Annotated in this window: 110 protein-coding genes, 1 tRNA gene and 2 pseudogenes (2 of these 113 running past the window's edge); 52 read left to right on the top strand and 61 right to left on the bottom strand. The window is 66.9% G+C overall.

Features of this window, described 5'->3' with window-relative positions; all coding sequences use genetic code 11:
• The 4 genes from IM784_RS06290 to IM784_RS06275 all read right to left on the bottom strand — a co-directional run.
• Positions 1-469, bottom strand: partial view of a cold-shock protein gene (locus tag IM784_RS06290; RefSeq protein WP_199554439.1) — the 5' portion only. Its footprint begins 359 nt before the window's first position; 469 of the gene's 828 nt are visible here — the first part of the coding sequence; its start codon is at positions 467-469; the stop codon falls past the left edge of the window.
• Positions 470-860: 391 nt separating this feature from the next.
• Entirely contained in the window at positions 861-1,235 is a 375-nt protein-coding gene (locus tag IM784_RS06285; RefSeq protein ID WP_199554438.1) for a hypothetical protein, read from the bottom strand.
• A 65-nt stretch (positions 1,236-1,300) separates the two neighbouring features.
• Positions 1,301-2,383, bottom strand: a complete 1,083-nt coding sequence (locus tag IM784_RS06280; RefSeq protein WP_199554437.1) for an NADH:flavin oxidoreductase — start codon at positions 2,381-2,383, stop codon at positions 1,301-1,303.
• 30 nt (positions 2,384-2,413) lie between these two features.
• On the bottom strand, positions 2,414-2,830 hold the full coding sequence (locus IM784_RS06275) for a DUF1244 domain-containing protein (RefSeq protein ID WP_235976604.1): 417 nt from the start codon (positions 2,828-2,830) through the stop codon (positions 2,414-2,416).
• 92 nt (positions 2,831-2,922) lie between these two features.
• On the opposite strand from IM784_RS06275, the gene pyk reads away from it, so the two are divergent.
• A complete protein-coding gene (gene pyk / locus IM784_RS06270) occupies positions 2,923-4,398 on the top strand; it encodes a pyruvate kinase (protein ID WP_328799465.1) in 1,476 nt (491 codons plus the stop codon).
• Between the two features lie 8 nt (positions 4,399-4,406).
• Here the strand turns inward: pyk and IM784_RS06265 are convergent, their stop codons facing one another.
• Positions 4,407-4,685 (bottom strand): DUF6356 family protein, encoded by a 279-nt coding sequence (locus IM784_RS06265; RefSeq protein ID WP_235976603.1) that lies wholly within the window; start codon positions 4,683-4,685, stop codon positions 4,407-4,409.
• A 117-nt stretch (positions 4,686-4,802) separates the two neighbouring features.
• Between IM784_RS06265 and IM784_RS06260 the strand changes: the two genes are divergently transcribed.
• From IM784_RS06260 to IM784_RS06250, 3 genes are all read left to right on the top strand, one after another.
• Entirely contained in the window at positions 4,803-5,279 is a 477-nt protein-coding gene (locus tag IM784_RS06260; protein WP_199554435.1) for an Lrp/AsnC family transcriptional regulator, read from the top strand.
• Between the two features lie 98 nt (positions 5,280-5,377).
• Positions 5,378-6,667, top strand: a complete 1,290-nt coding sequence (locus IM784_RS06255) for an MFS transporter (protein ID WP_199554434.1) — start codon at positions 5,378-5,380, stop codon at positions 6,665-6,667.
• A 31-nt stretch (positions 6,668-6,698) separates the two neighbouring features.
• Complete coding sequence (locus IM784_RS06250; RefSeq protein WP_235976602.1) at positions 6,699-8,153, top strand: serine hydrolase domain-containing protein; 1,455 nt, start codon at positions 6,699-6,701, stop codon at positions 8,151-8,153.
• Here IM784_RS06250 and IM784_RS06245 read toward each other — a convergent pair whose 3' ends face one another.
• A complete protein-coding gene (locus IM784_RS06245) occupies positions 8,154-8,666 on the bottom strand; it encodes a hypothetical protein (RefSeq protein WP_199554432.1) in 513 nt (170 codons plus the stop codon).
• 75 nt (positions 8,667-8,741) lie between these two features.
• Between IM784_RS06245 and IM784_RS06240 the strand changes: the two genes are divergently transcribed.
• Positions 8,742-8,818 (top strand) — tRNA-Arg (locus IM784_RS06240).
• 122 nt (positions 8,819-8,940) lie between these two features.
• Here IM784_RS06240 and IM784_RS06235 read toward each other — a convergent pair.
• Positions 8,941-10,128: a hypothetical protein gene (locus IM784_RS06235; RefSeq protein WP_199554431.1), complete on the bottom strand. Its 1,188-nt coding sequence runs from the start codon at positions 10,126-10,128 to the stop codon at positions 8,941-8,943.
• A gap of 133 nt (positions 10,129-10,261) precedes the next feature.
• On the opposite strand from IM784_RS06235, the gene IM784_RS06230 reads away from it, so the two are divergent.
• Both IM784_RS06230 and IM784_RS06225 read left to right on the top strand, forming a co-directional pair.
• On the top strand, positions 10,262-11,188 hold the full coding sequence (locus IM784_RS06230) for a Gfo/Idh/MocA family protein (RefSeq protein WP_199554430.1): 927 nt from the start codon (positions 10,262-10,264) through the stop codon (positions 11,186-11,188).
• Between the two features lie 64 nt (positions 11,189-11,252).
• On the top strand, positions 11,253-11,954 hold the full coding sequence (locus IM784_RS06225) for a glutathione S-transferase family protein (RefSeq protein WP_199554429.1): 702 nt from the start codon (positions 11,253-11,255) through the stop codon (positions 11,952-11,954).
• A gap of 3 nt (positions 11,955-11,957) precedes the next feature.
• Here IM784_RS06225 and IM784_RS06220 read toward each other — a convergent pair whose 3' ends face one another.
• Complete coding sequence (locus IM784_RS06220; RefSeq protein ID WP_199554428.1) at positions 11,958-12,680, bottom strand: glutathione S-transferase N-terminal domain-containing protein; 723 nt, start codon at positions 12,678-12,680, stop codon at positions 11,958-11,960.
• A complete protein-coding gene (locus tag IM784_RS06215; RefSeq protein WP_199554427.1) occupies positions 12,680-13,186 on the bottom strand; it encodes a DUF3237 domain-containing protein in 507 nt (168 codons plus the stop codon). The genes IM784_RS06220 and IM784_RS06215 overlap by 1 nt, the downstream gene beginning before the upstream one ends.
• 124 nt (positions 13,187-13,310) lie before the next feature.
• On the opposite strand from IM784_RS06215, the gene IM784_RS06210 reads away from it, so the two are divergent.
• The 10 genes from IM784_RS06210 (at position 13,311) to IM784_RS06165 (ending at position 22,445) form a co-directional block, all read left to right on the top strand.
• The gene (locus IM784_RS06210; RefSeq protein WP_199554426.1) at positions 13,311-15,554 is read left to right on the top strand and encodes a TonB-dependent receptor; all 2,244 of its coding nucleotides are present in this window, start codon (positions 13,311-13,313) and stop codon (positions 15,552-15,554) included.
• Between the two features lie 4 nt (positions 15,555-15,558).
• On the top strand, positions 15,559-16,059 hold the full coding sequence (locus IM784_RS06205) for a nuclear transport factor 2 family protein (RefSeq protein WP_199554425.1): 501 nt from the start codon (positions 15,559-15,561) through the stop codon (positions 16,057-16,059).
• Positions 16,056-16,766 carry a glutathione S-transferase N-terminal domain-containing protein gene (locus IM784_RS06200; protein ID WP_199554424.1) on the top strand — a complete coding sequence of 237 codons (711 nt, stop codon included), beginning with the start codon at positions 16,056-16,058 and terminating at the stop codon, positions 16,764-16,766. Before IM784_RS06205 ends, IM784_RS06200 begins: the two co-directional genes overlap by 4 nt.
• A 241-nt stretch (positions 16,767-17,007) precedes the next feature.
• Positions 17,008-18,300, top strand: coding sequence for a spinster family MFS transporter (locus IM784_RS06195; protein ID WP_199554423.1), 1,293 nt, complete (start codon positions 17,008-17,010; stop codon positions 18,298-18,300).
• Entirely contained in the window at positions 18,297-19,190 is an 894-nt protein-coding gene (locus IM784_RS06190; protein ID WP_199554422.1) for an SDR family NAD(P)-dependent oxidoreductase, read from the top strand. The genes IM784_RS06195 and IM784_RS06190 overlap by 4 nt, the downstream gene beginning before the upstream one ends.
• A complete protein-coding gene (locus IM784_RS06185; protein ID WP_199554421.1) occupies positions 19,187-19,579 on the top strand; it encodes a nuclear transport factor 2 family protein in 393 nt (130 codons plus the stop codon). The genes IM784_RS06190 and IM784_RS06185 overlap by 4 nt, the downstream gene beginning before the upstream one ends.
• 10 nt (positions 19,580-19,589) lie before the next feature.
• A complete protein-coding gene (locus tag IM784_RS06180; protein WP_199554420.1) occupies positions 19,590-20,234 on the top strand; it encodes a carboxymuconolactone decarboxylase family protein in 645 nt (214 codons plus the stop codon).
• Positions 20,231-21,154, top strand: a complete 924-nt coding sequence (locus tag IM784_RS06175; RefSeq protein WP_199554419.1) for an SMP-30/gluconolactonase/LRE family protein — start codon at positions 20,231-20,233, stop codon at positions 21,152-21,154. Before IM784_RS06180 ends, IM784_RS06175 begins: the two co-directional genes overlap by 4 nt.
• 47 nt (positions 21,155-21,201) lie before the next feature.
• Positions 21,202-21,822: a glutathione S-transferase family protein gene (locus IM784_RS06170; protein ID WP_199554418.1), complete on the top strand. Its 621-nt coding sequence runs from the start codon at positions 21,202-21,204 to the stop codon at positions 21,820-21,822.
• 11 nt (positions 21,823-21,833) lie between these two features.
• Positions 21,834-22,445, top strand: coding sequence for a VOC family protein (locus tag IM784_RS06165; RefSeq protein ID WP_207791682.1), 612 nt, complete (start codon positions 21,834-21,836; stop codon positions 22,443-22,445).
• Positions 22,446-22,493: 48 nt separating this feature from the next.
• On the opposite strand, the gene IM784_RS06160 is transcribed toward IM784_RS06165, so the two are convergent.
• Positions 22,494-24,059: a long-chain-fatty-acid--CoA ligase gene (locus IM784_RS06160; protein WP_199554417.1), complete on the bottom strand. Its 1,566-nt coding sequence runs from the start codon at positions 24,057-24,059 to the stop codon at positions 22,494-22,496.
• A gap of 86 nt (positions 24,060-24,145) precedes the next feature.
• On the opposite strand from IM784_RS06160, the gene IM784_RS06155 reads away from it, so the two are divergent.
• The gene (locus IM784_RS06155; protein WP_199554416.1) at positions 24,146-25,189 is read left to right on the top strand and encodes a cobalamin-independent methionine synthase II family protein; all 1,044 of its coding nucleotides are present in this window, start codon (positions 24,146-24,148) and stop codon (positions 25,187-25,189) included.
• Here IM784_RS06155 and IM784_RS06150 read toward each other — a convergent pair.
• From IM784_RS06150 to IM784_RS06125, 6 genes are read right to left on the bottom strand one after another with little or no spacing between them, the layout of a single operon-like run.
• The gene (locus IM784_RS06150) at positions 25,186-25,878 is read right to left on the bottom strand and encodes an alpha/beta fold hydrolase (RefSeq protein WP_199554415.1); all 693 of its coding nucleotides are present in this window, start codon (positions 25,876-25,878) and stop codon (positions 25,186-25,188) included. The genes IM784_RS06155 and IM784_RS06150 overlap by 4 nt on opposite strands.
• Positions 25,878-26,798 (bottom strand): NAD(P)-dependent oxidoreductase, encoded by a 921-nt coding sequence (locus tag IM784_RS06145; protein WP_199554414.1) that lies wholly within the window; start codon positions 26,796-26,798, stop codon positions 25,878-25,880. The genes IM784_RS06150 and IM784_RS06145 overlap by 1 nt, the downstream gene beginning before the upstream one ends.
• Positions 26,795-28,084 carry a phosphopyruvate hydratase gene (gene eno / locus IM784_RS06140; RefSeq protein ID WP_199554413.1) on the bottom strand — a complete coding sequence of 430 codons (1,290 nt, stop codon included), beginning with the start codon at positions 28,082-28,084 and terminating at the stop codon, positions 26,795-26,797. Before eno ends, IM784_RS06145 begins: the two co-directional genes overlap by 4 nt.
• Complete coding sequence (locus IM784_RS06135) at positions 28,081-29,049, bottom strand: phosphotransferase family protein (RefSeq protein WP_235976601.1); 969 nt, start codon at positions 29,047-29,049, stop codon at positions 28,081-28,083. The genes eno and IM784_RS06135 overlap by 4 nt, the downstream gene beginning before the upstream one ends.
• Positions 29,049-30,176, bottom strand: coding sequence for an alpha/beta hydrolase (locus IM784_RS06130; RefSeq protein ID WP_199554412.1), 1,128 nt, complete (start codon positions 30,174-30,176; stop codon positions 29,049-29,051). Before IM784_RS06130 ends, IM784_RS06135 begins: the two co-directional genes overlap by 1 nt.
• A gap of 26 nt (positions 30,177-30,202) precedes the next feature.
• Positions 30,203-31,837: a long-chain-fatty-acid--CoA ligase gene (locus IM784_RS06125; protein ID WP_199554411.1), complete on the bottom strand. Its 1,635-nt coding sequence runs from the start codon at positions 31,835-31,837 to the stop codon at positions 30,203-30,205.
• Positions 31,838-31,963: 126 nt separating this feature from the next.
• Here IM784_RS06125 and IM784_RS06120 point away from each other — a divergent pair, with 126 nt between their 5' ends.
• Positions 31,964-32,389, top strand: a complete 426-nt coding sequence (locus IM784_RS06120) for a MarR family winged helix-turn-helix transcriptional regulator (RefSeq protein WP_199554410.1) — start codon at positions 31,964-31,966, stop codon at positions 32,387-32,389.
• On the opposite strand, the gene IM784_RS06115 is transcribed toward IM784_RS06120, so the two are convergent.
• A complete protein-coding gene (locus IM784_RS06115) occupies positions 32,386-32,958 on the bottom strand; it encodes an NADPH-dependent FMN reductase (RefSeq protein WP_199554409.1) in 573 nt (190 codons plus the stop codon). The genes IM784_RS06120 and IM784_RS06115 overlap by 4 nt on opposite strands.
• Positions 32,959-32,962: 4 nt before the next feature.
• On the bottom strand, positions 32,963-33,493 hold the full coding sequence (locus IM784_RS06110; RefSeq protein ID WP_207791681.1) for a MarR family winged helix-turn-helix transcriptional regulator: 531 nt from the start codon (positions 33,491-33,493) through the stop codon (positions 32,963-32,965).
• A 122-nt stretch (positions 33,494-33,615) separates the two neighbouring features.
• Between IM784_RS06110 and purU the strand changes: the two genes are divergently transcribed.
• The 4 genes from purU (at position 33,616) to IM784_RS06090 (ending at position 40,400) form a co-directional block, all read left to right on the top strand.
• Positions 33,616-34,479 carry a formyltetrahydrofolate deformylase gene (purU, locus tag IM784_RS06105; protein ID WP_199554408.1) on the top strand — a complete coding sequence of 288 codons (864 nt, stop codon included), beginning with the start codon at positions 33,616-33,618 and terminating at the stop codon, positions 34,477-34,479.
• A gap of 106 nt (positions 34,480-34,585) precedes the next feature.
• Entirely contained in the window at positions 34,586-35,830 is a 1,245-nt protein-coding gene (locus IM784_RS06100) for an efflux RND transporter periplasmic adaptor subunit (protein ID WP_199554407.1), read from the top strand.
• A gap of 3 nt (positions 35,831-35,833) precedes the next feature.
• Complete coding sequence (locus IM784_RS06095) at positions 35,834-39,010, top strand: multidrug efflux RND transporter permease subunit (RefSeq protein WP_199554406.1); 3,177 nt, start codon at positions 35,834-35,836, stop codon at positions 39,008-39,010.
• The gene (locus tag IM784_RS06090; protein ID WP_199554405.1) at positions 39,003-40,400 is read left to right on the top strand and encodes an efflux transporter outer membrane subunit; all 1,398 of its coding nucleotides are present in this window, start codon (positions 39,003-39,005) and stop codon (positions 40,398-40,400) included. Before IM784_RS06095 ends, IM784_RS06090 begins: the two co-directional genes overlap by 8 nt.
• A gap of 18 nt (positions 40,401-40,418) precedes the next feature.
• Here the strand turns inward: IM784_RS06090 and IM784_RS06085 are convergent, their stop codons facing one another.
• From IM784_RS06085 to IM784_RS06040, 10 genes and pseudogenes are all read right to left on the bottom strand, one after another.
• Positions 40,419-42,122: a DEAD/DEAH box helicase gene (locus IM784_RS06085; protein ID WP_199554404.1), complete on the bottom strand. Its 1,704-nt coding sequence runs from the start codon at positions 42,120-42,122 to the stop codon at positions 40,419-40,421.
• Positions 42,123-42,140: 18 nt separating this feature from the next.
• Positions 42,141-43,310, bottom strand: coding sequence for a BaiN/RdsA family NAD(P)/FAD-dependent oxidoreductase (locus IM784_RS06080; protein WP_199554403.1), 1,170 nt, complete (start codon positions 43,308-43,310; stop codon positions 42,141-42,143).
• Between the two features lie 4 nt (positions 43,311-43,314).
• Positions 43,315-44,040, bottom strand: a complete 726-nt coding sequence (locus IM784_RS06075) for an SDR family NAD(P)-dependent oxidoreductase (RefSeq protein ID WP_199554402.1) — start codon at positions 44,038-44,040, stop codon at positions 43,315-43,317.
• Positions 44,037-45,347 carry an AMP-binding protein gene (locus IM784_RS06070; RefSeq protein WP_199554401.1) on the bottom strand — a complete coding sequence of 437 codons (1,311 nt, stop codon included), beginning with the start codon at positions 45,345-45,347 and terminating at the stop codon, positions 44,037-44,039. The genes IM784_RS06075 and IM784_RS06070 overlap by 4 nt, the downstream gene beginning before the upstream one ends.
• A gap of 13 nt (positions 45,348-45,360) precedes the next feature.
• On the bottom strand, positions 45,361-45,612 hold the full coding sequence (locus IM784_RS06065; protein WP_199554400.1) for an acyl carrier protein: 252 nt from the start codon (positions 45,610-45,612) through the stop codon (positions 45,361-45,363).
• 173 nt (positions 45,613-45,785) lie between these two features.
• A pseudogene (locus IM784_RS17590) lies at positions 45,786-46,175 on the bottom strand (acyltransferase); the annotation flags it as partial.
• Positions 46,176-46,281: 106 nt separating this feature from the next.
• Complete coding sequence (locus tag IM784_RS06055) at positions 46,282-47,445, bottom strand: glycosyltransferase family 2 protein (protein WP_199554398.1); 1,164 nt, start codon at positions 47,443-47,445, stop codon at positions 46,282-46,284.
• A 149-nt stretch (positions 47,446-47,594) separates the two neighbouring features.
• Positions 47,595-49,742: an RNA degradosome polyphosphate kinase gene (locus tag IM784_RS06050; RefSeq protein WP_199554397.1), complete on the bottom strand. Its 2,148-nt coding sequence runs from the start codon at positions 49,740-49,742 to the stop codon at positions 47,595-47,597.
• A 107-nt stretch (positions 49,743-49,849) separates the two neighbouring features.
• Complete coding sequence (locus tag IM784_RS06045; protein WP_199554396.1) at positions 49,850-50,461, bottom strand: HdaA/DnaA family protein; 612 nt, start codon at positions 50,459-50,461, stop codon at positions 49,850-49,852.
• The gene (locus tag IM784_RS06040) at positions 50,458-51,798 is read right to left on the bottom strand and encodes a heavy-metal-associated domain-containing protein (protein WP_199554395.1); all 1,341 of its coding nucleotides are present in this window, start codon (positions 51,796-51,798) and stop codon (positions 50,458-50,460) included. The genes IM784_RS06045 and IM784_RS06040 overlap by 4 nt, the downstream gene beginning before the upstream one ends.
• Positions 51,799-51,860: 62 nt before the next feature.
• Here IM784_RS06040 and purM point away from each other — a divergent pair, with 62 nt between their 5' ends.
• The 5 genes from purM to IM784_RS06015 all read left to right on the top strand — a co-directional run bounded on the left by purM (position 51,861) and on the right by IM784_RS06015 (position 57,395).
• On the top strand, positions 51,861-52,955 hold the full coding sequence (gene purM, locus IM784_RS06035; protein WP_199554394.1) for a phosphoribosylformylglycinamidine cyclo-ligase: 1,095 nt from the start codon (positions 51,861-51,863) through the stop codon (positions 52,953-52,955).
• The gene (gene purN, locus IM784_RS06030; protein ID WP_199554393.1) at positions 52,948-53,559 is read left to right on the top strand and encodes a phosphoribosylglycinamide formyltransferase; all 612 of its coding nucleotides are present in this window, start codon (positions 52,948-52,950) and stop codon (positions 53,557-53,559) included. Before purM ends, purN begins: the two co-directional genes overlap by 8 nt.
• Positions 53,560-53,587: 28 nt before the next feature.
• The gene (locus IM784_RS06025) at positions 53,588-54,760 is read left to right on the top strand and encodes a hypothetical protein (protein WP_199554392.1); all 1,173 of its coding nucleotides are present in this window, start codon (positions 53,588-53,590) and stop codon (positions 54,758-54,760) included.
• Positions 54,761-54,806: 46 nt separating this feature from the next.
• Positions 54,807-56,624 (top strand): translation elongation factor 4, encoded by a 1,818-nt coding sequence (lepA, locus tag IM784_RS06020; protein WP_199554391.1) that lies wholly within the window; start codon positions 54,807-54,809, stop codon positions 56,622-56,624.
• 237 nt (positions 56,625-56,861) lie between these two features.
• Entirely contained in the window at positions 56,862-57,395 is a 534-nt protein-coding gene (locus IM784_RS06015; RefSeq protein WP_199554390.1) for a hypothetical protein, read from the top strand.
• Here the strand turns inward: IM784_RS06015 and IM784_RS06010 are convergent.
• The 12 genes from IM784_RS06010 to rpsD all read right to left on the bottom strand — a co-directional run bounded on the left by IM784_RS06010 (position 57,392) and on the right by rpsD (position 66,399).
• Positions 57,392-57,784, bottom strand: coding sequence for a PIN domain-containing protein (locus IM784_RS06010; RefSeq protein WP_199554389.1), 393 nt, complete (start codon positions 57,782-57,784; stop codon positions 57,392-57,394). The two genes, IM784_RS06015 and IM784_RS06010, sit on opposite strands and share 4 nt — an antisense overlap.
• A complete protein-coding gene (locus IM784_RS06005; protein ID WP_199554388.1) occupies positions 57,781-58,032 on the bottom strand; it encodes an AbrB/MazE/SpoVT family DNA-binding domain-containing protein in 252 nt (83 codons plus the stop codon). The genes IM784_RS06010 and IM784_RS06005 overlap by 4 nt, the downstream gene beginning before the upstream one ends.
• 31 nt (positions 58,033-58,063) lie before the next feature.
• Positions 58,064-58,891, bottom strand: coding sequence for a signal peptidase I (gene lepB, locus IM784_RS06000; RefSeq protein WP_199554387.1), 828 nt, complete (start codon positions 58,889-58,891; stop codon positions 58,064-58,066).
• Positions 58,888-59,346, bottom strand: a complete 459-nt coding sequence (gene acpS / locus IM784_RS05995; RefSeq protein ID WP_235976600.1) for a holo-ACP synthase — start codon at positions 59,344-59,346, stop codon at positions 58,888-58,890. Before acpS ends, lepB begins: the two co-directional genes overlap by 4 nt.
• Positions 59,343-60,080, bottom strand: coding sequence for a pyridoxine 5'-phosphate synthase (locus IM784_RS05990; RefSeq protein ID WP_199554386.1), 738 nt, complete (start codon positions 60,078-60,080; stop codon positions 59,343-59,345). Before IM784_RS05990 ends, acpS begins: the two co-directional genes overlap by 4 nt.
• A gap of 23 nt (positions 60,081-60,103) precedes the next feature.
• Positions 60,104-60,685 (bottom strand): orotate phosphoribosyltransferase, encoded by a 582-nt coding sequence (pyrE, locus tag IM784_RS05985; RefSeq protein WP_199554385.1) that lies wholly within the window; start codon positions 60,683-60,685, stop codon positions 60,104-60,106.
• 96 nt (positions 60,686-60,781) lie between these two features.
• Entirely contained in the window at positions 60,782-61,666 is an 885-nt protein-coding gene (locus IM784_RS05980) for a DUF481 domain-containing protein (RefSeq protein WP_199554384.1), read from the bottom strand.
• Between the two features lie 129 nt (positions 61,667-61,795).
• Complete coding sequence (locus IM784_RS05975; protein ID WP_199554383.1) at positions 61,796-62,794, bottom strand: DUF481 domain-containing protein; 999 nt, start codon at positions 62,792-62,794, stop codon at positions 61,796-61,798.
• Between the two features lie 104 nt (positions 62,795-62,898).
• Positions 62,899-65,007: a RelA/SpoT family protein gene (locus IM784_RS05970; protein ID WP_199554382.1), complete on the bottom strand. Its 2,109-nt coding sequence runs from the start codon at positions 65,005-65,007 to the stop codon at positions 62,899-62,901.
• A gap of 189 nt (positions 65,008-65,196) precedes the next feature.
• Positions 65,197-65,469: a type II toxin-antitoxin system RelE family toxin gene (locus IM784_RS05965; RefSeq protein WP_199554381.1), complete on the bottom strand. Its 273-nt coding sequence runs from the start codon at positions 65,467-65,469 to the stop codon at positions 65,197-65,199.
• Positions 65,453-65,680 carry a type II toxin-antitoxin system RelB family antitoxin gene (gene relB, locus IM784_RS05960; RefSeq protein WP_199554380.1) on the bottom strand — a complete coding sequence of 76 codons (228 nt, stop codon included), beginning with the start codon at positions 65,678-65,680 and terminating at the stop codon, positions 65,453-65,455. The genes IM784_RS05965 and relB overlap by 17 nt, the downstream gene beginning before the upstream one ends.
• A gap of 107 nt (positions 65,681-65,787) precedes the next feature.
• Positions 65,788-66,399, bottom strand: coding sequence for a 30S ribosomal protein S4 (gene rpsD, locus IM784_RS05955; protein WP_199554379.1), 612 nt, complete (start codon positions 66,397-66,399; stop codon positions 65,788-65,790).
• Between the two features lie 258 nt (positions 66,400-66,657).
• On the opposite strand from rpsD, the gene rpoZ reads away from it, so the two are divergent.
• Positions 66,658-66,999, top strand: a complete 342-nt coding sequence (gene rpoZ / locus IM784_RS05950; RefSeq protein WP_199554378.1) for a DNA-directed RNA polymerase subunit omega — start codon at positions 66,658-66,660, stop codon at positions 66,997-66,999.
• 209 nt (positions 67,000-67,208) lie between these two features.
• Here rpoZ and IM784_RS05945 read toward each other — a convergent pair whose 3' ends face one another.
• The 3 genes from IM784_RS05945 to IM784_RS05935 all read right to left on the bottom strand — a co-directional run bounded on the left by IM784_RS05945 (position 67,209) and on the right by IM784_RS05935 (position 69,851).
• The gene (locus IM784_RS05945; RefSeq protein WP_199554377.1) at positions 67,209-67,592 is read right to left on the bottom strand and encodes a hypothetical protein; all 384 of its coding nucleotides are present in this window, start codon (positions 67,590-67,592) and stop codon (positions 67,209-67,211) included.
• A gap of 62 nt (positions 67,593-67,654) precedes the next feature.
• Positions 67,655-68,479 (bottom strand): DsbA family protein, encoded by an 825-nt coding sequence (locus tag IM784_RS05940; protein WP_199554376.1) that lies wholly within the window; start codon positions 68,477-68,479, stop codon positions 67,655-67,657.
• A complete protein-coding gene (locus IM784_RS05935; RefSeq protein ID WP_199554375.1) occupies positions 68,454-69,851 on the bottom strand; it encodes a M48 family metalloprotease in 1,398 nt (465 codons plus the stop codon). The genes IM784_RS05940 and IM784_RS05935 overlap by 26 nt, the downstream gene beginning before the upstream one ends.
• A gap of 85 nt (positions 69,852-69,936) precedes the next feature.
• Here IM784_RS05935 and tpiA point away from each other — a divergent pair, with 85 nt between their 5' ends.
• The 9 genes from tpiA to IM784_RS05890 all read left to right on the top strand — a co-directional run bounded on the left by tpiA (position 69,937) and on the right by IM784_RS05890 (position 77,044).
• Positions 69,937-70,677 (top strand): triose-phosphate isomerase, encoded by a 741-nt coding sequence (gene tpiA / locus IM784_RS05930; RefSeq protein WP_199554374.1) that lies wholly within the window; start codon positions 69,937-69,939, stop codon positions 70,675-70,677.
• Positions 70,674-71,276: an anthranilate synthase component II gene (locus tag IM784_RS05925; protein WP_199554373.1), complete on the top strand. Its 603-nt coding sequence runs from the start codon at positions 70,674-70,676 to the stop codon at positions 71,274-71,276. Before tpiA ends, IM784_RS05925 begins: the two co-directional genes overlap by 4 nt.
• Positions 71,273-72,256, top strand: coding sequence for an anthranilate phosphoribosyltransferase (trpD, locus tag IM784_RS05920; protein ID WP_199554372.1), 984 nt, complete (start codon positions 71,273-71,275; stop codon positions 72,254-72,256). The genes IM784_RS05925 and trpD overlap by 4 nt, the downstream gene beginning before the upstream one ends.
• A 9-nt stretch (positions 72,257-72,265) precedes the next feature.
• Positions 72,266-73,057 carry an indole-3-glycerol phosphate synthase TrpC gene (trpC, locus tag IM784_RS05915; protein WP_199554371.1) on the top strand — a complete coding sequence of 264 codons (792 nt, stop codon included), beginning with the start codon at positions 72,266-72,268 and terminating at the stop codon, positions 73,055-73,057.
• Entirely contained in the window at positions 73,054-73,524 is a 471-nt protein-coding gene (gene moaC / locus IM784_RS05910) for a cyclic pyranopterin monophosphate synthase MoaC (protein ID WP_199554370.1), read from the top strand. The genes trpC and moaC overlap by 4 nt, the downstream gene beginning before the upstream one ends.
• Entirely contained in the window at positions 73,514-74,701 is a 1,188-nt protein-coding gene (locus IM784_RS05905; protein ID WP_199554369.1) for a molybdopterin molybdotransferase MoeA, read from the top strand. Before moaC ends, IM784_RS05905 begins: the two co-directional genes overlap by 11 nt.
• A gap of 97 nt (positions 74,702-74,798) precedes the next feature.
• Positions 74,799-75,530: a transcriptional repressor LexA gene (lexA, locus tag IM784_RS05900; protein WP_199554368.1), complete on the top strand. Its 732-nt coding sequence runs from the start codon at positions 74,799-74,801 to the stop codon at positions 75,528-75,530.
• Positions 75,531-75,543: 13 nt separating this feature from the next.
• Complete coding sequence (locus IM784_RS05895) at positions 75,544-76,140, top strand: DNA-3-methyladenine glycosylase I (protein ID WP_199554367.1); 597 nt, start codon at positions 75,544-75,546, stop codon at positions 76,138-76,140.
• Between the two features lie 31 nt (positions 76,141-76,171).
• On the top strand, positions 76,172-77,044 hold the full coding sequence (locus IM784_RS05890; RefSeq protein WP_328799464.1) for a crotonase/enoyl-CoA hydratase family protein: 873 nt from the start codon (positions 76,172-76,174) through the stop codon (positions 77,042-77,044).
• 43 nt (positions 77,045-77,087) lie between these two features.
• Here IM784_RS05890 and IM784_RS05885 read toward each other — a convergent pair whose 3' ends face one another.
• From IM784_RS05885 to IM784_RS05875, 3 genes are read right to left on the bottom strand one after another with little or no spacing between them, the layout of a single operon-like run.
• Positions 77,088-77,648, bottom strand: a complete 561-nt coding sequence (locus tag IM784_RS05885) for an ActR/PrrA/RegA family redox response regulator transcription factor (protein ID WP_328799463.1) — start codon at positions 77,646-77,648, stop codon at positions 77,088-77,090.
• Positions 77,645-78,955, bottom strand: coding sequence for an ActS/PrrB/RegB family redox-sensitive histidine kinase (locus IM784_RS05880; RefSeq protein WP_199554365.1), 1,311 nt, complete (start codon positions 78,953-78,955; stop codon positions 77,645-77,647). The genes IM784_RS05885 and IM784_RS05880 overlap by 4 nt, the downstream gene beginning before the upstream one ends.
• A gap of 16 nt (positions 78,956-78,971) precedes the next feature.
• Positions 78,972-79,577 carry an ankyrin repeat domain-containing protein gene (locus tag IM784_RS05875; protein WP_199554364.1) on the bottom strand — a complete coding sequence of 202 codons (606 nt, stop codon included), beginning with the start codon at positions 79,575-79,577 and terminating at the stop codon, positions 78,972-78,974.
• A gap of 59 nt (positions 79,578-79,636) precedes the next feature.
• Between IM784_RS05875 and IM784_RS05870 the strand changes: the two genes are divergently transcribed.
• From IM784_RS05870 to katG, 7 genes are all read left to right on the top strand, one after another.
• The gene (locus tag IM784_RS05870; protein ID WP_199554363.1) at positions 79,637-80,272 is read left to right on the top strand and encodes an SCO family protein; all 636 of its coding nucleotides are present in this window, start codon (positions 79,637-79,639) and stop codon (positions 80,270-80,272) included.
• Positions 80,265-80,717, top strand: a complete 453-nt coding sequence (locus IM784_RS05865; RefSeq protein ID WP_235976599.1) for a YcgN family cysteine cluster protein — start codon at positions 80,265-80,267, stop codon at positions 80,715-80,717. The genes IM784_RS05870 and IM784_RS05865 overlap by 8 nt, the downstream gene beginning before the upstream one ends.
• Positions 80,714-81,409 carry a tRNA (guanosine(46)-N7)-methyltransferase TrmB gene (gene trmB, locus IM784_RS05860; protein WP_199554362.1) on the top strand — a complete coding sequence of 232 codons (696 nt, stop codon included), beginning with the start codon at positions 80,714-80,716 and terminating at the stop codon, positions 81,407-81,409. The genes IM784_RS05865 and trmB overlap by 4 nt, the downstream gene beginning before the upstream one ends.
• Before the next feature lie 15 nt (positions 81,410-81,424).
• Complete coding sequence (locus IM784_RS05855; protein WP_199554361.1) at positions 81,425-82,360, top strand: acetyl-CoA carboxylase carboxyltransferase subunit alpha; 936 nt, start codon at positions 81,425-81,427, stop codon at positions 82,358-82,360.
• Between the two features lie 8 nt (positions 82,361-82,368).
• Complete coding sequence (locus IM784_RS05850) at positions 82,369-83,820, top strand: M48 family metalloprotease (protein WP_199554360.1); 1,452 nt, start codon at positions 82,369-82,371, stop codon at positions 83,818-83,820.
• The gene (gene mutT / locus IM784_RS05845; RefSeq protein ID WP_235976598.1) at positions 83,813-84,268 is read left to right on the top strand and encodes an 8-oxo-dGTP diphosphatase MutT; all 456 of its coding nucleotides are present in this window, start codon (positions 83,813-83,815) and stop codon (positions 84,266-84,268) included. Before IM784_RS05850 ends, mutT begins: the two co-directional genes overlap by 8 nt.
• Positions 84,269-84,392: 124 nt before the next feature.
• Positions 84,393-86,576: a catalase/peroxidase HPI gene (katG, locus tag IM784_RS05840; RefSeq protein WP_199554359.1), complete on the top strand. Its 2,184-nt coding sequence runs from the start codon at positions 84,393-84,395 to the stop codon at positions 86,574-86,576.
• A 43-nt stretch (positions 86,577-86,619) separates the two neighbouring features.
• Here katG and IM784_RS05835 read toward each other — a convergent pair whose 3' ends face one another.
• The 5 genes from IM784_RS05835 to IM784_RS05815 form a co-directional block, all read right to left on the bottom strand.
• Positions 86,620-88,380 (bottom strand): M56 family metallopeptidase, encoded by a 1,761-nt coding sequence (locus tag IM784_RS05835; RefSeq protein WP_199554358.1) that lies wholly within the window; start codon positions 88,378-88,380, stop codon positions 86,620-86,622.
• Positions 88,377-88,784 (bottom strand): BlaI/MecI/CopY family transcriptional regulator, encoded by a 408-nt coding sequence (locus IM784_RS05830; protein WP_199554357.1) that lies wholly within the window; start codon positions 88,782-88,784, stop codon positions 88,377-88,379. Before IM784_RS05830 ends, IM784_RS05835 begins: the two co-directional genes overlap by 4 nt.
• 57 nt (positions 88,785-88,841) lie before the next feature.
• Positions 88,842-89,846: a hypothetical protein gene (locus IM784_RS05825; RefSeq protein ID WP_199554356.1), complete on the bottom strand. Its 1,005-nt coding sequence runs from the start codon at positions 89,844-89,846 to the stop codon at positions 88,842-88,844.
• 32 nt (positions 89,847-89,878) lie between these two features.
• On the bottom strand, positions 89,879-91,576 hold the full coding sequence (locus IM784_RS05820; RefSeq protein ID WP_199554355.1) for a M61 metallopeptidase family protein: 1,698 nt from the start codon (positions 91,574-91,576) through the stop codon (positions 89,879-89,881).
• Positions 91,577-91,673: 97 nt separating this feature from the next.
• Positions 91,674-92,147: an Lrp/AsnC family transcriptional regulator gene (locus IM784_RS05815; RefSeq protein ID WP_199554354.1), complete on the bottom strand. Its 474-nt coding sequence runs from the start codon at positions 92,145-92,147 to the stop codon at positions 91,674-91,676.
• 117 nt (positions 92,148-92,264) lie between these two features.
• Between IM784_RS05815 and IM784_RS05810 the strand changes: the two genes are divergently transcribed.
• Both IM784_RS05810 and IM784_RS05805 read left to right on the top strand, forming a co-directional pair.
• The gene (locus IM784_RS05810; RefSeq protein ID WP_199554353.1) at positions 92,265-93,209 is read left to right on the top strand and encodes an ornithine cyclodeaminase family protein; all 945 of its coding nucleotides are present in this window, start codon (positions 92,265-92,267) and stop codon (positions 93,207-93,209) included.
• Positions 93,209-95,215: an amidohydrolase family protein gene (locus IM784_RS05805; RefSeq protein WP_199554352.1), complete on the top strand. Its 2,007-nt coding sequence runs from the start codon at positions 93,209-93,211 to the stop codon at positions 95,213-95,215. The genes IM784_RS05810 and IM784_RS05805 overlap by 1 nt, the downstream gene beginning before the upstream one ends.
• Here IM784_RS05805 and IM784_RS05800 read toward each other — a convergent pair.
• The 5 genes from IM784_RS05800 to IM784_RS05780 all read right to left on the bottom strand — a co-directional run bounded on the left by IM784_RS05800 (position 95,199) and on the right by IM784_RS05780 (position 103,653).
• Positions 95,199-96,494 (bottom strand): APC family permease, encoded by a 1,296-nt coding sequence (locus IM784_RS05800; protein WP_199554351.1) that lies wholly within the window; start codon positions 96,492-96,494, stop codon positions 95,199-95,201. The genes IM784_RS05805 and IM784_RS05800 overlap by 17 nt on opposite strands.
• Positions 96,491-97,858: a S10 family serine carboxypeptidase-like protein gene (locus IM784_RS05795; RefSeq protein WP_199554350.1), complete on the bottom strand. Its 1,368-nt coding sequence runs from the start codon at positions 97,856-97,858 to the stop codon at positions 96,491-96,493. Before IM784_RS05795 ends, IM784_RS05800 begins: the two co-directional genes overlap by 4 nt.
• Positions 97,855-99,039 (bottom strand): pyridoxal phosphate-dependent aminotransferase, encoded by a 1,185-nt coding sequence (locus IM784_RS05790; protein WP_328799462.1) that lies wholly within the window; start codon positions 99,037-99,039, stop codon positions 97,855-97,857. The genes IM784_RS05795 and IM784_RS05790 overlap by 4 nt, the downstream gene beginning before the upstream one ends.
• Positions 99,040-99,112: 73 nt before the next feature.
• Positions 99,113-102,121, bottom strand: coding sequence for a TonB-dependent receptor domain-containing protein (locus tag IM784_RS05785; protein ID WP_199554348.1), 3,009 nt, complete (start codon positions 102,119-102,121; stop codon positions 99,113-99,115).
• Positions 102,122-102,279: 158 nt separating this feature from the next.
• The gene (locus IM784_RS05780; RefSeq protein ID WP_199554347.1) at positions 102,280-103,653 is read right to left on the bottom strand and encodes a S10 family serine carboxypeptidase-like protein; all 1,374 of its coding nucleotides are present in this window, start codon (positions 103,651-103,653) and stop codon (positions 102,280-102,282) included.
• 186 nt (positions 103,654-103,839) lie between these two features.
• Between IM784_RS05780 and IM784_RS05775 the strand changes: the two genes are divergently transcribed.
• A complete protein-coding gene (locus tag IM784_RS05775; protein ID WP_235976597.1) occupies positions 103,840-105,084 on the top strand; it encodes an aminotransferase class V-fold PLP-dependent enzyme in 1,245 nt (414 codons plus the stop codon).
• Positions 105,084-106,607 (top strand): S10 family peptidase, encoded by a 1,524-nt coding sequence (locus IM784_RS05770; protein ID WP_199554346.1) that lies wholly within the window; start codon positions 105,084-105,086, stop codon positions 106,605-106,607. Before IM784_RS05775 ends, IM784_RS05770 begins: the two co-directional genes overlap by 1 nt.
• On the opposite strand, the gene IM784_RS05765 is transcribed toward IM784_RS05770, so the two are convergent.
• The 4 genes and pseudogenes from IM784_RS05765 to IM784_RS05750 all read right to left on the bottom strand — a co-directional run bounded on the left by IM784_RS05765 (position 106,579) and on the right by IM784_RS05750 (position 109,906).
• The gene (locus IM784_RS05765) at positions 106,579-107,196 is read right to left on the bottom strand and encodes a TetR/AcrR family transcriptional regulator (RefSeq protein WP_199554345.1); all 618 of its coding nucleotides are present in this window, start codon (positions 107,194-107,196) and stop codon (positions 106,579-106,581) included. The genes IM784_RS05770 and IM784_RS05765 overlap by 29 nt on opposite strands.
• Before the next feature lies 1 nt (position 107,197).
• Positions 107,198-107,977 (bottom strand): SDR family NAD(P)-dependent oxidoreductase, encoded by a 780-nt coding sequence (locus IM784_RS05760; protein ID WP_199554344.1) that lies wholly within the window; start codon positions 107,975-107,977, stop codon positions 107,198-107,200.
• 11 nt (positions 107,978-107,988) lie between these two features.
• The gene (locus tag IM784_RS05755; RefSeq protein ID WP_199554343.1) at positions 107,989-108,417 is read right to left on the bottom strand and encodes a tautomerase family protein; all 429 of its coding nucleotides are present in this window, start codon (positions 108,415-108,417) and stop codon (positions 107,989-107,991) included.
• An 86-nt stretch (positions 108,418-108,503) separates the two neighbouring features.
• Positions 108,504-109,906, bottom strand: a pseudogene (locus IM784_RS05750) (cation:proton antiporter).
• 228 nt (positions 109,907-110,134) lie between these two features.
• Between IM784_RS05750 and IM784_RS17410 the strand changes: the two are divergent.
• From IM784_RS17410 to IM784_RS17580, 3 genes are read left to right on the top strand one after another with little or no spacing between them, the layout of a single operon-like run.
• The gene (locus tag IM784_RS17410) at positions 110,135-110,536 is read left to right on the top strand and encodes a PIN domain-containing protein (RefSeq protein ID WP_199554634.1); all 402 of its coding nucleotides are present in this window, start codon (positions 110,135-110,137) and stop codon (positions 110,534-110,536) included.
• Between the two features lie 2 nt (positions 110,537-110,538).
• Complete coding sequence (locus IM784_RS17585; RefSeq protein WP_328799461.1) at positions 110,539-111,039, top strand: tryptophan 7-halogenase; 501 nt, start codon at positions 110,539-110,541, stop codon at positions 111,037-111,039.
• Positions 111,036-111,773: a tryptophan 7-halogenase gene (locus tag IM784_RS17580; RefSeq protein WP_328799460.1), complete on the top strand. Its 738-nt coding sequence runs from the start codon at positions 111,036-111,038 to the stop codon at positions 111,771-111,773. Before IM784_RS17585 ends, IM784_RS17580 begins: the two co-directional genes overlap by 4 nt.
• A 78-nt stretch (positions 111,774-111,851) precedes the next feature.
• Here IM784_RS17580 and IM784_RS17575 read toward each other — a convergent pair whose 3' ends face one another.
• On the bottom strand, positions 111,852-111,904 hold the end of the coding sequence (locus tag IM784_RS17575) for a hypothetical protein (protein ID WP_199554342.1). It continues 265 nt past the right edge of the window; the window shows 53 of its 318 coding nt (coding positions 266-318); its start codon lies off the right edge, out of view — the gene reads right to left on this strand; its stop codon occupies positions 111,852-111,854.

Below are 111,904 nucleotides of genomic sequence, written 5' to 3'. Positions count from 1 at the left end.
AAACGCGGCCGTTGCGCTCGGTCAGCGAGAACTCGATTTCCTGATTCTCGGCCACGTCGGTCATGCCGGCGCGCTCGAGAGCGGAAATGTGCAGGAAGACATCTTCACCGCCATCGTCGCGAACGACGAAGCCGAAGCCCTTCTGGGCATTGAAGAATTTCACCTTGCCCTTGGCAGTGCCGATGACCATTCCGGGGTTGTTGTTGCCGCGCGGGCCGCCGAAGCCGCCGCCACCGCCGCCGAAACCACCGCCGCCGCCGCCGAAGCTGCGACCACCGCCGCCACCGCCGCCGAAGCCGCCGCCGCCGAAGCCACCACCGCCGAAGCCGCCGCTGCGACCGCCGCCGAAGCCACCGCGCCCAGAATCGAAGTCGAAGCCGCCGCTGCTGCCACCTTCATCAAACCCACGCGAGCGCTTGTCGTCGCCCCGTCCGCGGCCGCCACCGCGCCGCTTGTCGTCGTAACTCATCTCGAAGAACCGTCTTTCAAATTTGTGAACTGCCCAAACCTTGGCCCCATGCCACTACCCGGACCGCCACCTTCCTGCACCATCTGCCGAACACCGCGCCGGCAAGCCAGTATGGCAAGCCAACAGGGCATTTCAAAACGCCTTCCTCAGCGCCTGACCTGGATCGGGACGGTCACTTCCTGCGGACAAAAAACCAGGCCAACAGGCCGGAAACTTGACATTCAGTGGGCGACGTTCGACTTCGGCACGACAATTCAAAAAGGCGAGCACAGGCCGGACAAGCCGAACTGTACCGCGTTTACCTTAGCTTATTCGTTACCTCCACGCGAGTCGGAATCTCGCTGTGGCGCAAGCGCTTCTTCGCGGCCCGATCGCCGCAGGCAGCATAGGCTCAGAGATCCTGCGCCAGCGCTTCGCCGCGCCGGACCTCCCATCCGGCAAGCGGCTCGCCTGCGCGCCAGCGGGATATCGGGATTCCCCGGCCCTGCACCGCTTCCTCGCGCCAGCGGCGCGCCAGCGCCAGCCGCTCCAGATCGCGGCCCCGGCGGAACACGAAGACGAGCACCGCCACCGACAGCATCGCCGTTCCGGCGAGCAGCTTGTCATAGGGCGTCTCGCCCAGTTGCGCGGCAACCGCAGTCGCCACCAGCAGGGCCGTCAGATCGAGTCCGGCGCGGATTCGCGCCGACTTGAGAGCGGCCGCCTGAACCGCCAGCCGGCAACAGGCGATCGTGGGTTGGGCCGGGTCGGTCGTTTTGCCAATCATCCTTCAAATCTCCGCTGCTGACCCGTCCTTCACGGCCGGGGGCAGCGGAGATTGAGGGGCGGAGGTCAGACCAGCGTGGCGAGTGCGCTTCGCTCGAACGGGCTGAAATCGCTGCGGCCTTCGCGCACCTTCACCGCCCAGTCCGGATCGACGATCAGCGCCCGGCCCACGCCGACCAGATCGAATTCGCCCGCTGCCAGCCGGTCGCCCAGCGAATCGAGCGGTGCCGGTTGCGACGCCTCGCCCGCAAAGCCGGCGATGAACTCGCCCGTCAGCCCCACCGAGCCGACGGTGATGGTGGGCTTGCCGGTCAGTTTCTTCGCCCAGCCTGCGAAATTCAGGTCAGACCCTTCAAACTCCGGCTCCCAGAAGCGGCGCTGCGAGCAGTGGAACATGTCCACCCCTGCATCGGACAAGGGTCCGAGCCAGTCTGCCAGCGCCTGCGGCGTTTCCGCCAGCTTCACGGCATAATCCTGCTGCTTCCACTGCGAGAGACGCAGGATGAAGGGAAAGTCGTCGCCGACTGCCGCGCGGACGGCGGCCACCACTTCGCGGGCGAAACGGCCGCGGTCCTTGCCCCAGATGTCGCTTCGTTGGTTGGTGCCTTCCCACTGGAATTGGTCGAAGAGATAGCCGTGGGCGCCATGCACCTCGACGGCGTCGAAGCCCAGGCGCCTGGCGCTTGCAGCGGCCGAGGCATAGCCGGCAATGGCGGCGTCGATGTCTTCCAGCGACATTTCCCGGCCCCAGGGACGTTCCGGCTTGAACAGGCCAGAGGGGCTTTCAGCGTTGCTGTCATCGCGGTTCTGGCCGTTGATGGCAGAGCCGACATGCCAGATCTGCGGCGCGATTCGGCCGCCCTCGGCATGCACCGCCTCTACCACGCGCGCCCAGCCTTCCAGCGCCGCTTCGCCGTGGAAATGCGGCACGTTCGGATCGTTGGCGGCGCCGGCGCGGTCGATGACCGTGCCCTCGGTGATGATGAGGCCGACGTCGCCCCTGGCGCGGCGCGCGTAATATTCGGCGACATTGGCGCCCGGTACGCCGCCCGGCGAAAAGCTGCGCGTCATGGGCGCCATCACGACCCGATTGGGGAGCGAAAGCTTCGGCGAGATGAAGGGCTGGAACAGGGGATCGATGCTGCTCATACGTCTGTTTTCCTCTTAGCGCGTTTCCTCTTAGCGCGGCCCGGTGATGCTGGGTGGATCGCTCGCGGGGAACGTGTCTTCCAGCTGCCGGTCAAGCTTCAGGCCCCTAGCACGGCGCTGCCGCGCATTCTCGGCAAGGCTTTCTTCCATCCGGGCAATCTGATCTGGCGTCGCTTCCAGCTGGCGCGCCTTGAAGTCGACATAGGGCTCCCCATAGACGTGGTTGCGCGCCTCCTCCCGGGTGAGCGGCCAGGGCGTTTCCACCGAGGCTTCGGCCAGCCAGTCGGCCAGGCAGTTGCGGCAGAAGCCCGCCTGCCCCATCAGATCGACGTTGGCCACGTCCTGCCGCATCCGCAGATGCTCCAGCAGCCGGCGAAAGGCGGCCGCTTCCAGCTGCTCCATGTGCGGGTGCTCCATGTGCGGGTGATCCCGTTCCATCGATTTCATCTTCCATGCTCATCTGGCGGATAGCTGCTTCCTGCCCTAAGGAACGGCCCAGGCAAAATCCAAGCGCCAAAGCGAAGCAGGACCCCGCAACCGTGCCAACCCCCCCGACCCATCGTCCGCCCCGTACCCGGCAGGTGCGCGTGCTTGCAACGCTTGGCCCCGCATCGAACACCGCGGCGCAGATTCGCGCCCTTTACGAGGCCGGTGCCGATGCCTTCCGCGTCAACATGAGCCATGGCGACGATCAATCCAAGATCGACCTGATCGCCACCGTCCGATCGCTGGAATCGGTGCTGGGGCGGCCGATGACGATCCTGGCCGATCTGCAGGGGCCGAAGCTGCGCGTGGGGCTGTTTGCCGATGGCCGGGTGGAGCTGCAGGCCGGGCAGAGGTTCCGGCTGGACTCGGATGCGACGCCTGGGAACGCCAGCCGCGTGCAGCTGCCGCATCCGGAGATCCTTGCCGTCCTGCGCCCCGGCCACCGGCTGCTGCTGGACGATGGCAAGCTGGTGCTGCGCGTGCTGAAGGCCCTGGACGGGGCGGTGGAAACCGAAGTCACGGTGCCGGGTGTGCTCTCCAACAACAAGGGCCTGAACGTGCCCGACGTGGTGGTGCCGCTGCCGGCCCTGACGCCCAAGGACCGGCGCGACCTGTCGCTGGCGCTGGAAGCCGGTGTCGACTGGGTGGCGCTGAGCTTCGTGCAGCGCGCCGACGATGTGGCGGAGGCGAAGAAGCTGATCGGCGGCAAGGCGCTGCTGATGGCGAAGATCGAGAAGCCCGCGGCACTGGACGACATCGATGCCATCATCGAGCAGGCCGACGCCATCATGGTGGCGCGCGGCGACCTGGGGGTGGAACTGCCGCCCGAGCGGGTGCCCGGCGCGCAGAAGCTGCTGGTGACCAAGGCGCGGCTGGCCGGAAAGCCGGTGGTGGTGGCGACGCAGATGCTGGAATCGATGATCGTCAGCCCCAGCCCTACCCGCGCCGAAGTCTCCGACGTGGCGAACGCGATCTACGATGGCGTCGACGCCGTCATGCTGTCGGCCGAGAGCGCCGCCGGGAAATGGCCGGTGGAAGCGGTGGCGATGATGGATGCCATCGCCCGCGAAGTGGAGCGGGACGACGCCTATAGCGAGCAGATGAGCTTCGTGCAGCCGCTGCCCGAGCCGACGACCGCCGACGCCATCTGCGAGGCGGCGCGCTCGATCCAGAAGACGGTGGGGGCGCGGGCGGTGGTCTGCTTCACCACCTCCGGCTCGACGGCGCGGCGGGTCGGGCGGGAGCGCATCCCGGCGAAGCTGCTGGTGATGACATCGAAGCTGTCGACGGCGCGGCGCATGGGGCTGAGCTGGGGGGTGCATGCCGTGCATACCCAGGACATCGGCAGCTTCGAGGAGATGGTCGCCAAATCGAAGCGGATGGCGCTGCGGCACCATATCGCCAGCGCCGGCGACCGGCTGGTGGTGATGGCGGGCGTGCCCTTCGGCGTGCCCGGCTCCACCAATGTGCTGCACGTGGTGCGGCTGGTGGGCGACGAGCTGGAGCGTTACCGGAAGGCCCAGGCTTAGGTTGTTTCCTAGATGTTGGCAGCCAGCCAGAGCATCGCGTCTTCGGATTCGGTTTTCTGCGCGGGGTGCTGCGCCACCCGGTTCACGACCATCCGGTCGTGCAGGCGGCGGATGATGGTGCTGCCGGTCTTTTCGCAGAGGCCGGGCACAAGGGCGTGCACGAAGCAGGCGCCGCTCGCCTGCAGCATCGCCCAGCCGAAGCTGGAGGCGACGCCCATATGCTGCAGATAGCTTTCATCGACAGACGCGGGGTGATCGCGGAAGAGGCGGTTGGCTAGCGACTGCAACGAGCATCCTTTCGGCAGAAATCCTGCTGTAAACTGGCTCGAAAACCGGGGAAGGTCTTTCCAAATTTCGCCCCGATCTTGCCCATACGTAGAATTCTAAGCTATCTTTGACACGATATGGAGAAAATTTCACTCGACGCGGCGGACCGCCGCATCCTGGCCGTGCTGCAACAGGACGCCTCCGTCTCGCTGAACGAGCTTTCCGAGGCGGTCGGGCTGTCCTCCACGCCCTGCTGGAAGCGGATCCGGCGGATGGAGCAGGCGGGTGTGATCCGCGACCGTGTCACGCTGCTCTCCCGCGAGGCGGTGGGCCTGGGCGTCACCGCATTCGTTTCCATCCGCGCCGGTGCCCACGACGAAAACTGGCTGAACCTGTTTCAGGAGGGAGTATCGCGCATCCCGGAAGTCGTGGAACTCTATCGGATGGCTGGGGAGGTCGATTATCTGCTGAAGATCGTGTGTCACGATATCGCCCATTATGACCGCATCTACAAGCGCCTGATCAAGGTGGCGCCGATGGGAGATGTCTCCTCCAGCTTTGCGATGGAGGAAATCAAGGCGACGACGGTGCTGCCGCTGGCGGAACTGCCCTGAGCAGTCTGGCCCACACCGCCGCGCCTCCGGCTGCCGGCGGCCTTTCGCGCTCGGCCTGGTGCTGGGCAGCGTTCGAGGGCTTCCGCAACCCGGCGGTGATGCTGATCACCATCTATGTCTTCATGCCCTATTATGTGCGGGTGGTCGCCGAAACGCCGGTTGCCGGGCAGGCGCTGGTGGCGCTGGCCGGGCAATATGCCGGCTGGGGCGTTGCCCTGACAGCGCCGCTGCTGGGCGTGATCGTGGACCGGCTGGGCCCGCGCAAGCCGGCGCTGGCGCTGACCGTGCTGCTGATGATCCCGATCTATGCGATGATGTGGTTCGTCTATCCGGGCGGGCCGATCGGGACGACGCTGTTCCTCTGCATGCTGGTCGCGAAATCCATCCTCTTTGCCTGGACGGAGGTGTTCCACAACGCCCTGCTGCTGCCGGCGGCCCCGGGCCAGACGGCGCGGGCGTCGGGCATGGGGCTGGCGATGGGGAACGCCATTTCCGTCGCCGTGCTGCTGTTCGTGATGTGGGCCTTTTCGCTGCCCGGCGTGGTGAGCTGGGGCTTTGTGCCGGCGACGCCGCTGTTCGGGCTGGACCAGGCCGCGCATGAGCCCGCGCGGCTGGCGGGGCCGATCGTTTCCATCAGCCTGGCCATCGGCCTTGCGCTGATCCTGTGGGGCGTGCCCGACGTGACGGGCAAGGGCGAGAAGCTCAGCTCTGCCGCGCGCAAGGGCGTGGCCGACCTGAAGGCGATGTTCAGCGAGCTGAAGCGCGAGCGGGAGGCGGCGAAGTTCCTGTTTGCGCGCATGCTCTATGCCGATGGGAAGACGGCGATCCTGCTGTTTTCCGGCGTGCTGGCGGCGGGCACCATGGGCTGGGGCACGCTGGAAATGCTGGCCTATGGCATATTGATGTCGATCGTTGCGGTGGCGGGCGGGTTCCTGGCCGCCTGGCTGGATCCGCGCATCGGGCCGAAGGCGGCGGTGCTGATCGAGATTGCGATTACCTCGATGGTTCTGGTGGCGCTGCTGGGGACGCGGCCGACGAGGATCGCATGGATGCCGGTGGATTCGACGCCGCTGTTCGACGGGCCGATGTTCACCACCCTGCCGGAGCTTGCCTTCATCGGCATCGCCGCGATCAGCGCCATTTCCATTACCGCCGCCTATGCTTCCTCCCGCACGCTGCTTACCTATCTGGTGCCGGCTGAGCGGGCCGGCACCTTCTTCGGCCTCTATGCCCTGTCTGGCACGGCGACGATGTGGCTGGGGCCGATGCTGGTGGCGTGGGGCACCATCGCCACGCAAAGCCAGCAGGGCGGTTTTGCGACCGTGCTGGTCCTGCTGCTGGCTGGATTTGGGATGCTTCTCACAGTGAACGCACCGAAGCGGGCTTGAGGCCGGCGCCTGTCTGGCTAGGATGCCGGTCATGCGTTTTCTTGCTCTTGGCCTTGCCGCCCTTTCGCTTTCCGTCCCCGCCATCGCCCAGTCGGAACTGGACCCAAGCCTGCCCGAGATCCGCAAGGGCTTCGAGGAGTGGAAGGCCGCGAATCATGTGCCCGGACTTGTGTGGGGCGTGGTGAAGGATGGCACGCTGATCCATGTCGAGGGACTGGGCGTGCAGGACATCGTCGCCAACCGCCCGGTGACGGCCGACAGCCGCTTCCGGATCGCCTCCATGTCGAAGGCGTTCACGGCCTATGGCGTGCTGCGCCTGCAGGAGGCGGGGAAACTGCGGCTGGACGATCCGGCTGCGACATATGTGCCGGAAATGGCCGGCTGGGGCGCCGGCATCACTGTCGAGCAGCTGATGCACCACATGGCGGGGTTTGTGACCGACGATCCCTGGGGCGACCGGCAGCAGGTGCTGACCCCGGCAGAGTTCACCGCGAAGCTGAAGGCCGGCGTGCCGTTCCAGAGCGCACCGGGCACGCGCTATGAATATTCCAACTTCGGCTATGCGACGCTGGGGCGGGTGATCACCAATGTGTCGGGCAAACCCTACCAGCGCTTTGTCGGCGAGACGGTGTTTACCCCGCTGGGGATGGGCGCCACCACCTATGACGTGAAGGCGGTGCCGCGCGATCGGCTGGCGCAGGGCTATCGCTGGGAAAACGGCCAGTGGAGCCTGGAGCCGGAGATGCGCGACGGCGAGTTCGGGGCGATGGGCGGCGTCGTCACCACCGCCAACGACTATGCGAAATGGGTGGCGCATCTGCTGTCGGGCTGGCCTGTGGCCGCGAAGGTGGGTGCGGACGGCGCCGTGCTGCGGGCGATGCGCGCCGGCGGCGGGCTGCCGCACGGCCGGGCGCGGCCGGGCAAGGATGCCGCCGATTGCCGGCTGCAGTTCATCTATGCGGGCGGGCTGGTCAGCGGCACCGATTGCCTGCTGGGGCCGGTGATGTTCTATTCCGGCGGCTATCCCGGATATGGCTCGCACATGCTGCTGCTGCCCGAGGCGGGGGTCGGCATCTTCGCCTTTTCCAACCGCACCTATGCCGCGCCGCTGCCGCCGGTGTGGGATGCTGCCGGCGTGCTGAGCCGGGCGGGGGTGATACAGGCGCGGCCTGTGCCGCTGACGCCGATGCTGGCCGAAGGCTATGCGACGGCGCGGCAGGTCTGGGCCGAGGGGCGGATCGACGTGCAGCCGGAGCGGCTGGCGATGAACATGCTGCTGGATCGTTCGGCCCGGAATTGGGCGGCGGAACTTACCAGGCTGAAGGCGGCGAGCGGCGCCTGCGATACCGCGGTGCCGGTGGTGCCGGACGGGGCGATGTCGGGCCGGTTCAGCTGGACCTGCGAGAAAGGCCGGATCAGCGGCCAGATCCTGCTGGCGCCGACGAACAGCACCCGGATCCAGGCGCTGCGGCTGTCGGCGCAATGATCATCCCAGCTGGCGGTTGGCGGCGTTCACCTGCTGCTGCGAACGTCTGATGGCGGAAGCGGTGGCGGCGGCGAGACTTTCGACCGCCTGCCGGTCCGCATCCGAGCCGGGCAGGCTGTCCACCATGCGCAGCAGCGGCGTCAGGCGCACCTCTATATCGCCCAGCGGGCTGCGGGCGAGATCGTAGCGGGACAGCGCCATCTGCGCGTTGGACCAGGCTTCCGAGCCGGACTTGCTGCCGCGCGCGGCCTGCAGTGCCCTGGTCAGCTGCGCTCCTTCGCTTGCCATCGCCTTTTCCACGTCTGCCAGCGCCTTCGATTCGCGGGCGACATCGGCCGACAGGCCGGCGCGCTCGGAATCGGAGAGGCCGGGCTGCTGTTCGGCGTCGGGGGCGTCGATCACGCGCGGTATTTCGCCGGGCCGAGGCGCAAGCGAGGGAAAGCTGCCCGATGGCCCCTTGCAGGCGGTTGCCAGCAGGAGGCCGAGGAGGGTGACGGAAAGGAGGGCTCGCATGCCGATCTCCCTAGCGGCGGGCATAGGCGGCTTGCAATCCGCAGAACTGTCCTTTAAGGGCCGCCCTCCTGCAGCGCGCCCGTAGCTCAGCTGGATAGAGCATCAGACTACGAATCTGAGGGTCGGACGTTCGAATCGTTCCGGGCGCGCCAACTTCCCCGTTTTCCAACAATGACCAGCTTCTGGCGCCCGGAGCCATTGATTGTTCATCGGCCAGGAGCCGCCATGTCGATTCGCGCGCGCGAAAGACGGTCTGGGCCTTCGCCAGCCTGTTTCAGCCCGTGCCGGGCGGTGCTTGCGGGAAAGGCTGGCTATAGGTGGCGACGAGATCGAGCGGCGGCAGTTCGGACAGCGCCGAGCGGAGCAGCGCATCCAGCGGCACCTCCAGCAGCACCAGCAGCAGCAGCGGCCCGGCCGCCGCGACAAACATGGAGATCACTGCCCAGCTGCGGATCGGCAGGATGCTCATTTCCTGCACGACGCTGTGCATCATCGTGAAATCCGCCATCGCCGACGGGTTCGGGCTGGCCAGCCGGTCGCCTGCATCGCCGGGATTGTCGATCCAGTCGCGGCGGAACTGCGCCGCCATACCGTCGCCGATCAGGCTGTATTCGAAGACGCCGTTGCGCTTGGTGCGCAGCAGGAGCGGGCAGGTGAGGATCAGCGGCGCCAGCAGCAGCGCGGGATAGAGGAGGATGAAGCCGAGCAGCGGAAAGAGGTGATCGCCCAGATGCTCCCCCAGATAGGCAATCCGATTGGCGGCGCTGCCGGCAAGCATCAGGCTGCCGATCGCCAGCGCAATCGAAAGCCGCTGCTGCACGAAACCCAGATAGCCAAGGTCGGCGGCGCCATCCGGGTGGGCCGGGTTGAGGTTCAGCTTCAGGAACGACAGGCTGCCCAGGAACAGAGTCCACATCAGCAGCCGCCAGATCCAGATCAGGACCATCAGCCGAAACAGCGGCAGCACCACATGCACATACCATTGCCCCGCCAGATTCAGCTCTCCGGCGGCGCTGTATCCCCAGCCGTGCAGGCCGGCGAGGACGCCGGGAATCTGCTGGTTGGTGAAACCGGAGGCAAAGGCCATCGCCACGAACAGCAGTTCGGCGATCCTGCTGGCCCGAAGCTGCCTGACGAGATGCACCCAGCGTTCATAGGTTGTGGTATCGGCGCCGGTGACGATGTTGGATTTCGGCGCGTGATCCAGCGCCTCGTCTATCAGCCCCTGCAGATGCGGCGAGAAGGCGACGACCAGCGGCAGCGCGACAAGCACCCGCGCCAGCATGGCGTAATCGCGGGTGAACGGCACGGCGACATCGGCGGACTTGTCCGCCAGCAAGGCAATGGGCACAAAGCAGAAGAAGGCAAACAGCAGGCCCATCCCGGTCGCCTGCATCCGGGTGAGGCCAAAGCCGAACAGGCGGGCAATCGGGCTGTCCGCCGGCTTCACCTCTGGCTTCATCCACCCACCTCCCGTGCCTGCCCTTGGGCGATGCTAGGCGGTTAAGGCGCCGGCGTTAAGCGGGGATTCGACAAGCGCTTCCAGTGCTTGCCGGAACGATGTAGCGCGGCGGGCAATCGCCTGGGAGGACTGGATGAAACGCATTCGCATCGCCGTGGTCGGACTGGGGAAGATCGCGCGCGACCAGCATCTGCCGGCGATTGCCGATAATCCGGCGTTCGAGCTGGTGGCAACGGTTAGCCCGCATGGGGATGGCGTGGGCGGCGTTCCGCATTTCCCCGCGCTGGAGGAGTTGCTTGCGGATGGCCCGGCCGTGGACGCGGTGGCGCTGTGCACGCCGCCGCAGGTCCGCCACGATCTCGCCGCGCTGGCTTTGGAGCGGGGCGTGCATGTGTTTCTGGAAAAGCCGCCAGGCGCCACTCTGGCGGAGGTGGCGGCGCTGGCGGGCCTGGCGGAACGCAGCGGGGCAACGCTGTTTGCAAGCTGGCATTCGCGCTTTGCGCCGGGGGTTTCGGCTGCGCGCGGCTGGCTGGCAGATCGACAGCTGCAGCGGGGTTCGATCCGCTGGCGGGAGGATGTGCGCAAATGGCATCCGGGGCAGGCGTGGATCTGGGAGGCCGGCGGGCTGGGCGTGTTCGACCCCGGCATCAACGCGCTTTCCATCCTCACCGAAATCCTGCCGCAGCCGCTGTTCCTGTGCGAGGCGCTGCTGGAAATTCCCGCCAACAAGGCGGCGCCCATCGCCGCTCAGCTCAGGTTCCGCGACACGGCGGGCGCCCCGGTGCAGATGGATCTGGACTGGCGGCAGACCGGGCCGCAGAGCTGGGACATCGAGATCGAGACCGACGCCGGGGTATTGAAACTGTCGGACGGCGGGGCGCGGCTGGCGTATCCGGGCGGGGCGGCAAGCGGCGAGAACCGGGAATATGCCGGGCTCTATGCGCATTTTGCCGCGCTGGTGGAGCGCGGCGAAAGCGACGTGGATGTGCGGCCGCTGACGCTGGTGGCCGACGCCTTCCTGCGCGGCACGCGGCGGACGGTGGAGGCCTTCGAGGACTGAGAGGTTGTGCGGCTGCCGGCATTGCATAGGATGCTAAGGAAACCGGTGGAGGACAGCAGCGACCATGATCACCCTGTACGGCGGGCCGACACCCAATGCGCGCAAGGTCGCCATCGCCCTCCTCGAAATGGGGCTGGAATGGCGGCTGGAATATATCGACATCCTGGCCGGCGATCAGCTGACGCCGGAATTCCTGGCGCTGAACCCCAACAACAAGACGCCGGTGATCGTCGACGAGGACGGCCCCGATGGCCGCTTCGTGCTGTGGGAGACGGGCGCGATCCTGCTCTATCTGGCGGAAAAGACCGGGCGCTTTGTCCCCTCCGATCCGGCGAAGCGGGCGATCTGCTGGCAATGGCTGATGCTGCAGGTTTCCGGCATTGGCCCGATGTTCGGGCAGGAAGCGCATTTCACCCACTACGCCAGGGACCGGCACCCCTATGCGATCGAGCGCTATTCGCGGGAGGTGGACCGGCTGATGATGGTGCTGAACCAACGGCTGGGCGAAGCGGAATGGCTGGCGGGCGACGCATACAGCATCGCCGACATGGCGACGCTGCCCTTCCTGCGCCGGCAGTTGATCGAAAAGGCCGGGCGCTATCCCAATGTGGATCGGTGGGGCGCGGCGATGCTGGCGCGGCCGGCCGTGGCCGAGGGGATGCAGACCGGCACGGCACGGGCGGAAACCATCGAGGGCGGGCTGACGGGATTCACCGACGAACACCGCTCCATCCTGTGGGGCGAGCGGCAGCACGCCCGGCGCTGACGCCTATCTGCGCACCGCCGCCTGGTTCGCATCGCCAAACATGTTCGACCATTGCTGCGCGTCGAGCTGCTGGTTGCGGCCGAGATATTTTGCGGGTGCGGCGAGATCCGGGCACGACATGGCGCGGGCGACGGCCGGGCGGGTGCGGATGCGCTCGAACCAGCGGCGGGTGGCGGGCCAGGCGTCCAGCGACATGCCCATCACGAAGGCCGAAGCGCGACCCGGCCAGATCGCCATGTCGGCGATGGAATAGCTTTCGCCACCCACGAACGGGCTTTGCGCCAGCCGGTTTTCCAGCACCGTCAGCAGCCGGTTCAGCTCCTTCGTATAGCGTTGCTTCGCATAGTCCTGCCCAGCCGGCGCATAGCGCAGGAAGTGGCTCGCCTGCCCCCCCATCGGCCCCAGCCCGGCGACCTGCCAGGTGAGCCAGGACAGGGTGACGGCCCGCTCTGCCCCGGCGGGCGCCAGGAAGCGGCCGCATTTTTCCGCGAGATACTGGAGGATGGCGCCGGATTCGAACACCGTCACAGGCTCCCCGCCCCATGCCGGCGCCGTGTCGACGATCGCCGGCAGCTTGTGGTTCGGGTTGATGCGGCCGAACTCTGCCGTCAGCTGGTCGCCGTCGAAGATATCGTAGGGGATCACCCGATAGGGCAGCTCCACCTCTTCCAGCAGGATGGCGATCTTCTGTCCGTTGGGCGTTGCGCAATAATGCAGGTCGATCATCAGAGGATCTCGTGAATGACGTGGCGCACGCCGAAGTCCGTACGCTCGCCAACCCCGACGGCCAGGATTCCGTTGAGCCAGCCGTATGTCTCGCTCGATGTCTCGAACACCGGGGCGATGCGCAGATAGTAGCGCGACGGATCGACCGGCGGCGCGGCGGGATCGGCGAACAAGGCGCGCACGGCATCCGGCACTACGCTGCGCCCGGTGTAGGACAGCTGGATCAGCGCCCCGTCGTGCGTGCGCCAGACGGAGCGCGCATCGAAGGTGCCCACCGCCGCATCAGCGGACAGGCGCCCGCCATGCGACCAGTTCCCGCCGCCGGGCAGCACGTCGCCCTGCAGCCGGGGACCAAAGAAACGCCCGCCGGTGATGAAGCCCAGCCGGCGGTCGCCAAATGGCGTGGCGCCGATTCCGATCAGGCCGCCGCTCACCTCGAACTCCACCGTGCACAGCTGTGTCGACTGCAACACGCTCCTGCGCTTTTCCGCAGCATCCTCTCTCATCAGGCCATTCCTCCCCGAAATCCTCTGGACAAGCTTAAAGCCATTAGTAAACTAAGGGTCAACCAGATTGACGGATGAGGACATCGGATCCCGTACCGTCGACGCATTTTCAAGGGAGGTTCCAATGAAGTCCTGCAACTGGATTCTGCTTTCCGGCGTGGCCGCCGCTGCCATGCTGGCAAGCGTGCCCGCCGCTGCCGCGGATGGCGATCAGGCAGAAGCCGCCGCCGCAGATGTGCCTGCAGCCAGCTCCACCGACATCATCGTCACCGCCACCAAGCGCGCCCAGAATGTGCAGGACGTGCCGATCTCGATGGTGGTCGTTTCGGGCGAGCAGCTGTCGAAGTTCAACATCTCCGACGCGCGGGCGATGATGAACTACACGCCGAACGTCTTCGTGCAGACGACCGCCGGCAACAATGTCATCTACATCCGCGGCTTCGGCTCGCCGCCGGCCAACTTCGCTTTCGATCAGTCGGTCTCGCTCTATGTCGACGGCATCTACGCCGGCCGTTCGCGGCAGGCCGAAGCGCCGTTCTTCGATCTGCAGCGCGTGGAAGTGCTGCGCGGCCCGCAGGGCGCGCTGTTCGGCAAGAACACCGCCGCCGGCGCCGTCAGCGTGGTGTCCGCCGGCCCGACCGCCGATTTCGAGGGCAAGATCAGCGGCCTCTACAGCTTCGACATGAAGGGCCCCGATATTTCAGGCTATGTGTCGGGCCCCATCAGCAGCACGCTGGGCTTCCGGGTCGCCTATAATATCGTCCGCCAGGATGGGTATATCTATAACCGCGCCACCGATCAGGACGATCCGAAGCTGGAACAGGAAACTGTTCGCGGCACGCTGAAGTGGGAGCCTTCGGACCAGTTCGATTATACCGCGAAGGTGCAATATTCGAACCGGCGCTACTCGGGCGGCATCACCGTCTCCAGCTCGCTTACCGGCCCGCAAGACCCGCACCACGACCGTTATCTGGAAAAATCGGCGCTGGGCGACGAGGGCATCTGGAACAAGTCCTGGATGCTGTCGGGCACCGGCAACGTCCAGTTCGGCGACTATACGCTCACGCTGATCACCGGCTACAGCAAGTTCGACGCCAATATCGTCAATGGCTTCGACCAGACGATCCCCGGCGGCAATGGCGCTGTCACCAACAACAGCGTCTACAACAGCTTTCCGGAAAAGTTCGACCAGATCTCGCAGGAAGTCCGCCTGCTGTCGCCCACCGGCCGCCGCTTCGAGTATATCGTCGGCGCCTATTGGGACTATTCGAACTACCAGCTGCAGCAGCTGCAGGGCTTCAACATCCTGAACCTGTTCGGCAGCCCCTATTTCGGCCGCATCGACAGCGTCTTCAATCAAAAGGCCGAATCCTATTCGGCGTTCGGCCAGGGCACCTTCAACATCACCGACGACCTGCGGATCATCGGCAGCCTTCGCTATACCCATGCCAGCAAGCGCGGCAATTTCGCCTCGCGCCTTGTCTATGGGCCGTTCGCGATCCGGCCGATCTCCAGCGCCCGCGGCTCGATCGACGAAAGCAACGTCGATCCCTCTGTCACGCTGCAATATGATTTCACCGACCAGATCATGGGCTATCTGACCTGGGGCAAGGGATCGAAGTCGGGCGGCTTCGTTTCCAACACGCTGGGAACGACAGATGCGACCTTCACCTTCGAACCGGAACGCTCGACCAACTATGAGGCCGGGATCCGCTCGACGCTGTTCGACAGCAAGGTCGTCGCCAACGTCTCGGTCTACAAGACCACGTTCGAGGACCTGCAGGTGTCGGTCTATCAGCCGGCGACCTCCAGCTACCTGACCGGTAACGCCGCCAGCGCCACCTCGAAGGGGATCGAAGGCTCGCTCGCCATCTATCCGGTGCCGAACTTCGACATCAACGCGTCGGCTTCCTATCAGGACGTGAAGTACGACGATTATCCCGGCGCTGCCTGCCTTGCCTCGCAGCCGGCCACCTGCACCCCCGCGACCAACAACCTCGCCGGCTATCCCGTTGCCTATGCCTCGAAGTTCACGGGCAATGTCACCGCCCATGGCCGCATCGATGTGGGCGACAATTTCAAGTTCGACATCACCGGCGTCGTCGCCGGCCGTTCGAAGTTCTTCAACTCCGACGACCAGAGCCCGACCTATGGCGTGCAGAAGGGCTATGCCAAGGTCGACCTGCGCGTGCAGTTCGGCGATCAGGACGATCGCTGGTATCTGGCCTTTGTCGGCAAGAACCTGACCAACGAATATACGACGGGAAGCGCCTTCAGGCTGCCCACTCCGATCACCGCCGTGCCGCGGGCGATCCTCTATCTGGAGCCGACGCGGAACCTCGCGGTCGAAGCCGGCTTCAAGTTCTGAACGCATGAACGCCGCCGCTTACCTTGATGGGCAAGCGGCGGCGGATGCCGTGCTCGCCTATGCCGAAGCGCTGGATGCCCGCGACTGGGGCGCCTTCCGGGCGCTGTTCACGCCGGGGATCCGCCTCGACTATGGCTCCATCGGCTCCGTGGTCGGGGCAATTTCCGCCGATGAGTGGACCAGCCGCTGCCGGGCGCTGGAAGGGTTCGCCAGCACCGCGCACCGGCTGCACAACATACGCGCAACCGTTGACGGCGATCGGGCCACCGTGACCAGCATTGTTGACGCAGCGCATTTCGTCGAAGTCTCGGGCGAGATGTGCATGGGCGACCTGATCGGGCGCTATACCCACCATCTGCTGCGCGAGAACGGCTGGAAGATCGCCGGTGTCGACCTTGCCGTTACAGCTTATCCGGCGGGCAAGGCCGCCTTCGACGCCGTATTCGCCGCAGCGCGAGCCAAGCATGCAGCGCGCGCCAGCCATTCGGAAAGACAGGCCCGATGATCGACGTCTATTTCACCCCCACGCCGAACGGCCACAAGGTCTCGATGATGCTGGAGGAAATCGGCCTGCCGCACCAGCTGCTGAAGATGGACATGCTGGCAGGCGATCATCTGACCCCCGCGTTCCGGCGAATCAACCCGAACGGGCGGCTGCCGGCAATCGTCGACCATGAACCGATTGGCGGCGGCGCGCCGCTGCCCGTGTTCGAGAGCGGCGCCATCCTCCTCTACCTTGCGGAGAAGAGCGGGCAGCTGCTGCCCACTGATCCGCGCCGCCGTTCCCAGGCGCAGCAATGGCTGATGTGGCAGATGGCGAGCTTCGGGCCGATGCAGGGGCAGGCGCATCACTTCATCCGCTATGCGCCCGAGGGGCAGCCCTATCCGGTGGAGCGCTACCGCAACGAGACGATCCGGCTGCTGCATGTGCTGAACGGGCGGCTGCGCGAGGCGGAGTATCTGGCCGAGGAATACAGCATCGCCGACATCGCCTGCTGGCCATGGACGCGGGCGATCCGCGCCATCGGCCTGACGCTGGACGAGTTCCCCGACGTGGCGCGCTGGTTCGCGGCCATCGGCGAGCGCCCCGCCGTGCAGCGCGGCACCGACGTGAAGAACGCCGCCAACCTTTCCAGCGCCCGGCCGGTGCTGACCGAGGAGCAATGGTCCAACCTGTTCGGCAAGAACATGCTGGGCGCGCCCGCAAGCTAGACGGTATCGGCGTGGCCCCACTGATGCTCGATACGGCCATCCGGCGCGGGCCAGCAGCAGCGCGCTGGCGCGGCCGATTCCGGCGGCGGAGCCCGTGACAATCGCCTTCTTCCCGCGGATATCCATCCTCTCCCTCCTCCTTTTGTCTGGCTTTTGCAGGCCAACCGTAAACCACATTGACAGATAAACTTAAATACCTAAGCATTTTTTGGAGGAGGCGGAAAACCGCCTGGGGAGAAAGATGACCGAGACGACCGTCACGCTGCAGGCAGGTGCCGCCGATCGCTCGCACGAGCTGCGCCGGACGGTGGCGCTGGCGATGCTGTTCGTGGTCGGCGCCATCAATTTCGTCGACCGGCAACTGCTGAGCGTGCTGGTGGAACCGATCCGCGCCGAGATGGATTTCAGCGACACCCAGTTCGGCCTGCTGACGGGGATGGCCTTTGCGCTCTTCTATGCAGCGATGGGCGTGCCTGTCGCCATGCTGGCCGACCGCTGGAACCGGGTGAAGCTCATCGCCATCTGCTGCGTGGTGTGGAGCGGCTTCACCGCCGCCTGCGGGCTGGTTTCCAACTTCTGGCAGCTGGCGCTGATGCGCTTTGGCGTAGGCGCCGGCGAATCCGGCGGCACCGCGCCCTCGCTTTCGGTGCTGGCGGATTATTATCCGGCAGCGCGTCGGCCGCTCATTATCGCCATCTTCACGCTGAACGGGCCGTTCGGGGTGTTCGTGGGCGCCGCCTTCGGCGGCTGGGCGGCGCATACGATCGGCTGGCGCAACGCCTTCCTGCTGATCGGCGCCGTCGGCATCGTGGTTGCCCCCTTGCTCTACTGGCTGGTGCGCGAACCCGCGCGCGGGGCAATGGACGGACACAAGCCGGCCGACGCCGCCCTTCCCTTCCGCCAGAGCCTGGCGATGTTCATCAGCCGCCCGTCGCTGCGCTTCGTGATGATCGGCAGCGGGCTTTCGGCCTTTGTCAGCTATGGCATGCTGAACTGGATTCCCGCCTATCTGATGCGCACGCAGGGGATGCCGATTTCGGCGATGGCCAGCTGGTTTGCGCCGGCCGCCGGAATCACCTTTGGCATCGGCATGCTGGGCGGCGGCTGGCTGGTGAGCCATCTGGCCGCGAAATCGCCGCGCGCCTATGGCCTGATCCCGGCCATCGCCAGCCTGATCATCGTGCCGTCGCTGATCGCAGCGGTGATGGTGGACAGCTGGCAGCTGTCGCTGGCGCTGATGATGATCCCGATGGCCGCCTGCACCGCCTATGTCGCCCCCGCGCTGGCGCTGGTGCAGAACCTCACCCCGCCCCGCTCGCGGGCGACCGCTTCCGCCGTGCTGATGCTGATGTTCAACATCGTCGGGCTGGGGCTGGGGCCGCTGTTCGTCGGCTTCGTCAGCGACAATCTGAAGGATGCCCATGGCGACGACAGCCTGCGCTGGGCGATGATGGCGCTGGTGCCGTTCGCCCTTGCCGCCGCCGGGGCACAGCTGGCGATGACCCGCTATCTGGAAAAGGACCTGGCCGCATGACCGAGGTTGCCGGCAAGACCGCCTTCATTACCGGAGGCGCCAGCGGGCTGGGGCTGGCAACCGCGCGGGCGCTGGCGGCCAGGGGCGCCTCGATCGTGCTGGCGGACATCAATTCGGATGGCGTGGCGGCCGCCGCCTCCGACCTGGCGTCGACCGGCGCACGGGTGCTGCCGATCACGCTGGATGTCACCAGCGAAGCCGGCTGGGCCGAGGCCGGCGAAGCCGCGCGGCGCTTCGGGCCGGTCAGCATCCTTTTCAGCAATGCCGGCGTCGGTGGCGGTTCCGGCCCGTTCGAGCAGTATGACACCGAGGTCTGGCGCTGGAATTATGCCGTCAACGCCCACGCGCATCTCTATGCCTGCCGCACCTTCCTGGGGGAGATGAAGGCGAGCGGAGAGCCGGGGCATCTGGTCATCACCTCTTCGATGGTGGCGATCGTGCCGCCGCCGATCTCGGTCGCCTATATCAGCTCCAAATATGCGACGCTGGGCATCGCCATGGCGCTGCGGAACGAGCTGGCGCCGACGAAGGTGCATATCTCGGTGCTGATGCCCGGCATGTCGGCGACGCGGATCGTCGAGACCACGCGCGAGCTGCGCCCGGTGGAAGTCGAGGTCGGCAAGGCCGCCGCCACCTCGCAGGCGATGCAGGGCGTTCTGGCGGGCGGCATGTCGCCGGCGCGCATCGGCGAGCGGGTGGTGCAGGCCATCGAGGCCGACGACTATTGGATCTTCACCCACCCCGAGTGGAAGGAAATGGCCGAGGCGGTGACCGCCGACATGCTGGCGGCCTTCGGGCCTTCGGCGGATCCGGATTACCGGGGCGACGATATCGCCGGGCTGATCGCGGCAAACGGCGGCCGCATGTTCGGAACCAAGGGAGAGCGATGATGGCGGAACAGGACGATATCCGGGCAATGGCGCAGCGTTTCTTCGACGCCATCGAGCAGGGCGACATCGCCACCATGCAGGGCAGCTTCACGCCCGACGCGGAGATCTGGCACAACACCGACGAACTGATCGTGACGCCCGAGCAGACCGCAAAGACGCTGACCGGCATGGTCGCCCGCATCACCGACCGCGAATATGCCGATCGCCGGCTGAACACCTTCCCCGGCGGCTTCGTGCAGCAGCATGTGCTGAAGGGAAAGCGCACCCATGACGGCGGGGCAGTGCGCCTGCCCTGCGCCATCGTCTGCAAGGTGGTGGACGGAAAGATCAGCCGGCTGGACGAATATTTCGATTCCGCCCACGTCGCCGAATTCCGCAAGTTCGCCTGAGGAGGCCGCCATGCCCGTGTTGCGCCAGGTTCCACGTGCCGAAGTCACCAACGAAACGGTGCTGGCCTATTACAACCGCCTCTTTGGCGACCGCGATCCGGTGGCCGAGCCGGGCACCGCCACCGGCACGCCGGGCGACTGGTGGACGGTCTATGCACTGGCACCCGACATCTTCAAGCATGCCATCGACGGCTTCGCCGTCTACCGCCATCCCGACCGCAAGATCGATCCGGTGCTGCGCGAGCTGGGCCAGACGCGGGCCGGCTGGGTGAAAGAGAGCCAGTTTGTCTATTCGCAGCATTGCAAGTCGCTGCGGGGGCTGGGCGTCAGCGAAGAGAAGATCGCCGGCATCGCCAGTTGGCAGGTGGCCGATTGCTACAACGAGCAGGAGCGCGCCGTGCTCGCCTATGCCGATTGCCTGAGCCAGGCCGGGGGGCGCGTGCCGGACGAGGTGTTTGCCAGGCTGAAGAGCTTCTGGAGCGACGAGCAGATCTTCGAGTTCACCTACATCACCTGCCTGTACGACATGCACGCCGTGATCACCCGGGCGCTGCGGATGGAATATGACAACCGCGAGGACCCGATCGTCGAGATCGCTGCGCCCGAAGGCTTCAGCGCCGCCGACTTCCTCAGTGCACCGCGCCCGAAAGAATGAGCGCCTATGGCACCCCCGAAGTCGTCGCGACCGGCCTTCGCTTTCCCGAAGGCCCGGTGGCGATGGCCGATGGATCGGTGCTGCTGGTGGAAATCGCGCGCGGAACGCTGACGCGGGTTTCACCCGACGGGGCATTGTCGGTGGTGGCGGAGCTGGGTGGCGGGCCAAACGGGCTTGCCATCGGCCCGGATGGCGCCGCCTATGTCTGCAACAACGGCGGCTTCCAGTGGCACGAGGCTGGCGGCCTGCTGTTTCCGGGCCATGCCGCGCAGGACGGACCTGACGGCAGCATCCAGCGTGTCGATCTGGAAACAGGCGCGGTCACCACGCTCTATGACAGCTTCGAGGGCGAGCGGCTGAAGGGGCCGAACGACCTGGTGTTCGATGCGCAGGGCGGCTTCTGGTTCAGCGACCACGGGCAGGTGCGCGACAGCGGGCGCGACCATGGCGCGCTCTACCATGCGAAGGCCAATGGGTCGGGCATCTCGCGGCAGCGGGCGCAGATGATGGGGCCCAACGGCGTAGGCCTCTCTGCCGATGGAAATACCCTGTTTGTCAGCGAGACGATGACGGCGCGGCTGTGGGCGATGGACGTGGTTTCGCCGGGCATGCTGGCGCCGCCCGGGCCCTGGGCCCCCGGGCGGTTCGTCGGCACGCCACCGGCGTTTCGGTTGCTCGACAGCCTGGCGGTGGAGCAATCCGGCCGGGTCTGCGTGGCGACGATGGTGGAGGGTGGGATCAGCGTCTTCTCGCCCGATGGCGCCTGTGAATTCGTGCCGCTGCCCGACATCGGCATCACCAACATCTGTTTCGGCGGCGCCGATGGACAGGACGCCTATATAACCGCGTCGACCACCGGCACGCTCTATCGCATGCGCTGGCCGAGGCCGGGGGTCCGGCTCCATCAACCGTCAACTTGATTGATGGTTTGGGCGCAAAGGGCGTATATGGACGCGAGAGGACGGGTATGAAGTTCTACAATTCGGTCGGGCCGAATCCGCGGGTCGTGAAGATATTCATGGCCGAGCGGGGGGTGGCCATCCCGGAAGTGACGATCGACCTGCGCGGAGGGGAAAACCGCCGGGCGCCCTATAATGTCTCGGTCAATCCCACCGGCCAGACCCCGGCGCTGGAGCTGGACGACGGCTCGGTGCTGACCGAAGTGACCGCCATCTGCGAGTATCTGGACGAGGTTTCGCCTGGCCCCTCGCTGATCGGCGCGACGCCGCAGGAACGGGCCGAGACGCGGATGTGGACGCGCCGCATCGACCTCAGGATCTGCGAGCCGATGGTGAACGGCTTTCGCTTTGCCGAAGGCCTGCCACTGTTCGAACCGCGGATGCGGGTGCTGCCCGAAGCGGCGGCCGGGCTGAAGGCCATTGCGCAGGACGGCATGAACTGGCTGGATCCGCTGATCGCGGGGCGTGAATTCGTGGCCGGCGGAAAGCTGACGCTGGCAGACATCCTGCTGTTCGCGTTCATCGATTTCGGCATGGGGGTCGGCCAGCCGTTCGATCCGGCATGCAGCAATCTCAAAAGCTGGTATGAGCGGATGAAAGCCCGCCCGAGCACCAGCCCGACTGCCTGAGGAGGAAGATCATGGCCGAGAAAAACACCCAGTTCGAGTTCTGCGGCGTCAACCATCTGGCGCTCGTCTGCAAGGATATGGCGAAGACGGTGGAGTTCTACCGCGATGTGCTGGGCATGCCGCTGGTGAAGACGCTGGACCTGCCGGGCGGGCGCGGGCAGCATTTCTTCTTCGATATCGGCAATGGCGACAGCCTGGCCTTTTTCTGGTTCGACAGCGCCCCGGCTGCCGCCCCCGGCATTGCAGCGCCGGAAGCTTTGCCGACCAAGGGCAATTTCATGTCTGCCCATGGTTCGATGAACCATATCGCCTTCAACGTGCCGGCCGAGCGATTCGACGAGTATTATGATCGCCTTGTCAGCAAGGGCGTGGAAGTGACGCAGATCCTGAACCACGACAATTCGCCGACACAATCGGCCGCAGAACTAAACGACGATGTCTATGTGCGCTCGGTCTATTTCTTCGATCCGGACGGCGTCTGCCTGGAATTCGCCGCCTGGACCAAGCCCTTCACCGACGCGGACGTGGCGCATGATCCGATGCAGGCCGATGGCGTGAAGCGCGAAGGCCTCGTCGTGCGCCATGCGCTGGCCGCAGCGGACGCAGCGCTGGTCGGCGCCTGACCCGGATCCGGGCGGTCGGCCGGCCGCCCGGCCTTGCCCCCCGCCCGGTCAGCCGACCGCGCGGCTGTGCCCTTCCCAATAGGGCTGGCGCAGCTCGCGCCGCAGCACCTTGCCGGAGGGGTTGCGTGGCAGGATTTCGATGAAGTCCACGCTCTTGGGGATCTTGTAGCCGGCGATCCGCTCGCGCGCCCAGGCAATGATCTCCGCAGGTGCCGGGCTGTGGCCGGGAGCCGCCACGATCAGCGCCTTCACTGCCTCGCCCCATTTCGCGTCCGGCACGCCGATCACCGCAACGTCGGCGACCCCAGGGCAGCCCATGATCGCGCTTTCGACCTCGGCCGGATACACATTCTCGCCGCCCGACACGATCATGTCCTTGATGCGGTCGTGCACGAAATAGAAGCCGTCGGCGTCACGGAAACCCACGTCGCCGGTGCGCAGCCAGCCGCTGCCGATGGTCTCGGCGGTGGCGCTCTCGCGGTTCCAGTATTTCTTCATCACGATGTCGCCGCGAATGACGATCTCGCCGATGGCACCATCTGCCAGTGCATTTCCGTCGCCGTCGAGGATCGCCATTTCCGTGCCGGGCCAGGGCTTGCCGCACGAGGTGAGCTTGCCCGGCAGATCATGTGCCGTGGGAGAAAGATAGGAGCCGCCGCCGGTCGATTCCGTCATCCCGTAGAACTGCACGAAACGGCAGCCGAAGGTGGAACGGGCGCCGCGCAGCACGGCCTCGGCGATGGGCGAGGCGCCATAGGCGATGGAGCTGAGCGCGGAATAGTCGCCGCGTTCGGCATCCGGGTGCTGCAGCATCATCTGGATCATCGCCGGCGCCAGGAAGGCATGCGCCACCTGCTCCTCGGTCAGCAGCCGGATGGCGTCTGCGGCGGTGAAATCCTTCACCAGCACGATGCGGCTGCCCTGCGCCAGCCCCGCGAAACTGACGTTGGTGCCGGCGACATGGAACAGCGGCATGACGATCATCACCGTCTCGCCCTCTTCATAGGCGAAGCCGTCCACTTCGGTCGCCAGCTGCATGAAGCGGCTGTAGTTGCGGTTTTCCAGCACCACGCCCTTTGGAAGCCCGGTGGTGCCGCTGGTGTAGAGCTGCAGCACATCATCGTCTTGCCGGGGCGGATCCGCCAGCGGCGTTGCCGGCGCATCGCCCAGCCATCGGGCCAGCGGCTGGAAGGCGGGATGTTCGCCATAGAGCGCGACCAGATGCGGCTTCGCCTGCATCCCGGCGACGGCGGCGAGCGCGGTTTCGAAGAAATCCTCGCCGACAAACAGCAGCTTCGGCGCCGCATCGCCCAGGATGAAGGCGATTTCCCGCGCCGTCAGCCGGCAGTTGATGGGGGCAAGACAAGCCCGCGCCCGCGCCGTGCCGAAGAACAGCGGATACCAGAGATCATGGTTCTTGCTCAGCACCGACACCCGGTCGCCGGGCTTCACGCCGAAGGCTGCCAGCCGGTTGCCGATGCGGTTGGAGGTGGCGTCCAGCTCGGCGAAGCTCGTCTCCCGCTCGCCATACTTCACCGCAATATCCTGCCCGTGCCGCGCGGCGTGCGCAGCCGGAATATCTGCCAGCGTCCGGATAGCCTCCAGATCGATCATCCAAACCTCTCCCTAAATGCATTCCACTTGAATTGGATAGAATACTAAGCAATGCCTTCCAAGCTGATTATCTGAAGGGAATTGCCTTGCGCGGCCATCCTATCCTGCCGACCACCATCGTGGGAAGCTATCCGCAGCCGGACTGGCTGATCGACCGCGAGCGGCTGAAGGCCTCGCTTCCGCCGCGCGTCCGCGCCGAGCAGCTGTGGCGCATCCCGGCCCCCTGGCTCGCCGACGCGCAGGAAGCGGCGACGCTGATGGCGATCCGCGATCAGGAAGAGCTGGGAATCGACATCGTCGGCGACGGCGAGATGCGGCGCGAAAGCTATTCCAACCGGCTGGCGACCGCGCTTTCCGGGATCGACACCCGGAAGCACGGCACGGCCATCGACCGCACCGGGAAGGCGAACCCGGTGCCGCTGGTCTCCGGCCCGATCCGTCGTGTCGCGCCCATCGAGGCGCAGGATGCGGCCTTCCTGCGCCGCCATTCCTCGAAGCCGGTGAAGCTGACGCTGCCAGGCCCCTTCACCATGACGCAGCAGGCGGAAAACGGCTTCTATCCGGACGCCCGCTCGCTGGCGATGGACTATGCCGACGGCGTCAATGCCGAGGTGCGCGACCTGTTCGCCGCCGGGGTGGACGTGGTGCAGCTGGACGAGCCCTATCTGCAGGCCCGCGCCGCGGAGGCGAACGCCTACGCCATCGAGGCGATCAACCGCTCGCTCGACGGCGTCGACGGCACGACGGCGCTGCACATCTGCTTCGGCTATGCGATGGTGCACGGCGCCGGCGTGCAGAAGCCCAAGGCCTATGATTTCCTCGCCGAGCTCGATGCCTCGGTGGTGGATGTGATCTCCATCGAGGCGGCACAGCCCGGGCTCGATCCGTCGATCCTTGAGGAGCTGCCGAACAAGATCATCATGTACGGCGTGCTCGACCTGTCCATCCCGGAGGTGGAGACGCCGGAGCTGGTCGCCGCGCGCATCCGGCAGGCGCTGCGCCATGTCGATGCCGAACGGCTGTGGATCGCGCCGGACTGCGGGATGAAGTACCACAGCCGCGAACATTCCCAGGCAAAGCTCCGGGCAATGGTACAGGGCACGGAAATCGTCCGCGCCGAAATCGGCTAGACCTCCAGAAACTCCGCCAGCATCGGGGTGACGATTTCGGGAACCTCGATCGTGGGAAGATGCCCGGCCTCGGCGACCGTTTCCAGATGCGAGCCGGGGATTGCCGCCAGCATTTCCTGCTGCTGCGCGTCGGTGGTGATGCCATCGCCTGCACCGCGTACCAGCAGCACGGGAACGTCGATCTTGCCCAGCTCCGGGCGGCTGTCGATCCGGGACATGATGGCGCGCTGCTGGCGCAGGAAGGTTTCCTGGCCGGTATCAGAGGCCATCTTGCGGGCGATGCCCAGCATCTTCTCGTCGCTGCGCCGCGCTTCGGGAAACAGAAGCGGAATGCGTTCCTCGACCACCTGGTCGAAGTGGCCGGATTCGACGAGGTCGATATAGCCCTGCCGACGCGCCGTCTGCGCCGGCCCGTCGGCCGAGGCGAGGGTGGAGATCAGCGCCAGCCGAGTCACCCGCTCGGGCGCGCGCCGCATCACCTCGAAGGCGACGAAGCCGCCCATCGCATGGGCGATCAGGTTGAACCGGATGGGGACATTTTCCAGCAGCCGCGTCGCCATGCCGGCAATGCTGTCGTCGCGGCTGTTGTCGGCGACGATAAGCTCGCGCGCCGTCCAGGCGTCGATCAGCGGCACCCACACCGCGCGGGTGAGAAGCTGTCCGGTGATGAGGACTGTCGGCACGAACATCAGACCACCCGGTGCAAGAGTTGCTCGCCCGTCTCCAGGCGCCTGCAGTTCTCATGGGCGACATTCAGGCTTCGCACCAGCGTTTCCGGTGTCAACCAGGCGATATGCGGAGCCAGCACGGCGTTGGGGAGGGCAAGCAGCGGGTGGCCGGCCGGCAGCGGCTCCTGCGCGAAGACGTCCAGCCCGGCCCCGCGCAGGTGGCCGGTGGCGAGCGCCTGCACCAGCCGCGATTCGTCCACCAGCTCGCCGCGCGCCGTGTTCACCAGCACAGCGCCGGGCTTCATCGCCAGCGGATCGATGGCGCCGCGGGTCTCCTCCGTCAGCGGCATGTGCAGGGAAATTATGTCAGCCTCGGCCACCAGCTTCTCCAGCGGCCAACAGGCATAGGGCACATCGCGCGGGGTTCGGGCGGTATAGACGACGCGCGCGCCCAACGCCGCCAGCACCGGCGCCAGCAGCTGCGCCGAGTTGCCGAAGCCGACGAGACCGATGGTGCGGCCGCCGATTTCGCCAACGCTGTCGAGCTCGGACGGATCGGCCGACCAGCCCTCCCCCGCCTTCGTCCGCAAGTCGAAGAAGGGCGTGCGGCGCAGCACCGCCAGCATCAGCGACAGCGCCATTTCGGCAACCGCCTGGCTGTTCGTGCCGGGCATGTTGCACACCGCCACCCCCTGCCGGCGCGCGGCGTCCAGCGCGATGGTGTTCACGCCCACGCCCAGCTTCTGGATCAGCTTCAGCTTCGGCGCCGAGGTTATGAACTCCGCCGTCACCGGGGTCAGCACATGCAGCAGAGCGGTGATCTTGGCCGCCACGCTGTCCAGCGGTGCCGCCTCGTCGACATGGACGACGGCGCCTTCGCCAAAGATGCGGTCGACGGCGGCGCGGAATCCGGGGCTGGGACGGGCGTGGAGGACGATCATCGAAGCGCCTCTGCAACGGGCGCTGCAAAGGCGGAAGCGCCGGCGAACTCGGCGTCGGGCCCCATGGCTTCCTCGATGCGCAGCACTTCGTTCCACTTCGCCATCCGCTCGGAGCGGGTGAAGCTGCCGACCTTCAGCTGGCCGGCGTTCCAGCCGGTCGCCAGATGGGCGATGGTGACATCCTCGGTTTCGCCCGAGCGAGCGGAAACCAGCGTGCCCCAGCCGTGCGCCCTGGCGGCATCGAGCGCCGCCTTCGCCTCGGAAACGGTGCCGACCTGGTTCACCTTGATCAGCGCCGCGTTGCAGACACCGGCCTTCGCCGCCGCTTCGACGCGCTCGGCATTGGTCACCAGCACATCGTCGCCGATCAGCTGCACGCGGTTACCGATGGCGGCGTTGACGGCGGCCATCGTCTTCCAGTCATCCTGTCCGGCCGGGTCCTCGATCGACAGGATCGGGAAGCGCTTCGTCCACTCGATCATCCGCCCGGCCATCTCCGCACCGGTGAGACGCCGGCCGTCGAGCGCCAGCTTGTAGCCGCTTTCGTCGCCCAGCTCGTTGGCGGCGATATCCAGCGAGATATACACGTCGCGGTGCCCGCTCGCCTCGATTGCGCGGGTCAGCGTTTCCAGCGCATCCTCGTTGGAGGCAAAGTTCGGCCACCAGCCGCCCTCGTCGGCGACACCGGAAAGCGGCCCCTTCGCCTCCATCAGCCGCCCGGCCGCGCGAAACACATCATGGGTGATGTCCAGCGCCCGGCGGAAGGAACCGGCCCTGGGGCACATCACCATGAAATCCTGCACATCGGTGCGGCGGCCGGCATGGGCCCCGCCGCCGAAGATCTGGATTTCCGGCAGCGGGATGCGGACCTTTCGGCCCTCAGCCAGCCAGCGCCACAGCGGTTCGCGCGCGTCTGCCGCTGCCGCATGCAGCACCGCCATCGAAACGGCGACGACGGCATTCGCGCCCAGCCGCGCCTTGTTCGGCGTTCCGTCCAGCTCGCACAGCGCCCGGTCGATGGCCGCCTGTTCGCGGGCATCCATGCCAATGATGGCAGGGGCGATTTCGGCAGCGATCCCGGCGACGGCGCGGTCGACACCAAAGCCAAGGAAGGCTTCGCCTCCGTCGCGCAGATCGATGGCTTCATGCGCCCCGCGGGAAGCCCCCGCCGGCGCAATGGCGCGGCCGACGGCACCGGATTCCAGCGTGACTTCCGCCTCTACCGTGGGGCGGCCCCGCGAATCCCAGAGGCTGCGCCCCTTCACCCGGGCGATGCGCGCAGTCATTCCGTTCCTTTCCATTCGGCGACCAGTCGGTCGAGGGGGCGCGGGCGCCCGATCAACGCCCGCGCCTGTCCGCGCACGATCTCCCGGTGCACGGGGTCGGTGAGATAGGGGGCGGGAGATTTTCCCTCCACCCGGGCGAGCAGCAGGGCAGCGGTCACCCGGCCGGCGCGTTCCAGCAGCGATTCGGGCGGTTCCCAATCGAGGCCGCCGAGATAGCCATCGACCAGCGCCCCGGCCGCCTGCCGAATGCCTCCCAGCCACACATGTTTCAGCAGCAGATGCGTGGCGCAAAAGGCCAGATCGAAGGCCGGGTCACCATAGACGGCGCACTCGGCATCCAGAAACACAGGGCCATCGGCATGGACCAGGATATTCTTCGGGCTGACATCGCCATGCACCAGAGCCGTCTTCCGGGCCATCAGATCGTCGGCGATGGCGTTCAGCGCAGCTGCCAGATCGGCGTTGGCGCGGGCGACGTGGAGGATGAACGGATCGACTCGCAGGGCGCGAAACATCTCGTCCGTCGGGAACGCCGCGCGGTCGGCTTCTTCAAAGGCGGTTGCCGCATGCACGGCAGCGATCCGCCGGCCCACAGCGGCGGCGAAATCAGCGTCTATGCGGCCCGCGATCAGCTCGTCCTTCCACACCGGCGCATCCGGCAGGAAGCGCAGGACGAAGCCGTGGCCCGGCAGCTCCGCCAGCACTTCGGGCGCCATCCGCGGATCGACTTCGCGCGCCCGCCTCAGCCAGCGCACCTCGCTGTCGCCGCGCTCGACCGGCGCCCGCCAGTCGGCCTCGACGCGCAGCTTTGCCAGCGGCCGTTTCACCACGACCGGCCCCTTGGCCGTTTCCAGCTTCCACACATCGCAGGAAACGCCGCCCGCCAGCGGCACCAGCAGGGGTTCCTCCGCGCCGATCAGCCCGGCGCGGCGCAACCCCTCGACGATGCCGGCGTCGGCCTGCATCAGAGCTTCGACCGGATCCAGCTGCCCACCAGATCGGCGGCATTCTGCCGTTCGGCGATCGAATCCTCGAAATAATGCGCCCCCGGGATCAGCTCCAGCTGCTTGTCGCTGCTCCCCAGGAAGTCGAAGATCTTGCGCGCGTCGCTGGGGAAGACGCCGGTATCCGCCAGCCCCTGCACCACCAGCGCCGGGGTATCGTGCTTCGCCAGATGCGGCTTGCCCTGACAGGGGGAGGTCTCGAGGCTCCACATGTTGAGCCAGGTCTTGATCATGTTGGCGCGGCCGATGCTGGGGGTGCGGTTGGCGATCTTCGGATCGCCGCGATAGCACCAGTTCGGCTTGCGGTCGGAGGGGTCGATGCCTGCATCCACGCAGCGGATATCGCCCCAGCAGCGGAACATCGGAAACAGCCGGTCGGGCACGCCCGCCGCGTTCAGGCGCACGAGTTCGGCCTTCGCCCAATCGGTGATGCGCTGGTTCCGCGCCCGCTGGGCGGCGCGATATTTGGCAATGAACGCTTCCGAATAGGGCGGGCCGTTGTCCGGGTTGAACGGATCCAGCTCCGGATCGGTCGCCACCGGATCATTCTCGTCGATGACAGACGCATCCATCCAGTCGGTCAGCACTTCCGGCCGGCCCTGATGGGCGTTGAACGAGATATAGAGGTCGCCCTTCACCAGCTGCGCCAGCGCGTCCTGTCCCGCGCTGGGCAATCGCTCGGTCAGCGTCGGCGCAATCGCCTCGGCCTGATAGGCACCCATCAGCGAACCGCCGCCCGAATTGCCGAGGATGACGACTGCCTCGACGCCGGCCACCTCCTTCAGCCAGCGCATCCCCACGCCGATATCGATCACGGCATGTTCCAGCAGGAACTGGTCCTCGACACCGCGATAGCGCGTGTTCCAGCCCAGGAAGCCGAAACCCTGCCGCGCGAAATAGGGGGCGATATAATGTTCGGAAAAATCGACATTATAATGGGTTGCGATGATGGCGACCTTCGGGCGCGTGCCGGATTTCGTCCAATAGATGCCCTGGCACGGATGCCCGCCCGCCATGATGCGCGGCATCGTCGGCGACACCAGGCCAATGAATTGCGCGTCCAGTCCTTCGATCCCGTTCGGATCCATGCATCTTCTCCCCAGAATGGTTTGGTTCAGCGCGTGACGTCGAAGGGCAGCTGATACCCCGTCAGCCCGGCGCGAATGGCGCGTTTGTCGATCTTGCCGGTCGGCCCCAGCGGGATCTCGTCGACGAACAGCACATCGTCGGGCATCCACCAGCGGGCGATCCTGTCGGCGAGGAAGTTCTTCAGATCGTCGGCCCCGGCGCTGGCGCCCGGCTTCAGCTGGCACAGCAGGATCGGCCGCTCGTCCCACTTCGGATGCGAAACGCCCACCACCGCCGCCAGCGCCACCGCCGGATGCCCGGTGGCGATATTCTCGATGTCGATCGAGCTGATCCATTCGCCGCCCGATTTCACCACATCCTTGGCGCGATCGGTGATCTGCATATAGCCCTCTGCATCGAGGGTGGAGACATCGCCGGTGTCGAAGAACCCCTCCGCATCCAGCGCATCGCCCGCCTCGCCGCCGAAATAGGCCGAGGCGATTGTCTCGCCGCGGATCATCAGCCGCCCCGGTGTCTTGCCGTCGTGCGGCAGGCGGTTGCCCGCATCGTCGACCAGCTTCAGCTCCAGCCCGCTCAGCAGCCGGCCCTGCTTCAGCTTGTAGGCCATCTGCTCGTCCGGCGATTTCGCCGCTACGCTGGCATTGGGCACCGAAACGGTCGCCAGCGGCGAGGTTTCCGTCATCCCCCAGCCCTGGATCACATCCACCCCATAGTCGTCGCGGAAGCTGCGGATGATCGATTCCGGGCAGGCAGAGCCGCCGATCGTCACCCGTTCCAGCGTGGAGAATTTGCGACCCTTTTCCTGCATATGTTGCAGCAGCATCTGCCACACGGTCGGCACCGCAGCGGAGTAGGTGACGCCCTCAGCCTCGATCAGATTGTAGATGGATTCGCCGTCCATCCGCTGCCCCGGCATCACCAGCTTGGCGCCGACCGCGGGCGCCGAATAGACCACGCCCCAGGCGTTCGCATGGTACATCGGCACCACCAGCAGCACGGAATCCCGCGCGCACAACCCCAGGGCGTCGCGCTGCAGAGTCATCAGCGCGTGGATGCTGTTCGATCGGTGCGAGTAGAGCACACCCTTCGGATTCCCCGTTGTCCCCGACGTATAGCAAAGGCCGCAGGCCGTCCGCTCGTCGAAGCCGCCCCAGCGATAGTCGGCCGGATAGCCTGCAATCCAGTCGTCAAAAGCCGTCGCCGGATACGCCGTTTCCGGCAGCGAGGCGCGGTCGCAGAAGAAGATCACCCGCTCGATCGAAGGCACCTGCGGCAGCAGCTGCGCCACCAGATCGGCGCAGGCGGGATCGGCAATCAGCAGCCGGTCGCCGGCGTGGTTGGCGATATAGGCGATCTGCTCCAGATGGAGGCGCGGGTTCAGCGTGTGCAGCACCGCGCCCATGCCGCAGGCGCCATACCAGGCGGCCAGATGCCGCGCGCTGTTCCATGCCAGCGTCGCCACCCGGTCGCCGAAGCCGATCCCCGCGTCCGCCAGCGCGTTGGACACGCGCTTCGCATCGGCGTGCACCTGGGCATAGGTAGAACGTGTGACGTGGCCCCCGGCATCGCGCGAGACCAGCTCCCGCGCGCCGTGCCAGGCGGCGGCATGGTCCAGAATCCGGTCAACGGTAAGTGGCACATCCTGCATCAAACCCAGCATGGCCGCGCTCTTCCCCCTTGTTGCGGCCCTGCGGCCATTATGGAAAAGGATAGTATCCTAAGGAAAATGCCCTGACAACGTCGCACGGGCTTGCGCCTGACGCACTGCTGCATCTAGGGCGTGAACGTGCGTTCGGATCAACTCATCATCGCCCTCTTCCAACGTTTCTGCTGGATGGACGAGGGACTGCAGGCCTCGCTGCATGCGCGCGGCTGGCCGGATGTGAACCGCCCGCAATCGATGGTGATGATAAATGTGGTGAGCGGCATCGTCCGCCCATCCGAAATCGCCCGCAACCTCGGCATTTCCAGGCAAGCCATCCACAGCACGCTGGCGCAGATGACCGAACTGGGGATGATCACCATGCAGGCCGACCCGCAGGACAGGCGCCACATGGTCGTTTCGCTTACGGAAAAGGGCAGCCGGATGCGGCAGGATGCCCAGCGCGCGATGGATGCGCTTTCCGCCCAGATCGCCAGGGCACTGGGGCCGGAAAGCTATGCGGCGATGATCGCCGCGCTGGAAGCCGACTGGGGGACGAACACGCCCTAGGAGAGCGCCGCCGCCACCTTCACCAGCCGCGCCGCCGTCATTTCCACCAGCGACGCCGGAAGGGCGTCCTTCAGGCCGCCCTGTTCGTCGAAGGCGGCATGGGCATTCGGCACCATAACCTGCTCCGGGATCACCAGCATCTGCACCGTCGTCAGGATCTGCCGCAGATGCAGCAGCCCGCGCAGGCCACCGAACGGGCTGATCGAAGCGGACATGATGGCGGCTGCCTTGCCACGATAGGCCGTCAGCGCAACCAGGCTTTCCGAGCCGGTCGGCCGGGAGGCCCAGTCGATCGCATTCTTCAGCAGCGGCGACACGGAGCCGTTATATTCGGGCGACGCGATCAGCAGCCCGTCCTGCACGACCAGCAGTTCCTTCAGCCGCAGGGCGTCCGGCGGAAAGGCGTTCGCCTCCAGCGCATGCGAATAGAGCGGCAGGTCGAACGCGCCGAGATCGATCCCGGTCACGTCGGCGCCGTGCGTCCGCAGTGCATGGGCGGCCAGCATCGCCAGCGCCCGGTTGAACGACCCTTCGCGGGTGCTGCCCGCAAGCACGGCAATGCGCGGCATCCGCTCAGGCCTTCACGTCGGAGAGGAATTTCAGCTTCGCCGTCTCGTCGGCAAGGTTGGCGATCACCCGCCGCAACTGCCGCTGCAGCACCTCCACTTCCTCGTCCGTCATGCCGCGCGTGGCGATCTCGTGCACTTCGGCGTTCATCGGCGCCAGCACCAGCTCCAGCGCCCGCGCGTGCGGCGTCAGGTGAATGAAGGTCTTGCGGCGATCCTCGGTGGATTTGCGGCGGGTGATGAAGCCCGCCTTCTCCAGCCCGTTCAGCGCCACCACCGTCGTCGGCTCGCGCATCCCCACCCGCTCGGAAAGCTCGCGCTGGGTGATGCCATCCTCGCGCCAGAGCTGGCGCAGGAAGCGCCACTGCCCGGCCGAGACATCCTGCGTGAGCGTGCCCTGTTCCAGCAGCCGCGAAAACGACCGGAAGACGATGCGGGCAAGATAGCCGATGCTGTTTTCCGGGTTCGTGTAGAACTCGGGCGGATGCCGATATCTCTTGGTCGGATTTGGCGCCGGATCTGGCCCCGGAATTGGCAAAACCTTACCCCCTACCTCGCCGCCGAGACGGCCGAATGCTTAGTTTGCTATGTTTATCGGACGATGTCTTGTAGAATCTTGCAGGCATTGCCAATCGGGGCAACGCTTGCAATGGCTTGGACATGGCTGACGCGCATTTCATCATGACGGTCGTCTGCGAGGATGCCGTCGGCATCGTGGCAGCGGTCGCTTCCCATCTCGCAGCAAACGATGCCTTCATCGTCGAATCCCAGCAATATGCAGATCTCGCGTCCGGGCGATTCTTCATGCGCGTCGGCTTCAAGGCGGCCGGGCCGCGCTTTCCCGGCGGCGATGCGCTGCGGGCGGGATTTGCCCCCGTCGCCCAGCGTTTCGGCATGGACTGGCACATCCACGATACCGACCGGAAGTTGCGCGTGCTGCTGGCGGTCTCCAAGGCGAGTCACTGCCTGAACGACCTGCTGCACCGCTGGCAGACGGGCACGCTGCCGGTGGAAATCCCCGCCATCGTTTCCAACCACGAAACCATGCGGCCGCTGGCGGAGTGGCACGGCATCCCCTTCCTGCATCTGCCTGTCGGCCCGGAAAACCGGGTCGCGCAGGAGGCGGCCCTGCTGGAAGCCGTGGTCACCCACCGCATCGATCTCACCGTGCTCGCCCGCTACATGCAGGTGCTGTCGCCGGCGCTCTGCGCCCAGCTGGCCTGGCGCTGCATCAACATCCACCACAGCTTCCTGCCCAGCTTCAAGGGCGCCCGCCCCTATCATCAGGCGCACGAACGCGGCGTAAAGCTGATCGGCGCGACGGCGCATTTCGTCACCAGCGACCTCGACGAAGGCCCCATCATCGAGCAGGACAGCCTGCGCGTGGACCATGCCCTGACACCCGACGAACTGGCGACGGCAGGGCGCGACGTGGAAGCGCAGGTGCTGGCCCGCGCCCTTCTGTGGGCGGCCGAGCACCGGATATTGGCAAATGGTCGCAGGACCGTTGTGTTCAGGCGCTAACTAGCTAAAATGAAACAACTTAATAAGCGAGTAGAAGCATTTGTCGTTTTTCAAGGTTTGGGAGCCATGCGTCCGGTTTGCTTGACGGCTGACCATGTGGTAGGAAATGCAGCGGGTCGCTGAACAACCAACGGGGGTGCTGGTGCAACTGACCGGACTATGCCGCGCCGTTGGCGCAAGATTTTTGTGCCATGGTGGCAGCGGCCATCCGTGGGTGTTGCTGCCGCTGGTCGCCGTGCTCGCCGCCTGCTCGCCCGATGCGCCGCAGGCGCCGCCACCGCCAGAGGTAGAGGTGGTGACGGTGAAGACCGGCAGCATCGACAATATCATCGAACTGCCCGGCCGGGTGCAGGCGACCCGCACCGCCGAAGTCCGCGCCCGCGTCACCGGAATCGTTGCCCGCCGCCTCTATGAAGAAGGCAGCGACGTGAAGGCGGGCCAGCCGCTGTTCGCCATCGACCCGCGCGAGCTGCAGGCCAGCCTGGGTGCCGTGCAGGCGCAGCTGGAGCGCGCACAGGCCAATGCCGCCAACGCCCGGCAGGATTTCGATCGCTATCGCCCGCTGCTGAAGGATCAGGCGATCAGCAAGCAGGAATTCGACGCCGCCGTCGCCCGCATGGGCGCCGCCGAGGCCGATGTGGCGCAGGCACAGGCCCAGGTGGATTCGGCGAAACTGAACCTCAGCTATGCCACCGTCACCGCACCGATTTCCGGCCGCGCCCGCCGCGCCGAAGTGACCGAGGGCGCGCTGGTCAGCGCCGCCGAGGGCACGTTGCTCACCGTCATCGAGCAGACCAACCCGGTGTTCGTGAACTTCTCGCAATCCTCGTCCGAGCTGCTCGCCATCCGCCGCGACATCGCGTCCGGGGTGCTGAAGATCCCTGCCGCGCTGGGCGCCACCCGTGTCGAGCTGGAGCTGGAGGACGGCAGCACCTACGCGCAGACAGGGCGCCTCGACTTCCTCGATCTCAGCTTCGATCAAGCCACCGGCGTCTCCGCGCTGCGCGCCGAATTCCCCAACCCCGGCTCCATCCTGCTGCCGGGCCAGTTCGTCCGCGCCAAGGCCTTCGTCGGCACCCGTTCCGACGCCGTGCTGATCCCGCAGCGCGCCGTCACCCTCGGGCCGCGCGGCGGCTCGGTGATGGTGGTGAATGCCGAAAGCAATGCAGAGGCGCGCCCGGTCCAGCTGGGCGACCTGCGCGGCTCCGACTGGGTGGTGCGCAGCGGCCTGAAGCCGGGCGAGAAGGTGATCGTGAACGGCCTGCAGAAGGTGCAGCCGGGCGCCCCCGTGCGCATTGCCGGTGCAAAGCCCGCCGCTGCGCCAGCCGCCGCTCCCGCGAAGGCCGAATAGCCCGTGGGTCCTTCCTTCTTCATCGACCGCCCGGTCTTTGCCTGGGTGGTGGCGCTGCTGATCTCGCTCGCCGGCTTCATCGCGCTGCGCTCGCTGCCCGTCGAGCAATATCCCGATGTCGCCCCGCCTTCGCTCACCATCTCTGCCACCTATCCGGGTGCCGACGCGGAAACGGTGGAGCAAAGCGTCACGCAGGTGATCGAGCAGGAGCTGAACGGCGTCGAGGGCCTGCTCTACATGGCCTCGACCTCCGCCGCCAATGGCACCGGCACCATCACCGCCACCTTCGAGACGGGGACCGACATCACCCGCGCGCAGATGGACGTGCAGAACCAGCTCACCCTGGTGGAGCAGCGCCTGCCCGAGGAAGTGCGGCGGCAGGGCATTCCCGTGCGCCGCGCCAACTCCGGCTTCCTGCTGCTGGTGGCGTTGGGTTCGAAAACCGGGGAAACCCAGCCCGACGATCTCGGAAATTTCGCCAGTGCCCGGGTGATGGACGAGCTGCGCCGCGTTGACGGCGTCGGCGATGTGCAGCTGTTCGGCTCGGCCTATGCGATGCGCATCTGGCTCGATCCGGAGAAGCTCGCCAACTACAACATGTCTGCCGCCGAAGCGCTGGCGGCCGTGCAGGAACAGAACAGCCAGTCCACCGGCGGCCAGCTGGGCGACCTGCCGCAGGCGCGCAATACCGATATCAACGCCACCATCATCACCCAGGGCCGTTTCACCTCGGCATCCGAATTCTCCAACATCATCCTGCGCGCCAATCCGGACGGCTCCACCGTCACCATCGGTGACGTGGCGCGGGTGGAAATGGGCGCCGCCAGCTACGACACGCGGGCCGAGCTCGACGGCAAATCCGTCGCCATCATCGCCATCCAGGCTTCCAACGGTGCCAACGCCATCGATACGGCGACAGCCGTGAAGGCGCGCATGGAAGAGCTCGCCAAGGGCTTCCCGCCGGACATCTTCTGGGATGTGCCCTACGATACCACGCCCTTTATCCAGCAATCGATCCACGAGGTGGTGAAGACGCTGGGCGAGGCAATGCTGCTCGTGTTCATCGTGATGTTCCTGTTCCTGCAGAACTGGCGCGCCACGCTGATCCCCACCATTGTCGTGCCCATCGCGCTGGCCGGCGCCTGCATCGGCCTCGCCATCTTCGGCTTCACCATCAACGTGCTGTCGCTGTTCGCGATGGTGCTGGCGATCGGCATCCTCGTCGACGACGCCATCGTCGTGATCGAGAATGTCGAGCGCATCATGAGCGAGGAGCATCTGTCGCCGCGCGACGCGACGATGAAGGCGATGTCGCAGATCACGTCGGCCATCGTCGGCATCACGCTGGTGCTGATGGCGGTGTTCGTGCCGATGAGCTTCTTCCCCGGCTCCACCGGCGCCATCTATCGCCAGTTCGCGGTGACGCTGATCGTCTCCATCGGCTTCTCGGCGCTGCTGGCGCTGACGCTGACTCCGGCGCTCTGCGCCACCTTCCTGAAGCCGCACACCCGGCACGACTATTCCACCGAACGCAGCCTGCCGCAGCGCTTCTTCGACCGCTTCAACGCCTGGTTCCACCGGCTGACCGGCCGTTACCAGCATCACGTCGCCGGAATCCTGAACGTACCGCTCCGCTGGCTGGCGATCTTCGTGCTGCTGGTGGCGTTGACGGCGCTGCTCTTCTTCCGCCTGCCGGGCGGCTTCCTGCCCGAGGAAGACCAGGGCGTGCTGTTCACCGCCGTGCAGGCACCCCCCGGCGCCACGCGCGAGCGCACGGCCGAGGCGACGAAGCAGGTCAGCGACTTCTTCGCCAACAATCCCGCAGTCGCCAGCCAGGTGGTCGTGCGCGGCTTCAGCTTCTTCGGCCAGGGCCAGGCCAATGCCATGGTCTTCTCCAGCCTGAAGCCGTGGGAAGAACGCAGCGCCAAGGAAAATGCGCTGGTGCTGGTGGGGCAGGCAAACGGCGCCTTCCAGCAGATCAAGGAAGCGCTGGTCTTCTCGCTGAGCCCGCCCGCCATCGCCGGGCTGGGCACCTCCAGCGGCTTTACCTTCAAGCTGAAGGATGTCGCCGGCCAGGGCAACGAAGCGCTCACCGCCGCGCGCAACCAGCTGCTCGGCGCCGCCAGCCAGAGCCCGGTGCTTGCAGGCGTGCGCCCGGAAGGTCAGGATGACGCGCCGCAGCTGAAGGTGACCATCGATCGGGTGAAGGCGCGCGCGCTCGGCCTTTCCATCGCCGACGTCAACGGCACGCTCGCCATCGCCTTCGGCTCGGCCTACGCCAACGACTTCACCTATGAAGGCCGCATCCTGCGCGTGCTGCTGAAGGCCGACGCGCCCTTCCGCATGACCCCGCACGACGTGCTGGCGCTGAAGGTGCGCAACGCCAGCGGCCAGATGGTGCCGTTCGGCTCCTTCACGCAGGTGGAATGGACCTCCGGCCCGCAGCAGCTGCAGCGCTACAACGGCTATCCGTCGATGACGATCTCGGGCATGGCCGCCCCCGGGCGCGCCACCGGCGAGGCAATGGCGGAAATGGAGAAGCTCGCCTCGAAGCTGCCGCAGGGCTTCTCCTATGAATGGACCGGCACCAGCTACGAGGAAAAGCAGGCCGGCGGCCAGATCGGCGCCCTGTTGGGGCTGTCGTTCCTGATCGTCTTCCTGCTGCTGGCAGCGCTCTATGAAAGCTGGTCGATCCCGGTGTCCGTTCTGCTGGTGGTGCCGCTGGGCGTTCTGGGCGCCGTGGTCCTCACCATGGCGCGCGGCCTTTCCGCAGACGTCTATTTCAACGTCGGCCTCATCGCCATCATCGGCCTCGCCGCCAAGAACGCCATCCTCATCGTCGAGTTCGCCATCGAGGAGGAACAGGCCGGCAAATCCCCGCTGGAAGCGACGCTGAACGCGGTGAAGCTGCGCCTGCGCCCCATCATCATGACCTCGCTCGCCTTCATCGGCGGCATGATCCCGCTGTTCATTGCCTCGGGCGCCGGCGCTGCCAGCCGCATCGCCGTCGGCACCGGCGTCATCGGCGGCATGCTGGCGGCGACCCTGCTCGGCATCTTCTTCACGCCGCTCTTCTACCTCACCGTCCGCCGCTGGCTGGGCAAGGAGGGCGAGGTTCCGCACGCGCCACCGGGGCATGACGATGCCGGCCACCATGGAGGCGACGCGCACCATGGCTAGGTTCACCCCGCTCGCCCTTCTCCTGCTTGCCGGCTGCCAGCTCGCCCCGGCCGATGTCCGGCCAGAGATGGCAACGCCGTCTGCCTATCCGCTGCCCGGCCCTGCCGGCGGCACCGACGCCACGATGCTGTCGCGCGCCGACTTCTTCCCCGATCCCCGTCTCCGGGCGCTGATCGATGCCGGGCTTGCCCGCAACCGCGATCTCGCCGTCTCCTCGGCCCGCATCGCAGAGGCGCGCGGCCTCTACCGCATCCAGGACAGCGAGCGGCTGCCGTCGCTGAACGCCAGCGCCACGGCCAGCCGCAGCCGCATTGTCAACCAGGGTCCGGCCTATATCGCCAATTATGTGAATGTGGGCGTCGCCGTACCGGCCTTCGAGCTGGATTTCTGGGGCCGCATCCGCAACCTGTCCGACGCGGCGCGCGCCAGCTATCTGTCCACCATCGCCGGCGAGCGAGCCTTCCGGTTGTCGCTGATCCGCTCCATCGCGTCTGCCTATTTCGCCCTGCGCGAGGCCGAGGAGCGCGTCGCGCTGGCCGAACGCACGGTGACCAGCCGCGAGGAAGGACTGCGCATCGCCAAGCGGCGGCTCGATGCCGGCGTGACGTCTGCGCTGGATTTCCGCCAGTCGGAATCGCTGCTTACCCAAGCCGAAACGGAGCTGTCGGCGCTGCGGCTGGCGCGGGCGCAGGCCATCAATTATCTGACCGTGTTGACAGGCGGGCCGATCGCCGGGGAACTGCCCGCCGGGCTGCCGCTCGCCGCGCAAAAGCCGACGCAACCGCTGGCCGCCGGTCTCCCCTCTGCCCTGCTGGAGGCGCGGCCCGATATCGTCGCAGCCGAAGAATCCCTTCGCGCCGCCCGCGCCAATGTCGGCGCCGCGCGGGCCGCCTTCTATCCCAACATCAGCCTCACCGGGAACATCGGCTTCGCGTCGGCCGCGCTCGACGATCTGTTCGACGATTCCGGGCTGGGCTGGAGTTTCGGCCCCTCGATCAGCATTCCGATCTTCGACTGGGGTGCGCGCAAGGGCAATCTCAGCGTCGCCCGGGCGCGCGAGGACATCGCGGTCGCCAGCTATGAAAAGACGGTTCAGGAGGCGTTCCGCGAAGTCGCCGACACGCTCGCCGGCCGCCGCTACCTCGCCGAAGAGGTCGCCGCCCAGCAGCGCGCCACGACGGCCTATCGGGAAATTGCCCGCCTTGCCCGCATCCGCTACCGCGAGGGCGTTGCCAACTATCTGGAAGTGCTGGACGCCGAACGGAGCCTGTTCACCGCCGAGCAGGCGCTGATCACGTTGCAACGGCAGGAACTGGATAATCTCGCCGCGCTCTATGCAGCGCTCGGCGGCGGGCTGGGGCCGGAGCCGGCCGTAGGCGGCAGCTCTTAGGGCTGCCGCCCCGGGGCCTCAGCCCCGGTGCTGCTTCTTCGGCTTGTAGGGCTTGGCTTCATAGCGCTTCGGCGCCGGCGCGTTCGGCCCGTTGCGCTGCGGGCCGGGTTGCGGCGGACGCGCCCCGCCTTCCATCTGCTCGAACAGCACCGCGGCCTCGTCGCCTTCCTCGTGCGCGGTGCGCTTCACCGCCGCCAGGAAGCGGCCGGCGGCAGCGCGCGGCAGCGCAAAGTGCGTCTCGTGCTGCTGGATGCGGATGGCGCCGATCTCGTTGCGGGTCATGTGGCCGCGGCGGCACAGCAGCGGCAGCAGCCAGCGCGGATCGGCATTCTGCCGGCGGCCGACATTCATCCGGAACCAGACGACATCGTCGAAGCCCTGCCGATGTTCCTTCGGCCCCCGCTCCCGCTCGCCGGCATCCACCATGTCTTCCGGCGCGGGCAGCTTCGCGCGCAGCGAGGCGACCAGCATCGCGGCGATGTCTTCAGGCGTCCGGGTTTCCAGCAGCTTTGCCGCCATCTCCCGGTCCTGCTCGTCGATCTCCACCGGCTCCTGCAGCTTTTCCAGCAGCCGCTCGCGGTCGCGGGCGTTGATTTCGGCGGCCGTCGGCGTGCGGATCCATTCGGCCGTCACCCGCGCATCGCGCAGCAGGAACTCCACCTTCTTCCGACGCGGATAGGGCACCAGCAGGATCGCCGTGCCCTTCTTGCCGGCGCGGCCCGTGCGGCCCGACCGGTGCTGCAGCGCCTCGGGATCGCGCGGGATTTCCACATGGATCACCAGCGTCAGGTTGGGCAGATCGATTCCGCGCGCCGCCACGTCGGTCGCCACGCACACCCGCGCCCGGCCGTCGCGCAGCGCCTGCAGCGCCTGGTTGCGCTCGTTCTGGCTATGCTCGCCCGACAGCGTCACGGCATCGAAGCCGCGCTCGACCAGGCTGGCGTGCAGGCGGCGGACATTCTCGCGCGTGGCGGCAAACAGGATCGCCGTTTCCGCCTCATGATAGCGCAGCAGGTTCACCACCGCATGCTCGATATCGGCCGGCGCCAGGCTGACGCACTGATAGCTGATGTCGCCGTGGCCGCGATCCTGCCCCACCGTCGAAATGGTGAAGGCATCCTTCTGATAGCGCTTGGCGAGCGCCACGATCGGGCGCGGCATGGTCGCCGAAAACAGCAGCGTCCGTCGGCCTTCGGGCGTGGCGTCCAGGATTTCTTCCAGATCCTCGCGGAAGCCCATGTCCAGCATCTCGTCGGCTTCATCCAGGATGGCGGCCTTCAGGCTGGAAAGGTCGAGCGCCCCGCGCTCCAGATGGTCGCGCAGGCGGCCCGGCGTGCCGACGACGATATGCGCGCCGCCGGCCAGCGCCCGGCGCTCCTTCGCGGCATCCATGCCGCCAACGCAGGTAACCACGCGCAGGCGCGCACCGGCATAGAGCCATTCCAGCTCCCGGCTCACCTGCAGTGCCAGTTCGCGGGTCGGCGCAATCGCCAAGGCCAGCGGCGCAAAGGCGTGGCGCGGCTTGCCGTCCTCGTCGATCAGTTCGGGCGCAATGGCGAGGCCGAAGGCAACGGTCTTGCCCGATCCGGTCTGCGCCGAAACGATCAGGTCGCGGCCCTGCGCCTCGGGCTCCAGCACGGCGGCCTGAACAGGGGTGGGCGCAGCATAGCCACGGGCGGTGAGCGCTTCCGAAAGAAGCGTCGGCAGGGTCGAGAAAGGCATTGTCGTCCGTTCAGCAGGTCAAAAGGCCTGCGCTGCGGCCCATCCGCTCGCCCAAGCCCATTGGAAGTTGTAGCCGCCCAGCCAGCCCGTCACGTCGACCGCCTCTCCAATCGCATAAAGCCCGGCAAGCCGGCGCGATTCCATGGTCTGCGAAGAAAGTCCGTCTGTGCTTATGCCGCCGGCTGTCACTTCAGCCTTGGCGTAGCCTTCCGTCCCATTGGGCGAAAACGGCCAGAAAGACAAGCTGCGCGCCGCCACGCATAGCTGCTGGTCCTTCAACGCACCAAGTTCGCCGCCGATCTCCAGCCGATCCGCCAGCGTCTCCGCCAGCCGTTCGGGCAGCCTTGCCGCCAGTGCAGACCGCAGCGACTGCCGCGGCCGGGCGCGTTTTACCTCCACCAGCCAGGTCTCGTCGCAGTCCGGCAGGAAATCGATCTGCACCGGCTGGCCGTGCCGCCAATAGCTGCTCACCTGCAGGATCGCCGGGCCGGAAAGCCCCTTGTGCGTGAACAGCGCCGCCTCGCGGAAACGTGCCTTGCCGGTGCTGGCGACAACCTCGGTGGCGACGCCCGACAGCGTCCGGAACAGCACGTCATCACCGCCCAGCGTCAGCGGCACCAGCGCCGGGCGCGGCTCCACCACCTTCATCCCGAACTTCCGCGCCAGATCATAGGCAAAGCCGGTCGCCCCCATCTTCGGGATGGAAGGCCCGCCGGTTGCGATCACCAAATACGGCGCGGTCGCGGTACGATCGCCGAACGTCACGCGGAACATCCCGTCCGCGTGGGAAACATCGGTGATGGCCTGCCCCAGCGCCCACTCCACATTGTCGGGACACGCGTGGCGCAGCATCTCCACGATCTGCCTCGCCGAGCCGTCGCAGAACAATTGCCCCAGCGTCTTTTCATGCCAGGCGATGCCATGGGCATTCACCAGATCGAGAAAATCCTGCGGTGTGTATCGGCGCAGCGCCGAAACCGCGAAATGCGAATTGGCGCTCAGATAGCGATCCGGCGCGGCGTGGATGTTGGTGAAATTGCAGCGCCCGCCGCCGGAGATCAGGATCTTCTTCCCCGGCTCCGGCGCATGATCGACCAGCAGCACCCGCCTGCCGCGCTGCCCCGCAACGCCCGCGCACATCATCCCGGCGCCGCCGGCGCCCAGGATAATGGCGTCGTACCGGGTCATCGGCTCAGGCGGTGCTTCCGCCGTCCACGGTCAGGACCGTGCCGGTAATCGCGGCGGCATCGTCGCTCAGCAGATAGGAAACCGCCGTCGCCACCTGCTCCGGCGTCGGCAGGCCCAGCGGCGCGCGCCTGCGCACCGACTCCAGCTTGTCCCCCTGCAGGCTCATGGTCATCTCGGTTTCCATATAGCCGGGCGCCACGCAGTTCACGGTGATCTTCAGCTTCCCCGCCTCGCGCGAGAGCGAGCGGGTGAAGCCCTCCAGCCCGGCCTTGGTCGCGGCATAGACGGAAAGCCCGTGGAAGCCGGTGGAGGCGATGATCGAGCTGATGTTGACGATCCGGCCCGACCGCCGCGCCAGCATCGCCCGCATCATGTATTTCGTCAGGAAGATCGGCCCCAGCAGGTTGGTGGCGACCAGCTTCTCGATGTCGTGCTTGTGCATCGTGCCCAGCACGCCGTCGGTGCCGATCCCGGCATTGTTCACCAGCGCCCAGAAGCTGCCATGGGTCTTGATGAGCGCGCGGGAGACATCGGAAATGGCATCCAGATCCGACATATCGAGCGCCTGGAAGATCGCCGTTTCAGGATACCTTGCCGCCAGCTCTTTCCACTCGTCGCTTTCGGTACGGCTGGCGCCGACCACGCGATAGCCGTCGGCCAGCAGCCGCGCTGCGATGGCAAGGCCAAGGCCCCGCGATACACCGGTTACCAGAACAGTCCTGATCGTCATTTCGGCCTCTCGAGCTTTCCGGATGCACTGATATCCAGGCTTTCCGCCACCCGCACGATCGCGGGCTGCAGCTCCCGGGGGAGCGTCTGTTTCAACTGCTGCTTCACCGACAGCGCCAGTTCCCTGCCTTCCGGTGCGCCGGGGGCAGGCGTAATCGTCAGCTGCAGGATGGAGCCGGTGATCGGGTTCGCCTTCACCGTCACCAAGGCGCCTGCCACATGCGGATGGGCAAGTGCGGCCTGCTCCAGATGCTCGGGCTGCACCTTCATGCCGCCGATATTGGCGAGCGAGGATTCGCGGCCGCGAAACAGCACCCGATCGCCCGCCATCTCCATTCGGTCGCCGGTGCGGATATAGCCGTCCGCGTCCGTCTCCAGATGCGCGCCGCGCGGGCGCTCGCCGGCCAGCGGCTTTGCCCACAGCATGTCGTCCACCAGCTTCAGCGCCGCCCCTTTCACGCCGTCCGCCAGATAGGAGGCCGGGAAGCCGGGAAGCCCATCCTTCACCGAAAAGCCGACGCCCAGTTCGGTGGAGGCATAGATGTGGGTGACATGCGCGGCAGGCCATTGCGCGGCAACCGCCCGCAGCACGGCGGCATCGGCAATCTCGCCGCCCAGCGTCGCCTGCTGCAGCGCCAGTCCGGCCCCAGCCGGCAGCATCAGCATCTTGCGCCACAGCGTCGGCGTCGCCGACAGATGCGTGACGCCAGCCTCGGCGAAAAAGCGCAGCTCGTCCGCCATCGTCATCCCGGGCGCCGGCACCACCAGCCGTCCGCCGCCAATCAGCGCCTGCAACACCACCTGCAGTCCGGCAAAGCGGCTGGGATCATAGATCAGGCCCCAGACATGGCCGGCGGTCCGGTCGTTGGCGACCACGCTGCGCGCCAGCCCGGACAGCCGATGCTCCACCATTTTCGGCAGGCCGGTGGTGCCGGACGTGGTCATGATCCAGCGGGTTTCCAGCCCGGCCTCCGGCCGCGCCCCCGGCATCGGATCGGGCAGAACCGCGCCTTCGTTCACATCGGAAACGAGGATGGTCGCCCCCGCCTTTTCCATCAGCTCGGCAACGGTCCCGGCCGGAAGCCCCGGCGCCAGCAGCAGCAGCGCCTCTGCAACGCCATCCAGCGCGACGATGGTGCGCACGAACGCCGCCGGATCGGCAATCGCCAGCGCCACCGCGGCGCCCTGTGGCACCGCCTCGCCAAAGCCCAGCGTCGCCGCATCCCCGGCGGAGAGATTCCCGCCCGGACTTGTCAGCAGAACGCCGCCTCCGGGGCGCGCCCGGATCAGGGCCGCCAGGCTCGTCACTGCCCCACCCCCATCACTGGGTGGCGAATTTTTCGTAGAAGGCGACGAACTCGCCGAATTCACGCGGATAATAGACATCGTCGGACTGGGTGAACGGATCAAAGCCCAGCTCCTCGTCCAGCCGCGCGACGAGCACGGCAAAGGCCATGCTGTCCATGCCGGTTTCCAGCAGCACGGTATCGTCCAGCAGCGCCGGCGGCGGCACATCATGGTCCTCGGCCCAGATCTCGTTGAAGACTTCGGTGATCTTGGCGCGGATGTTCATGCGGATTCCTTCTGTTCGGATACGGGGCCCTGTTCAGGCAGAGGGCCCTGACCTGAGGCGGGGCCCTGGTCTGAGGCGGGGACAGCCCGCGCGGCCTTGGCGGCTTCATGCGCCGCCAGTTCGGACGGGATGGCGGCCGAAATCCTGACACCATAGGCCAGCGTCTCGATATCGCGCTCCAGCACCCGCCCCGGATTGCCGGTGACGACCGAGTGCGAGGGCACATCGCGCATCACCACCGATCCGGCGCCCACGATGCAGTGATCGCCGATGGTGACGCCGGGCATGATGATCGAGTTGCAGCCGATGAAGCAGTGCGAGCCGATCTTCGTGGCAAGGTGCCGGCGGTTCACATAGTCATGCGAAAGAATGGCGACGCCAAAGGTCACGGCGGTATAGTCGCCGATGGTGATGCCCTTCGGGTTGGTCTTGTCCAGCTTGCACGAGAGCGAGATTCGCACGCCTTCGCCGATGTGCATCCCCCACACGCGGCGATACCAGGCGCGCTGAAAGCCGACGACATAGCCGTGCAGGATCCGGCGCGAGCGAGCCAGTATGTGCATGGTCAGCGGCGTCCTTTCGCGTTCAGCCTCGAAACGCTGCCTTCTATCCAGCGTTTCCGCCGTTGCATACCCGCAAGCCCGGTCACACGCCCTGTCACAGGCTGGGTCACAGCGGTCTGAAGAACAGGGCCTTTGTCATGGCCCTCACGCTGGCCGGCTGCCGGCGCAGCACCCGCTTGCTGGTCTGCACGCAGCCCTGCAGCCAGATCACCGGCAGCAGCAGCGGGTGGTAACGGCGATAGAACAGCAGCTTGGCGCGCAGCAGCCAATATTCCGCCGCCGGAGACCGACCGCCGACCTTGGCCGAAGAGCCGATCGAACCGCCATGCTTGTGATAGACGGTGGCGCCGCGCGCGAAGCCCATGGCGAAGCGTCCGCCGTTGCGGCGGGCCCAGTCGATCTCCTCGAAATAGAGGAAATAAGCCTCCGACATCAGACCCACGGTTTCCACGAAGCGCCGCGAGACCGCCAGCGAAGCCCCCAGCACAAACTCCGTCTGCCGCGCCACCTTGCGCGCATCGAATGGGGTGGAGGCGGGCTTGCCGCCATACAGGCCCTTGCTGTTCCCGGTCAGGATGTTGAAATCCATCCCGTTCAGCGCCTGCAGCGTCTCCGGCGAATGATAATAGCGCAGCACCGTTCCCACCATGCCGATCCAGGGATCGGTCTTCAGCGTCGACAGCACGGCGCGGGCCGCAGACGGCTCCACCACGGTATCGTTGTTCAGCAGCCAGACGTGGGCAATGTTGGGATCGCGGAACAGGTGCCGCATGCCCAGATTGTTGCCGCCGGCAAAGCCCAGGTTCGCCTGCGATTCGATCAGCACCAGCCGCGTCCCGCCGGGCTTGCGGAAACCGGCCTCCTCGCCGGAAAGCACGTCCATCGCCACCGGCTTGGGAAGCGGCGGCGAGCTCAGCTGGCTCAGCGCATTGTCGGGCGCTTCATAGGGCAGCGCGCCCTCGGCCCAGGCGCGGATCTTCTCAGCCGAGCCGTCGGTAGAGGCGTTGTCCACCACGGCGACCCGGATCGGCAGGTCCGAGCGCAGCAGGGATTCCAGGCATTCGATCGTGTCCGACCAGCCGTTGTAGCAGACCAGCACCACCCCCAGCTCCGCAGTGCCGGCGCTGGCTTCCGGCCACTGGAAGGCCGGCTGCCCGTCTTCGTTCGTCGTCAAGCCGCTCTCCGACGCAGATTCTTCCTCGTCCAGAACCCGCTCCTCTTCCAGAACATTCACAAACAGCTGACGGCCCATAGGCGCCGAATCCATCATCGCTGCACCCCCTGCCCGTGATTGATCTGCCAGTGATTGATCGCAGCCTTGGGGCTATGCCGTCAAACCCCGGCACGCAAGGGAAAATCGGCCTGAACAGGGCTCAACACACCGCACTGCGACAAAGAATGCCGCAATGCAGCATCGGCTCAACTCACCTGCAGCTTGGGCGTATCCCCCCGCTTCAGCGACTGTCCGCGCCCGGAAAGGCTGGGGTTGGTCATGAAATAGCGGTGCAGGTTGAAGCTGGGGCTGCCGGGCTGCAGGCGGTGATAGGTGCCGTCGGCGTCCATCTCCCAGCTTTGCTCGTCATCCTTCAGGTTTGCCACCATCACCTGGTCCAGCACCTGCGCGTGGACGGTCGGGTTGGTCAGCGGAACCAGCAGCTCCACCCGGCGGTCGAAGTTGCGCGGCATCCAGTCGGCCGAGGTGATCCACACCTTCGCGTGGCGGCTGGGCAGCTCGTGGCCATTGCCGAATACCACGATGCGGCTGTGCTCCAGAAAGCGGCCGATCACCGAGCGGACGGTGATGTTGGACGACATGCCCGGCACCTGCGGCCTCAGGCAGCAGACGCCGCGGATCACCATGTCGATCTCCACCCCGGCCTCGCTCGCCTCATAGAGTTTCTCGATGATGATCGGGTCTACAAGGCTGTTCATCTTCACCCAGATCGAGGCCGGCCGGCCGGCGCGCGCATGTTCGATCTCCGCCTCGATCCCTTCGATCAGAGTCGAGCGCAGGTTCAGCGGGCTCATCGCCAGATGCTTCAGCCCCTGCGGCTCCACATAGCCGGTGATATAGTTGAACACCTGCGCGGCATCGCGGGCGAGCGCGGGATCGGCGGTAAAGAAGCTGAGGTCGGTATAGATGCGGGCCGTCACCGGGTGATAGTTGCCGGTGCCGAGGTGCAGATAGGTCTTCAGCTCCGCCCCTTCCCGGCGCACCACCAGCGAGACCTTGGCATGGGTCTTCCACTCGATGAACCCATAGACCACCTGCACGCCGGCGCGTTCCAGCGCCGCTGCCCAGGTCAGGTTCTGCTCCTCGTCGAAGCGCGCCTTCAGCTCGACGATCGCGGTCACCGATTTCCCGGCCTCCGCCGCATCGATCAGCGCCCGCACGATGGGGCTGTTCTTCCCGGTCCGATACAGTGTCTGCTTGATGGCGACGACATCCGGGTCGGCCGCCGCCTGCCGCAGGAAGGCCAGCACCACGTCGAAGCTCTCATAGGGGTGATGGACGACGATGTCCTTGGCGCGGATGGCGGCAAAGCAATCGCCGCCATGCTCGCGGATGCGTTCGGGAAAGCGCGGCACATAGGGCTCGAACTTCAGGTCGGGCCGATCCTCGTCCACCAGCTGCGACAGGTCGGCGATGCCCAGGATGCCCTCCACCTCGGTGACGTCCTTTTCGTCGACATGCAGCGCCTGCTTCACCAGCGCGCGCAGCGGCGCCGGCGTCGCGCTTTCGATCTTCAGCCGGATCACTTGGCCCCGGCGGCGGCGCTTGATCGCCGTCTGATAGAAGCGGACGAGATCCTCCGCCTCTTCCTCGATCTCGATGTCGCTGTCGCGGATGATTCGGAACGCGCCCTGCCCCAGCTCCTCGAAGCCGGGGAAGATCAGCGGGAAGAAGCGGGTGAGCACCTGCTCCATCGCCACATAGCGCGCCGAACGCCCCGGCAGCCGAACGAAGCGCGGCAACATCGGCGGCAGCATCAGCAGCGCAATCAGCTGCTGCCGGTCTGCCAGCCGCAGCATTTCGAAAACCAGGCTGAAGCCCTTGTTCGGGATGAACGGGAAGGGGTGCGCCGGATCGATCGCCTGCGGCGTCAGCACCGGGAAAATCTGCTCCAGGAAGTGGGCTTCCAGCCACTCGGCCTCGGGCTTTGTCAGCTCGGCATGATCCAGCACGGCGAAATCGGCGGTGCGCAGCGCCCGGCGCAGAATGGCAAAGGCATCCTGCTGCTCGTGCATCAGCTTTTCGGTAGCGACGCGGATTTCCGCCAGCTGCTGCGCCGGCGTCGCCCCGTCGGGCGATGGCGTCTCGATGCCCTCGTCCACCTGTCCGCGCAGGCCCGCAACGCGCACCATCATGAACTCGTCGAGATTATTGCCCGAAATGGAGAGGAAGCGCAGCCGCTCCAGCAGCGGGTGCGCCGGGTTCATCGCCTCCTCCAGCACGCGGGAATTGAAAGCCAGCCACGACAGCTCGCGGTTGAGATAGCGCCCGGTGCCAAGCACCATCAGGCTCTCGGCGGGCTGCACTGGGATCGGACGTGTTACGCTTGCCATCGCATCAGCCTAGCAGCCGCTTGTTACAGCTGGAAGCTGCCGCGCGCAGGCAGTTTGCGACAACCCGCCGCGCCGGGTTGCGGCGGAAGGGTGAACGGCAATCTCATTCAACCGCCGAGGTCGATGAATACTTCCCGCGCCAGCGGAATGGAAAGCGCCCGCCGCGCCGCCAGCGCCGCGCGGTCCATCGCGTCGACCATCCGCGCGACCCCCTCGAAACTGCGCTCGATGCGCGACAGCACATAAGAAGTGACTTCCGGCGGTGCCTCGATGCCGCGATCCCGCCACTGCTTCAGGAAGACCGCTTCCAGCAGCGCGTCGTCCGGGGATCGGATCTGCACGCGCGGCGTCGCCATCAAGCGGCTGCGCAGGTCGGCCAACGCCAGATTCCACTCCGAAGGGGCGGAACGCGCCGTCATCAGCAGCGGCCGCCGCTCGTCCATCGCCGCGTTCCAGGCGTGAAACAGCGCTTCCTCGCTGTGGGTGCGGTCGGCATCGTCCCACAGCCGGGCGTTGGCGCGCCGGGCAAAGATGGCGGCAAGGTGGCTCTTGCCGGAACCCGTGGGCCCGATCAGCAGCGCCGCCGGCAGCGGCCAGGTGGACCAGCCGTCCAGGAAATTCACCGCGTCGCGATTCGCCTCCGAGACGAAGAAGTCCTTCTGTCCCTGCGCCGCCTTCCAGCGCAGCGGCAACACCATCTGCACCGGACCACCGCTCATTTCGGCGCCCCCGGCAGCAGGGCCTTGGGCGCCGCGGCCGGCGGCGGGGCCGGCGCGGCGGGGCCTTCCTCCAGCTGCAATTCCTCACCTTGCGGCTCCGGCGGCGGCAGCGCCGCCTCGCCCTCTGCCCGGCGGCGGATCACATTCCCCTCCAGTCTCAGGCCGCGCACATCCAGCGCATAGCGAAGCTCCGCCAGCGGCACCGAAGAGACGATCTCCAGCACCGATTCGCCGCCCAGCACCAGGCTTTGCAGGCGCACGCCTTCCACGCCGGGCGTTGCGGCAATCGTCCGCTGGATCGCCTGCAGCGCGGCATCGTCCGGCGTCGCCACCCGCACCTGCAGCCCGGCGCTTTCGGCGCCGCCAAAGCCGCCGCCGATTTCCGGCCCGGTATCCTCCAGCGCGGCAGTCGGCACGTCGGGCTCGATCAGGCTCGGATCGGGCAGCAGGTTCCCGGCGCGCAGGGCGGCAATGTAGAGCTTGTCCGCCTCGCGCACCGCGGTGTCGGTCAGCCCCTCGATGTCGCCGGCGCGGTTGGTCAGCCGCACGCGGCCCAGCTCGCGGCCCGAAGGCCCGAAGCGCACGATCAGCAGCGCCGTCGTCGGCCCGCCCACATAGCTGCGGTCCAGGATCAGTTCGGGGATCAGCACGTCGGCCACCTGATAGCGGTCGATCAGCGCCCGCCACAGGAACAGGTGTCGGCGCTCGGCCTGCCAGGCGTTCAGCAGGATCACATCGCCCGGCGTCGGCTGGATCCGCACATAGTCGATCGGGCTTTCCCCGGCCCTCAGCCGCGCCCACGCCTTCAGCCAGGGAGATGCGGCTTCATGCGCCTGCCGCACACCTGCATCCTGCAGCACCGGCAGCACCAGGAATGGCGGCGAGGAAACCAGATTCGAGAATCGACCCAGATAGGCGGAAGCGCGCACCCGGTCGAACACCACCGCGAGGCGCGCCACATAGCGGTTCGGCCCCACCTGCTCGCGCTCCACCTCGATCGCGGACACCATCGAATCGAGGGCGCTGTCAGCAAGCCTGGGGGCCGTGCCGGCGGCCAGCCCGGACATCCGCGCCCACAGCGCCGGCCAGGCCTTGCGCTGCGCCTCGCGCCAGCCGTTCATCCGGGCATCGATCGGATTCTTGCCGCCGACATCGACGTCGACGCCGCCGATCACCAGCCCGCCACTGCCGCCGATGGCCGTCGGCACATCCGGATCGGCCTGCTTCGCTTTCGGCTTGGCGTCCGCCGCGCGCAGCCCCCCCTGCGCTGTCGCCGGGGCTGCAACAGCCAGCGCAAGGGTCGCAAAGATCAGGGCCAGCCGTGCAAACGAAATCATTGCCATGCCTTTGGCGCATGAAGGGTGGGATTCCAAGTGGTGACCCGCTAAATGCGCGCCGCATGAGCACAACTCCACGACAGCCCGCCACCTATGCCGACGCCGGAGTCTCCATCGAGGCCGGAAACGCGCTGGTGAAGAGCATCGCGCCGCTGGTGCGCGCCACCCGCCGCCCCGGCGCCGACGCCGAGATCGGCGGTTTCGGCGGCATCTTCGACCTGAAGGCGGCCGGCTTCCGGGATCCGCTGATGGTGGCGGCAACCGACGGCGTCGGCACCAAGCTGAAGCTCGCGATCGAAACCGGCCGGCACGAAACCATCGGCCAGGACCTTGTCGCCATGTGCGTCAACGACCTCATCGTGCAGGGTGCCGAGCCCTTGTTCTTCCTCGACTATTTCGCCACCGGAAAGCTGGAGACCGGGGTTGCCGAAGCGGTTGTTGCCGGAATCGCCCGCGCCTGCACCGCTGCCGGCTGCGCCCTGATCGGCGGCGAAACCGCCGAAATGCCGGGCATGTATGCCCCGGGCGACTATGATCTCGGCGGCTTCTCGGTTGGCGCCGTCGAGCGCGAACAGCTGCTGACCGGCGACAAGGTGGCGGTGGGCGACCTGCTGCTCGGCATCGCGTCGTCGGGCGCGCACAGCAACGGCTATTCGCTGCTGCGGCGGCTGGTGGAGGGCGCCGATCTGGACGCGCCCGCTCCGTTCGACGCCTCGACCAGCCTCATCGATGCGCTGCTGGCGCCGACCCGCCTCTATGTGAAGCCGCTGCTGCCGCTGCTGCGCGCCGGGCAGATCCACGCGCTCGCCCACATCACCGGCGGCGGATTGCTGGAGAATGTCCCCCGCGTGCTGCCCGACGGCGCCCGCGCCGGGATCGACGCCGGAAGCTGGCCGCTGCCGCCGCTGTTCGGCTGGCTGCAACAGCAGGGCAGCATGGAAGCGGCCGAACTGGCGCGCACCTTCAACTGCGGTATCGGCATGGTGCTGGCGGTCGCCCCCGAGGAGGCCGAAGCGGTCGCCATCGCGCTGACTGCAGCGGGCGAGCAGGTCTTCGCGATCGGCCAGATCGAGGCCGCGCCCAAGGGCTGCGACGTGCGCGGCACCGCCGGGCTGTGGGGTCAGACGGCAGATTGGGTCGCCTCCCACGATGCGTAAGGCCAGGCTAGCCGTCCTGATCTCCGGGCGCGGCTCCAACATGCTCTCGCTGGCAAAGGCCGCGCAGCAGCCGGACTATCCCGCCGAGCTGATGCTGGTCGCCTCCAACAAGGCAGACGCCGGCGGCCTGGAGACAGCAGCCGGCATGGGCATCGAAACGCTGGCGCTGTCGCATCGCACCTTCCCCAGCCGCGAGGCCTTCGACGAGGCGCTTTCCGCCGAGCTGAAGGCGCGCCAGATCGAAGTCGTCGCACTTGCCGGCTTCATGCGTATTCTCACGCCGGGCTTCATGCGCGACTGGGAAGGCAGGATCGTCAACATCCACCCGTCGCTGCTCCCGAAATACCCCGGCCTGCACACCCACGAGCGCGCCATCGAAGCGGGCGACGCCGAGGCCGGCTGCACCGTGCATGTGGTGACCGAGCTGCTCGACGACGGCCCGATGCTGGCGCAGGCCCGCGTTCCGGTGCTGCCGGGCGACACGCCCGATACGCTGGCCGCCCGCGTGCTGGCGCAGGAACACCGCATCTACCCAGAGGCTTTGGCGGCGCATGTGCGCAACATGGTCGCAAAGGGGTTGGCCGGAGCGGTCAAAGCGGGCTAGCCTGCACGCCGGCATGAAGGGGGACAGCATGCGTTGGGGTCTTTTCGCGGGTTTTCTGATGGCGGGCGCATCCGCGCAGGCACAGGGCGTGCCCGAGCCGATCAAGGCGCGTGTCAACGAACTGGTGGCGCAATGCGCGGCCGCCGGCGGCACGCTTGGAAACATGTCGGGGCAGGGCCAGTTCGTGATTCCGCGCGATTTCACCGGCGACGGCCGCACCGATTTTCTTGTCTCGGAGGGTAATTTTCCCTGTGTCGGCAAGCCGACGCTGTTCCGGCCGAACGGCCTCGCCCGGCTGGAACTGTGGGTCGGCACGCCCGGAAACGCCAGCCTCGCCTTTCAGGACCGGGTGATCGCCTATCGCGTGCTCGACGGCAAGCCGGCAAAGCTGCAGATCGCACGGCGCGGCACCGGCTGCGGACCGGGCGCAAAGGACACGGTCAGGTGCGGCGACGAGTTGCGCTGGAGCGGCAGCCGTTTCGAGGAAGTCGCAACCGATGGCCGCAACATCGCTCCGCGTGCGGCGGCCGGTGCGGCGGCGCCGGTTGCGGCGGCGGCCCCGCTTGCCGCGGTAGCCGCCGGCAATGCCGGGCCGGCCCCGGCGGCGCTACCGATGGCAGCCAATGCGAAGGCGAGCTTCACCGCCCAGTGTCGCAAGGAAATCCTCGCCGACGATCCGCGCAACGCCAAATGGGTTGATGGCCATTGCGCCGAGATGTGGACGCGGGTTGTCACAGCCGGCCCGGCCGCCGATGCGCTGCTGAACGCGATACCCGCCTCGCCGGGGATTTCGCTGGCGGAGGCCAAGGCCCGGATGACAGGCGTGCGGTGGGGCCGAACCCAGCCGCCGTCGCTCGCCAGCGGCAAGCTGGGCCAGCTGGACGTCAACATCGACGGCAAGGGCATGCCGCAATCGGCGTCGGCCGGCTGGATGGCCGTCGGCCAGCCCACGCCATACGACGTGCCCGGCGCGATGATGGCGCGCGGCGCGAAGCTGACGCTGATGAGCTGCGAGAAGATGGGCGTGGGCGAGGGGCAGAAGCTGTGGGCCGGCAGCGCCCCCGGCCGGGCGCCCTTCACGCTGACGGTCGACAGCCGCGAGGCCCCGACCGCAAGCGCCAACAGCTTTTACAGTGCCAGCGTCAGCCTTGATGGGCGCACGCCACGCAAGGGCAGCCTTGCCCAGTGCCGCGAGTTCTGACGCGGTAGAAGTTGAAAGCGCAGCGCCCCTCTGCCAAGGGGCGCTGATGTCCAAAATTCCGGCGACGGACATGTCGCGAATCCGCAATTTCTCCATCATCGCCCATATCGATCATGGGAAGTCGACCCTTGCCGACCGGCTGATCCAGCAGACGGGCGGGCTGACCGCGCGCGAAATGTCCGAGCAGGTGCTCGACAACATGGACATCGAGAAGGAGCGCGGCATCACCATCAAGGCGCAGACCGTGCGCCTCGATTACCGGGCCAAGGACGGCAAGGCGTATATCCTGAACCTGATGGACACGCCGGGCCATGTCGACTTCGCCTATGAAGTCTCGCGCAGCCTTGCCGCCTGCGAAGGCGCGCTGCTCGTGGTGGATGCAGCGCAGGGCGTAGAGGCGCAGACCCTCGCCAACGTCTATCAGTCGATCGAGCACGACCATGAGATCGTGCCCGTCATCAACAAGGTCGATCTCCCCAGCGCCGAGCCGGAAAAGGTGAAGGCCGAGATCGAGGAAGTGATCGGCCTCGACGCCTCCAACGCGGTGATGACCAGCGCCAAGACCGGGCTGGGCATCGCCGATGTGCTGGAAGCCATTGTGGAACGAATCCCGCCGCCCAAGGGCGACATCAACGCGCCGCTGAAGGCGATGCTGGTGGACAGCTGGTACGACCCCTATCTGGGCGTCGTCATTCTGGTCCGCGTGATCGACGGGGTGATCACCAAGGGCCAGACGATCAAGTTCATGGCCGGCGACACGACGCACCTCGTCGATCGTGTCGGCGCCTTCCGGCCGAAGATCGAACAGCTGCCGCAGCTGGGGCCGGGCGAGATCGGCTTCATCACCGCGCAGATCAAGGAAATCGCCCAGGCCCGCGTCGGCGACACCATCACCGACGCGAAGCGGCCGGCGGCACAGGCGCTGGAAGGCTTCAAGGAAGTGCAGCCGGTGGTGTTCTGCGGGCTGTTCCCGACCGACGCCGCCGATTTCGAGAAGCTGCGCGAGAGCATCTACAAGCTGCGCCTGAACGATGCGAGCTTCAGCTTCGAGATGGAAACCAGCGCGGCGCTGGGCTTCGGCTTCCGCTGCGGCTTCCTGGGGCTGCTGCATCTGGAGATCATCCAGGAGCGGCTGAGCCGCGAATATGACCTGGACCTTATCACCACCGCGCCCTCGGTCGTCTACAAGATCCACCTGACCGACGGAAACGTGATCGAACTGCACAACCCGGCAGACATGCCCGATCCCGTGCGGATCGATCATATCGAGGAGCCGTGGATCGAAGCGACGATCTATGTGCCCGACGAGCATCTGGGGGCAATCCTGAAGCTGTGCCAGGATCGGCGCGGCATCCAGAAGAACCTCACCTATGTCGGCGGACGCGCCCAGCTGACCTACGAACTGCCGCTGAACGAAGTCGTCTTTGACTTCTACGACCGGCTGAAGAGCATCAGCCGGGGATACGCCAGCTTCGACTATCACCAGATCGGCCACCGCGAGGGCGATCTGGTGAAGATGACCATCCTGGTGAACGGCGAGCAGGTCGATGCGCTGAGCATGATCGTCCACCGCGACGCCGCCGAAGGCCGCGGCCGCCACATGTGCGAGCGGCTGAAGGACCTGATCCCGAGGCACCTGTTCAAGATCCCGATCCAGGCGGCGATCGGCGGCAAGGTGGTGGCCCGCGAAACCATCGCCGCCATGCGCAAGGATGTGACCGCCAAATGCTATGGCGGCGACATCAGCCGCAAGAAGAAGCTGCTGGAGAAGCAGAAAGAGGGCAAGAAGCGGATGCGGCAGTATGGAAGCGTCGATATCCCGCAGGAGGCCTTCATTGCGGCGCTAAGGATGGGGGATGAATAGCGGAGGCGGCCGAAATTAGCGCAAAGCGCTAACTTTCGGACTCGCCGCAGCGACCGGCCGGCGGAATCGGCGATCTCTCTCGCCGATCCGTCCGACGAGTCCGGCTTTGCCGGGCTTTTTACTTTCTTCCTTCCCATATCCTGAGCGGACTCGGCGGCTCAGCCGCCGGCCGCCCGAAAAACCCAAAGACGAACCCCACCCACCCCTGTAAGACCACCCCATCAGCAGGGGCCACAGATGCATAACTTCGACGCAGAGCGAGCGGTCTGGATCATCACCGCCGCCTATCTGCTGACCCTCCCCCTGCTCGTCCTCGCGCGCCAGGCCAGCGCCACCCCCCGCGAACGCCTGTTCTGGACGCTGGCGTGCCTCGGCATCCTCGCCCTCGCGCTCAACAAGCAGCTCGATCTGCAGACGCAGCTGACGGCGTTTGGCCGGCAGGTCGCCCACAATGGCGACTGGTTCGACCGGCGCCGCGATGTGCAGCGCCTCTTCCTCATCGGCCTCGGCGCTTCGATGGCGCTGCTCGCGCTCTGGCTCGGCTGGCTGACCCACAATCTACCCGGCCCGGTGAAGCTGACCCTCGCCGGCCTGCTGCTGCTGGGCGGCTTCGTGCTGCTCCGCGCGGCGTCGTTCCACAATGTCGATCAGCTTTTGCGCACCAACCTGCTGGGCACGCGCGCCTGGGTGGTGATCGAACTGGCGGGCATTGTGGTGGTGATGGCAGGCGCAGGCTGGGCGGCGATGCGCGCCAGACGGCGAGCGGCCTAGGCCGGAACACCCCAGTCCAGCACCTCCAGCCCCGGAACGTCGGCAAAATCTGCCGGATTCAGCGTCGCCAGCGGCAACCCATGCACCAGCGCGGTGGCGGCGATCAGCCGATCCAGCAGTTTGCGACGGGAGAAGCCGGTTGCCGTAAGGATGTGCCGATAGGCATCCGCCTCCTCTGCTCTGAGAAACAGACATTCATGCCCCATCAGGAACACATCCAGCCGCGCGGCGGCGAGCGCCTGCTCCTTTTCGTGCCGGAACACACCCGCCTCCAGTTCGACGCGGGTGATGACCGAAATTGCGTTGCGCGTGGAGCCCGACAGGCGATCCAGCATCTGCCTATCGCCATCCATGATCAGGATGGCGATATTCGTATCCAGCAGGATCAATCGAACAGACCCGGGCGATCCGGATACTCGAACGGCTCGCGCACGGTCGGGATTGTCGGGCGCGGCAGACTACGGAGCCTCTCGATCATCTCAGGGGTCGTCAGTTCGGCCTTTCGCCGGCGCGTCAGGATGATCCGGTCCCCAACCCGCGCGATCTCCACCTCCGTACCCACCCCGAAGCCGATATCCTTCGGCAGGCGCACGGCCTCGGAGTTTCCGGATTTGAAGGTCCTCGTCTGCGCAGGCATGGTTGGGATATACGTGTATATCCCAACCCGATCAACCGCGCAGGCTGTCGAACGCCCGGTCGCCGCGCAGCGCCCCCCACCAGGTCAGCGGGTTGATGGTCTGCGAGCCGTCCAGCGAGAAGGTGGTGAATTCGGCGCGGCCGACGATATTTTCCCACGGCACCAGCCCCAGCCCGCCGATTTCCGGCGGCACGCGGCTGTCCATGCTGTTGTCCCGGTTGTCGCCCATCAGGAACAGCTGGCCTTCGGGAACCGTCACCGGGCCGAAATTGTCGCGGTCGGTCAGCGCCATGTCCAGCGTGCTGTAGGTGCGGCCGTTGGGCAGCGTTTCGCGATAGGTCGGATAGCGGCAGACCTGCGCCCCATCTTCGCGCGCGCCGCGGAACTGCGGCGTATAGGGACAATCGGTGTTCGGCGTCACCAGCAGCTCGGTATCAGGCAGGCGGGTGCGGGGGATCTCCTTGCCGTTCAGCAGCACCACGCCGTCGCGCAGTTCGATGGTATCTCCGGGCAGGCCGATCACCCGCTTGATCCAGTCGGCGCCGTCGGACGGGCTTTTCACCACGATGATGTCGCCGCGTTCCGGCATGGAGCCGAACAGCCGGCCGGGAATATGCGGCAGGATCGGCACCGAAGGCGACAGGTAGGAGAAGCCGTACGGATATTTCGACACGATCAGCCGGTCGCCCACCAGCAGCGTCGCCATCATCGATTCCGACGGGATATAGAAGGGCTTGGCAACAAAGCTGTGCACCCCCAGCACGATCAGGATCAGCACCGCCCACTGCTTCAGCTCGCGCCCCCAGGAAAAGGGCTCCTTCTGGCCGGGCTTGGTGATCTGCGGCGCGGGTGCGTTCATCGGGGGCTTGCCTGTTCCTGTTCGCCCGAAAGTTCCGTCTCCGGGGCGGCTGTTATGAGCACGATCGCCTGTGCCCATGGATGATCGTCGGTGATGGTAAGATGAATGGCCACCTTATGCCCGTTGGGCGTAATGGCGGCAAGACGCGCCGCAGCGCCACCGGTCAGCGCCAGAGTCGGCTGACCCGAGGGGAGGTTCACCACCCCCATGTCCCTGAAGAAGACGCCGTTGCGAAAGCCGGTGCCCAGCGCCTTGGCGCAGGCTTCCTTCGCCGCGAAACGCTTGGCGAAGGTGGCCGCACGGGTCAGTTCCCGACGATTGGCCTTGGCCTGCTCGATCGGCGTGAAAAGGCGCTGCACGAAGCGGTCGCCGAACTTGTCGAGCGAGTTCTGGATGCGCTCGATGTTGCACAGGTCCGAGCCGAGCCCGATCACATGCATGCCGGGGACGATCATGCGCCCGCGCCCTGCTGCCGCGCTTCGTCCATGTGCCGGCGCATCTCGCGGATCGAGGCGTCGAGGCCGGTAAACACCGCCTCTCCGATCAGGAAATGGCCGATGTTCAGCTCGGCCAGCTCGGGGATGGCGGCAACCGGGCCGACATTGGCAAAGGTGAGGCCGTGCCCGGCATGCACTTCCAGCCCCAGCGAGGCCGCCAGCGCGGCCGCGTCGGCCAATCGCTGCAGTTCCTCTGCCGAGCCGTCGGCATGCGCATAGGGGCCCGTGTGCAGTTCCACCACCGGCGCACCCAGAGAGGCCGCCGCCTCGATCTGCCGCCGCTCCGGGGCGATGAACAGGCTCACCCGCACGCCGGCGTCGTTCAGGCTGCCGACAAATCGCTTCAGGCTGTTGTGCTGGCCGGCGGCGTCCAGCCCGCCTTCCGTGGTCCGCTCGGCCCGCCGCTCGGGCACGATGCAGGCGGCGTGCGGCGCGTTCTTCAGCGCGATTTCCAGCATTTCGTCGGTGGCGGCCATCTCCAGGTTCAGCGGCAGGCGGATTTCCGCCACCAGCCGGGCGATGTCGCTGTCGGTCATGTGGCGCCGGTCTTCGCGCAGGTGGGCGGTGATGCCGTCGGCGCCGGCGGCGGCCGCCATGTGCGCGGCCCGGATCGGATCGGGATGCTCGCCGCCGCGCGCGTTGCGGATGGTGGCAACATGATCGATGTTCACCCCCAGCCTGAGGGCGCGCACCGCTTCAGGCCTGGCGGGCGGGCTCAAGCCGCGCGGCTTCCCGGCTTGATGGCGGGGATGGCGGCAAGCTCAGGCGGCAGCGCGTCCGGCTGATAGGTGGGCACGTCCAGCCGGATCAGCGGCGTGAACGGCACGCCAAGATCCGCCTTGCCGTTGGAGCGGTCGACGAGGCTGGCGGCGTGGATCACCTTGCCGCCCGCTTCCTCCACGGCCCGGATCGCCTCGCGCGAGGACAGGCCGGTGGTGACGACATCCTCCATCAGGATCACCGGCATGCCCGGCTCCAGCCGGAAGCCGCGGCGCAGCTCGAAGGTGCCGGTCGGGCGCTCGACGAACATCGACAGCAGCCCCAGCGCGCGGGCCAGTTCATGGCCGCAGATCAGGCCACCCATCGCCGGCGCGATCACCGCCTTTGCCGCAGCCTTCACGTCGGCCGGAATCTTCGCCGCCAGCGCCTGCGCCAGCCGTTCGGCCCGGGCCGGGTCCATCAGCACGCGGGCGCACTGCAGGTAGCGCGTGGAGCGCAGGCCGGAGGAAAGGATGAAATGCCCTTCCAGCAGCGCTTCTGCCGCCCGGAATTCGTCGAGGACTTGATCGTCGGTCATGCGCCGGGGGCCTATAGCATGTTCCGTTCAAATGGAATCACCCGAACGGAAACCCATGCGGAAAATGCAGGACGGCCCGGCACACAGCCGCTGTCATCAGAAGTCGTAGACCAGCGTGACCCGGGAAGTGGTGTCGGTGCTCTTCAGCCCCAGCGGAGGCTCCTCCTCCCACGCCACGTTGAAGCTCAGCCGCGCGCTCAGCGCCCCGAGCAGCTTTGCCGTCAGCGCCGCCGTGTTGTTGATCGACGAAGAGCCCGAGAAGAAGATCGCGGTGTCGTTGGTGAACACCGTGTTCTCCGACAGCGTCCAGAGGAAGCGCGAGGCACCCCGGCCGGCAAACTCATTCTCGTCATAGGTGACGAATTTCGTCTGCCTGAGCGCCGGACCGGCTTCCAGATCCCACTTCACCCGCTCGCCATCGACAGCGCGCCAGCCCAGACCGGCCGATTCGGCAAAGCGGCGGTCGATGCCGGCCTCGCGGTTGCGCTCATATTCGAAGCGGCCCCAGGCGTAGAGCCGCTCGGAGAATTTATAGTCGATCTGGTAGCCGGCGAGGATCCGCTGCTGGTCGGTGCCGCCGTCATTGTCCTGGATGTCGACAAGGGCGTCGGCGCGGTGCCGCCACTTCAGCCCGTCCCGCTCCAGGTTCAGGCCCACGGTCAGGCTCTTGGTTTCCGAGTTGCCGGTGGAGAAGGAGGCGCCCAGCTGGCCGGAGCCGCTCCAGTTGTCGAAGAAGCCGGCGCTCGCCAGCTGCTGCTCGCGCTCGGCCGCCTTGGCGGCGCTGATATCGGCGACGATCTTGTCGATTTCCGCCTCGGAACCCTTGTTGGTTTCCTTGGCGACGGCAACCACGGCGTCGATCTTCGCCTTGTCGCCGGAACTGGCGGCAGCCTCCACCATCTGGCGAACGGCGGGCGAAAGCGTGGATTGGGCTGCAGCGGGCATCGCCAGCAGCAGGGCGGCAGCAAGTATCAGGCGCATCAAATCCCCCTGTTGGAACCGTCTTCGCGTGCGGAACCAGTTAGCTCTGGCCCCTGTCGCGGATTCAGAAAGTGCAATTCCGGACAAATTGGCAAGTGAAACTGATGGCCAGCACCGTGCCGTTACCTGTCAGAAGTCATAGACGAGCGTGACGCGTGTCGTGGTGTCCAGGCTCTTCAGCCCGGTCGGCGGGTCCTGTTCCCATGCCAGGTTATAGCTGAGCCGGGTGCCGACCGAGCCGAACATCTTCGAGGTGAGGGCAGCGGTGGTGTTGATCGTCGCCGAACTGTCGAAGAAGACCGCCGTGTCGCTGGTGAAGCTGGTGATGTCGGAGAGCTTCCAGGCAAAGCGCGAAGCCCCCCGGCCGGCGACGCTGTTCTCCGAATAGTCGTCGAACAGCGTCTGGCGAATTGCCGGCCCGGCTTCGATATCCCAGCGCAGCGGGCCATCGGTAAGCGCACGCCAGCCGAAACCGGCCGATTCCGCAAAGCGACGCCGGATGCCCGCCTGCTGGTTGCGTTCATACTCCAGGCGGCCCCAGCTATAGGCGCGTTCGGAGAATTTATAGTCCATCTGATAGCCGGTCAGGATGCGCTGCTGGTCGCTTCCGGTGCGATTCTCCACGATGTCCAGCACGGCGTCGGCGCGGTGCCGCCAGTCGATCCCGTCGCGCGTCAGGTTCAACCCAACCGTCACGCTGCGGATATCGCTGTTGCCGGTGGACATGGCGGCGCCGCCCTGCGCCCGGCCCTTCCAGCCCACGAAATAGCTGGCCGAAGGCAGCTCCACCTGCGCCACCGCAGTTGCCGCCACCGTCTGCAGCTCCTTCAGCTCGGCCTGCCGCGTCTCCGAAATCTCTTCGACGATGCGGTCGATCTCGGCTTCGGATCCCCTGTTCGTCTGCTTGGCGATCGCCACCACCACGTCGATGTTCGTCTTGTTGCCGGTATAGGCGGCCGCCTCCACCATCTCGCGGACCGGGCCGGGCAAGGGCGGCGCAGTGGAGGGAACCGCCGGCGGGATGGCCGAAGGCCGCACGGCAGCCCTGGCGGGGCGAGGCGCGGCCTCGGCAGAAGAGGCGGAAAGGAGCGGCGCAGACAAAAGCGCAGCGGCCAGGATCAGGCGCATAAACTCCCCATGCGGTGAAGCGGTCGGTCAGCGGAGTGGCCAAAAGAGGGGAACCGCGGCAGGATGGCAAGCGGAAATTACCGCTAACATGCATACAGGCCGGCTCAGCCGAGCATGCGCTCCGCCGAGACGACCAGAGTGGGCGCGCGCAGGCCCTGCAGCAGCTCTGACAGGTGCTTCAGATCGTCCACCTCGACATCCATGATGAAGCGGTGGTGGCTGCGGTCGCGGTCCTTCAGCTGCAGGTTGACGATGTTGGCGCCCTGCTGCGCCAGGATCGACGTCACCTGCGCCAACGCCCCCGGCTCGTTCATCACCACCACGGCGATGCGCGCCGTGCCAGAAGAGACATCCGGCGCCCAGCGCAGATCGACCCAGTCGGCATCCTCGGCGGCAGCCAGACGCGGGCAATCGATGGTGTGGACGGCAATACCCTTGCCCGGAACGCTTAGGCCGACGATGCGGTCGCCGGGGATCGGCATGCAGCACTGCGCCATTTCCATGCCGCCCGCGTGCGATTCGCCGTCCACCAATATGGCACCCTCGGCCGACTTCGGCGGGCTCTTGCGGCGGGCCTTGCGCTTCGCCGCAGAGCCCGGAACCAGCGCTTCCAGCAGCTGGGAGTCGGTAACCGACTGGCGGGCCAGCGCCAGGAACAACGCCGACTGGTCCGGCAGCTTCAGCCGCTTCAAGGCGGCAGAAATGGCCTCGGCTCCGATATCCACCTTCAGCCGCTTCACCGCATCGTGGAACAGCGCCTCGCCCGTCTTCAGCTGCGCGCCGCGCTCGCGCTGGCGCTGGTGCCGGCGCACGGCAGACCGCGCCTTGGCGGTGATCACGAACTGGTCCCACGCCGGGTCCGGCGTCTGCGCCGAAGACCGCAGGATCTCCACCTGATCGCCATTCTGCAGCCGCGTGCGCAGCGGCACCACCTTGCCGTTCACCCGCGCCCCCACACAGGTGTCGCCCAGTGTCGTATGCACGGCATAGGCGAAGTCGACAGGGGTCGAGCCGCGCGGCAGCTGGATCAGTTCGCCCTTCGGCGTGAAGCAGAAAAGCTGATCCTGGAACATGGCGATGCGGGTATGCTCCAGCACCTCCTCGGGGCTTTGCGCATGGTCGAGGATTTCCAGCAGGTCGGTGAGCCAGGGATAATTCGCCGTGCCGGCGCCGGTCTTCTGCTTGTAGGCCCAGTGCGCGGCCATGCCGAACTCGGCCTCCACATGCATGTCGGCGTCGCGGATCTGCACTTCGATCCGCATCCGGGCACGATCGACCAAAGTCGTGTGCAGCGAGCGATAGCCGTTGCGCTTGGGCGTCGAGATATAATCCTTGAACCGCCCCGGAACCATCGGCCAGCGCCGGTGCAGGGCGCCGAGCGCGCGATAGCAATCCTCCGGCGAACGGGTGATCACGCGGAACGCCACCACATCCGAAAGCTGCTCGAACGAGACATGCCGCTCCTGCATCTTGCGGAAGATCGACCAGGGCTTCTTCTCGCGGCCGCGCACATCGTCGACCATCACGCCGGCCGATTCCAGCGTGTGGCGGATGCCGCTCTCGATCCGCTTCACCGTGTCGCCGCCGCCGGCGCGCAGCGTCTCCAGCCGCTTGGTGATCGACTGATAGGCCTCCGGCTCCAGCTCGGCGAAGCTCAGCTCCTTCAGCTCGTCCATGAAGCCGTACATGCCGATGCGTTCGGCGAGCGGCGCATAGATATCCATCGTCTCCCGCGCGATGCGGCGGCGTTTTTCCGGGTTCTTCAGATATTTGATCGTCCGCATGTTGTGCAGGCGGTCGGCCAGCTTCACCAGCAGCACACGGATGTCGTCCGACATCGCCAGCAGGAAGCGGCGGAGATTTTCCGCGGCGCGCTCGGTATCGGACTGCGCCTCGATTCGGCTAAGCTTGGTGACGCCGTCCACCAGCCGCGCGACATTGTCGCCGAACAGCCGCTGGATATCCTCCGGCGTCGCCACCGTATCCTCGATGGTGTCGTGCAGGATGCCGGTCACGATGGTCTCGTCGTCCAGATGCAGGTCGGTCAGGATGCCGGCCACCTCGATCGGGTGCGAGAAATAGGGGTCGCCACTGGCACGCAGCTGCGAGCCGTGCGCCTTCATCGAAAACACATAGGCCCGGTTCAGCAGATCCTCATCCGCATCCGGGTCATAGCTCTTCACCCGTTCCACAAGTTCGTACTGGCGCAGCATAGCGGGGGATTATGTGGGAAGTGGGTGGCGAGAAAAGAAGAAAGTTTATTTTTGCCTCCGGCGGGCAGGGAAATGATTTCCCTGCCCCCTCGAAGTTTGGAGCTTCATCGGCGCGATCCGGGCAGGCCGAAGATTCCAATGCCTGCAGCGCCTATTCCTGCTCCTGATGCAGCGGTCACGATATCACCTTCACCGCCGATAAACCTCCCGCCGGTTGCCCAGCCGAACCCCGGTGATCCGCATTACCCCGTCCTCGATATCGGCGATGATCCGCCAGTCGCCGACGCGGTATTTCCAGAAATCGCCAAGCTCCCTGCCGCGCAACGCCTCGCCAATGCTGCGCGGATCCTCCAGCCGGGCAACGCGCTCGTTCAGAAAGGTCAGGATTCGCGTGGCGACCTGGCGGTCGAGCTTGCGGAGCTGCTTTGCGGCGCTGTCGGCGAACTCAATCCGCCAGGCCATATTCCGCCAGCAGATCGGTCAGCGGAACGGTGCTTTCGGTGCCGGCACGGATGCGGGCCAGTATTTCGGCCGACAGATGCGCATCCTCCAGATCGTCGATATGCTCGACGATGGCCTCGGTTGCATAGAAGGTCTTTGAGCGGCCAGTGAGCGCCGCCAGCGCCGACAGGCGCTCTTCGACATCATCGGGCAGGCGGAGCGAGATCGGCATGAGACGCATATAGTCCTGCGATACATGTATCGCAAGCGCTACCACATCCACGAAAAAGGGCGGCGCCTTCCGGCACCGCCCTTTTTCGTGTCGAACAGACAGCCGGATCAGCGCGAATAGAATTCCACGACCAGGTTCGGCTCCATCTTCACCGGATAGGGCACTTCATCCAGCGTGGGCACGCGGACGTAGGTGGCCGAAAGACCGTCGACGGTCACATATTCCGGCACGTCGCGCTCGGACGACTGCGCCGCTTCCAGCACCAGCGCCATCTGCTTGCCCTTTTCCGACAGCGTGATCACGTCGCCGGGCTTCACCATCGCCGAGGCGATGTTGCACTTGCGGCCGTTCACCAGCACATGGCCGTGGTTCACCAGCTGGCGGGCGGCGAAGACGGTCGGGGCGAACTTGGCGCGATAGATCACGATGCCCAGGCGGCGCTCCAGCAGGCCGATCAGGTTCTGCGAGGTGTCGCCCTTCACGCGGACGGCTTCGGCATAGACCTTCTTGAACTGCTTTTCGGTGACGTCGCCGTAATAGCCCTTCAGCTTCTGCTTGGCGCGCAGCTGGATGCCGAAATCCGACATCTTGGACTTGCGGCGCTGGCCGTGCTGGCCGGGGCCATATTCGCGGCGGTTGATCGGGGACTTCGGACGGCCCCAGACATTCTCGCCCATGCGGCGGTCGAGCTTGTACTTGGCGCTTGTGCGCTTCGACATGATATCATCCTTCGCTGGCCACGCGCGGAATTGCACGGGGGCCGGCCTGCCCCCGAAGCGGCAAGCGTGTCTGGACTCGCGCACCCGGAAATGGGTGGACCACCGCTTCACCAGACGTGCGGGGTCGAATGCGAAGGCGGGCCGTTAGCCGCAGAGGGGGCAAAGGTCAAGGCGGCGGCAGACTCATTTCCTTGACCGCAGGCGCTCCACCGGCTAGTTGCCCCGCCCTGCCCGAATTCCAGATACGAAGAGGCCTTGATGGCACGCGTTACCGTTGAAGACTGCATCGAGAAGGTTCCCAACCGCTTCGAGCTGGTGCTGATGGCCGGCCAGCGCGCCCGCCAGATCTCCGGCGGCGCCGAGCTGACGATCGATCGCGACCGCGACAAGAACCCGGTCGTGGCACTGCGCGAAATCGCCGACGCCACCGTGCTTCCTTCCGCGCTCGAAGAGAATATCGTTCTGGGCCTGCAGAAGGTGCAGATGGACGACGACGATGTAGCCGACGAAACCGGCTCGCTGGCCGCTTCGGCGGAAGCGCTGCGGCTGACGGCGGCTGCGCCGCCGCGGAACCAGAATCTGGGCCCGGATTACGAGTGAAGGCGGCCACGATTAGCGCGCAGCGCTAACGCGCGGACTCGCGGCAACGCCCGGACGGCACGAAAAAAAGGCGGGGAAATCCCGCCTTTTTTGCATGTCCGACGGCCCGGCTTAGCCGGGCACTTCCTCTATCTTCCTCTTCCTTATCTCGAGCCGGACTCGGCGGCTCAGCCGCCGGCCGGCCCCAACGCCAGCCCCAACGCCCGGCCTCACCCCCGAACCTCGAACCACCCAAGCGGCCCCAGGCACGTCACCACAAACTCCCCCCGCGAAAGCCGCTCCGCTTCCAGCCGCTCCACCCCATCCGCGCAGATCTTCAGCGTCACCCCCAGCGCTGCAAGCTCCGCCTGCTGCGCCAACCCGGCCCCCACAGCCTCCTGCGCCACCGCGAGTCGCGCTTCCGTCAACACAGCCGAAGCCGCCTCGAACCCCGGCACCGCCACCGGATCGGCCAATGCCTGCACCAGCCCGCGCAGCTCCAGCGCGGTCTTGGAAACCGCCAGCCGAACCGATTCGGACGGCGCTGCAGGCGCCACGGGAACCGTCACGCACCCGGCAAGCGCTGCGAACATCGGGATAAAAATCATCTTCATTGGCTGCTCCTCTCCTGGAAAACAACCAATCTGGTAACAAATCGAACCGCTGTAGGACAGCCTCAGCTTTTCTTGCGCGCGGCCTCCACCGCTTCCTTCAGCGCTTCATAGCCGACCGCGCCGGAAAGGATCTTGTTGCCAACCACATAGCTGGGCGTGCCGGTCAGCCCCAGCGCCCGCCCGAGCGAGACATTCTTCTCCACCTCGGCCTGCAGTTCCTTGGAGGACAGGGCGGCTGCCACCTTCGCTTCATCCAGCCCGGCGGCGCGGGTGTTGCGGATCAGCCGCTCCTGCGACAACGCCCCCTGCCCGGCAAAGACGTTGCGATAGAAGGCAGCATAGCGCCCCTGCTGCGCGGCGGAGAGGGCGGCCAGCGCGAATCGCTCGCTGTCCGGCCCCAGCACCGGCATGTCGCGGAAGACGAGCTTCAGGTTCGGATCTTCCTTGAGCAACCGCTCCACATCGCCCGAAGACTGGCGGCAATAGGGGCAGTTGAAGTCGAAGAATTCCACCAGCACCACGTCGCCGTCCGGGTTTCCGGCCCAGGCGCCGGCAAAGGGCGTCTCGATGGCCTCCCGGTTGGAAGCGAGCAGCTTTTCCACTTCGCGCGTCTGCAGCCGGTCGATCGCCTGCGGGATGATCTCGGGGTTGTCGAGGATGGTGTCCTTCACCAGCTTTTCCATCGCCGCCCGTTCGCCCGTGGGCAGCGTCGCTTCGGCAGGCGTCACGAACCGCATGGCAAGCATGGCGCCCAGCACGCCGACGGCCAGCCCGGCCGCCCACCAGCCCCAATGCGCCGAGCTTCCGCCCAGCGCCTGGCGCAGCCGATCCGCAAACCCCGGCTTCTGTTCCTGCGGCGTTTCAGCCGGGCCTTCCACGTCGTCCATCCTTCTTCATATCCTCTGCGCGGTTGCGGCTCAGCTGCACGATGTCCTGCGCCCTTACCCAGTCGGTGGTGCCTTGCGGAAGCCCCTCGGCCGCAATGGTCGCTGCGTTCAGCGCCGCGCGCGGGTCACCATCGGTCAGGGTCAGCCGCTCCGCCGTCGCCAGCGCCAGCCGCGGGGTGTCGCCGCGCCGCTCATAGATGGTTTCCAGCTGCAGCCAGGCAAAGGGGTTCTCGTCATCGCGGGCCAGCGCCGCGCGCAGCACCTTCTCCGCCTCGTCAAATCTCGCCTTGTCGCCGCTCGCCTCGGCCGACTGCACCAGCGCATGGCCCAGCATCCCGGCAATCAGCGGCTCGCCGTTGGATTTCGCCACGGCTTCCCGCAGAGAGGGCAGCGCCTCGTCCACACGCCCCGATTCCAGCAGCACCTGCCCCCGCATTTCCAGCAGATAGGGGTCGTGCGGCTGCACCTTCAGCGCGGCGTCCAGCTCGGCAATCGCCTTGTCGGGCAGCGCCTGCTTGTGAAAGGCATAGGCCCGGGCGACATGCGCCGGCTGCGACTGGTTGGACATCGGATAGGCCTTCAGCGTGTCGGCCGGCTCCGACACATAGCCGATCAGCTTGGCGCGCAGCCGCTGGTAGCGTGCCTGCAGCCCGGGATCGGCACCCTTGCCCCAGGCCGGGGATTTCTCCAGCACATTCTGCAGCGCGGCGATGCGCTCGCCCGACAGCGGGTGGGTGCGGTTATAGCTGTTGTCCTGCGGAATCGCGAGGCGATACTCCTGCCCCTGCAGCTCCTTGAAAAAGGTGACCATGCCGGTGCCGTCGGTGTTGGTGGCCGCCAGAAAGCGGGCGCCGGCCTGGTCGGTGCGGCTTTCCTGTTCGCGGCTGAAGGCAAGGTACTTGCCCTGCGCCGCCTGCTGGCCGGCCATCATCGCCGCCATGCCGGCGTCGCCGGCGCCGGCCGCCAGCAGCGCCGCGCCCACCACCAGCGACAGCAGGGTAATGTTGGTGGCAGGGGCCGCGCCCTCGTTGAAGCGCACGGCATGGCCACCGGCGACATGGCCCAGCTCGTGCGCCAGCACGCCCTGCACCTCCAGCACGTCGTCGGCTGCGACAATCAGCCCCGAATAGACATAGACGTTCTGGCCCAACGTGGCGAAGGCGTTGATCTCGCTCGAGCCGACAAGGCTGATGGTGACGGCGCGCGGGTCCAGCCCGGCCGCCGCCATCAGCGGATCGCCGATATCGCGAAAGAATTTCTCCGTCTCGGCATCGCGCAGCAGCGATTGGGCACGCGCAGCAGGCGCGAGTATCTGCCCTGCGATCAGCAGCAGCAGCGCCAGGACGGCGGGAGGGATACGGAGCCAGCTCATATCTGCCCCTACGGGTTGCCGTTCACGGCCCGTCCTGTCTAGAGGGGCGGCTTACCGGCCCCTGAACGGGGGAGCAGAAACGGAAGTGACAGACGTGCAGCTGATCGCCGGCAACTGGAAGATGAACGGGCTGAATTCGGCCATCGCCGAGCTGGACGCGATGATCGCAGCGCCCACAAGCCCGGCCGCCGGCCTGCTGGTCTGCCCGCCGGCCACCCTCCTTGCCGCCTTCGCCGAACGGGCGAAAGGCAGCGCCGTCGGCATCGGCGCGCAGGATTGCCACTGGGAGGTGTCTGGCGCGCACACCGGCGACCTCTCCGCCGAAATGCTGGCCGATGCCGGCGCCACCCACATCATCGTCGGCCACAGCGAACGCCGGGCAGACCATGGCGAAACCGACGCCATCGTCCGCAGGAAGGCCGAGGCCGTTGCCCGCGCCGGGCTCACCGCCATCCTCTGCATCGGCGAGACGCTGGAGCAGCGCGATGCCGGCCAGACGCTGGAGGTGATCGCCCGCCAGCTCGAGGGCTCGGTGCCCGCAATCGACAGGCTGGTCATCGCCTATGAACCGGTCTGGGCGATCGGCACCGGGCGCACGCCCACCGTCGAGCAAGTCGCCGAAGTGCATGCGGCCATCGCCGCGCGCATGGGCGGCGTGCAGATCCTCTACGGCGGCTCGGTCAAGCCCTCCAACGCGGCGGAACTGCTGGCGGTGCCGCATGTCGGCGGCGCGCTGGTGGGCGGCGCCAGCCTGAAGGCAGCCGACTTCCTCGGCATCGCGGCAGCGACCGCGCTCGCGGGCGCCCAAACAGCAGGCGCGTCATGATCCTCGTCGTCGACAACTACGACAGCTTCACCTTCAACCTCGTCCACTATCTGCTGGAACTGGGGCCGGAGGTGGAGGTCGTCCGCAACGACGCCCTGTCCGTCTCGCAGGCGCTGGACCTGAAGCCCGAAGCCGTGCTGCTCTCGCCCGGCCCCTGCACGCCCAACGAGGCCGGCATCTGCCTCGACCTCATCGCCGCCGCCGCCGACACCCGCCTGCCGCTGTTCGGCGTCTGCCTTGGCCATCAGGCGCTGGGGCAGGCGTTTCAGGGCCGCGTGGTGCGGGCGCCCAGCCTGATGCACGGCAAGACCAGCCCGATCGCCCACACCGGCACGTCGGTGTTCGCCGGCCTGCCCTCGCCCTTCACCGCCACCCGCTATCACAGCCTGATCGTCGACCGCGCCAGCCTGCCGCCGGTGCTGGACATCACCGCCGAGACGGACGGCCTGATCATGGGCCTGCAGCACCGCGATCTGCCGCTGATGGGGGTGCAGTTCCACCCCGAGTCCATCGCCACCGAACATGGCCACCGGCTGCTCGCCAACTTCCTCGATATCGCCGGCGTCAGGCATCGCAGCCCGGAGGGTCTGGCGGCGTGAGCCTGCTGCCCGATACCGCCCGCCCGCTCGATCTCGGAGACGCGGCGGACGCCTTCGACCGGATTCTCGACGGGCAGGTGGACGACGCCGATACCGCCGCCTTCCTGGTGGCGCTGAACGAACGCGGCGAAACCCCGGCCGAAATCTCGGCGGCGGCGCAGGCGATGCGGCAGCGGATGCTGGCGATTTCGGCGCCCGCAGGCGCCATCGACGTCTGCGGCACCGGCGGAGACGGCACGCACAGCCTCAACATCTCCACCGCCGTCGCCTTTGTGGTTGCAGCCGCCGGCGTCCCGGTCGCCAAGCATGGCAACCGCGCCGCTTCCTCGCGCTCGGGCGCGGCCGATGTGCTGGCGGCGCTCGGCTGGCAGGGCGAGCTGGGCTTCGACCGGCTGGAAGCGAGCCTCGACGAGCTTGGAATCGCCTTCCTCCATGCGCCGCGCCACCATCCCGCGCTGGCGCGGGTGGCGCCGATCCGCCGCGCGCTGGGCCGCCGCACCATCTTCAACCTGCTCGGCCCGCTCGCCAACCCGGCGCATGTGAAGCGGCAGATGATCGGCGTCTTCGCCCCCGGCTGGGCGGCGCCGGTCAGCGAGGCAGCCATCGCGCTTGGCAGCGAGGCGGTGCTTGCCGTCCACGGCGGCGGGCTCGATGAAATCGCCCTGCACGCGCCGACGCTGCTGGTGCGCAACGATGGCGCCGGCCCGGCCGTCAGCGAGTTTCTGCCCGAAGCCCACGGCCTCGGCCGCTATCCCTTGCAGGCCATCGCCGGCGGCACGCCAGAGGAGAACGCCGCCGAACTGCTCGCCCTGTTCCGGGGCGAGGGCCGCGACGCCTATCGCGACATCGTGGTGGCAAATGCGGCAGGCGCGCTTACATTGGCCGGAAGGGACTGGCCGACGGCCAACCGGCAAGCGCGCGAAGCGCTCTCCAGCGGCGCGGCGGGCGATCGCCTCGCGCGCTTTCTCGCATTCCGCTAGGGTTTGAACATGGGCGACAGGCTGCAACCGATCCTCGAGGCAAAGCGCGCGCATGTCGCCGGGCGGCGGTGCGTGGCGCCGACGGACAGCTTCGACCTGAACGCCAAGGGCCCCCCGCGCGGCTTCGCCAGGGCCCTCCTTGCCGCGCGCAAGGCAGGCCAGCCGGGGCTGATCGCCGAAGTGAAGAAGGCGAGCCCGTCGAAGGGCCTCATCCGGGCAAACTTCGATCCCGCAGCCATCGCCCACGCCTATGAATCGGGCGGCGCCACCTGCCTCTCGGTGCTCACCGACGAACCCTATTTCCAGGGCAGGGACGCCTATCTGGCGCAGGCCCGCCATGCCGCCCCCTCGCTGCCGGCGCTGCGCAAGGATTTCATTGTCGACGCCTATCAGCTGGCGGAATCGCGCGCGCTGGGCGCGGATGCCATCCTGCTGATCGTGGCGGCCCTTTCCGACACAGAGCTTGCCGAGCTGGAGGCGGGCGCCATGGAGCTGGGCCTGGATGTGCTGGCCGAAGTGCATGAAGACGCCGAGCTGGACCGGGCGCTGGCGCTGAAGACGCCGCTGATCGGCATCAACAACCGCAACCTGAAGACGATGCAGGTCGATCTGGGCATCACAGAGCGGCTGTCGGCCTGCGTGCCGGAAGACCGGCTAGTGATCGCCGAATCCGGCCTTTCCGGCGCTGCCGACCTGAAGCGGCTGCGCGCCTCGGGGGTCTCCACCTTCCTGATCGGCGAATCGCTGATGCGCGAAGCGGATGTGGAAGCGGCCACGCGCCGCCTGCTGGCCGGGGCATGAGCGGCCTCACCCACCTCGACGAAAAGGGCGCCGCCCGCATGGTCGATGTGGGCGACAAGGCCGTGACCGGCCGCGTCGCGGTCGCCGAAGGACACATCCGGATCGGCGAAGACGCGCTGGCGGCAATCGCTGCGGGCGCTGCGAAAAAGGGGGATGTGCTGGCAACTGCCCGCATCGCCGGGATCATGGCCGCCAAACGCACGTCCGACCTCATCCCGCTCTGCCATCCGCTGCCGCTGTCCGCCGTGTCGGTGGAGCTGGAAATCGGCGCCCACGGCATCGCCTGCACGGCGACCGCCCGCACCACCGGCCAGACCGGCGTCGAAATGGAGGCGCTGACCGCCGTCTCCGTGGCCCTCCTCACCATCTACGACATGGCCAAGGCGATGGACCGGGCGATGCACATCGAGGGGATCCGCCTGCTGGAGAAGCGCGGCGGCAAGTCCGGCGACTGGCGTGCCGGCTGACCTGCTGCCGTTCGACGCGGCGCTGGAACGGCTGCTGGCGCTGGCGGAGCCTCTGGGAGCGGAAGAGGTCCTGGTCGAAGCAGCGCTCGGGCGCTTCCTCCGCGCTGACATCGCCGCCCGCCTCACCCAGCCCGCCGCCGATCTCAGTGCCATGGACGGCTATGCCCTGCGCTTCGCCGACCTGCCCGGCCCGCTCACTCTCATCGGCGAATCCGCCGCCGGCCACCCGTTGGCGCGCCCGGTGGGCAAGGGCGAGGCGGCGCGCATCTTCACCGGCGCCCATCTTCCGGCCGGCGCCGACACCGTTGCCGTGCAGGAAGACGCCGTCACCCACGGCGACAGCGTCAGCTTTCCCGACGACGGCCCGCCGGGCATCGGCGCCCATATCCGGCGGCGCGGCATCGATTTCACCGAGGGCGCACCCCTGTCTCGCGCCGGCGAGCGGCTGACGCCCGCCCGGCTGGGGCTGCTCGCGGCGGCCGGCTGGGGCAGGCTGCCCGTGCACCGCCGGCCGCGCGTGGCGCTGATCTCGACCGGCGATGAACTGGTCGCCCCCGGGGCCACCCCCGGCCCCGGCCAGATCATCGGCTCGAACGGGCTGATGATCGCCGCATTGCTGGCGGCGCATGGCGCCGACATGACCGACATAGGGCTGGTGCCGGATCGCCGCGAAGCGCTCGCCGAAGCGATCAGCGCCGCAAGCGGGCACGACCTGATCGTCACCATCGGCGGCGCATCGGTAGGCGACCACGACCTGGTGAAACCGGCGCTGGAGGCAGCCGGCGCCAGTCTCGATTTCTGGCGCATCGCCATCCGCCCGGGCAAGCCGCTGATGGCCGGGCGGCTGGGCGATGCGCTGGTGGTGGGTCTGCCGGGCAACCCCGTATCCGCCTTCGTCTGCGCCCGGCTGTTTCTGGCGCCACTGCTGCGGCGATTTTCCGGCGATCCGTCACCGCTGGACGTGCCGATCACCGCCCGCACCACGGCCCCGCTGCCAGCCAATGGCGCGCGGCGGGATTTCCTGCGCGGCCTGCTGCGGGATGGCGAAGTGACGGCCTTCCGCGCGCAGGACAGTTCCCTTCTCTCGGTGCTGGCACAGGCCAATGTGCTGCTGATCCGCCCCGAACATGCCCCTGCCTCTGAGGCAGGTGCACCCGTTCCGGTGCTAAGCCTCTGACTCCACAGAAAAGCCGCTTGACGTATCTACATTGGTTCCCTTAATGTTCCTCCCATGTTCCACATGGACGGGGTTCTGCCATGCTGACTGCACCGAAATGTTGACAGCGAAGCAACATGAACTGCTGCTGTTCATCCACAAGCGGCTGGCCGAATCCGGCGTCTCGCCTTCGTTCGAGGAAATGAAGGAAGCGCTGGACCTTCGCTCCAAGTCCGGCGTGCACCGGCTGATCGGCGCGCTGGAGGAACGACAGTTCCTGCGCCGCCTGCCCAACCGCGCCCGGGCGCTCGAAGTCATGCGCCTGCCCGAGGATACGGCACCCGTCTCCCGTGCTGACGCCTCGCAGCGCGACGCCATCACCGATATTGCGACCGCCAGAGCCCGCCGCTCGGCATCTCAGGGGTCTGCCCCGGGGACGGCTGCGGGCTCCTTTTTTGCGGGAGACGCGCCGGCCCTGGCCGTGCCGCTGGTCGGCAAGATTGCCGCCGGCCTGCCGATCGAGGCCATCGAGGACCATGAGCAGCTGGCCGTGCCGGTCGCCCTGCTGGGGCCGGGCGAACATTATGCGCTGCAGGTTTCCGGCGACAGCATGATCGAGGCCGGCATCTTCGACGGCGACTTCGCCCTCATCCGCAAGGCCGACGACGCCCGCGACGGCGAAATCGTGGTCGCCCTCATCGACAATGCAGAGGCGACGCTGAAGACGCTGCGCCGGGAAAAGGGGATGGTGCTGCTGGAGCCGGCGAACAGCCTCTACGATACCCAGCGCTACCTGCCGTCGCGCGTGAAGATCCAGGGCAAGCTCGCAGGCCTGCTCCGGCGCTACTGAGGCAAGGGCTGAAATGGCGACCGTGGCCGGGCCCGACGGGCTGCTCCGCTGCAGCTGGAGTGCGGCGACGCCGGCCTATATCGCCTATCACGACAAGGAATGGGGCTTTCCGGTGCTGGACGACCGGCGCCTGTTCGAGAAAATCTGTCTGGAAGGCTTCCAGTCCGGACTCAGCTGGCGCACCATCCTCGAAAAGCGCGAGAATTTCCGAAAGGCCTTCAGCGGCTTTGATTACCACGCCGTTGCCCGCTTCGACGAAGCGGATGTGGAGCGGCTGCTGGCAGACGCGGGGATCGTCCGCCATCGCGGCAAGATCGAGGCCACGATCAACAACGCCCGGCGCGCGATCGACCTGGAGGCCGAGTTCGGCACGCTGGCGCGCTACTTCTGGCAGTATGAGGCAAAGGCCGAACCGGGCTTCCGCGCCACCTCGCCCGAATCCATCGCCCTCTCGAAAGATCTGAAGAAACGCGGCTGGAAATTCTTCGGTCCGACCACCGCCTATGCCTTCATGCAGGCGATGGGCCTGCTGAACGACCATGATCCGGAATGCGTGGTGCACGGGCTCGTGGCGCAGGCGCGGGCAGCTGCAACGATCCCCCGGGCTTGACGCTTCCTCCTGAATTGGCCCTCCTCTTGAATTGACCGATGGCTGGCCGGTCGTTTCCGGCCTAACCGAAAGCCAGTTCAGCCAGACGGAGCAGCGCATGACCGACCGCATCACAGTCTCGATCGAGGGCGGCGTCGCCGATGTCCGCATGAACCGCCCCGACAAGATGAACGCGCTCGACGATGCGATGTTCTCCGCCCTGATCGAAACCGGGGAGCGTCTGAAGACCGACAACTCCGTCCGCGCCGTCGTCCTCTCCGGGGAAGGCCGCGGCTTCTGCGCCGGGCTGGACACCTCGAACTTCGCCGGCATGGCCGGCGGCAAGCGCAGCAGCGGCGGCCTGGTCGACACCCCCCGCACGCCGGGTGGCGCCAACCGCGCCCAGCAGGCCTGCATGGTCTGGCGCGAGGTCCCCGTCCCGGTGATCGCCGCCGTTCAGGGCGTTGCCTTCGGCGGCGGCTTCCAGATCGCGCTCGGCGCCGACCTCCGCTTTGTTGCGCCCGACGCGCGGATGTCCGTCATGGAAATCAAGTGGGGCCTCGTCCCCGACATGGCGGGCATGCTGCTGCTCCGCCCGCTGGTCCGCGACGATGTCTTCCGCGATCTCACCTTCTCCGGCCGCATCTTCGATGGCCAGGAGGCGATCCAGCTGGGCATCGCCACCCGCGTAACCGCCGACCCGCGCAGCGAAGCGCTGGAATATGCCGCCGCCGTAGCCGGCAGGAGCCCCGACGCCATCCGCGGCGCCAAGCGCCTGCTGAATCTTCCAGCCACCGCCACCGCGCACGAAATCCTGCTGGCGGAATCCGTCGAACAGACCGCCCTCATCGGCTCGCCCAATCAGATCGAGGCCGTGATGGCAAACCTCGAAAAGCGTGCCCCGCGCTTCACCGACGCCGCCTGAACCGGGAACGGAACGCAATCGGTTCAAGAATGGCAGCCCGTTCCTAGCGCGGAGAGCGCTTCGCCAGGATCCGCTGCAGCGTCCGCCGGTGCATCTTCAGCCGCCGAGCCGTCTCGCTGACATTGCGGTCGCACAGCTCGTACACCCGCTGGATATGCTCCCAGCGCACGCGGTCGGCGCTCATGGGCTCGGCCGGCGGCAGCGGCCGTTCCCCCGCCTGCGCCAGCAGCGCGGTGATCAGGTCCTCCGGGTCCACCGGCTTCGCCAGATAGTCGGTCGCGCCTTCCTTCACCGCGGCAACCGCGGTCGCCAGATTGCCATAGCCGGTCAGGATCACCACGCGGGTATGCGGATGCAGCGCCCTGAGCTCGGAAACCAGATCCAGCCCATTGCCGTCGCCCAGCCGCAGGTCCAGCACCGCATAGTCCGGCACAAAGCTGCGCATCAGCTCGCGCGCCTCGGCCTGGCTGGCGGCAGCCCGCACCTCGAAACCGCGCCGCCCCAGCGTCACCGCCAGCCGCTGGCGAAAGCTGTTGTCGTCGTCCGCGAGCAGCAACGAACCATGGCTCGGCACTTCGCCACTGGCGTTCGTTTCGGCAGTCATGCTCTCCATCCACTTGATTCCTCTGCAATAGACAGCCTGTGCATGGTGATATCGGCCCGCCACCAGCGCATGTCCACCCGCGCCCCGCCGTCCGGCATGTTGGAAAAAGCCAGCCGGCCGCCCGTCCGCTCCAGCAGGGTTGTGGCGATAAAGATGCCAAGACCGGTCGATCCCGATCGCGAAACCGACGGCCCCAGGAACGGCGCCCCCAGCCGCGGCAGCAGGTCGGCGCTGAAACCAGGCCCGTCGTCGGAAATCCGCAGCCATAGCTCGTCCGGCGTCTCGCCACCCTCCACCCACACCCGGCTGCGCGCGTGCCGCAGCGCGTTGGCGAGGATGTTGGCAAGCCCGTGCAGCATCTCGGGCGAGCGGCGCACCACCGGCCCGGCGCCGGCTTCCCACGGAAAGCGCATTTCCACCCGCACCCGCGTCGGCTCGAACGGCTCGATCACCTCGCGCAGCAGCACCGGCAGCGCCAGTTCCGGGAAGGGGTCCTCCGCCTCGGCCCGCTCGGAAATGCCCGTCAATATCTCGCGGCAGCGCGCCGCCTCCTGCGCCAGCAGCTGCACATCCTGCCCCAGCGCCGGGTCGTGGCCCAGCATCTCCTCCAGATCCCGCGCGATCAGCGTGATCGTGCCCAGCGGCCCGCCCAGCTCGTGCGCGGCGGCGGCAGCAAGGGCGCCCAGCGCCCCCATCCGCGCCTCGCGATCCAGCGCAGCCTGCGTCGCCACCAGCGCCGCCTGCCGCCGCCGGCCCTCCTCCGACACCTGCCAGGCATAAAAGGCACAGAAGATCATCCCAAGGCCAATCGCCGCCAATATGCCCAGCCGGTAAATGCCGGGAAGCAGGAACGGCTGGCCCACCCAGGGCAGCGGCAGGTGCCAGCGCCACAGCCCCACCAGCAGCAGCAGCGCAATCCCCACCAGCAGCCCGGTTTCGCGGGCCGACAGCAGCGTTGCGGAAATCGTCACCGGCACCAGCAGCAGCAGCGCAAAGGGATTGGAAAGGCCACCGGTCAGGAACAGCAGGATTGCCAGCTGCACCAGGTCAAAGCCCAGATGCACCAGCGCGCCGCGCCCATCGATGCGATCGTTGCGACGATACAGCCAGCTGAGCCCCAGGTTCAGCGAAACACTCGCCGCAATCGCCGCCAGCGCCGGCGCCCAGGGAATAGGGAAATGAAAGCCCAGCCCCACCACCAGCAAGGCCAGCAACTGGCCGGCAATCGCCGTCCACCGCAGCAGCACCAGCGTCTGAACACGAACCCCCGGCTGGTCCAAAGCGACAAGCTGGCGGGGGGACAGCATCAGCGGCAGGCTCCGATCATAGGCTCGGGCCGACCACCTGCTTCGCCGACTTCCTGGGCGCATCTTCCATCATCTTGGCGAGCTGCCCGCCCCGGATGTCGCGCGCCGCATATTCCCGCGCCGACATGCCGGCCAGATTGTCGGTGCGGTCGGGATCGGCGCCGGCATTCAGCAACATCTGCACAGAGGCGGCATCCTTGGCGTGCACGGCACGGATCAGCGCCGTTTCACCCCGGTTGTTGGCGGCATCCACCTGCGGCCGACGCGACAGCATCACCCGCACGCCGTCCGGAAAGCCGCTGCTTGCCGCCACGATAAGGGCCGTGTTGCCGTCCTTGTCCTTGGCCGCCGTATCGGCGCCATTCTGCAGCAGGAACGCCATCCACGGCGCATCCCGGCGCTTGGTGACGATCAGCAGCGCCGTCTCGCCGCTGTCGCCATCGCGCGTATTGATCAGCGTGCTGCCCGGCTTGTCGATAAAGCCCTTGGCCTTCGTCACATCCTTGTCGCGCACGGCCTTCAGGAAGTTGTAGCCATCGGAAAACTGCGCCGCGGCCGGCGTTGCCGCCAGCCCGAACGCCAGCACGGCAGCGGCAAGGCTGCGGGCCAAGCTGTTCATCATCTTCATTCCCAGTCGTCGCATCACTCGCATCCCCCTCGGATAGACGATATGAGGCCCGCATGAATAGCCGTGATTCCGCATCTGCGAAGAGAAACCGCCTGCTGCTTCCCCTTGGCCTGCTGGCAGTCGCACTCGCCGCTCTCGTCGCGCTCTGGTTCCTGAAGCCGGATCCCGCGCCGCAGGGCAATCTGTCGGGTTCGTCGGTCGGCGGCCCCTTCACGCTGGTCGACGAGGACGGCCGCACCGTCACCAACGAGAGCTTCGCCGGCAAGTGGCGGCTGATGTACTTCGGCTTCACCTTCTGCCCCGACGTCTGCCCGACCGACACCGCCAAGCTCGCCGAAGGGCTGAAGGCATTCGAGGCGGCGCATCCCGACAAGGCGGCGCTGGTGCAGCCGATCTTCGTCACCGTCGATCCCGAACGCGACAGCAAGGAAGCGCTGAAGGAGTTCACCGACACCTTCCACCCGCGCCTGCTCGGCCTCACCGGCACCCGCGCGCAGATCGACGCCGTGTTGAAGAGCTTCCGCGTCTATGCCTCGAAGGTGCCCGGCGTCACCCCCGGCAGCTACACGTTCGACCATCTCGCGATCATCTATCTGATGGATCCGCAGGGGCGGCCGGTGCAGTTCATCGCCGGCGCCACGGCGACGCCGCAGCAGATCACCGAAATGCTGGAGCGCTTCCTTGCCTAAGGCCGACACCCTGCGCGAAAAGTTCTGGGAGCGGTACACGCTGAAGGAACTGAACCGCGCCGAATGGGAGGCGCTGTGCGACGGCTGCGGCAAATGCTGCCTGCACAAGCTGGAGGACGAGGAAACGGGACGGATCTATCGCACCAACGTCGCCTGCAAGCTGCTGGATCGGGAAACCGCGCGCTGCTCGGACTATAAAAACCGCAAGAGATTCGTCCCCGATTGCGTGCAGCTGAAGCCCGAACTGGTCTCCCAGCTCGACTGGCTGCCGGCCAGCTGCGCCTATCGCCGGGTGGACGAACGCCGGCCGCTGCCACCCTGGCACTATCTGATTTCAGATGACCGCAACGCCGTGCACGAGGTCGGCGCTTCGGTGCGCGGCTGGGTGATCAGCGAAACGGACGCCAGCGAAGACCTCGAAAACCATATCATCGACGCGGAATGACCATGCCCGAAGCCCCCGATCCCGTCTCCATCCGCCGCCTCTATGGCAGGGCGCAGGGCCATCCGCTGCGCGCAAACGCCCAGCGGCTGGTCGACGACCTGCTACCGGCTCTCGACGTGCCGGAAGAAGGCCCGCTCTCGGCACAGTCGCTGTTCGGCGACGACCGCCCGCTCGCCTTCGAGGTCGGCTTCGGCAAGGGCGAGCATCTCGCCTTTCAGGGGGCGCTGCACCGCGACTGGGGCTTCATCGGCGCCGAACCCTACCTGAACGGCGTCGCAGGCCTGCTGGCGGAGATCGAGGAGCGCGGCCTCACCAACGTCCGCGTGCATCGCGGCGACGCCATCGACCTGCTGGAGCGCCTGCCCGACGCCAGCCTGAACGCCGTCTATCTGCTGCATCCCGATCCCTGGCCCAAGGCGCGGCATGTGAAGCGGCGGTTCGTCAACAAGGGGCCGGTTTCGCTGGTCGCCGCCAAGCTGAAGCCGGGCGGCGAATTCAGAATTGCGACAGATCATGTGAACTATATGCGCCATGTGCTGTTCACCCTGCAGGATGACAAAAGGTTCGAATGGACAGCCGAGACGCCCGCCGACTGGGAGGATATCCCGGCCGACTGGCCCGATACGCGTTTTGCCCAGAAGGCGCGCAAGCTGGGGCATGATGTGTGGCGCTTGATTTATCGCCGGCTGTAACCGACTGGAGTTCGCATGGTTCAGATCCTCGAGTTTGAAAAGCCGGTCGGCGTGCTTGACGCGGAAATCGCCACGCTGGCAGCCGATCCCGCCCGCAAGAAAGACATGGTGAAGGTGCAGGCTCGCCGCGAAAAGCTGCTGGCCGACATCTACAGGTCGCTGACCCCGGTGCAGAAGATGCAGGTCGCCCGCCATCCGGACCGGCCGCGCTTCCTCGCCATTGCCGACGCCCTCTTCGAAGACTGGCAGCCGCTGGCCGGCGATCGCAAGTTCGGCGACGATCCGGCGCTGCTGGGCGGCCCGGCCCGTTTCCGCGGCAAGCCGGTGATGCTGATCGGACAGGAAAAGGGCCACGACACGCAAAGCCGCGTGCTGCGCAACTTCGGCATGGCCAAGCCCGAAGGCTATCGCAAGGCCGCCCGGCTGATGGAAATGGCCGACCGCTTCGGCCTCCCCATCGTGACGCTGGTCGATACCTCCGGCGCCTTCCCCGGAATCGAGGCCGAGGAACGCGGACAGGCCGAAGCGATTGCCCGCTCGACCGCCGCCTGCCTGCAGGTTGAAGTGCCGGTCGTCTCGGTCATCATCGGCGAGGGCGGCTCCGGCGGCGCCGTTGCGCTGGCGGCGGGCAACCGCGTGCTGATGCTGGAAAATTCCGTCTATGCCGTGATTTCGCCCGAAGGCTGCGCCTCCATCCTCTGGCGCGACAAGGCGAAGGCGCCGGAAGCCGCAGTCGCCATGCGCATCACCGCACAGGATCTCGCCGACCTCGGCGTCATCGACGGCGTCGTGCCCGAGCCGGTCGGCGGCGCCCACCGTGCGCCGGCCGAAGCGATGGCAAAGCTCGGCGATGCCGTTGCCGCCGCGCTCGACAGCCTGAAGTCGCTCTCCGCCCAGGAGCTGAAGGCCGACCGTCGCCGGAAGTTCCTCGCCTTCGCGCAGGCCGCCTGAGCACGCCGGTGCGTCGCGTTCTGCTCGCCGCCGGCAGCCTTGCAGCTGCCGCCACCCTGCTGGTCGGGGCCCCCGTTTCACAGCCGGCCGTTGCGCAGGCAAAGCTCACCGGCCTCTCCCCCCGCGACAAGCAGGTGGGTGCCGAGGGCTACAGGGAAATCGTCCAGGAGTTCGGCGGCAAGGTCGACGGTCCGCTCGCCGCCTATGTGCGGCAGGTGGGACTGAAGGTGGCGATGGCCTCCGTCCCCGGCTCCCGGCCCGAGGACTGGACGGTCACTGTCCTGAATTCGCCGGTGCCCAACGCCATGGCGACGCCCGGCGGCTATCTCTACATCACCCGCGGCCTGCTCGCGATGATCAACAACGAGGCAGAGCTTGCCTCGGTGCTGGGGCACGAGGCCGGGCATGTCGCCGCCAACCATTCGGGCAAGCGCAACAGCCGCGCCGCCATCGGCGGCCTCGCCTCCATCGCCGCCGCCATGCTGGGCGGCTCGCAGGTGGCGCAAATGGTGAACATGGGCGCCGGCGCCTGGGTCAGCGGCTTCTCGCGGTCGCAGGAAAACGAAGCCGACACCCTCGGCATGCGCTACTCGATGATCGCCGGCTATGATCCGCACGCAGCCGCCACCATGCTTTCCGCGCTCGACCGGGTGAACGCGGTGGAGGGCAAGGAGAACCTCGAGCGCGGCGGCACCGCCAGCATCTTCTCCACGCACCCCGTCACCGCCGAACGCGTGCAGCGGGTCAGCCGCGCGGCGGATGCCACCGGCCGCACCGGCGTCGTCAACCGCAACGCCTATCTCGCCGCGCTCGACGGCATGCATTTCGGCGACGCGCCCGAACAGGGGATCATCTCCGGCCCCAGCTTCCGCCACGCCGCCCTCGGCTTCGGCTTCGACGCGCCGCCCGGCTTCACCTTGCAGAACAGCCCCCAGGCCATCGCCGGGCGCGGGCGCGACGGCTCCAACTTCATCTTCACCGGCGTGCAGGCACGGCAGGGCCAGTCGTTGCAGGACATCACCGCCACCGTCTGGCAGCAGGTGACCAACAACCGCGTGCCGCGGGTCAGCTACTCCGAACGTCGCATCAACGGGCTGGAAGCTGCCAACTCCACCGCGCCGGTCTATGGCAATCAGGGCCAGATGGAGGTCGGCGTGCACGCCTTCCGCTGGGACGCCAACACCGTCTATGTCGTCCGCACCATCGCCCCGGCCGGGCGCGGGCAGCAGTTCGACCCGTTCATCGCCTCCTTCCGCCGGCTGAGCCCGCAGGAAATCTCCCACGCCCAGCGCGGCCGCCGAATCGATGTCGTCACCGTAAAGCCAGGCGACACCGTCGCCAGCCTCGCCGCGCGCATGGCCCCGCCCTATAACCGCGAACAGAGCTTCCTGGCGCTGAACGGCATCCAGAACCGCGCGCTGCAACCCGGCGAGCAGCTGAAGCTGATCGTCGTTGGCTGAGTCAGCGGCTGAGTTCGAGGACTGCCCCGGCGGCGTCCCGGATCGCCGCCTGCCGATCCTGAAGGTCGCCTGCGCCGTGCTGGTGGATGCGCGCGGCCACATCCTCGTCACCGATCGCCCGCAGGGCAAGGACATGGCCGGCCTCTGGGAATTCCCCGGCGGCAAGCTGGAACCCGGCGAAAGCCCCGAAACCGCACTGGTGCGCGAACTGCGCGAGGAACTGGGCATCGAAACCGCCACCAGCTGCCTTGCACCCTGCGGCTTTGCCTCGCACGCCTATGAGAAGGTGCATCTGATCCTGCTGGCCTTTGCCATCCGCAAATGGCGCGGCACGCCGCATCCGCACGAAGGGCAGCGGATGCAATGGGTGCCGGTAAATGGCCTCTTCCAGCTGGACATGCCGCCGGCCGACCGGCCGCTTCTGGGGCAGATTGCTGCGATCCTCTGAATAACTCTGAACAATCCTGACGATTGGACAGACGGTCACGCACGCGCAATCATGCCCCGCAACAAGGGCTGAGTCCGAGGGGCCATAGTCTGAGGGGCCATAGTCTGAGGGGAAGGAGCGCATCATGAACGCAGAGAGCAAATGTCCGATGGATGGCGGCAAGCTGGAAGGCAACGCCGTCCTCTTCGAGATGACGAACCGGCTATGGTGGCCAAACTATCTCGATCTTTCCGTCCTCCACCGGCACCACCCCGCCGGCGATCCGATGGACAAGGATTTCGACTATGCCGCCGAGTTCAAGTCGCTCGATCTGGCAGCCGTCAAGGCCGACCTCTATGCGCTGATGACCGATTCGCAGGATTGGTGGCCGGCCGATTTCGGCCATTATGGCGGCCTCTTCGTGCGCATGGCCTGGTATGCCGCCGGCACCTATCGCATCGGCGACGGTCGTGGCGGCGCCGGCAGCGGCCAGCAGCGCTTTGCCCCGCTGAACAGCTGGCCGGATAACGCCAACCTCGACAAGGCACGCATGCTGCTGTGGCCGATAAAGCAGAAATATGGCCGCAAGCTGAGCTGGGCCGACCTCCTGATCCTCGCCGGCAACTGCGCGCTGGAATCCATGGGTTTCAAGACCGCCGGCTTCGGCGGCGGCCGCGTCGACGTGTGGGAACCGGAAGTCGAAACCGACTGGGGCCCGGAACGCGAATGGCTGCAGACCAGCGAAAAGCCGGGCGGCCGCTATTCCGGCGAGCGGGACCTCGCCAATCCCTTTGCCGCCGTGCAGATGGGCCTCATCTATGTGAACCCCGAAGGGCCGGATGGTAACCCCGACCCGGTGAAGGCCGCCCACGACATCCGCGAGACGTTCGCCCGCATGGCGATGAACGACGAGGAAACCGTGGCGCTGATCGCCGGCGGCCACACCTTCGGCAAGACGCACGGCGCTGCCGACCCCGGGCAGTATGTCGGCCCCGAGCCGGAAGGCGCCGGGATCGAATCGCAGGCGCTGGGCTGGGCCAACAGCTATGGCAAGGGCAGCGGCCCCGACGCCATCACCAGCGGCCTGGAAGTGATCTGGACGCAGACGCCGACGCAGTGGAGCAACCACTTCTTCAACAATCTGTTCAACCACGACTATGAGCTGACCCGCAGCCCGGCCGGCGCCCAGCAATGGGTTGCAAAGGGCGCAGTCGCAGACATCCCCGACGCCTTCGATCCGACAAAGAAGCATGTGCCGACCATGCTGACGACCGACCTGTCGCTCAGGATGGACCCGGCCTATGAGAAGATCTCCCGCCACTTCCACCAGAACCCGGACGCCTTCGCCCATGCCTTTGCCGAGGCCTGGTACAAGCTGACGCACCGCGACATGGGGCCGATCACCCGCCTGCTCGGGCCCGAAGTGCCGGCCGAGCCGCGCATCTGGCAGGATCCCGTGCCGCCGGCGAGCAACCCGCCGCTCGCCGATGCCGATGTCGTCGCCCTGAAGCAGCAGGTGCTCGCCTCCGGTCTCTCGACGGCGCAGCTGGTAAAGGCCGCCTGGGCGTCCGCCTCCACCTATCGCGGCTCCGACAAGCGCGGCGGCTCGAACGGCGCCCGCGTTCGCCTGGCCCCGCAGAAGGACTGGGAGGTGAACGAGCCTGCCGAGCTGGCAGCAACGCTGGCAAAGCTGGAATCGATCCGCTCCGCCTTCGGCAAGCCGGTCTCCATCGCCGACCTCATCGTCATCGCCGGGAACGCGGCGGTGGAAGATGCGGCGAAAAAGGCCGGGCACAGCCTGTCGCTGTCGTTCCGGGGCGGCCGCACCGATGCGACCGACGCCATGACCGACGCCCACAGCTTCGAGCCGCTGGAGCCGAAGATCGACGCCTTCCGCAACTTCGTCGGCGCGCAATCGCCCTATTCGCACGAAGAGCTGATGGTGAACCGGGCCAATCTGCTGACGCTGTCGGCGCCGGAAATGACGGTGCTGCTGGGCGGCCTCCGCGTGCTGGGGGCAAACCATGGCGGCTCTAAGCTGGGAGTCTTCACCGACCGCCCGGGTGTGCTCAGCAACGACTTCTTCCGCAACCTGCTCAGCACCAGCTTCACCCTCACCTGGAAGGCCGCGGGCGACGGCACGTTCGTTGGCACCGAACGCAAGACCGGCGCGGAAAAATGGACGGCCTCGCGCGTCGACCTGATCTTCGGCTCCCACTCGCAGCTGAGGGCGCTGGCCGAAGCCTATGCCACGGACGATTCGTCAGCGGCGTTCGCACAAGCCTTCGGCAACGTCTGGTCGAAGGTCATGAACCTGGGCCTCGACTGAAACGGCGAAGCCCCCGGCACCGCCGGGGGCTTCCGTCCCTGCCTCAGCGGCCGCCGTTCAACCGAAGCTCCACCAGTTCGTCGATCGAGGTAACGCCGCGCTCCTCGCGCATCCGCCGGGCAAAGGTCGGCGAGACACCCATCGAGCGCAGCTCGGCCAGATCGTCCGACTTCAGCCCGGCGAACCCGGCCGCCACCATTTCCCGCACATAGCCGGGCGAAATCCCCATCGCCGCCAGCTCCACCAGATCGTCGACCTTGATGCGCGGATAGCCGGCCGCCGCATAGTCCCGCACGCGCGACGGGCTGATACCCATCGATTTCAGCTCCATTGCATCGTCGACGCTGATCCGCGACCGCCCCATCGCCCGCGCCATCTCGACCATCCAGCCGGGGGAAATGCCCATCGAACGCATTTCCGCCAGCGCATCCGGATCGAAATAGGGCTCCGGCGGCAGGGGTGGTGCCGGCGGGCTGACCGTCACCGAAACCATCGGCGCCACCGCCACGACCGGCGCAGCAGGTGCAGACGGCGGCATCGGCGGTGCCGGGTGAGCCCGGACAGGCGGCATGGGCGCGGCAAGCGGCTCGGACGGCGCCGGCGGCGCACCCGCGACCGGCGGCGCGGGGGATTCCTCCAGAAGCCGGGCCACCTCGGCAAGTTCGGGTTCAGACGCCGCGCTGGCCGCATCCGCCTCCGTCGCAAGGGACGCGGGCGCAGCCTGCGCCGCAGGCGCAACCTGCACAGGCATCGCCACCGGCGTTTCGGCGACGACGGGGGCCGCCAGCTTCGGTGTGGCCGGCATCAGTTCCACCGCGGCAATCGGGGCGGCTGCCGCAACGCAGGCACCGATCCCCAGAGCGGTCCAGATGGAGCCGGAGCCCCGGCCGCGTTCGGCGGCATCCAGAACGGCCGTCACCCGCCGTCCCAGTCCCGAATCGCTGGCTATCGCGGTCGCGGGCAGTGCCCGCGCCAGCGGCGCGGCGATGCAGGCCAGCAGCACCTGCGCATAGCCGGCGGGGTCCAGCCGCTCCACCGCATGCATGTCGGCGGCCTCCTCGGCCGCCTGCACCAGCCGCCGCTCCAGCAGCCACACCAGCGGATTGAACCAGAACAGCGCCACCGCCACCCGCGCCAGCATCAGGTGCAGCCAGTCGTGCCGGGCGACATGCGCCAGTTCGTGCGCCAGGATCGCCTCGGCATCCTGCGGCCGCGCCGCACTGGCGGTGTCGATCAGGATCGCCGGCTTGCGCAGGCCCCACGCCAGCGGCGACGGGCTATCGTGCGAGACAAGCAGCCGCACCGGATCGGCGCTGCCCACGGGCACCCGGAACCCGGCATGCAACAGCGCCCGGTCAAAGGCGATGCGCCAGTTGAACTCGCGCAGCGGGCGGGATCGGCGGGTCCATTCGCGCAGCGTCAGCAGCCCAAGGCCCAGCCGCGCCAGCACCGCTGCAACCCCGGCCAGATAGAGCGCGAACAGCATCGCCGGCCAGCCGATGTCGAACGCAGGCGCGGCGAGACCGGCAGAGGTCAGGGCCGGGGCCCCATGCCGCGAAGCGAAAGCCGTCTGGCCCGGCGCAGCCGCCAGTTCGGCTGCCGGCATCAGCGGCGGGTGTTCGACGGGAATCTTCGGCCCCAGGGCTGCCATCAACGGCAGGGTCAGCAGCATCAGCACCGCCACGCGCAGGAACGTCGCCCGGTCTCTCGCCGAACGCCCGCGCAGAAGCGCCAGTAGCACCAGCCCCAGCACCGCGATCAGCGCCGATTTCCAGCCCATTTCCAGAAGGAAGGCGATGTTCATCCCCGCTCTCCCGCCGGCGCTGCATCCGAACCTGCGCCGTCCGCCCTGGCCCGGTCGATCACCTTCTGCAGCTGCTCCAGCTCGTCGGCGGGCAGGTTGCGCGCCAGGCCCAGCAGCGCCGTCGCCGCGCCTATGGCCGAGCCATCGAAGAAGGTCCGAACCATCTGCCTGAGCGCGGAATTCCGCACCTCCTGCCCCTGCGGCACGACCCTGTAGACATAGGTCTGCGCTTCTTCCTCGTGCCGGATCAGGCCCTTCGCCTCCAGCCGCGCCAGCATCGTGCGGACGGCAGAATAGCTGGGCGCATCGGCCATCCGCTCGCGCACGTCTGCCGCGGTCGCGGCTTCCAGCCCGCACAGGATCTCGAAAATCTCGCGCTCGCGGCGCGGAAGAACCGGCACCATAACCCCTCCACTGCTACAAACGTAGCATGCCACATTTGTAGCAGGAGGCAAGTGGTTTCAGGAGACGGGCCGCTTCTCGATGGCCAGCGCCATCGCCCAGGAAATGCCGTGGAACACCAGGTGCAGCGCCCCCTGCGCCGCCATCAGCGCCGCCACCTCCACCGAGGCTTCCCCGGCAATGCTGACGGCGATGGCCGCAAACAGCAGCTCCTTGTTGGGCAGCGGCATCCGCGCCACCACCTGCCGCAGCGCGCCGAGCTGGAACCACGAGCCGAACGGAATCATCGGCAGCGCCACCACCCAGCTGAGTACGAGCAACGCGTGCCCCAGCAGCAGCCGGAACAAATGCCAGCGGAAGGCAAACATATTCTCCTTCACCGGCAGGCTCATCACCCGTCCGCGAAAGGCGACGATGCCGATATTCAGCAGGATCATGGCGCCAAAGCTCCAGATCAATATGTCCAGCGTCCGTCGGTCGAACGCCTCGCCCACCACGGCGTTGCCGCCCAGCCCCAGCGCCAGCAGCAGCATGATCAGCGTGCCCAGATTGCCCGCCAGCCCGGAGGTGATCGCCATGTCCTTCACCGCCGCAAACGGGCTGGTGGCGGGATCGACCCCCTGGCCGTCACCCCGGCCCAGGATTCGCGGGGGCGGCGCCTTCGGATCGAACGCGATCCCCATCCGCTCGGCGGCCCAGATCAGCAAATAGGTGTGGCCGGAATAGCTGACCAGCGCCTCGTTCATCACCCGCATCTTCAGGAACACGCCGATGTCGCGCCAGCCCAGCTTCCACCAGCGGCGATAGATGAACCAGTCCGTCAACGGCAGGATGAAATAGGCGCCGGCAAAGCACAGCCAGAACAAGGGGTTGGCCGGCAACGCCGCCAGCACCTGCCGCCAGCCGATTTCGGCGATGGAACTGGCCAGCAGCCACAGGATCAGGATCGACAGCGAGCCGCTGAAAAAGCGCTGCGCCCGCTTGCCCGAAGGCCCGTCCATCCATTGCCTGACCGGCTCGATGGACGCCATGATGCGCTGCGTCGCGCTTGCCCCTGTACCCATTCGCCCTCGCTAGAGGAACGCAAGCCGCCGCGCTAGCGGAGCTTCGTCACACAGCCCGGTTTCGCCTGCCACTGCCAGGCCGGCACCGTCTCGCCACGCGGCTGATAGCGGATCTGCATCGGCTTGCCGTCTCGCTCCACAGCCAGCGTCAGATACGCCTGCTGGTCGCCCTGCAGCCCGTCCTGCGAAAAACCGGTTGTGAGGATGTCGCCATCCTTCAGCCCGGCCCTTTCCGCTTCAGATCCCGGCTTCACACCCTTCACCACGCGCGGACGCGACAGCAGGCTGGCCGGATCGAAGCCCAGATCAAATCTGCGAAGGGGCTTCTCCACCCGCTCGAAACAGGGGCCAAAGGCATCGGAAGGCGGCAGTACCACGCCACCCGCCAGCATCGCATCCAGATCGGCGACGCCCGCCTCGCCCAACTCGGCGCGCAGCAGGCTCCGCCACAGCTCCTCGTTCATCGGCCTGCCGTCGCGCCGCGCCGCCAGCATCGCGCGCACCATGTCGTCCAGCGAACGCTTGCCGCCGGATGCCTTGCGCACCTTCGCATCGAGCGCCGCGAAATAGAGCGAGCCGCGATCATAGGGCAGCACCCGCACCCGCGTATCGCGCCAGAAGCCGGCCGGAATATCGCTGTTCGGCACGCCGATCATCAGGTTGGTGTAATAGCGCCCCGCCGTCTCGTTCAGGTCGGCCAGGAATGCCGCATCGTCGATCAGCCCGGCTCTCCATGGCAGCATCCGCTGGTAATTCACCGCCAGCCCCTCGCCAAACCAGCTCCGGCTCAGCCCGCCGGCCTGGTCCATCGACCCGTCCAGCGAATTCACCCAGGCGTGCAGCATCTCGTGCGCGAGCAGCCCCTTCAGCTCCTCAGGCGTCGATTTCGGCCCGAAGGTAAAGGCGAAGCTGTCGGTCAGGCCGATCCCGCTCCCGGGGTTCTGCGGGTTGGGCCGCCCGAACACGCCGAAGCTTGGCGGCATTTCCCGGAAGAACTGGCCATAGAAACCGTGCAGCTTGCCCGCCCAGCGCAGCACGGCGTCGGTGTCGAACGGCGGCTGCCCGGTGAAGGCCGCGAAGAAACCCTCCTCGCCCCGAAACACCCCGACCTTGCCCGCCGCATAATAGGTCGCCGCGATCCGTTCGCTGGGAAAGGGCCGGTGCGAGGTCGCGTCACCCACGCCAAGACTGGAAACGCCCACCGAACCCGGCGCCATCGCCGAAAGGTCCCAGCGCACCGTCGTCGTCCGCTCCACCTTGTCGTCGGGCAGGATCAGGAAGGCATTGCCCGCACCCGAAAAGGCGCCGTCGCCGGTGCGTAGCTCATATTGCGGCAGGTTCAGCAGCGGCTTCGCAGCTTCGATCGGCACACGATAGCGGACCGTCACCGCACCCTGCAGATCGCGCGGCGCCAGCCACTGCCGGGTGCGGTTGCTGTCGTCTTCCTGCGCGTCGCGGGTGGTGGCGGCGACCGCACCTGCAGCGTCCGAGATGATCACCGCCCCGATGTCGTCTGCGCTGGTGGGCACGGTGTTCGCTGTCACCGGCAGCCGCAGGAAATGCGCGCCGGCCTTCGCCGAAATCCCTTCCGCCCGCACCGACACATCCAGCCAGGGCACATGCCCCTGCGTGTCTGCCGCAGCGGGTGCGATGCGGATTTCCAGCGCCGGCGCAGCCGCAACTGCCCCGCCAAATGTCAGTGCCGCAAGTCCCGCCAGCCAGATCCGCATGCCTGTCTCCCTTTGCCGCAGCCTAGCGCAACAAGGGCGCATGGCGGCGGGCGGATTGCACGCTGCGCCACGCCGCCGTGCATAGCCTATTCGCCGATCAGGGCGTCGGCAGCGGCAGCCGGTGCGTGCACTTGATCTCGGAAAGCGTCGCGGTAGAGCGCACATCCTGCACGCCCGGCAGCCGCAGCAGCGTGCGGAAGGTGAAGTTCTGGTACCAGTCCATGTTTGGCGCCAGCACCTTCAGCATCACGTCCATCTCGCCAAAGATCGTATAGGCCTCGGTGATCTCCGGAATACCCTCGACAGCGCGGGTAAAGCGGTCCCGCTCCTCGTCGGACAGCCGGCCGATCTTCAGCTGCGCAAATATATACATGCTCTCGCCCAGCTTTTCCCGGTCCAGCACGGCGACTTCGGCCTTCACATAGCCCTCGTCCTTCAGCCGCTGCATCCGCCGCCAGCAGGGCGACTGCGAAAGGCCGACGCGGTCGGCGATCTCGCTCGACGATTCCGACGCATCGATCTGCAGCCGGTCCAGAATCTTGTAGTCGAGCCGATCGAGCGGGGCCGCCATGCTTATGCTCCGTTTCCACTTTTTGTGCATGAATGTGCCGCGATCCCTAGCCCGATGACGGAAATGCGACAAGCGCGGGCCGCGCAAGCGGCTATATTGCCCGGCGGAGGAGCGCCCATGAAGCGAAACGACCTGCTGGTGATCGACGCCGAAATGGTGCGCGAACGGCTGGACTATCCCGGCTGCATCGCCGCCATGCGCGAAGCGATGGCCGCGCTGTCCGCCGGTACCACCCGGCAGCTGCTGCGCACGATGATCCATATGGGCGAAGGCCGCACCTTCGCGCAAATGCCCGGCTCGCTCGCCGACGACGGCATGTTCGGCGCCAAGCTGATCAGCGTCTTCGCCGATCCCGGCAGCCCAGGCCGGCGGCGCCATCGCGGGCTCGTGGTCATGTTCGAACCGACCGAAGGCCGCCCCGTCGCGGTGGTCGACGCCGAGGAAGTCACCCACATCCGCACCGCGGCCGCCACTGCGATGGCAACCGGCGCGCTGGCACGCCCCGACGCCGAAACCCTGCTGATCGTCGGCACCGGCGGGCAGGCGCGCACCCACCTGCAGGCGCTGCCCCACGTCCGCGATTTCCGCCGCACGCTGGTCTGGGGCCGCGACACCGCAAAGGCCGCAGCCCTCGCCGCCGAATTCAGCGCCGAAGCCGTCCCCGATCTGCGTGCGGCCTGCGCCGTGGCCGACGTCATCTGCACCGTCACCGGCTCCGCCACCCCGGTCGTGCTCGGCGAATGGCTGCAGCCCGGCACCCACATCAACCTCGTCGGCTCCAGCGCCCCGGGGCCGGTGGAGGTCGACAACGCCCTCGTCGCAAGCGGCCGCTATTTCGTCGAAAGCCGCGCCTCCGCACTCGCCGCCGCCGCCGAATTCCTCGCCGCAAGGGAGGCCGGCCTGATCGACGACAGCCACATCGCCGGCGAAATCGGCGAGGTGCTGCTGGGCCGCATCCCCGCCCGCACCGCCGACACCGACATCACCATCTACAAATCGCTGGGCCACGCCGTGCAGGACCTGGCCGCCGCCTCCCTCCTCTATCGGAGCCTCGCCGCCTGATGCGCCCTTTAGCGATCTTCCTCGCCGCCATCTCGCTGGTCGCTGCTGCCCGCGCTGACGCCGAAACCCGCCGCTGGACGGTGCTGGCCGGCGGCGAAAAGGTCGGCTTTGCCGAAGCCGATGTGCAGGGCCGCAAGATCAGCATCCGCTATGACGTGAAGAACAACGGCCGTGGCCCCACCATCGCCGAACAGATCGAGCTGGGGAAGAACGGCCTGCCGACCAGCTGGCTGCTGAAGGGCACCACCACCTTCGGCGGCATCGTGGACGAGCGCTTCTCCACCGACGGCAGCACCGCCCGCTGGACCGATTCCATGGGCCCGGGCGAAGCCCCGGTCGCCGGCCCCGCCCTCTATGTCGCGCAGAACGGCAGCCCCTGGGCGCTCGGCCTCTACGCCCGCGCGCTGCTGAAGGATGCCGATGCCTCGATGCCGGCGCTACCGGGCGGCACGCTGGCGCTGCAACCACTCGGCGACGCGAAGGTGGGGGGCGTCGCCTACCGCGCCTTCGCCCTCTCCGGCATCGACCTCACCCCCGAACTCATCCTGCTCGACAGCAAGGGCGAACTGTTCGCCAGTTTCGACAGCGGCGGCGCCACCGTGCGCGAAGGCCATGAAGCCGCCCTCCCCGAACTCAGCGCGCTCGCCACCCGTCTCACCGCCGAACGCTACGCCACCCTGCAGCAAAAGCTCGCCATCCGCCTCGGCAAGCCGCTGCGCATCCGCAACGTCCGCATCTTCGATCCCGCCACAGGCAAGCTCGGCGATCCCGTCTCCCTGGTCGTCGCCGGCGACCGCATTTCCGGAATCCAGCCGCTCGACACCCCCGCCTCCCCCGGCGAAGCCAGCATCGACGGCAAGGGCGGCACCATCCTCCCGGGCCTGCACGACATGCACGCGCACGTCACCCGGGAATCGGCGCTGCTCTACATCGCCGCCGGCGTCACCTCGGTGCGCGACATGGGCAACGACAATGGCGTGCTGCCCGGCCTCATCGCCGACATCGACTCCGGCCGCCTGGCAGGGCCGCGCATTGTCCCCAACGGCTTCCTGGAGGGCCGCAGCGACTATTCCGCCCGCAACGGCATCATCGCCGCCTCCGAGGCCGAAGCCGTCGACGCCGTCCGCTGGTATGCCGCGCGCGATTATTGGCAGGTGAAGATCTACAACAGCATGAACCCGGATTGGGTGCCGGCAATCGCCCGCGAGGCGCACCGGTTGGGCATGACCGTGACGGGCCACATCCCCGCCTTCACCGATGCCGACCACATGATCGCCGCCGGCTATGACGAAATCACCCACATCAACCAGCTGATGCTGGGCTGGGTGCTGAAGCCCGGCGAAGACACCCGCACCCCGCTGAGGCTGACGGCCATGCGCCGGATGGGGGCGCTCAGCCTGTCGGCGCCGCAGGTCACGCATACGCTGGACACGATGGTGGCGAAGAAGATCGCCCATGATCCGACCGCGGTGACGCTGGAGCTGCTGATGCTCAGCCGCAACGGCACCCCCAGCCCGGCGGTCGCGGCCTATGTCGATCACCTGCCCATCGGCATGCAGCGCCGCCGCCGTCAGGCAATCGCCCCCATCGCCAACGCCACCGACGCAGCCGAATATGACGCCGCCTTTGCCAGGGTGAAGGAACTGCTGAAGCTGATGCACGATCGCGGCATCCGGCTTTTGCCCGGCACCGACGACGGCACCGGAATTTCGGTGCACCGCGAGCTGCAGATCTATGGCGAGGCCGGAATCCCGAACGCCGAGGTGCTGCGTCTCGGCACGCTGGCGCCAGAGCAATATATGGGCCGCGACCAGCTTCTGGGGCACATCGCGCGCGGCGCCTATGCCGATTTCCTGCTGCTGCCGGGCAACCCGCTCACCGATCTGAAGCAGCTGCACGCCATCTCGATGGTGGTGAAGGGCGGAACGATCTGGTTCCCGGCGGACATCCACAAGGCCGTCGGCATCCGGCCCTTCGCCGAGCCACCGCTTATCGAGGGGCGCTGAACCGGCGCTTCAACAGCCAATAGACAAGGCCGACGACCAGCCAGCCGCCCAGCAGCGCATAGGGCCGCCAGTCCGCCTCGACGCCAACGAACAGCAGCGCCAGCGCGCAGACAACCCCCGCATAGGCAATCGCCTGCATCCGCCGCGGGCGGAACGCGGCCTGCGCGTCCAGCTCCGGATGATCGCGCGCCACCTTCGCCGCCGACAGGCAGATGCTCGCATATTTCAACAGGTTCGGAATGTTCACCGCCAGGAACAGGAAGGTCAGCTCCATCGGCAGCAGCAGCCCGACACAGCCGATGCCGAACACCGCCAGCAGCGCCACATGCGGCGTGTGCCAGCGCGGATGCACGCGCGCCAGCGCCACGGGAAGCGCGCCCGCCTCGCCCATCGCAAACAGGCTGCGGCTGAACATGGCGAAGATGGCGTTCAGCGACTTGCCGATGGAAAGCACGGCGGCAAGCGCAATCACCGGCACGGCGAGCGGCCCCATGAACACCCGCGCGGCATCCAGAATCGGCGCCTCGCTGGCGGCCAGCGCCTCGGCTCCCAGCAACCCCAGAGAGACAAACCCGACCGCCAGATAGAGCAGCGTCGCCGAGCCGATCGACAGCGCGATCCCCAGCGGAATGTTGCGCTGGCTGTCGCGCACTTCCGCGCCCGCCTCGGTCGCCGCCTCGATGCCGAAGAACAGCCCCATCAGCAGCGGCGCGGCAATGACCACGCCGTGCGCGCCATTCGGAAACATCGGCTGCAGCCGCGCCAGCTCAAAGCTGCTCGCCCCGCCCCAGACGACATAGACCGCAAACAGCAGCAGCACCGCGCCCAGCAGCCATTTCTGCACCCGCGCGGCGATGTGGATTCCGAACCAGTTGGCCGCCAGCGCCAGCACCAGCACCGCGAACATCGTCGGCTTCACCGGCAGCGGCACCAGCATCGAGCCATAGCGCACCAGCACCAGCGCCAGCACCACCATCGCCCCCATGTTGGCGATGATCCGCGCCCAGGCGATGAAGAAGCCCACCGCCGGATGCAGGAAACGCGCCGGCCAGGCAAAGGAAGCCCCCGAAACCGGCACCGCCGACCCCAGATAGGCATAGCTGACCGCAATCAGATACATCGGCAGCGCCGCCACCAGCACCGAAACCAGCATCCCCGGCCCGGCAAGGCCGGAGGCCGGCGCAATCACCGAGAAGATCGAGACGCCGACCGCCGTGCCAAGGCCCAGCGCCACCACGCCCCACAGGTCGATATTGCGGCGAAGCTCGGCGTCGCTCACTTCGCGCCCGCCTGCAGGAAGGCGCGAATGTCGGCAGAGAGCGTCTGGCGCGCGACATCGTCGGAATAGGTCATATGCCCGGCCTTATAGCGGCGGTTGACGATCCGCGCCGGGTCCGCCCGCGTCTGCGCCACCAGATAATCGGCCGCCCCAACGGTCGTCGTCAGATCATACAACCCGGTGCCGATGAACAGGCGAAACTGCGGATCGGCCGCCATCGCCCGCTCGATCACCTGCATGAAGGGCCAGTCGGCGAAGGGCGAATCCGCCCCGCCATAGGCCCAGCCGCCCTCGGTGCGCGCCAGCACCTTATAGTCGCCCGGCACACCCAGTTTTGCGAAACGCTCGGTAAGCGCCGCCCCAAACAGGTTCGAAACCGGCGTGAAGGCATCGCCCTTCGGATCGGTGCCGGTATAGCGCGCATCATAGCGCGCCAGCACCCGGCCTTCCCCGTGCAGCAACTCCAGCCGATACTGTTCCTTCGACAGCTTCAGCCCGCGCGCTTCCCAGCCGTCCGCCGGAAGCCCTGTCAGCGCCGCCAGCTGCCCGGCCAGCCTCGCGCGCTCGGTCGCATCCAGCTCCCGCCCGCGATACAGCCCTCCCAGATAGGCCGGCCCGAACGCGCTCGCCGCTTCCGCTGCCTTTTCCGGGTCGCAACCGCGATGCCAGCAGGAAACGGCCGCCAGGGTCGGCAGGTTCACCGGCCAGGTCACCACATTGCCCGGCCGCTGCGACGTCTCGATCATGTTCAGCGCCTGCCCCAGCAGCAGCACGCCGCGCAGCTTCAGCGCCGGGTCGCGCTTCTTCAGCGCCTCCACCATCGCCGTCGCCCGGATCGTTCCATAGCTTTCGCCCAGGATATACACCGGCGATCCCATACGCCCATGCGCCGCCAGCCACGCCAGCGCGCCTTGCGAAACCGCATCGGCATCGCCCGAAACGCTGCGATAGAAATCCGGCGCCGTCCCCGGCTTCAGCTCGGAAAAGCCGGTTCCCGGCGGGTCCAGCAGCACGATATCCGCCACGTCCAGCAGGCTCTCGGCATTGGCGACAAGCGGCGCCTTCGCCGGCAGCACCGCCTTCGGATCCTGCGGCACCGCCGCCCGCTCCGGCCCCAGCAGCCCCATGTGCAGGAAAGCAGACGAAGCGCCCGGCCCGCCGTTGAAGGCGAACAGCACGGGCCGATCCTTGCCGGGCCGCAGATAGGAAATCGCCCCGACGCTGGCATCTGCCGCAGCACCACTGGAAACCGGAAACTCGGCCACCTGCATGGCAATCCCGCCCGGCAGCTTCGCCTCAAAGCGGGGCGCTGCGTCCGCCGGAAGCGCCGCGAGCAGCAAGGCCCAACACATCAGCAGCTTCATTCCGCCGCTTCCACCTTCGCCGGGAAAATCTCCCGATAGCGCTTCAGCCCGTCCGTCAGCGCCTGCAACCCATAGTCCAGCTCGGCGCGGGGTGCAGCAAAGCCGATCCGCAAATGCCCCGGCGCGCCGAAATATTCGCCCGGCGCCACCACCACGCCGCAACGGTCGGCCAGCCATTCGGAAAAATGCTCGCTGTGGCGGATGCCCGTCAGCCGCGCAAAGGTGGTGCAGCCGTGGGTGGGCAGCTCGCCCGTCACCAGCCCCTCGGCCAGCCAGTGGGCGTGATAGGCCTCCATGATCGGCCGCGCATCGCGCATGATGCCGTCGCGCCAGCCGTCAAAGCGCGGCGCATCCTCCAGCACCAGCGCCGCCATCGCATGCGCCAGCTTGGAAACGCCGAACTCCACTTCCTGGTTCAGCGCCCGCATCTGCGCCAGCAGCCCCGGCTCGGCAACGATCCAGCCACAGCGCAGCGTGCTCAGCCCCCACCCCTTGGTCAGGCTGCCGATACGAATGAAGTTCGGCGAAATATCCGTTGTCGCGGCCACGAAATCCGCCCCCGCATAGTCGGCATAGACCTCGTCGACGATCACCACCGCCCCATGCGCCTCGGCAACGGTGCCGATAGCCGCCAGTGTCTCCCGATCCAGCGCCGCACCCGAAGGATTGTGCAGGTTCGACAGCAGGATGATCCGCGTCGCCGGAGTCAGCGCCCGGCGGATATCCTCGGGATCGATGGCAAAGCCCGGCCCCCGCCGCTCGAAATGATCGACCCCGTGATCCAGCGACGCGGCAATGGTGTGAAACAGGTCGAAGCTCGGCGTTTCCACCAGAATCCGATGCCCCGGCACCAGCAGCGAGCGATAGATGAGCGACAGCGCCCCGGTCGCCCCGGTGGTGCACAGCAGATGATCCTCGGGCACCCCCAGCCGCTGCGACAGCGCCGCCAGCACGAAGGGATTGCCATCGGCAAAGGCACTCACATAGCGCGAGCTGACACCCTGCGAAAATGCACCGGAAACCAGCTCGCGCAGCAGCTCCACTGGCTCCGGCACCGAGCTTTCGAACAGCGCCACCAGCAGGTTCCGGTCCCGCTTCACCGAGCGGATCACCTCGCGCACCCACTGGCTGTACGACCCGAAGCGCGAGGCCGGCGGCGATATCTGCCCGATGCGCGTCACGCTGTGCTGCCGTCCTCGATCCGGGGTGAAAAAATGGCCCGCACGCCGGGGGTCGACGTGCGGGCCGCCAGGCTCAATTGAACCTGATCCGGGCGCCGACGAAGAAGCGCCGGCCCAGGATGTCGCCATAGCCGATCTGCGGATAGGAAGGCCCGCGGTCGGTCAGGTTGGTGACGCCGGCACGCAGCGCCAGATCGCCGATCTCGAACTGGCCCGAGATGCTCTGCACATAATTGGCGTTCAGCGTCGGGTTCGGATTGTTCTCGATGGTGGCATCCGGCCCGGCGCGGGTCTTGCCCAGATAATCGCCCTGATAGGTCAGCCGGATCGGCCCCTTCTGCCAGGCGATATTCAGCGTCCCCGCCCATTTCGGCGCCTGCCAGGTGTCGTCGGTGCGCACGAAGGTCTCGCCCGTCACCGAGGTTTCCAGCAGCGAATTATGCGTCGCGGCGACATGGATCGTGAACTCGCCCTTGTCACTGCCGCCAACCAGGTCTGACAGCCCGAACATATAGTTCAGCGCGAACACCTCCCCACGATAGCGAACCACACCGGCGTTATAGGTCGTGGTGGTGCCGGTGATGGTGGTGCCACCCGGGCTCACCGTGTCGGCATTCGCCAGCCGGGTGAAGGCCGAGCAGACCGCCGGATCGGGGTTCTCATTGTCATAGCAGGCGGCGGCGAAATCCTCGGTCGTGAACGGCGACAGGCCGTTCGACAGGTCGATTTCCACCCGGTCTGCCGAGAAGGTGAGGCCCGGCGCAAAGCTCGGCGCCAGCACGATCCCATAGGACCATGTGTCGGAGATCTCGTTCTTCAGGTTCGGGTTGCCGCCGGTCGTCACCATCGCCCGCTGGAAATTCTCCGACGGGTTCTGGAACCGCGCCAGCCGTTCGGCAGCCGTCAGCCCGGCACCGGTGCCGTCGGGGTCGACGCCATAGCCGGGGTTGGCCGCAAACAGGGCCAGGCAGTTGGCGCGCCGCACCGCCGGGTTCGGCCCCCCGGAAATGCGATCGGCGTCACACGGATCGACTCCGGTCGAATCGATGCCGGTGCTCGACGGCGCCAGCAGCTGCGTCAGGCTGGGCGCGCGGAAGTTGCGGCTGCGCGACAGCCTGAGCGAAACGCCCTCCACCGGCTCCCAGCGTCCGCCGATTTCCCAGACATTCTCGGACCCGGCCCGGCTGTTGTCCACATACCGGAAGGCGCCCTTCAGCTCGAGCGCGTGGATCAGCGGCACGGTGAAGTCCCCACCGAAGATCGGCACCAGCAGCTCGCCGGAAAGCTCGTTGGTGTGGTAGCTGCCCGATTGCGCCACCTGCGGCGCACCCGAACCAAAGCTGCCGTCCAGGTTCGCCTGCAGCGGGCTGAAGCTCGCCTTTTCGTTGCGATGCTCATAGGCGGCGCTGAACTTCAGGTCGCCGGCGGGCAGGCGGAACAGCGAGCCGCCGATGGTGGCCAGGAAATCCGTCTGCTCGTTGGTCCAGTCCAGGCCGGCCATCGTGCTCACATAGGTGCGCGCCGCTTCGCTGACATTGCCGTTGCCGAACGGGTTGATCGGCGCACAGGCGGCATCATTGTTGGTCGGATTGGCGTCGGCATTGATGCCGCAGACGATCTGCCCGCCCGAAAGCACGGCGTTGATGGCGTTGTTGTACCGGCTGTTGATCACCTGCCAGCCGCGCTGCTTGCCGTCCACCCGGCCATAGCTGCCCGAAACGCTCCAATAGAAATCGCGCGCGCCAAGGGCAAAGTCACCCTCCAGCCCCAGCACGCCGCGCCAGGTATCGGTGGTGGTCGTCTGCGAGGGATCCGGCACCAGATCCATGAAATATTTCGACAGGAACAGCGGCGCGCCGACGGCAAAGCTCGGCCGCGCGGCGGAAAGCAGCTGTTTCGCCTGCGCCGTCAGGAACGGGTTGTTGATGGTAAAGGCGATCGGCCCGGCATAGCTGCCGGCGTTCAGGGTCGTGCGGCTGTTGCCCTGCGGGATCTCGGTGCCCTCGGTGCGGGCATAGAGGAATTCGCCCGTCACCCGCACATTGTCGGTCAGGTCATAATGGCCGATGGCATTGCCGGTGAAGCGCTCCAGCCCCGTTCGCAGCCCGACCAGATCCTGATAGGCATAGCCCTGCCCGCCGCTGGCGAACGGAATGCCCTGGATGGCGCCGGTATTATAGGGAATGACATTGCCGTCGGAACCGAACTGCAGCGGGCTGCCGTTATAGCGGGTCAGCAGCTGCGGCGGCGGGGCCGGCGCATTGAAGATGATGCCGTTGGCGTTGAACGGCCAGAAGCGCGCATCGAAGATCGGCTTTACCGAGGGAATGCCGTCGTCCGGCCCGGTATTGGCGGAGTTGGAAACCGTCAGCCGGCCAAGGTTCGACAGCGGACGATCCGAGAAGCGCAGGATCGGCGATTTGGAATAGCCGAGGTCGACGGCGATATTGCCGCGGCCGCCGCCGAAATTGGTGCCGGCGGTCACCCGCAGCGACTGGGTGGGATAGGTGCCGCGGGAATCGATGCCCATCTGGCCGTCGACTTCCACGCCGGTGAAATCGCGGCGCAGCACATAGTTGACGACGCCGGCGATGGCATCAGAGCCGTAAACGGCGGCACCACCGCCCTGATAGACTTCCACCTTCTGCAGCAGCCCCACGGGAATGATGTTGGCATCCACCTGCGAATCGCCGGTGCCGTCCGGCGCGCCGATTGCAGACGAGGAGGTCACCATGCGGCGGCCATTCACCAGCGTCAGCGTGCGGCCGGCGCCAAGGCCGAACAGGTTGGGAAACTGCTGGCCGCTGCCGCTGGTCTCGCCCGTACCGTCCGCCTGGTTCAGCGCCGGCACGTTGGAGGGCAGGTCGTTCAGCGCGTCGGCCGCGCTCACATAGCCGCGATCGACCAGCTGCTGCTGGCCCACCTCCACCACGGGCGCCAGAAGATTGGCGTTGGATTGCCGGATCCGCGAGCCGGTAACGACGATGTCCTCGGCACTGTCGGCGCCATCCACCTGCTGCGCCTGCGCCGCCACCGGCACCACCAGCGCCGCCGTCAACAACAATCTGCTCATCATCCGCATGGCCTGATCCCTTTTCCCTGCAGTGCCCGGGCTCTTGGCGGCCCGGGCTTTCCGCCGGTCAGGATAATGCAGGGGGCAGGCATAAACTGTTCAAACTTCCGCCCGGCACCCCTGGGGCGATGCACAACAATGCGCAAAATCTTCTCAATTGGGCTAGATTATTCCCGCTTTCCGCCAGACAGGAATGCGGCAATGTCCGAGTTGAAGACGACGTCGGTGCCCGGCTCCTCATACATCATGTGCCCCCCCTCATAGCAGCGCATGGTAAAGCGCTCGGCGACTTCCGGGGGCAGCGCCGCAACGGTGACAAGATTGGATGCGCAGCCGTTCAGCGAGTCATAGATGCCGGTCGCAACGAAGGTGCGCAGCTTCGGCGCCTTCTGCATCGCCGTCAGCGTCCACGGCCGCGATGCACTCGGTGGGCCTTCTCCCGCCATCGCCCGCGCCAGCGACTCCCTGGTGATGGGCGACTGGTCATAGGCCCAGTTCTCCCCCACCGGCAGCGCTGCGCTTTCGATCCCGGCATAGCTGCCGCCCACATATCCCAACCGCTTGCGGAACCATTCCAGCGCCAGCTTCTCATCGGCAGCCGCATCCACCGAAGGCGCCGTCTTGCGCATGTCGAAGATGTCCAGCGTCTTCCCCTCCGACGCCAGCAGCCCCTTCCGGAAGTCGCGCGGCGAAACCCACAGCGTCGTCCGGTCGATCAGCTTCGGATCCAGCCCCTGCAGCCGCGCCAGCTCCAGCGCCACCTCCTCGCGCTTGCCCGCATCCAGCGCCGTCGGATCGGCCAGCGCCGGCGCATAGACCTGATCGGCGAAATCCTGCGACTGCAGCAGCGCGGCGGCCCGGCTCTTCTCCAGCTCCGCCGGAAGCTTCCCCAGCGCAAAGGCGGTCGCCGTGCGGTTGGGCAGCGTCAGCGCCCGGGTTCGGTTGCGGTCGGGCATGTCGCCCAGCGGAATCCCGCCCGAAACCAGCACCATGCCGGCCACCGGAACGCCGTGCTCCACCAGCTTCTCGGCGGCACCGGCCGCCCGCCAGGTGCCGAAACTCTCGCCGATCAGGAACAGCGGCGCCGCTTCGCGCTTCGTCGCCCGTCGATAGCCCTCGATGAAATCGGCAGTCGCGGCGATGTCGGCGACCGTCCCATAGAATTTCTTCGCATCCGCCTCAGTCGCGCCGCGGCTGAACGAGGTGCCCACCGGATCGACAAACACCAGGTCGGCAACCGCCAGCGGGCTGTCCACATTCGCCTGATAGCTGCCGCCCCGGATCAGCACCGGCCCCAGCGCATGGAAGTGCAGCAGCCGGGAATCCCCGCCCGGCCCGCCATTCCAGATAAAGGCCAGCGGCCGCTTCGCCCCCTCGCGGAGATAGGCGGTATAGAAAAGCTGCCCCTTCGCCCCGGCGCCGTTGGTGACCGGCAGCGTGCCGACGCAGGCGACATAATCGGTCGCCTCTCCCGCCAGCATCGCCTGATGCTTCGTCACCACCGCGCCCGGCGGACAGGCCGGAGCCGCATTGGAAGGCACCGCCGCAGCGGCCAGACACAATCCCATCAGGGCAAGGCGCATGTTCATCCCGTCACGATAGCTGGCTCCGCACAGATTTTTTAGTCGCAACTGCGCTTCACGGCGAAAGCAGGGCATTTCACCTGTTCCCGCCCCCTGCCGACAATGCGACTGAATTATGCGCAAAACCCCGGCTATGCTGCATCCATGAACCGCGGAGAGGACATCCTGTCAGTCAGCCGCCGCGCGCTCCTTGCCGGCGCGGCCGCGCTTCCCGTCGCCGCCCGCGCCGCCGCCCCACGCCTGCCGGACCGCTCCACCTTCCCAGGCGTCGAAGGCGTGTTCCTCGATTCCGGCACCACCCACCCGGTCTCGCGCGCCGCAAGACAGGCGATCGACAGCTATTTCGCCGATCGCGGCGGCACCCGGGCCGGCCACCACATGGACGAAACGGAGACGCGCGTCCGCACCGCATTCGCCAGGCTGGTCGGCGCCACGCCGGAAGAAATCGCCTTCGTCCAGAGCACGACCGCCGGCGAACATGCCGTCATCGACGCCCTCGATCTCCCCCGCGCCGGCGGCCGCATCGTGACGGATACGCTGCACTTCTTCGGCTCGTTCGGCCTCTACGAAGGGCTTTCAAAGCTCGGCATGGACGTCGTCTGGCTCACCCCGCGCAACAACCGCATCCCCATCGACGCCTATGCCCGCGCCATCACGCCCGGGACCAAACTCGTCTCGCTTTCGCTCGTCTCCACCTACAACGGCTTCGAGCAGGACCTCGCCAAGGTCTGCGAAATCGCCCATGCGAAGGGCGCGTTGGTCTATGCCGACATCATCCACGCAGCCGGCGCCGTCCCCGTAAATCTCGCGGCAACCGGCGTCGATTTCGCCGCCTGCGCCAGCTACAAATGGCTGATGGGGGATTTCGGCATCGGCTTCCTCTACGCCCGCGCCGACCGCCTGCCCCACCTCCGCCGCACACGCTGGGGCTATTACGGCGTCGAGGATATCAACTGGCAATTGCCGCCCTACACCGACAGGCCGCTCGGCACGCAGGCGGCACGGGTCACCCAAAGCAACAACGCCGAGGGCTTCTTCGCCACCGGCACCCGCTCGCACGCCGGCATCATCCACCTCGACTGGTCGCTCGCCTATCTCAACGATCTGGGCATGGACCGCCTCGTCGCCCACCGAACCCCCATGCTGGATCGCCTCCGCGCCGGCCTGCTGAGCCGGGGCTACACCGTGGTCACCCCCGAAGCCAGCCGCACCCCCCTGCTCACCGTCGCCCTGCCGGACGCCCGCAAGCGCCTGTCCGACCGTCTGAAGGCCGCCGACGTCCGCATCATGCTCGCGTCCAACCGCTTCCGCATCAGCCCGTCCGTCTTCAACAGCATGGACGATATCGACCGCCTGCTCGCCGCCCTTCCGCCTTCCGGGGAAATCTGATGCACCTGCGCCATCTGCTTCTCGCCGCCGCCCTTGCGCTTCCCGCACCGCTGGTGGCGCAGGCAGACATGGCCGATGCGCCGATGCCGCCCGCGTTCCTGCGCGCGATGGAGCCGATGGTTCCGCGCGAAACCGCTACCTCCAACGTCAAGGTGACCAAGCACAAGGCCCGTATCGACGGCCGCGAAATCGCCTACAGGGCGATCGTCACCGAACTGCCGCTGCCCGGCGCAGACGGCAAGCCCGCCATCGTCGCCGTCAGCTACGCCTATGTCGCCGACAAGTCCGGCGATCCCACGAAACGCCCGGTCGCCTTCATCTTCAACGGCGGCCCCGGCGCCTCGTCCTCGCCGCTGCACATGCACGCCTTCGGCCCCTACCGCATCGTCGGCGGCAAAGCTGCCGGCGGCGACTCCGCCCGCATGGAGCAGAACCCGCACAGCCTGCTCGATGTCGCCGATCTCGTCTTCATCGATCCGCCGGGAACCGGCGCCTCGATGCCGGTGAAGGGCGCGGACGCCACCCCCTTCTTCGGCGTCGGCGGCGACGCCCGCGCCGTCTGGGCGATGATCGATGGCTGGAAGCAGGCCAACGGCCGCACCGGTTCCCCCACCATCCTCATCGGCGAAAGCTATGGCACCGCCCGCGCCGGCGCCATGCTGGCCGAAGCGATGAAGGCGAAGAAGCCGCTGCCGCAGGCGGTCGTGCTGCTGGCCCCTGCCCTCGGCGGCAACGACGGCGACATCCTGGAGGCCGCCAACAAGCTCCCCACCCTCGCCGCAGTCGCCTGGTATCACAATGCCATCCCCCGCAACGGCCGCACGGTGGAGCAGCTTTTCGCCGAAGCCCGCCAGTTCGCCGAAACCGACTACATCACCGCGCTCGCCAAAGGCCCGCGCCTGCCCGCCGCCGAAAAGACCCGCATCGCCCGGCGCATGTCCGAGCTGATCGGCCTGCCCGCCGAGCAGATCGAAAAGGCAAACCTCCGCATAGACAATTACCCGTTCATGCTCTCGCTGCTGGCGAGCAAGGGCCTGCGCACCGGCCAGCTCGACGGCCGCGCCACCCGCGCCATCGCCGAGTCCAACATGCGCCCGCCGTTCGACGACCCGTCGATGACGCTCGGCGCCGACGGCCCGGCCATGGTCGAGCGCTACCTCAGCGACCAGCTCGGCTACACGGTCCCCAGCCCCTATCGCAGCCTCAACCTCGGCATCAATTTCAAGTGGAACTGGGACAAGGACTATGGCGGCAGCTACCGGCTGATGGATTTCGGCCCCTACATCGCCCGGGCGCTGGAGGCCCAGCCGAACATGAAGCTGTTCCTGGGTGGTGGCTATTACGACATCACCACCCCGCTGCAAGGCGGCCAGTTCGCCCTCGAACAAGCGCAAATCCCGCCCAGCCGCGTCGTCATCAAGGGCTATCCCGCCGGCCACTCCGTCTTCGAGGACGAGCAGAGCCTGAAGTCGCTCTCCACGGATCTCCGCACGCTCATCCGGCAGGTGCAGCCGGCGGGCTGAACGGACGGGCGGCCAGCGCCAGCGCCGCTTCCCGCCCCGCCGCCAGCAGCATCGCCACTTCGGCGGGATCGGTGGCGACGCGCATCAGCTGCAGCGTCCCCATCATCCCGGCAAAGATCGCATAGCCGCGCGCCAGCCGCTCGGTCGCATCGCCGCCGGGCGGCAGGCAATCGGCCACCAGCTGCACGATCTCCCGGTTCCTGTTGGCAAAACGCGTGCGCGTCGCGTCGTCCTCGCGCGCAATCTCCGGCGCCAGCGCCGAGGCGGCACAGCCCAGCGCCATCATCTCCCGGTGCCGCGGCCGCAGGTAATTCTTCACCAGCGCGTCCATCTCGTGCCCCGGCGCAGCGCTGGCAACGGCGGCCTTCAGATAGGCAATCGTGCTGTTCGCGGCATATTCCGCCGCCTCCGCCACCAGTTCGCCGCGCGATCCGAAATGCGCGTAAAAGGCGCCGTGCGTCAGCCCGGCATCCGCCATCAGCGGCCGCACGCCGACGGCGGCAATGCCGTCCTGCCGGAACCGCTCGGCCGCCCGCTGCACGATCCCGGCCCGCGCCTCCGCCTTGTGCTCGTCCTTGTACCGCGCCACCTCAGCCTCCCGTATAGCGCTCCGCGACCTTGCCACCCACGACATCGCCCAGGAAGCGCCCGCGCAGCTTTTCCATTTCGTCCCAGATTTCCGGCGAAACCAGCGTCGGCGTCGTCACTTTCTCGCCGGCCGCAAGCCCCGCCAGCGCAGCGCCGGCAAGCTGGTCCGCCGTGATGAAGGCGCTGTCCGGAAACACCGAATCCGACATCCCCTGCGACGAGAAGAACTCCGTGCGGATCGGCCCCGGCATCACCAGCTGGATACGGATCGCGCTGTCGGCATATTCCATCTGCAGGGATCGGGTGAAGTTCAGCACATAGGCCTTGGAGCCGGCATAGGCCGCCCCGCCAGCCGAAGGCGCAAAGGCCATGACAGAGCCGATATTCACCAGCGTCCCGGCCCCGCTTTTGCGAAACCCCGTCAGCGCCGCCAGCGACAGCCGCGTCAGCGCCACGATGTTCAGCCGGATCAGCTTCTCCTGCGCATCCGCCCCGGCCGTCGCCGTCGGCCCCAGCCCGCCAGCGCCGGCATTGTTGATCAGCGTCGCAAAACCCCCGGCCTCCAGCCGAGCCTCCAGCCGCGCCAGATCACCCGCGTCCTCCAGATCGGCGACCATCGTCTCGACCTGCACGCCGTGCGCCGCCTTCAGCTTGCCGGCCAGCTCCTCCAGCCGGTCGGCCCGTCGCGCCACCAGCAGCAGGTCGTCGCCCGCCGCCGCCAGCCGCTCCGCAAAGGCCGCGCCGATGCCGGATGAGGCGCCTGTTATGACGCTGACTCCCATCTCGCTTCTCCTCAACCGTGGGTGCGGGCGGAAGCCCGGTTTTCGCTGATCCAGCGCGCTTCGTCGGGCGTGCCGCCGCGCGGCGGGTAATGGCCATTGATCGACCACAGGTCGAACGGCGTCTCGTCGATATGCAGCTCCCAGTCGCAGCCGCGCTCGGCGACATAGGGCGCGATCACCTGGTTCACCCGGTCGATGAACCGCCGGCTCGCCTCCAGGTTCGGAAACTCGCGGGCGATATGCTCCATCACGAAGCGCACGAAGCGACCCGCCGGCTTGCCACCGATATACATATCCTGCGGCGCAACCTCCCGATAGACGATGCCGACATAAAAGCGCGGCATCACCCGGCCATAGATATCGGTGATCGCCTCCGCCAGCGCCGCCTTGTCGGCATCCGAAAACACGCCCGGCGAATGATAGACAGTCCACAACGGCATCCGGCTTCTCCTTGCGAAAGCCAGATTGCATTACACTCGAAATCTAATAGCCGCAAGAATGAAATTACAGTCGAATTCCAATCCCGTCAGACACGCCCCGAAATCGTCGGAGAAGGCTCCAGATCCGTGTCCTCTTCACCCGCCCGCAGCGCCCCCAGCTCTCCGCTCTCCCGCGCCTTCCGGCCATAGACCGCCTCGAACAGCGGCCCCGCCATCATCGTCGTCACGATCGCCATCAGCACCAGCATCGAAAACAGCGCCGGCCCGATAATGCCCTTCTGCAGGCCGATGTTGATGATGATCAGCTCCATCAGCCCGCGCGAATTCATCAGCGCCCCGATCCCCAGCGCCGTGCGATTATCCTCCCCCGAAATCCGCGCCGCCAGATAGCAGGCGCCAAACTTCGCCGCGATCGAGGCAATCAGGATGCCCAGCGCAATCAGCAGCAGCGTCCACGAACTCACCATGTCCATCCGCGTGTTGAGACCCGAATAGGTGAAGAACATCGGCAGCAGCATCACCACCGCAAGCGGCTCCACCTTCTTCTTCAACTCCTGCGCAAACAGCCCGCGCGGCATGAACACGCCAGGACAAAGCCACCGAAGATGCCGTGGATGCCGATCACGTCCATGAAGAAGGCCGACAGGCAGAACAGCCCCAGCGTCACCGCCAGGATGGTCATGCTCATCTCGCCGCGCTTTTCCACTGCCCGCCCCAGCGGCGCCAGCAACCGGCGACCGAACAGCATCAGGAACAGCGCATACAGAAGGCCGCCGCCGATCGCGACCACCGCCAATCCGGCCGTGCCGCCAAAGGTCGCCAGCACAACCGCCAGCACGCACCAGGAAACGGCATCGTCAAAGGCACCCGCCGTCAGCGACAAGGTGCCCAGCGGACTGTTCGCCAGCCCCCGCTCGTTGATGATCCGCGCCAGCATGGGAAAGGCCGTCAGCGCAATGCAGGCGCCCATGAACAAGGTTGCCCCAGCCTGGGTGATGTCGGGCGCAAACAGCCCATCCACCTGCAGCAGCCAGGGCGTGATCAACATGGCGATCAGGAACGGCGTGATCACACCCGCCGCCGAAACCGCAGCCGCGCTCTTCGCCTTCGACCGGAAATGATCGGTCTGCAGCGTCAGACCGACAAGGAACATATAGAGCGAGACACCCAGCTGCGACCCCACATAGAGAATGTTCCTGGTCTCCTTGGGGAAGATCGCCGCCTGCAGTTCCGGCCAGAACATCCCGAACAGCGACGGCCCCAGAATAACCCCGGCGATCATCTCGCCAACCACCTGCGGCTGCGCCAGAAGCTTTTGCCCCAGCCAGCCCACAACCCGGCATGTGAAGATGATGATCGCCAGCTGCAGGAAGAAATGGATGCTGTAGTCGGTGGGCGTATAGCTCGCCGCAGCAGCCGCAACGGGCGGGCCATTGGCGCCCATCATCGTCGAGAACATGTGTTCCAGACTGCCCAGCAACTCGTCCATTCATCCTCCCCGCGCCGCTTCGGCATCTCGATGGCAAGGATTGGCCGCCGGATTCCGCTGCGCGCAAGCAGATTTTCCACGCAGGCTGCCGATTGTCCCAGCCCTCGACAAACTTGTGTTCAACGCGCCACAACATAGGTTTGTGCCTACAAAGGAAGGCGGCCAGCTACCGCCGAAAAGGCAGGCAGATGCCCATGAAAACGCGGCCTCGTCACCTGGGCCTCCGGCATCCCCCGCCACAATCTCTTCCTCTCGGTCCTCTCCCTGCTCGAACTGCAATCCGGCGCCGCCGACACCGGCCGCAAGGACCGTAAGGGTGGCGCCGACCTCGCCGAACGGGTTTCCACGCAGGTAGTACCCGCCTTCGAAGGCCGCCTCCTGCCCGTTGATGTCGCAACCGTCCGCCGCCGCGCGACGCTGCCCTACACGGACCAGAACGACGGGCTGATGGCAGCAACCGCGCTCGAACATGGCCTCACCCTCGTCACCCGCAACACGGCCGCTTTCAAGGCAGGCCGGGTCCGCCTGTTCAATCCCTGGGGCTATGCGCCGGAGGAGGAAGACGGCGACTGGCGGCAGGCAAGCCGCGCCGGACCGCAGTGGTTCAAGAATCTGTTCGTGAGAGTTTGAGCATGCGGTCGATAATGATCATCGGCGGCGGCACCGCTGGCTGGCTGGCCGCCGCCTTTCTTGCCCGCGCGCTGGGTCCGCGCGAAGCCGGCGGCCCCCGCATCACCCTGCTCGAATCCCCCGAAATCGGCACCATCGGCGTAGGCGAAGGCGCCTTCCCGACGATGCGCTCAACCCTGCAATTCCTCGGCATCGACGAAACGCATTTCATCCGCAGCACCGCCGCCACCTTCAAGCAGGGCATCCGCTTCGACGATTGGCTGCGCGCACCCGGCACCGGAAAACGCCACAGCTATATCCACCCGTTCGAACCGCCCTTTTATGCCGAAGGCCTCAGCCTCGTGCCCTACTGGCTGCAGCAGGACCCGCGCACCCGCCTCCCCTTTGCGGAGGCGGTAACCATCCAGTCGCGCGTCGTGCAGGCACAGCTGGGCCCAAAGGGCCCGGGCGAAGGCGACTTCGCCGGCCCGCTCAGACCCCCGAAACCCCCATCAAGAGCGTGACCGTCGCAGCGGCCCACGCGGCCGGGTGGACGTGGGACATCGGCCTCGCCGGCGCCCGCGGCATCGGCACCGTTTTCTCCAGCGATCACATGCGCGACGACGAAGCCCTCGCCATCCTCACGGCCTATACCGGCCGCGCCGACATCGAGCCACGCCTGCTCCCATTCGAACCGGGCTACCGCCCCGAACCCTGGGTCAGGAATTGCGTCGCCATAGGCCTTTCCGGCGGCTTCCTGGAGCCGCTGGAATCAACCGGCCTGGTCCTCATCGAGGCTGCAGTCGCCATGCTCGCCGAGCTGTTCCCGCAAATCGGCCCCGTCGACGCCCCGGCAAAGCGCTTCAACGATCTGATGACCGCCCGCTATGAAGCGATCATCAACTTCCTGAAATTGCATTATTGTCTCAGCGAACGTCCGGAACCGTTCTGGCGCGAGAATACCTCCGCCAGCTCCATTACGCCCCGCCTGCAGGAGCTGCTGGCGCAATGGCGCTACCGGCCGCCAAGCCGTTTCGACTTCACCCTCGACGTCGAAAGCTTCGCCTTCTTCAACTACCAATATGTGCTCTATGGCATGGGCTACGCCACGCACGCGGACCTGCCGGCAGCTATCGAAACGCAAGGCGCCAAGGCGGCCGAGAAGATATTCCGCCGGATCCGCACCTTCGGCGACCGCGCCGCGGCAGACCTTCCGTCGCACCGCGCACTCGTGAGCGCCATCGCCCAGCCCGGCTAGAGCGCATTACCAGCGGGTGGCCTCCCCGACTCAAAACCCACGCTTAAAAAAAGGGATAAAACGGCCGTTCTGACGCAATCAGAACGAAACTCGCTCCAGAAACCAGAGATCCCGGACGCTTCTCCCGTCCG

The sequence above is a fragment of the Sandaracinobacteroides hominis genome (assembly GCF_016464365.1).
Taxonomy (GTDB): Bacteria; Pseudomonadota; Alphaproteobacteria; order Sphingomonadales; family Sphingomonadaceae; genus Sandaracinobacteroides; species Sandaracinobacteroides hominis.
Note: the sequence above shows the minus strand (reverse complement) of the source record. Positions and strands in the feature narration are given on the sequence as shown.

Excerpts from the sequence above, each read along its gene's own strand:
- IM784_RS06285 (WP_199554438.1), bottom strand. The coding sequence starts at position 1,235 with ATGATTGGCAAAACGACCGACCCGGCCCAACCCACGATCGCCTGTTGC.
- IM784_RS06280 (WP_199554437.1), bottom strand. The coding sequence starts at position 2,383 with ATGAGCAGCATCGATCCCCTGTTCCAGCCCTTCATCTCGCCGAAGCTT.
- IM784_RS06275 (WP_235976604.1), bottom strand. The coding sequence starts at position 2,830 with ATGAAATCGATGGAACGGGATCACCCGCACATGGAGCACCCGCACATG.
- IM784_RS06260 (WP_199554435.1), top strand. The coding sequence starts at position 4,803 with ATGGAGAAAATTTCACTCGACGCGGCGGACCGCCGCATCCTGGCCGTG.
- IM784_RS06255 (WP_199554434.1), top strand. The coding sequence starts at position 5,378 with ATGCTGATCACCATCTATGTCTTCATGCCCTATTATGTGCGGGTGGTC.
- IM784_RS06250 (WP_235976602.1), top strand. The coding sequence starts at position 6,699 with ATGCGTTTTCTTGCTCTTGGCCTTGCCGCCCTTTCGCTTTCCGTCCCC.
- IM784_RS06245 (WP_199554432.1), bottom strand. The coding sequence starts at position 8,666 with ATGCGAGCCCTCCTTTCCGTCACCCTCCTCGGCCTCCTGCTGGCAACC.
- IM784_RS06235 (WP_199554431.1), bottom strand. The coding sequence starts at position 10,128 with ATGAAGCCAGAGGTGAAGCCGGCGGACAGCCCGATTGCCCGCCTGTTC.
- IM784_RS06230 (WP_199554430.1), top strand. The coding sequence starts at position 10,262 with ATGAAACGCATTCGCATCGCCGTGGTCGGACTGGGGAAGATCGCGCGC.
- IM784_RS06225 (WP_199554429.1), top strand. The coding sequence starts at position 11,253 with ATGATCACCCTGTACGGCGGGCCGACACCCAATGCGCGCAAGGTCGCC.
- IM784_RS06220 (WP_199554428.1), bottom strand. The coding sequence starts at position 12,680 with ATGATCGACCTGCATTATTGCGCAACGCCCAACGGACAGAAGATCGCC.
- IM784_RS06215 (WP_199554427.1), bottom strand. The coding sequence starts at position 13,186 with ATGAGAGAGGATGCTGCGGAAAAGCGCAGGAGCGTGTTGCAGTCGACA.
- IM784_RS06210 (WP_199554426.1), top strand. The coding sequence starts at position 13,311 with ATGAAGTCCTGCAACTGGATTCTGCTTTCCGGCGTGGCCGCCGCTGCC.
- IM784_RS06205 (WP_199554425.1), top strand. The coding sequence starts at position 15,559 with ATGAACGCCGCCGCTTACCTTGATGGGCAAGCGGCGGCGGATGCCGTG.
- IM784_RS06200 (WP_199554424.1), top strand. The coding sequence starts at position 16,056 with ATGATCGACGTCTATTTCACCCCCACGCCGAACGGCCACAAGGTCTCG.
- IM784_RS06195 (WP_199554423.1), top strand. The coding sequence starts at position 17,008 with ATGACCGAGACGACCGTCACGCTGCAGGCAGGTGCCGCCGATCGCTCG.
- IM784_RS06190 (WP_199554422.1), top strand. The coding sequence starts at position 18,297 with ATGACCGAGGTTGCCGGCAAGACCGCCTTCATTACCGGAGGCGCCAGC.
- IM784_RS06185 (WP_199554421.1), top strand. The coding sequence starts at position 19,187 with ATGATGGCGGAACAGGACGATATCCGGGCAATGGCGCAGCGTTTCTTC.
- IM784_RS06180 (WP_199554420.1), top strand. The coding sequence starts at position 19,590 with ATGCCCGTGTTGCGCCAGGTTCCACGTGCCGAAGTCACCAACGAAACG.
- IM784_RS06175 (WP_199554419.1), top strand. The coding sequence starts at position 20,231 with ATGAGCGCCTATGGCACCCCCGAAGTCGTCGCGACCGGCCTTCGCTTT.
- IM784_RS06170 (WP_199554418.1), top strand. The coding sequence starts at position 21,202 with ATGAAGTTCTACAATTCGGTCGGGCCGAATCCGCGGGTCGTGAAGATA.
- IM784_RS06165 (WP_207791682.1), top strand. The coding sequence starts at position 21,834 with ATGGCCGAGAAAAACACCCAGTTCGAGTTCTGCGGCGTCAACCATCTG.
- IM784_RS06160 (WP_199554417.1), bottom strand. The coding sequence starts at position 24,059 with ATGATCGATCTGGAGGCTATCCGGACGCTGGCAGATATTCCGGCTGCG.
- IM784_RS06150 (WP_199554415.1), bottom strand. The coding sequence starts at position 25,878 with ATGTTCGTGCCGACAGTCCTCATCACCGGACAGCTTCTCACCCGCGCG.
- IM784_RS06145 (WP_199554414.1), bottom strand. The coding sequence starts at position 26,798 with ATGATCGTCCTCCACGCCCGTCCCAGCCCCGGATTCCGCGCCGCCGTC.
- eno (WP_199554413.1), bottom strand. The coding sequence starts at position 28,084 with ATGACTGCGCGCATCGCCCGGGTGAAGGGGCGCAGCCTCTGGGATTCG.
- IM784_RS06135 (WP_235976601.1), bottom strand. The coding sequence starts at position 29,049 with ATGCAGGCCGACGCCGGCATCGTCGAGGGGTTGCGCCGCGCCGGGCTG.
- IM784_RS06130 (WP_199554412.1), bottom strand. The coding sequence starts at position 30,176 with ATGGATCCGAACGGGATCGAAGGACTGGACGCGCAATTCATTGGCCTG.
- IM784_RS06125 (WP_199554411.1), bottom strand. The coding sequence starts at position 31,837 with ATGCTGGGTTTGATGCAGGATGTGCCACTTACCGTTGACCGGATTCTG.
- IM784_RS06115 (WP_199554409.1), bottom strand. The coding sequence starts at position 32,958 with ATGCCGCGCATTGCCGTGCTTGCGGGCAGCACCCGCGAAGGGTCGTTC.
- purU (WP_199554408.1), top strand. The coding sequence starts at position 33,616 with ATGGCTGACGCGCATTTCATCATGACGGTCGTCTGCGAGGATGCCGTC.
- IM784_RS06100 (WP_199554407.1), top strand. The coding sequence starts at position 34,586 with ATGCAGCGGGTCGCTGAACAACCAACGGGGGTGCTGGTGCAACTGACC.
- IM784_RS06090 (WP_199554405.1), top strand. The coding sequence starts at position 39,003 with ATGGCTAGGTTCACCCCGCTCGCCCTTCTCCTGCTTGCCGGCTGCCAG.
- IM784_RS06085 (WP_199554404.1), bottom strand. The coding sequence starts at position 42,122 with ATGCCTTTCTCGACCCTGCCGACGCTTCTTTCGGAAGCGCTCACCGCC.
- IM784_RS06080 (WP_199554403.1), bottom strand. The coding sequence starts at position 43,310 with ATGACCCGGTACGACGCCATTATCCTGGGCGCCGGCGGCGCCGGGATG.
- IM784_RS06075 (WP_199554402.1), bottom strand. The coding sequence starts at position 44,040 with ATGACGATCAGGACTGTTCTGGTAACCGGTGTATCGCGGGGCCTTGGC.
- IM784_RS06065 (WP_199554400.1), bottom strand. The coding sequence starts at position 45,612 with ATGAACATCCGCGCCAAGATCACCGAAGTCTTCAACGAGATCTGGGCC.
- IM784_RS06055 (WP_199554398.1), bottom strand. The coding sequence starts at position 47,445 with ATGATGGATTCGGCGCCTATGGGCCGTCAGCTGTTTGTGAATGTTCTG.
- IM784_RS06050 (WP_199554397.1), bottom strand. The coding sequence starts at position 49,742 with ATGGCAAGCGTAACACGTCCGATCCCAGTGCAGCCCGCCGAGAGCCTG.
- IM784_RS06045 (WP_199554396.1), bottom strand. The coding sequence starts at position 50,461 with ATGAGCGGTGGTCCGGTGCAGATGGTGTTGCCGCTGCGCTGGAAGGCG.
- IM784_RS06040 (WP_199554395.1), bottom strand. The coding sequence starts at position 51,798 with ATGATTTCGTTTGCACGGCTGGCCCTGATCTTTGCGACCCTTGCGCTG.
- purM (WP_199554394.1), top strand. The coding sequence starts at position 51,861 with ATGAGCACAACTCCACGACAGCCCGCCACCTATGCCGACGCCGGAGTC.
- purN (WP_199554393.1), top strand. The coding sequence starts at position 52,948 with ATGCGTAAGGCCAGGCTAGCCGTCCTGATCTCCGGGCGCGGCTCCAAC.
- IM784_RS06025 (WP_199554392.1), top strand. The coding sequence starts at position 53,588 with ATGCGTTGGGGTCTTTTCGCGGGTTTTCTGATGGCGGGCGCATCCGCG.
- lepA (WP_199554391.1), top strand. The coding sequence starts at position 54,807 with ATGTCCAAAATTCCGGCGACGGACATGTCGCGAATCCGCAATTTCTCC.
- IM784_RS06015 (WP_199554390.1), top strand. The coding sequence starts at position 56,862 with ATGCATAACTTCGACGCAGAGCGAGCGGTCTGGATCATCACCGCCGCC.
- IM784_RS06005 (WP_199554388.1), bottom strand. The coding sequence starts at position 58,032 with ATGCCTGCGCAGACGAGGACCTTCAAATCCGGAAACTCCGAGGCCGTG.
- lepB (WP_199554387.1), bottom strand. The coding sequence starts at position 58,891 with ATGAACGCACCCGCGCCGCAGATCACCAAGCCCGGCCAGAAGGAGCCC.
- acpS (WP_235976600.1), bottom strand. The coding sequence starts at position 59,346 with ATGATCGTCCCCGGCATGCATGTGATCGGGCTCGGCTCGGACCTGTGC.
- pyrE (WP_199554385.1), bottom strand. The coding sequence starts at position 60,685 with ATGACCGACGATCAAGTCCTCGACGAATTCCGGGCGGCAGAAGCGCTG.
- IM784_RS05980 (WP_199554384.1), bottom strand. The coding sequence starts at position 61,666 with ATGCGCCTGATACTTGCTGCCGCCCTGCTGCTGGCGATGCCCGCTGCA.
- IM784_RS05975 (WP_199554383.1), bottom strand. The coding sequence starts at position 62,794 with ATGCGCCTGATCCTGGCCGCTGCGCTTTTGTCTGCGCCGCTCCTTTCC.
- IM784_RS05970 (WP_199554382.1), bottom strand. The coding sequence starts at position 65,007 with ATGCTGCGCCAGTACGAACTTGTGGAACGGGTGAAGAGCTATGACCCG.
- IM784_RS05965 (WP_199554381.1), bottom strand. The coding sequence starts at position 65,469 with ATGGCCTGGCGGATTGAGTTCGCCGACAGCGCCGCAAAGCAGCTCCGC.
- relB (WP_199554380.1), bottom strand. The coding sequence starts at position 65,680 with ATGCCGATCTCGCTCCGCCTGCCCGATGATGTCGAAGAGCGCCTGTCG.
- rpsD (WP_199554379.1), bottom strand. The coding sequence starts at position 66,399 with ATGTCGAAGCGCACAAGCGCCAAGTACAAGCTCGACCGCCGCATGGGC.
- rpoZ (WP_199554378.1), top strand. The coding sequence starts at position 66,658 with ATGGCACGCGTTACCGTTGAAGACTGCATCGAGAAGGTTCCCAACCGC.
- IM784_RS05945 (WP_199554377.1), bottom strand. The coding sequence starts at position 67,592 with ATGAAGATGATTTTTATCCCGATGTTCGCAGCGCTTGCCGGGTGCGTG.
- IM784_RS05940 (WP_199554376.1), bottom strand. The coding sequence starts at position 68,479 with ATGGACGACGTGGAAGGCCCGGCTGAAACGCCGCAGGAACAGAAGCCG.
- IM784_RS05935 (WP_199554375.1), bottom strand. The coding sequence starts at position 69,851 with ATGAGCTGGCTCCGTATCCCTCCCGCCGTCCTGGCGCTGCTGCTGCTG.
- IM784_RS05925 (WP_199554373.1), top strand. The coding sequence starts at position 70,674 with ATGATCCTCGTCGTCGACAACTACGACAGCTTCACCTTCAACCTCGTC.
- trpC (WP_199554371.1), top strand. The coding sequence starts at position 72,266 with ATGGGCGACAGGCTGCAACCGATCCTCGAGGCAAAGCGCGCGCATGTC.
- moaC (WP_199554370.1), top strand. The coding sequence starts at position 73,054 with ATGAGCGGCCTCACCCACCTCGACGAAAAGGGCGCCGCCCGCATGGTC.
- lexA (WP_199554368.1), top strand. The coding sequence starts at position 74,799 with ATGTTGACAGCGAAGCAACATGAACTGCTGCTGTTCATCCACAAGCGG.
- IM784_RS05895 (WP_199554367.1), top strand. The coding sequence starts at position 75,544 with ATGGCGACCGTGGCCGGGCCCGACGGGCTGCTCCGCTGCAGCTGGAGT.
- IM784_RS05885 (WP_328799463.1), bottom strand. The coding sequence starts at position 77,648 with ATGACTGCCGAAACGAACGCCAGTGGCGAAGTGCCGAGCCATGGTTCG.
- IM784_RS05880 (WP_199554365.1), bottom strand. The coding sequence starts at position 78,955 with ATGCTGTCCCCCCGCCAGCTTGTCGCTTTGGACCAGCCGGGGGTTCGT.
- IM784_RS05875 (WP_199554364.1), bottom strand. The coding sequence starts at position 79,577 with ATGATGAACAGCTTGGCCCGCAGCCTTGCCGCTGCCGTGCTGGCGTTC.
- IM784_RS05870 (WP_199554363.1), top strand. The coding sequence starts at position 79,637 with ATGAATAGCCGTGATTCCGCATCTGCGAAGAGAAACCGCCTGCTGCTT.
- trmB (WP_199554362.1), top strand. The coding sequence starts at position 80,714 with ATGACCATGCCCGAAGCCCCCGATCCCGTCTCCATCCGCCGCCTCTAT.
- IM784_RS05855 (WP_199554361.1), top strand. The coding sequence starts at position 81,425 with ATGGTTCAGATCCTCGAGTTTGAAAAGCCGGTCGGCGTGCTTGACGCG.
- katG (WP_199554359.1), top strand. The coding sequence starts at position 84,393 with ATGAACGCAGAGAGCAAATGTCCGATGGATGGCGGCAAGCTGGAAGGC.
- IM784_RS05835 (WP_199554358.1), bottom strand. The coding sequence starts at position 88,380 with ATGAACATCGCCTTCCTTCTGGAAATGGGCTGGAAATCGGCGCTGATC.
- IM784_RS05830 (WP_199554357.1), bottom strand. The coding sequence starts at position 88,784 with ATGGTGCCGGTTCTTCCGCGCCGCGAGCGCGAGATTTTCGAGATCCTG.
- IM784_RS05825 (WP_199554356.1), bottom strand. The coding sequence starts at position 89,846 with ATGGGTACAGGGGCAAGCGCGACGCAGCGCATCATGGCGTCCATCGAG.
- IM784_RS05820 (WP_199554355.1), bottom strand. The coding sequence starts at position 91,576 with ATGCGGATCTGGCTGGCGGGACTTGCGGCACTGACATTTGGCGGGGCA.
- IM784_RS05815 (WP_199554354.1), bottom strand. The coding sequence starts at position 92,147 with ATGGCGGCCCCGCTCGATCGGCTCGACTACAAGATTCTGGACCGGCTG.
- IM784_RS05810 (WP_199554353.1), top strand. The coding sequence starts at position 92,265 with ATGAAGCGAAACGACCTGCTGGTGATCGACGCCGAAATGGTGCGCGAA.
- IM784_RS05805 (WP_199554352.1), top strand. The coding sequence starts at position 93,209 with ATGCGCCCTTTAGCGATCTTCCTCGCCGCCATCTCGCTGGTCGCTGCT.
- IM784_RS05795 (WP_199554350.1), bottom strand. The coding sequence starts at position 97,858 with ATGAAGCTGCTGATGTGTTGGGCCTTGCTGCTCGCGGCGCTTCCGGCG.
- IM784_RS05785 (WP_199554348.1), bottom strand. The coding sequence starts at position 102,121 with ATGCGGATGATGAGCAGATTGTTGTTGACGGCGGCGCTGGTGGTGCCG.
- IM784_RS05775 (WP_235976597.1), top strand. The coding sequence starts at position 103,840 with ATGAACCGCGGAGAGGACATCCTGTCAGTCAGCCGCCGCGCGCTCCTT.
- IM784_RS05770 (WP_199554346.1), top strand. The coding sequence starts at position 105,084 with ATGCACCTGCGCCATCTGCTTCTCGCCGCCGCCCTTGCGCTTCCCGCA.
- IM784_RS05760 (WP_199554344.1), bottom strand. The coding sequence starts at position 107,977 with ATGGGAGTCAGCGTCATAACAGGCGCCTCATCCGGCATCGGCGCGGCC.
- IM784_RS05755 (WP_199554343.1), bottom strand. The coding sequence starts at position 108,417 with ATGCCGTTGTGGACTGTCTATCATTCGCCGGGCGTGTTTTCGGATGCC.
- IM784_RS17585 (WP_328799461.1), top strand. The coding sequence starts at position 110,539 with ATGCGGTCGATAATGATCATCGGCGGCGGCACCGCTGGCTGGCTGGCC.